The 87,283-nt window shown below is 71.7% G+C and carries 82 protein-coding genes, 2 tRNA genes and 1 pseudogene (1 of these 85 running past the window's edge); 45 read left to right on the plus strand and 40 right to left on the minus strand.

What is annotated here, in order from left to right; genetic code table 11:
• The 3 genes from ABZX22_RS32515 to ABZX22_RS32525 form a co-directional block, all read left to right on the plus strand.
• Positions 1-243, plus strand: partial view of an amidohydrolase gene (locus ABZX22_RS32515; RefSeq protein ID WP_354916476.1) — the 3' end only. The gene continues 936 nt to the left of window position 1, outside the view; the window shows 243 of its 1,179 coding nt (coding positions 937-1,179); the start codon falls outside the window, past its left edge; its stop codon occupies positions 241-243.
• A 62-nt stretch (positions 244-305) separates the two neighbouring features.
• On the plus strand, positions 306-521 hold the full coding sequence (locus ABZX22_RS32520) for a helix-turn-helix domain-containing protein (protein ID WP_354916479.1): 216 nt from the start codon (positions 306-308) through the stop codon (positions 519-521).
• Between the two features lie 2 nt (positions 522-523).
• Complete coding sequence (locus ABZX22_RS32525; RefSeq protein WP_354916482.1) at positions 524-1,063, plus strand: Clp protease N-terminal domain-containing protein; 540 nt, start codon at positions 524-526, stop codon at positions 1,061-1,063.
• A gap of 135 nt (positions 1,064-1,198) precedes the next feature.
• On the opposite strand, the gene ABZX22_RS32530 is transcribed toward ABZX22_RS32525, so the two are convergent.
• On the minus strand, positions 1,199-2,095 hold the full coding sequence (locus ABZX22_RS32530) for an RNA polymerase sigma-70 factor (protein ID WP_354916485.1): 897 nt from the start codon (positions 2,093-2,095) through the stop codon (positions 1,199-1,201).
• A gap of 68 nt (positions 2,096-2,163) precedes the next feature.
• Here ABZX22_RS32530 and ABZX22_RS32535 point away from each other — a divergent pair.
• A tRNA-Ala gene (locus ABZX22_RS32535) sits at positions 2,164-2,236 on the plus strand.
• Positions 2,237-2,444: 208 nt separating this feature from the next.
• Positions 2,445-3,170 carry a hypothetical protein gene (locus ABZX22_RS32540; protein WP_354916488.1) on the plus strand — a complete coding sequence of 242 codons (726 nt, stop codon included), beginning with the start codon at positions 2,445-2,447 and terminating at the stop codon, positions 3,168-3,170.
• A gap of 476 nt (positions 3,171-3,646) precedes the next feature.
• On the opposite strand, the gene ABZX22_RS32545 is transcribed toward ABZX22_RS32540, so the two are convergent.
• Positions 3,647-4,873: a glycosyltransferase gene (locus ABZX22_RS32545; RefSeq protein WP_354916490.1), complete on the minus strand. Its 1,227-nt coding sequence runs from the start codon at positions 4,871-4,873 to the stop codon at positions 3,647-3,649.
• Positions 4,870-5,568: a class I SAM-dependent methyltransferase gene (locus ABZX22_RS32550; RefSeq protein ID WP_354916493.1), complete on the minus strand. Its 699-nt coding sequence runs from the start codon at positions 5,566-5,568 to the stop codon at positions 4,870-4,872. The genes ABZX22_RS32545 and ABZX22_RS32550 overlap by 4 nt, the downstream gene beginning before the upstream one ends.
• Before the next feature lie 132 nt (positions 5,569-5,700).
• Between ABZX22_RS32550 and ABZX22_RS32555 the strand changes: the two genes are divergently transcribed.
• Positions 5,701-6,000: a hypothetical protein gene (locus tag ABZX22_RS32555; protein WP_354916495.1), complete on the plus strand. Its 300-nt coding sequence runs from the start codon at positions 5,701-5,703 to the stop codon at positions 5,998-6,000.
• Here ABZX22_RS32555 and ABZX22_RS32560 read toward each other — a convergent pair.
• Positions 5,970-6,692 carry a hypothetical protein gene (locus ABZX22_RS32560; RefSeq protein ID WP_354916498.1) on the minus strand — a complete coding sequence of 241 codons (723 nt, stop codon included), beginning with the start codon at positions 6,690-6,692 and terminating at the stop codon, positions 5,970-5,972. The genes ABZX22_RS32555 and ABZX22_RS32560 overlap by 31 nt on opposite strands.
• A 61-nt stretch (positions 6,693-6,753) precedes the next feature.
• Here ABZX22_RS32560 and ABZX22_RS32565 point away from each other — a divergent pair, with 61 nt between their 5' ends.
• The 3 genes from ABZX22_RS32565 to ABZX22_RS32575 all read left to right on the plus strand — a co-directional run bounded on the left by ABZX22_RS32565 (position 6,754) and on the right by ABZX22_RS32575 (position 8,698).
• Positions 6,754-7,389, plus strand: coding sequence for a hypothetical protein (locus ABZX22_RS32565; protein ID WP_354916501.1), 636 nt, complete (start codon positions 6,754-6,756; stop codon positions 7,387-7,389).
• A gap of 88 nt (positions 7,390-7,477) precedes the next feature.
• The gene (locus ABZX22_RS32570) at positions 7,478-8,266 is read left to right on the plus strand and encodes an LLM class flavin-dependent oxidoreductase (RefSeq protein ID WP_354916504.1); all 789 of its coding nucleotides are present in this window, start codon (positions 7,478-7,480) and stop codon (positions 8,264-8,266) included.
• A gap of 36 nt (positions 8,267-8,302) precedes the next feature.
• Positions 8,303-8,698, plus strand: a complete 396-nt coding sequence (locus ABZX22_RS32575) for a DUF3224 domain-containing protein (protein WP_354916507.1) — start codon at positions 8,303-8,305, stop codon at positions 8,696-8,698.
• A gap of 4 nt (positions 8,699-8,702) precedes the next feature.
• Here ABZX22_RS32575 and ABZX22_RS32580 read toward each other — a convergent pair whose 3' ends face one another.
• Both ABZX22_RS32580 and ftrA read right to left on the minus strand, forming a co-directional pair.
• Positions 8,703-9,476 (minus strand): alpha/beta fold hydrolase, encoded by a 774-nt coding sequence (locus ABZX22_RS32580; RefSeq protein WP_354916510.1) that lies wholly within the window; start codon positions 9,474-9,476, stop codon positions 8,703-8,705.
• A 167-nt stretch (positions 9,477-9,643) separates the two neighbouring features.
• Positions 9,644-10,621, minus strand: coding sequence for a transcriptional regulator FtrA (gene ftrA / locus ABZX22_RS32585; RefSeq protein ID WP_354916513.1), 978 nt, complete (start codon positions 10,619-10,621; stop codon positions 9,644-9,646).
• A gap of 72 nt (positions 10,622-10,693) precedes the next feature.
• Between ftrA and ABZX22_RS32590 the strand changes: the two genes are divergently transcribed.
• The 3 genes from ABZX22_RS32590 (at position 10,694) to ABZX22_RS32600 (ending at position 14,548) form a co-directional block, all read left to right on the plus strand.
• Positions 10,694-11,245 carry a TIGR03086 family metal-binding protein gene (locus tag ABZX22_RS32590; RefSeq protein WP_354916516.1) on the plus strand — a complete coding sequence of 184 codons (552 nt, stop codon included), beginning with the start codon at positions 10,694-10,696 and terminating at the stop codon, positions 11,243-11,245.
• 78 nt (positions 11,246-11,323) lie between these two features.
• Positions 11,324-12,844, plus strand: a complete 1,521-nt coding sequence (locus ABZX22_RS32595; RefSeq protein WP_354916519.1) for a von Willebrand factor type A domain-containing protein — start codon at positions 11,324-11,326, stop codon at positions 12,842-12,844.
• Positions 12,845-13,054: 210 nt separating this feature from the next.
• Entirely contained in the window at positions 13,055-14,548 is a 1,494-nt protein-coding gene (locus tag ABZX22_RS32600) for an alpha/beta fold hydrolase (protein ID WP_354916522.1), read from the plus strand.
• A gap of 39 nt (positions 14,549-14,587) precedes the next feature.
• Here the strand turns inward: ABZX22_RS32600 and ABZX22_RS32605 are convergent, their stop codons facing one another.
• Together ABZX22_RS32605 and rpmG are read right to left on the minus strand one after the other, a co-directional pair.
• Positions 14,588-14,833 (minus strand): type B 50S ribosomal protein L31, encoded by a 246-nt coding sequence (locus tag ABZX22_RS32605; protein ID WP_354916525.1) that lies wholly within the window; start codon positions 14,831-14,833, stop codon positions 14,588-14,590.
• The gene (gene rpmG / locus ABZX22_RS32610; RefSeq protein WP_354916527.1) at positions 14,830-14,994 is read right to left on the minus strand and encodes a 50S ribosomal protein L33; all 165 of its coding nucleotides are present in this window, start codon (positions 14,992-14,994) and stop codon (positions 14,830-14,832) included. The genes ABZX22_RS32605 and rpmG overlap by 4 nt, the downstream gene beginning before the upstream one ends.
• Positions 14,995-15,111: 117 nt before the next feature.
• Here rpmG and ABZX22_RS32615 point away from each other — a divergent pair.
• From ABZX22_RS32615 to ABZX22_RS32635, 5 genes are all read left to right on the plus strand, one after another.
• Positions 15,112-15,187 (plus strand) — tRNA-Ala (locus ABZX22_RS32615).
• Between the two features lie 61 nt (positions 15,188-15,248).
• Positions 15,249-15,797, plus strand: a complete 549-nt coding sequence (locus tag ABZX22_RS32620; RefSeq protein ID WP_354916530.1) for an MFS transporter — start codon at positions 15,249-15,251, stop codon at positions 15,795-15,797.
• A 63-nt stretch (positions 15,798-15,860) separates the two neighbouring features.
• Positions 15,861-16,874, plus strand: a complete 1,014-nt coding sequence (locus ABZX22_RS32625; RefSeq protein WP_354916533.1) for an ABC transporter substrate-binding protein — start codon at positions 15,861-15,863, stop codon at positions 16,872-16,874.
• Position 16,875: 1 nt separating this feature from the next.
• Entirely contained in the window at positions 16,876-17,883 is a 1,008-nt protein-coding gene (locus tag ABZX22_RS32630; RefSeq protein WP_354916536.1) for an iron ABC transporter permease, read from the plus strand.
• Positions 17,880-18,671, plus strand: coding sequence for an ABC transporter ATP-binding protein (locus tag ABZX22_RS32635; protein WP_354916539.1), 792 nt, complete (start codon positions 17,880-17,882; stop codon positions 18,669-18,671). The genes ABZX22_RS32630 and ABZX22_RS32635 overlap by 4 nt, the downstream gene beginning before the upstream one ends.
• Positions 18,672-18,766: 95 nt before the next feature.
• Here ABZX22_RS32635 and ABZX22_RS32640 read toward each other — a convergent pair whose 3' ends face one another.
• Positions 18,767-19,369, minus strand: coding sequence for a TetR family transcriptional regulator C-terminal domain-containing protein (locus tag ABZX22_RS32640; protein WP_354916542.1), 603 nt, complete (start codon positions 19,367-19,369; stop codon positions 18,767-18,769).
• A 37-nt stretch (positions 19,370-19,406) separates the two neighbouring features.
• Here ABZX22_RS32640 and ABZX22_RS32645 point away from each other — a divergent pair, with 37 nt between their 5' ends.
• Positions 19,407-19,922 carry a hypothetical protein gene (locus ABZX22_RS32645; RefSeq protein ID WP_354916545.1) on the plus strand — a complete coding sequence of 172 codons (516 nt, stop codon included), beginning with the start codon at positions 19,407-19,409 and terminating at the stop codon, positions 19,920-19,922.
• A 76-nt stretch (positions 19,923-19,998) separates the two neighbouring features.
• Here ABZX22_RS32645 and ABZX22_RS32650 read toward each other — a convergent pair whose 3' ends face one another.
• From ABZX22_RS32650 to ABZX22_RS32675, 6 genes are read right to left on the minus strand one after another with little or no spacing between them, the layout of a single operon-like run.
• Positions 19,999-20,637 (minus strand): ATP-binding cassette domain-containing protein, encoded by a 639-nt coding sequence (locus ABZX22_RS32650; RefSeq protein ID WP_354916547.1) that lies wholly within the window; start codon positions 20,635-20,637, stop codon positions 19,999-20,001.
• Entirely contained in the window at positions 20,621-21,571 is a 951-nt protein-coding gene (locus ABZX22_RS32655; protein WP_354916550.1) for an ABC transporter ATP-binding protein, read from the minus strand. Before ABZX22_RS32655 ends, ABZX22_RS32650 begins: the two co-directional genes overlap by 17 nt.
• Positions 21,572-21,573: 2 nt before the next feature.
• Positions 21,574-22,380 carry an ABC transporter permease gene (locus tag ABZX22_RS32660; RefSeq protein WP_354916553.1) on the minus strand — a complete coding sequence of 269 codons (807 nt, stop codon included), beginning with the start codon at positions 22,378-22,380 and terminating at the stop codon, positions 21,574-21,576.
• Positions 22,377-23,324, minus strand: a complete 948-nt coding sequence (locus ABZX22_RS32665) for an ABC transporter permease (protein WP_354916556.1) — start codon at positions 23,322-23,324, stop codon at positions 22,377-22,379. Before ABZX22_RS32665 ends, ABZX22_RS32660 begins: the two co-directional genes overlap by 4 nt.
• A gap of 11 nt (positions 23,325-23,335) precedes the next feature.
• Positions 23,336-24,853 (minus strand): ABC transporter substrate-binding protein, encoded by a 1,518-nt coding sequence (locus ABZX22_RS32670; protein WP_354916559.1) that lies wholly within the window; start codon positions 24,851-24,853, stop codon positions 23,336-23,338.
• 38 nt (positions 24,854-24,891) lie between these two features.
• Positions 24,892-25,842 carry a helix-turn-helix domain-containing protein gene (locus ABZX22_RS32675; RefSeq protein ID WP_354916562.1) on the minus strand — a complete coding sequence of 317 codons (951 nt, stop codon included), beginning with the start codon at positions 25,840-25,842 and terminating at the stop codon, positions 24,892-24,894.
• Between the two features lie 72 nt (positions 25,843-25,914).
• On the opposite strand from ABZX22_RS32675, the gene ABZX22_RS32680 reads away from it, so the two are divergent.
• Both ABZX22_RS32680 and ABZX22_RS32685 read left to right on the plus strand, forming a co-directional pair.
• Positions 25,915-27,228, plus strand: coding sequence for an MFS transporter (locus tag ABZX22_RS32680; RefSeq protein ID WP_354916565.1), 1,314 nt, complete (start codon positions 25,915-25,917; stop codon positions 27,226-27,228).
• Positions 27,170-27,799 (plus strand): aminoacyl-tRNA hydrolase, encoded by a 630-nt coding sequence (locus ABZX22_RS32685; protein ID WP_354916568.1) that lies wholly within the window; start codon positions 27,170-27,172, stop codon positions 27,797-27,799. Before ABZX22_RS32680 ends, ABZX22_RS32685 begins: the two co-directional genes overlap by 59 nt.
• A gap of 24 nt (positions 27,800-27,823) precedes the next feature.
• On the opposite strand, the gene ABZX22_RS32690 is transcribed toward ABZX22_RS32685, so the two are convergent.
• Positions 27,824-28,687: a DUF3616 domain-containing protein gene (locus ABZX22_RS32690; protein ID WP_354916571.1), complete on the minus strand. Its 864-nt coding sequence runs from the start codon at positions 28,685-28,687 to the stop codon at positions 27,824-27,826.
• A 110-nt stretch (positions 28,688-28,797) separates the two neighbouring features.
• On the opposite strand from ABZX22_RS32690, the gene ABZX22_RS32695 reads away from it, so the two are divergent.
• The 6 genes from ABZX22_RS32695 to ABZX22_RS32720 all read left to right on the plus strand — a co-directional run bounded on the left by ABZX22_RS32695 (position 28,798) and on the right by ABZX22_RS32720 (position 35,624).
• The gene (locus tag ABZX22_RS32695; RefSeq protein WP_354916574.1) at positions 28,798-29,901 is read left to right on the plus strand and encodes a hypothetical protein; all 1,104 of its coding nucleotides are present in this window, start codon (positions 28,798-28,800) and stop codon (positions 29,899-29,901) included.
• Positions 29,902-30,014: 113 nt separating this feature from the next.
• On the plus strand, positions 30,015-31,964 hold the full coding sequence (gene ftsH, locus ABZX22_RS32700) for an ATP-dependent zinc metalloprotease FtsH (RefSeq protein WP_354916577.1): 1,950 nt from the start codon (positions 30,015-30,017) through the stop codon (positions 31,962-31,964).
• Positions 31,965-32,194: 230 nt separating this feature from the next.
• The gene (locus tag ABZX22_RS32705) at positions 32,195-32,776 is read left to right on the plus strand and encodes a nucleoside triphosphate pyrophosphatase (protein WP_354916580.1); all 582 of its coding nucleotides are present in this window, start codon (positions 32,195-32,197) and stop codon (positions 32,774-32,776) included.
• 9 nt (positions 32,777-32,785) lie between these two features.
• Entirely contained in the window at positions 32,786-33,562 is a 777-nt protein-coding gene (locus ABZX22_RS32710; RefSeq protein WP_354916583.1) for an EI24 domain-containing protein, read from the plus strand.
• 97 nt (positions 33,563-33,659) lie between these two features.
• Positions 33,660-34,364, plus strand: a complete 705-nt coding sequence (locus ABZX22_RS32715; RefSeq protein WP_354916586.1) for a carbon-nitrogen hydrolase family protein — start codon at positions 33,660-33,662, stop codon at positions 34,362-34,364.
• Positions 34,365-34,529: 165 nt separating this feature from the next.
• Positions 34,530-35,624, plus strand: coding sequence for a DUF4192 domain-containing protein (locus ABZX22_RS32720; protein WP_354916589.1), 1,095 nt, complete (start codon positions 34,530-34,532; stop codon positions 35,622-35,624).
• 305 nt (positions 35,625-35,929) lie between these two features.
• On the opposite strand, the gene ABZX22_RS32725 is transcribed toward ABZX22_RS32720, so the two are convergent.
• The 4 genes from ABZX22_RS32725 to ABZX22_RS32740 all read right to left on the minus strand — a co-directional run bounded on the left by ABZX22_RS32725 (position 35,930) and on the right by ABZX22_RS32740 (position 42,479).
• Positions 35,930-38,629 (minus strand): dipeptide ABC transporter ATP-binding protein, encoded by a 2,700-nt coding sequence (locus ABZX22_RS32725; RefSeq protein WP_354916592.1) that lies wholly within the window; start codon positions 38,627-38,629, stop codon positions 35,930-35,932.
• Positions 38,626-39,564, minus strand: a complete 939-nt coding sequence (locus tag ABZX22_RS32730) for an ABC transporter permease (protein WP_354916595.1) — start codon at positions 39,562-39,564, stop codon at positions 38,626-38,628. The genes ABZX22_RS32725 and ABZX22_RS32730 overlap by 4 nt, the downstream gene beginning before the upstream one ends.
• Before the next feature lie 3 nt (positions 39,565-39,567).
• Complete coding sequence (locus tag ABZX22_RS32735; RefSeq protein WP_354916598.1) at positions 39,568-41,091, minus strand: ABC transporter substrate-binding protein; 1,524 nt, start codon at positions 41,089-41,091, stop codon at positions 39,568-39,570.
• Positions 41,092-42,137: 1,046 nt separating this feature from the next.
• On the minus strand, positions 42,138-42,479 hold the full coding sequence (locus tag ABZX22_RS32740; protein WP_354916601.1) for a hypothetical protein: 342 nt from the start codon (positions 42,477-42,479) through the stop codon (positions 42,138-42,140).
• A gap of 195 nt (positions 42,480-42,674) precedes the next feature.
• Between ABZX22_RS32740 and ABZX22_RS32745 the strand changes: the two genes are divergently transcribed.
• Positions 42,675-43,235, plus strand: a complete 561-nt coding sequence (locus ABZX22_RS32745) for a DUF1707 and DUF4870 domain-containing protein (RefSeq protein WP_354916604.1) — start codon at positions 42,675-42,677, stop codon at positions 43,233-43,235.
• A 1,071-nt stretch (positions 43,236-44,306) separates the two neighbouring features.
• On the opposite strand, the gene ABZX22_RS32750 is transcribed toward ABZX22_RS32745, so the two are convergent.
• The 3 genes from ABZX22_RS32750 to ABZX22_RS32760 all read right to left on the minus strand — a co-directional run bounded on the left by ABZX22_RS32750 (position 44,307) and on the right by ABZX22_RS32760 (position 48,869).
• Positions 44,307-45,038, minus strand: coding sequence for a septal ring lytic transglycosylase RlpA family protein (locus ABZX22_RS32750; RefSeq protein ID WP_354916607.1), 732 nt, complete (start codon positions 45,036-45,038; stop codon positions 44,307-44,309).
• A 1,615-nt stretch (positions 45,039-46,653) separates the two neighbouring features.
• Positions 46,654-48,180: an ATP-dependent DNA ligase gene (locus ABZX22_RS32755; protein ID WP_354916610.1), complete on the minus strand. Its 1,527-nt coding sequence runs from the start codon at positions 48,178-48,180 to the stop codon at positions 46,654-46,656.
• A 314-nt stretch (positions 48,181-48,494) separates the two neighbouring features.
• Positions 48,495-48,869 (minus strand): FKBP-type peptidyl-prolyl cis-trans isomerase, encoded by a 375-nt coding sequence (locus tag ABZX22_RS32760; RefSeq protein WP_354916613.1) that lies wholly within the window; start codon positions 48,867-48,869, stop codon positions 48,495-48,497.
• A gap of 121 nt (positions 48,870-48,990) precedes the next feature.
• Between ABZX22_RS32760 and ABZX22_RS32765 the strand changes: the two genes are divergently transcribed.
• Positions 48,991-49,530, plus strand: coding sequence for an SDR family oxidoreductase (locus tag ABZX22_RS32765; RefSeq protein WP_354916615.1), 540 nt, complete (start codon positions 48,991-48,993; stop codon positions 49,528-49,530).
• Here the strand turns inward: ABZX22_RS32765 and ABZX22_RS32770 are convergent.
• Positions 49,494-50,933, minus strand: coding sequence for a GuaB1 family IMP dehydrogenase-related protein (locus ABZX22_RS32770; protein ID WP_354916618.1), 1,440 nt, complete (start codon positions 50,931-50,933; stop codon positions 49,494-49,496). The two genes, ABZX22_RS32765 and ABZX22_RS32770, sit on opposite strands and share 37 nt — an antisense overlap.
• Positions 50,934-51,067: 134 nt before the next feature.
• Between ABZX22_RS32770 and ABZX22_RS32775 the strand changes: the two genes are divergently transcribed.
• The gene (locus ABZX22_RS32775) at positions 51,068-51,520 is read left to right on the plus strand and encodes an effector binding domain-containing protein (RefSeq protein WP_354916621.1); all 453 of its coding nucleotides are present in this window, start codon (positions 51,068-51,070) and stop codon (positions 51,518-51,520) included.
• Positions 51,521-51,542: 22 nt separating this feature from the next.
• Here the strand turns inward: ABZX22_RS32775 and ABZX22_RS32780 are convergent, their stop codons facing one another.
• The 5 genes from ABZX22_RS32780 to ABZX22_RS32800 all read right to left on the minus strand — a co-directional run bounded on the left by ABZX22_RS32780 (position 51,543) and on the right by ABZX22_RS32800 (position 54,491).
• Complete coding sequence (locus tag ABZX22_RS32780; protein ID WP_354916624.1) at positions 51,543-52,067, minus strand: hypothetical protein; 525 nt, start codon at positions 52,065-52,067, stop codon at positions 51,543-51,545.
• Positions 52,064-52,258: a helix-turn-helix transcriptional regulator gene (locus tag ABZX22_RS32785; protein WP_354916703.1), complete on the minus strand. Its 195-nt coding sequence runs from the start codon at positions 52,256-52,258 to the stop codon at positions 52,064-52,066. The genes ABZX22_RS32780 and ABZX22_RS32785 overlap by 4 nt, the downstream gene beginning before the upstream one ends.
• Before the next feature lie 42 nt (positions 52,259-52,300).
• Positions 52,301-53,071 (minus strand): ABC transporter permease, encoded by a 771-nt coding sequence (locus tag ABZX22_RS32790; RefSeq protein WP_354916627.1) that lies wholly within the window; start codon positions 53,069-53,071, stop codon positions 52,301-52,303.
• Positions 53,068-53,892 (minus strand): ABC transporter ATP-binding protein, encoded by an 825-nt coding sequence (locus ABZX22_RS32795; RefSeq protein WP_354916630.1) that lies wholly within the window; start codon positions 53,890-53,892, stop codon positions 53,068-53,070. The genes ABZX22_RS32790 and ABZX22_RS32795 overlap by 4 nt, the downstream gene beginning before the upstream one ends.
• A gap of 68 nt (positions 53,893-53,960) precedes the next feature.
• Positions 53,961-54,491 carry a TetR/AcrR family transcriptional regulator gene (locus tag ABZX22_RS32800; protein WP_354916633.1) on the minus strand — a complete coding sequence of 177 codons (531 nt, stop codon included), beginning with the start codon at positions 54,489-54,491 and terminating at the stop codon, positions 53,961-53,963.
• A 66-nt stretch (positions 54,492-54,557) separates the two neighbouring features.
• On the opposite strand from ABZX22_RS32800, the gene ABZX22_RS32805 reads away from it, so the two are divergent.
• Positions 54,558-55,784 (plus strand): FAD-dependent monooxygenase, encoded by a 1,227-nt coding sequence (locus ABZX22_RS32805; protein ID WP_354916636.1) that lies wholly within the window; start codon positions 54,558-54,560, stop codon positions 55,782-55,784.
• On the opposite strand, the gene ABZX22_RS32810 is transcribed toward ABZX22_RS32805, so the two are convergent.
• Positions 55,759-56,859 carry a CaiB/BaiF CoA-transferase family protein gene (locus ABZX22_RS32810; protein WP_354916639.1) on the minus strand — a complete coding sequence of 367 codons (1,101 nt, stop codon included), beginning with the start codon at positions 56,857-56,859 and terminating at the stop codon, positions 55,759-55,761. The genes ABZX22_RS32805 and ABZX22_RS32810 overlap by 26 nt on opposite strands.
• A gap of 116 nt (positions 56,860-56,975) precedes the next feature.
• Between ABZX22_RS32810 and ABZX22_RS32815 the strand changes: the two genes are divergently transcribed.
• From ABZX22_RS32815 to ABZX22_RS32830, 4 genes are all read left to right on the plus strand, one after another.
• Entirely contained in the window at positions 56,976-58,493 is a 1,518-nt protein-coding gene (locus ABZX22_RS32815; RefSeq protein WP_354916642.1) for a protein kinase, read from the plus strand.
• A gap of 82 nt (positions 58,494-58,575) precedes the next feature.
• Entirely contained in the window at positions 58,576-59,544 is a 969-nt protein-coding gene (locus ABZX22_RS32820; protein WP_354916645.1) for an NAD(P)-dependent oxidoreductase, read from the plus strand.
• Positions 59,545-59,701: 157 nt separating this feature from the next.
• Positions 59,702-61,051 carry an FAD-binding oxidoreductase gene (locus ABZX22_RS32825; protein ID WP_354916706.1) on the plus strand — a complete coding sequence of 450 codons (1,350 nt, stop codon included), beginning with the start codon at positions 59,702-59,704 and terminating at the stop codon, positions 61,049-61,051.
• Positions 61,052-61,054: 3 nt separating this feature from the next.
• Positions 61,055-62,314, plus strand: coding sequence for a class I SAM-dependent methyltransferase (locus ABZX22_RS32830; RefSeq protein WP_354916648.1), 1,260 nt, complete (start codon positions 61,055-61,057; stop codon positions 62,312-62,314).
• Between the two features lie 51 nt (positions 62,315-62,365).
• Here ABZX22_RS32830 and ABZX22_RS32835 read toward each other — a convergent pair whose 3' ends face one another.
• From ABZX22_RS32835 to ABZX22_RS32850, 4 genes are all read right to left on the minus strand, one after another.
• The gene (locus ABZX22_RS32835; RefSeq protein ID WP_354916650.1) at positions 62,366-62,923 is read right to left on the minus strand and encodes a hypothetical protein; all 558 of its coding nucleotides are present in this window, start codon (positions 62,921-62,923) and stop codon (positions 62,366-62,368) included.
• 18 nt (positions 62,924-62,941) lie between these two features.
• Positions 62,942-63,394: a hypothetical protein gene (locus ABZX22_RS32840; RefSeq protein WP_354916652.1), complete on the minus strand. Its 453-nt coding sequence runs from the start codon at positions 63,392-63,394 to the stop codon at positions 62,942-62,944.
• Positions 63,395-63,465: 71 nt separating this feature from the next.
• The gene (locus ABZX22_RS32845; RefSeq protein WP_354916654.1) at positions 63,466-63,903 is read right to left on the minus strand and encodes a MarR family transcriptional regulator; all 438 of its coding nucleotides are present in this window, start codon (positions 63,901-63,903) and stop codon (positions 63,466-63,468) included.
• An 85-nt stretch (positions 63,904-63,988) separates the two neighbouring features.
• Complete coding sequence (locus ABZX22_RS32850) at positions 63,989-65,524, minus strand: long-chain fatty acid--CoA ligase (RefSeq protein WP_354916656.1); 1,536 nt, start codon at positions 65,522-65,524, stop codon at positions 63,989-63,991.
• A gap of 246 nt (positions 65,525-65,770) precedes the next feature.
• On the opposite strand from ABZX22_RS32850, the gene ABZX22_RS32855 reads away from it, so the two are divergent.
• Positions 65,771-67,000, plus strand: a complete 1,230-nt coding sequence (locus ABZX22_RS32855; protein WP_354916659.1) for a cytochrome P450 — start codon at positions 65,771-65,773, stop codon at positions 66,998-67,000.
• 23 nt (positions 67,001-67,023) lie between these two features.
• Complete coding sequence (locus ABZX22_RS32860; protein WP_354916662.1) at positions 67,024-67,863, plus strand: alpha/beta hydrolase; 840 nt, start codon at positions 67,024-67,026, stop codon at positions 67,861-67,863.
• On the opposite strand, the gene ABZX22_RS32865 is transcribed toward ABZX22_RS32860, so the two are convergent.
• Positions 67,829-68,083, minus strand: coding sequence for a hypothetical protein (locus ABZX22_RS32865; protein ID WP_354916664.1), 255 nt, complete (start codon positions 68,081-68,083; stop codon positions 67,829-67,831). The genes ABZX22_RS32860 and ABZX22_RS32865 overlap by 35 nt on opposite strands.
• A gap of 76 nt (positions 68,084-68,159) precedes the next feature.
• A complete protein-coding gene (locus tag ABZX22_RS32870) occupies positions 68,160-69,356 on the minus strand; it encodes a beta-ketoacyl-[acyl-carrier-protein] synthase family protein (RefSeq protein ID WP_354916666.1) in 1,197 nt (398 codons plus the stop codon).
• A gap of 125 nt (positions 69,357-69,481) precedes the next feature.
• Here ABZX22_RS32870 and ABZX22_RS32875 point away from each other — a divergent pair, with 125 nt between their 5' ends.
• The gene (locus tag ABZX22_RS32875; RefSeq protein WP_354916669.1) at positions 69,482-70,723 is read left to right on the plus strand and encodes a cytochrome P450; all 1,242 of its coding nucleotides are present in this window, start codon (positions 69,482-69,484) and stop codon (positions 70,721-70,723) included.
• Between the two features lie 49 nt (positions 70,724-70,772).
• Here the strand turns inward: ABZX22_RS32875 and ABZX22_RS32880 are convergent, their stop codons facing one another.
• A complete protein-coding gene (locus ABZX22_RS32880; protein WP_354916672.1) occupies positions 70,773-72,341 on the minus strand; it encodes a hypothetical protein in 1,569 nt (522 codons plus the stop codon).
• 545 nt (positions 72,342-72,886) lie between these two features.
• Between ABZX22_RS32880 and leuS the strand changes: the two genes are divergently transcribed.
• The 3 genes from leuS to ABZX22_RS32895 all read left to right on the plus strand — a co-directional run bounded on the left by leuS (position 72,887) and on the right by ABZX22_RS32895 (position 79,317).
• A complete protein-coding gene (gene leuS, locus ABZX22_RS32885) occupies positions 72,887-75,337 on the plus strand; it encodes a leucine--tRNA ligase (RefSeq protein ID WP_354916675.1) in 2,451 nt (816 codons plus the stop codon).
• Positions 75,338-75,499: 162 nt separating this feature from the next.
• A complete protein-coding gene (locus tag ABZX22_RS32890) occupies positions 75,500-76,021 on the plus strand; it encodes a DUF1697 domain-containing protein (RefSeq protein WP_354916678.1) in 522 nt (173 codons plus the stop codon).
• 131 nt (positions 76,022-76,152) lie between these two features.
• Positions 76,153-79,317, plus strand: coding sequence for a PDZ domain-containing protein (locus ABZX22_RS32895; RefSeq protein WP_354916681.1), 3,165 nt, complete (start codon positions 76,153-76,155; stop codon positions 79,315-79,317).
• A gap of 409 nt (positions 79,318-79,726) precedes the next feature.
• Here the strand turns inward: ABZX22_RS32895 and ABZX22_RS32900 are convergent, their stop codons facing one another.
• Complete coding sequence (locus ABZX22_RS32900) at positions 79,727-80,830, minus strand: aminotransferase class I/II-fold pyridoxal phosphate-dependent enzyme (RefSeq protein ID WP_354916684.1); 1,104 nt, start codon at positions 80,828-80,830, stop codon at positions 79,727-79,729.
• A 563-nt stretch (positions 80,831-81,393) separates the two neighbouring features.
• Positions 81,394-82,101, minus strand: coding sequence for a transcriptional repressor LexA (gene lexA / locus ABZX22_RS32905; protein ID WP_354916687.1), 708 nt, complete (start codon positions 82,099-82,101; stop codon positions 81,394-81,396).
• Between the two features lie 1,223 nt (positions 82,102-83,324).
• Here lexA and ABZX22_RS32910 point away from each other — a divergent pair.
• Together ABZX22_RS32910 and ABZX22_RS32915 are read left to right on the plus strand one after the other, a co-directional pair.
• Positions 83,325-83,684 carry a LysM peptidoglycan-binding domain-containing protein gene (locus tag ABZX22_RS32910; RefSeq protein WP_354916690.1) on the plus strand — a complete coding sequence of 120 codons (360 nt, stop codon included), beginning with the start codon at positions 83,325-83,327 and terminating at the stop codon, positions 83,682-83,684.
• A 534-nt stretch (positions 83,685-84,218) separates the two neighbouring features.
• Positions 84,219-85,310 carry a serine/threonine protein phosphatase gene (locus ABZX22_RS32915; RefSeq protein ID WP_354916693.1) on the plus strand — a complete coding sequence of 364 codons (1,092 nt, stop codon included), beginning with the start codon at positions 84,219-84,221 and terminating at the stop codon, positions 85,308-85,310.
• A 108-nt stretch (positions 85,311-85,418) separates the two neighbouring features.
• On the opposite strand, the gene ABZX22_RS32920 is transcribed toward ABZX22_RS32915, so the two are convergent.
• Complete coding sequence (locus ABZX22_RS32920) at positions 85,419-86,039, minus strand: TetR/AcrR family transcriptional regulator (protein WP_354916694.1); 621 nt, start codon at positions 86,037-86,039, stop codon at positions 85,419-85,421.
• 85 nt (positions 86,040-86,124) lie between these two features.
• Between ABZX22_RS32920 and ABZX22_RS32925 the strand changes: the two genes are divergently transcribed.
• From ABZX22_RS32925 to ABZX22_RS32935, 3 genes and pseudogenes are all read left to right on the plus strand, one after another.
• Positions 86,125-86,301, plus strand: coding sequence for a hypothetical protein (locus ABZX22_RS32925; RefSeq protein WP_354916709.1), 177 nt, complete (start codon positions 86,125-86,127; stop codon positions 86,299-86,301).
• Between the two features lie 28 nt (positions 86,302-86,329).
• Positions 86,330-86,644, plus strand: a pseudogene (locus ABZX22_RS32930) (DUF2867 domain-containing protein); the annotation flags it as partial.
• Positions 86,645-86,687: 43 nt separating this feature from the next.
• Entirely contained in the window at positions 86,688-87,173 is a 486-nt protein-coding gene (locus ABZX22_RS32935) for a hypothetical protein (protein WP_354916697.1), read from the plus strand.
• Positions 87,174-87,283 lie beyond the last annotated feature (110 nt).

An 87,283-nucleotide genomic window follows, 5' to 3' on the forward strand; every position in this document is an offset into this window, starting at 1 on the left:
GCGCTGCTGCAGGCCCAGCAGACCGGTCCGCTCGACGAGGACGTCGAGCTGGCCCTCGACGCGGCCACCTACGGCGGTGCGCGCGTCACCGGGCTGGACGGCTACGGCCTCGGCGTGGGCGACGTGGCCGACCTGGTCGTGATCGAGGCCCGCAACGCCGCCGAGGCGGTCTGCGTCCGGCCCGCCAGGTCGCTGGTGCTGAAGGCGGGCCGGGTCGTCGCCCGCGACGGCGCTCTCGTCTGACCCGAGGCCGCCCTGTCAGCTTGGGTTGACAAGCGGGTGCTTGTCAGCCCATGCTGACACTCATGAACGTCACCGCGCTCGCCGAGGCGGCCGCCGACAGGGACCCCGGCGTGGGGCTCGCCGCGGTGGCGGCCCTGCGCGGCCTGCTGGAGGAGCTGGAGGCCGTCCACGTCACCAACGCGCGGGCACAGGGCTGGTCGTGGGAGCAGATCGCCGACGCGCTGGGCGTCAGGCGGCAGTCCGCGCACCGCAAGCACGCCCGCAGGATCGGGAGGTAGCCGTGTTCTCGATGTTCGAGAGATTCACCGAACCGGCCCGCCGTGCCGTGATGCGCGCCGGGATCCTGTCCATGGACGCGGGCCGTACCGCCCTCGCCCCCGACCTGATGCTCCTCGGCCTGGCCGAGGAGCACCCGCTGCCCCACCTGCCCGCCGCCGAGGCGCTGCGCCCGCACCTCGACACCGGCCGCACCCGCGAGCTGCTCGCCGCCATCGGCATCGACGTCGACGAGGTACGGCGGCGCACCCGCCACGGCGCCGACGACCCCGCCCGCTGGCGGCTCGGCCGCTCCCGCGTCAATCCGCTGCGCCTCACGCTGTCGGGCCCGCTCGGCATGCTGGCGCTCGAGCCGCACGCGCGGAAGGTCATCGAGGTGGCGATGTGGAAGCCAGGTCCGGTGACGGGCGAGCGGCTGCTGTGGGGGCTGCTGGCCGACGGCGCCGACGGCACCGCCGCCCTCCTGCGGCGCTGCGGAGCCGACGTGCCCGCGCTGGTGCGCGCCGCGGGCATCCCCGTCCACCGGCCCCGCCGTACCGCCTGAACCGACCCCTCGGTGGCCGCCAGTCCGCCGGCTGCCCCACCCCTGCACCTCAGAGCGATCCTCGCCTCGGCCACGACCTCGGCCATCACGGCATACCGAGGCGCCTGCGACCGCCGCCCGGGACCCTGGCTCCGGTCAGGCGGGGCGGAGGTGGCCCAGCTTGTCGGGGTTCGCGATGAGGTAGATCGTGTCGATCTTCCCGTCCGAGATCGCCAGCGACACCACCGTGACCACGCGGCCCGCCGCGCTCAACACCGCTGCGGGCGCCCCGTTCAGCTCGGTCACCGCCATCGCGAGCTCCGCCTGCGGTTGCGCGCCGACCGACGCCATGAACTTGTCCATCTCGCCAGGCCTGCCGACCGAGGCGAGGAAGCGGGCCACCTTGTCCTGGCCGACCAGCACCCTCAGCGGCGCGCGAGCCTTGCCGCCGCCGTCGCCGACCAGCGTCACCTCCTGCGCCAGCAGCGCGATCAGCCCGTCGAGGTCGCCGCCGGCCGCCGCCTCGAGGAACCGCGCGGTGATGTCCCGCCGCCGCCCCCGGTCGGCGTCGAACCTGCGACTCCTGTCGTGCACGTGGTCACGGGCCCGCTTGGCCAGTTGCCTGGTGGCCGCCTCGCTCCGGCCGATCACCTCGGCGATCTCGGGGAACGGCAGGTCGAACGCCTCCCGCAACACGAACACCGCTCGTTCGAGCGGCGACAACGTCTCCAGCACCACCAGCAGGGCCAGCTCCACCGTGTCGGCGAGCTCGGCGCGTTCGGCCGCGTCCGGCGTGGTGCCGATCGGTTCGGGCAGCCACGGCCCCACGTAGGACTCGCGCCGGGACCGCGCCCACCTGAGCCGGTCGACGGCCAGGCGCGAGGTGACGCGGATCAGGTAGGCCCTGGCGTCTTCGACCCTCTCGTGCTCCACCCCCGCCCACCGCAGCCACGCCTCCTGCACCACGTCCTCGGCGTCGGCGACGCTGCCCAGGATCCGGTAGGCCACCCCCGTCAGGAGTTTGCGATGATCTTCGAAAACATCGATCGACATGGACAGAGCCTGGCACGGCGCCGATTCGTGGTCGGTGGCGGATTCGGCTACACTGTCCAACATCGCAAGGGGCTATAGCGCAGTTGGTAGCGCACCTCCATGGCATGGAGGGGGTCAGGAGTTCGAGTCTCCTTAGCTCCACCGGGTCAAAGGCCGTCTCTGGTTCTCAGAGGCGGCCTTTTGTGTTGTACACAGCAGGGCCGTACAGCAACCGCTTCGTTCAGGAACGCCTCCGGTGGGGGCTTCCGCCCCAACCAGCCTGGTGGTGGCTGGATGGCGAGCATTGGCCCGTGACTTTGTGGATCGGATAGCCGATCATGATCAGAAGGGACGGATGGGAGGGCGAGGCTTGAGGCAGCACCTTGTGCACGCGGATGCGGCGTTCACCGGCCTGGGCGGTGCGATCCGGCGCTCCGTCGGGCCGCCGCCCCGGCGGTGGTTGGTGGCGATCACTGTGCTGGCGGGCCTGCTAGCCGCCGTGGCGGTGCCCATGGCGGCGAGGCCTGCCGACCTGGACTTCGCTACGCTCTCGCACCCCGTGCAGAGCCTGATGTCGGTCATCGTGCCATGTCAAGGCATCTTGCTGGTTCACGACCTGTGGCGGGCGGGCCGCGCGGCTCGGATTCTCCCGACCCTGCTGGCAATGACGCTGCTGGCTGCCATCATCGGCGTCGTCGGGGTCCTGGTCTGTGCCACTGCGCTCGCGGTCGCCCCGTCCGGCACCGCCCAGAACCCGTGGCGCGACGCCGGGACCATCGTGGTGGGCAGCGTGCTGGTGCAGGTCGTCGCCGGGTTGGTCGGCACCGGGCTGGGCCTGCTGTTACGGTCGTTCGTCGTCGCGTTCTCGGCCAGCATCGTGCTGCCGATGGGCCTTTGGTTCGTGCTGGGCGCCGTGGACGGCTTTCGTCCTGCCCAGGCATGGCTCGCTCCGTACGCTACGGTCCAGAACCTGCTCTCCGGGCAGATGAGCGCGATCATGTGGGCGCAGTGGATCGTCGTCTTCCTGCTCTGGGGTACGGGCCTGAATGCCGTGGGCGCGGCGTGGCTGAAGCGGCGGCAGCCGAGAGACGACTAGTTCCCAGTCGTATCGGTCGTCGCCAGACTCAGCGCCTGCTGCAACACCTCCACCTGCTGCGCAGTGTTCGAGTAAGCCGTCCTCAGCTCCACCGACCAGCGGCGGTGTCCATCCGGACACCGCCGCTGTCGCGTTTCCCGCCGCGGCCGGACATCGTGCGGTCCTCCCTTCGGCCACCGGCACGGGCGCCGGGCCGTTAGACGCTCCCGTGACCGGCCCGCTCGCGATCCTCTCTCCGGCCCGCTTTCGATCTTCTCCGGCCCGCTTCCGGTCTTCTGTCCGGCCGGCCTCCGACCCTCTCGGTTCCGCTTCCGGCCTTCTGCCCGGTCTGCCTGCGCGCTCTCCTGCCGGGGTCCGTTCTGGTCCTCGTCGAGCCGCGCCTGCCGTCCGCGCTGAACGACCGGGAACGGCGGGCCGGAGCGACGCCGTGCCGCTTCCGTCCGGCCCCGACCCCGGCGGGCGGGCATGGTCGATGGCTAGCGGCGGGGGAAGACCCAGCGGTCCAGGAGTGTGAAGCGGATCGCGGTCATCGCCAGCGACGCGCACACCAGCGCCAGGCCCTCCGTCCAGCGCGGGCCCGCCCCGGTCACGACGATGGCGGTGGTGGTGACCGCGTAGTTCAGCAGGAACAGCAGTCCCGCGCGGGCGTGGGCGACGACCCGCCGGCCCGCGCGCCGGTTGAAGGTCCACCGTCGGTGTGCCTCGGTGTTGACGACCGCGGTGGCCGCCAGCGCGAGCAGGTTGGCCGCCTCGACCGGCAGGGCCGTCCGCAGCAGCAGGTAGAGGAACGCGTGGACGACGGTGGAGGCCAGCCCGACGAGCCCGAAGGACACCAGCCTGCGGACCAGCGCGATCCGGGCCGGTGGGGAGGGCGCGGGTGCCGGGTCGGGCGGCCGGGGCAGTTCGACGGTGGCCGCGCCCGAGGACAGGGCTCGCGCCACCCGCACCATGCCGCGCAGGTCGGCCCAGGCGGTGCGCCACAGGCGGACCTTGGAGTCGGCGTCCTCGGTCCAGTCGACGGCCACCTCGCGCACCCTGGCGCCGTTGTGTTCGGCGATCAGCAGCATCTCGGTGTCGAAGAACCACGCGTCGTCGGCGACCTTGGCGAGGATCGGTCTGATCACCTCGGCTCTGGCCGCCTTGAAACCGCAGGCCGAGTCGGTGAACCCGGCCCTGAAGCCCACCCTCAGCAGCCCGTTGTAGCCGCGGGAGATGACCTCCCTGCGGAAGCTGCGCCGGATGCGCGCCCCGCCGAGCAGCCGGCTGCCGATGGCGATCTCGCAGTGGCCGGAGACGACGGCCATGACCAGCGGGAGGAGGGCGGGCAGCTCCGTCGACAGGTCGACGTCCATGAACGCCACCACGTCGGCGCCGCTGGCCGACCAGCCCGCCCTGATCGCCGCCCCCTTGCCGACCGTCTCGAGCCTGACGGCGGCCACGCCGGGCAGGTCGCGTGACAGGCGGCGGGCCAGTTCCCAGGTGCCGTCCGTGCTGCCGCTGTCGACGATCGTGATCCGCCACGGGAGCGGGAAGGACTCGCGCAGGAACCGGTGCACGGTCTCGATACAGCCGGGCAGGGCGCGCTCCTCGTCGAGCACCGGGATGATGACGTCGACCGTGGTGGCCCTCGGGCCTCCGGGGACCCCGGCGGCCCCGGTGGCGCCGTCGGTGACGAACGGCACCCCTTCCACGGTGGCGGTCATGGCCGCCGCCGGGCGCGGGCCATGAGGGAGACGCCGGGCAGGCCGGAGACGGGCAGGTACCGCTCGGCCATGACGACGGCGGTCAGCGCCAGGTTCACCGGCCCCGGCAGCGCCTGCAGGTCGCAGCCCGTCGCGTTGCGCCGGCGGAGGGCTGCGACGGGTCGCAGCAGCACGTTCCAGCTCCACAGGCGTTCGATCACCAGCCCGGAGCCCTCGATCACCTCGGTGAGGCCCTGGCGGGTGTAGCGGCGCACGTGGCCGAGCGCGACGTCGTGCGCCGACCACAGGCGCATGTCGCACGGCACGGCGATGAACGCGGTGCCGCCGGGCTTCAGCACCCTGGCGATCTCGGCCGCCGCGGCATGGTCGTCGTCGATGTGTTCCAGCACGTCCAGCGCCGTCACCAGGTCGAACTCCGCCTCGCCCAGGGGCAGCCCGCACAGGTCGGCCATGACGGCCGCGACGCCGCGCCGCCTGGCGTGGGCGACGGCGGTGCCGGACCGGTCGACGGCCAGGGCGTGCCAGCCGTACCGCTGGAAGACCCGGGTGTTGCCGCCGCCCGCCGCGCCGACGTCGAGGGCGCGTCCCGGACGTCCGATCCTGCGAAGCTCGCGGGCGAGGATGGCCCGCCGCTCCCGGTACCACCAGTGCCGGTCCTCAAGTTCTACTGCGCGCCTGATCTCGGCGGCTTCCATTGCTCTCCCAGTGGCGAAACCCGCGATTCCAGGCAGCATCCTGGCGGGTCGGAGCGGCACAATCCAGAGCAAAGTGGAAATAGTCACTAATATTGACTATTATGGCGGCAGGAACCTCGTGAGGAGTTCGTCATGTTCGTCGAGCTGACCCGCTTCAAGGCCACCCGAGCCGCCGAGCTGCTGGCCGCCCGGTCCGGGATGGAGGCCGACTTCGCGGCCGACCGCGCCGGCTTCCTCGGCGCCAGGCTCGTCCGCCTGGCCGACGACGAATGGCTCGACATCGTCGACTGGCGCTCGGCCGACGACTTCGCCGCCTCGCGCGCCAAGGGCGCCGACCTGCCGGGCATCGCCGCCTTCTTCGCCGCGATCGACGCACTGGTCAGCGACGAGCAGGGTGAGGTTCAGACCTTGGCCAGCGTCCGCAGGCCCTGAAGGAGCAGCGTCCGCTCCGCCCCGGTCAGCAACCCGTACGGCACCGCCGCCCGCAGGTTGGTGTCCCGCTCGACCGCCTCCCACAGCGGCCCCTCGCGCAGCGAGGTGACCTCCCCGGCGGTCAGGCCCGCCGCCTGCCACGCGGCGGCGTGCGCGTCGGCCCGGTGATAGCGGAACGCGGCAAGCCGGTTGAACAGCATCACCCCGCCGGGCACGCCCTCCGGCTCGTACGGCGGAGCCATCAGCTCCAGCGCCCCGCCCGGCATCCGCTCGGCCCCGTCCAGCAGCCTGCCGAGCAGCGCGGCGACCTCGGCCACGAGGCCCTCCCGCCCGCTCCACAGCAGGGCGGTGGCCCGCCCGTGCAGGTCGTAGAGCCCGTCGATGAAGGCCAGCGTGGCGGGCGTGGCGTGCAGCCTGCCGTGCTCGTCCTCGCGCAGGGCGCCCTGCCGCAGCTGCGCCGCCACCTCGTCGGCCTGTTCGCCTGCGGTGCCGTAACGGTAGACGGCCGCCAGCCCCGCGCGGGTGAGTGGCCGCAGCGGCAGCACGTACCGCTGGTCGATGAGGAAGCCGGCGCGCAGCCCGGACCGGCGCACGTACTCCAGCCCCTTCTCCCGCCTGGTGGCGTGCACGTCGATGTGGACGGCGTCGATCAGCGGGGCGATCGTCGCCGCATAGTACGTAAGCTCCCGCATGGCGGACCATTATGGTGATCTGTCCGGGCGGATATCACCTCGATCACTACGATGAGTCGTCATGATGACAGCCGCGGTAAGCGTCTTACTCATGATCGCCGCTCCTGATCCGGTCACCGCGCTCAAGCAGCAGTTCGTCCCCGGCCAGGGGGTGCGCTTCACCGAGCGGGCCGAGACCGCGATCGACGGCGATCTTTTCAGCGTCAGCAAGCGCAGGGGCGTCGTGGAGTTCGACCGGTCGGGAGTGGTCGCCTACGACTTCCGCGCCAGGTCGGGGCTGGCCGAGGGGGCCGTCCGCACGATCGCCGCCGGCTCGGCCACCTACCAGCGGGGCGGCGTGATCGGCAAGAAGTGGGTCAGGTCGGCGAGCAGGCCGGGCGCGCGCACCCCCTTCTTCAGCCCCATCCTCGTCCTCGACCCCGCCGCCACGAAGGCCATGCTCGCCACCAAGGGCATGATCACCGGCAGCGCCCTCTACCAGGCCTCGCCCTCCTACCGCGCCACCGTGGGCAGCGCGCAGCAGGCCCCGGCCTTCATCTTCTGGAAGCTGTCGACCGACAGCGCAGGACGGCCGGCCAAGCTGGTGACCAGATGGACCGAGCCGCCGGGCACGCTCGGCAACGTCTCCAAGAAGAGCACGATCCGCTTCTCCTCCTGGGGCCTTCCGGTGAAGATCGTGGCCCCGCCTTCCTCCTGACGGAGTACCTGGACCGTCAACTCCTGGAGGATGCCGCACCGGCCGCCGGCGGGCGATCGTGGGGGCACATCCGACGAAGGAGATCCAGATGACCACGCGCCCTTTCAGGTTCGGCGCCGTCGCGGGCCAGGCGCCCGGCGGCGAAGCATGGACGGGGCTCGCCCGCCGCGCGGAGCAGCTCGGCTACGACAGCCTGCTGATCCCTGACACGCTGGGCACGTTCACGCCGTTCGCCGCGCTCGCCGCCGCGGCCGCCGCCACGACCCGGCTGCGTCTCGGCACCTACGTGCTCAGCGCCGCCAACCGCACGCCGGGCCAGGTGGCCTGGGAGACGCGCACCCTCCAGACCCTCTCGGACGGCCGCTTCCAGCTGGGCCTCGGCGCGGGCCGTCCCGGCGCCGAGGCCGACACCGCCGTGCTCGGCGTCCCGTACGGCACGCCCGCCGAGCGCGTCGCCCGCCTCGCCGACACCATCGACGCGGTCGGGGACGTGCCGCTCCTCGTCGCCGCCGGAGGGGCCCGGCTGCTCCGCCTGGCCGCCGCCAGGGCCGACACCATCGCCCTCGCCCTGCCCGCCCAGGCCACCGAGGACGAGCTGGCCGCCAAGCTGGACGAGCTGTACGAGGTGGCGGGCGACCGCTTCCCCCGGCTCGAGATCAACCTCAACGTGGCCGCCATCGGCGACGAGCTGCCGCCATGGCTGCGGCAGCAGGTCGGCGGCGAGCCGCACGGTGTGGGATTCCTCAAGGGGACGCCCGACGAGATGGCCGAGACCCTGCGCAAGCGGCGGGATCGCCTCGGCGTCTCCTACATCTCGATCAACGCCTACTACCTGGAGGCGTTCGCACCGGTGGTGCGGATTCTCGCCGGTACCTGACAGAGGGTGGCAGGTATGGGCGGAAGGCTTGCGTCCATGACCGCACAAGGAAGCTTCGTCACGTTCGACTGGACCCCGCAGGAGCCCTACGACGCCGTCGACGGCGTCACGCTCGCCGTCGTCACCCTCGGCAAGACCTTCGAGGGCGACCTGAAGGGGTCGAGCACCGTCACCATGATCGTTTCATCGTCGGAGCACGACGTGTCCCGGTCCTACGTGGCGATGGAGCGGGTCACCGGCAGGATCGAGGATCGCGAGGGCACGTTCGTCCTGCAGCACAACGCGGTCAGCGACTCCGGCGATGACTCGCTCACCTGCACGGTCGTGCCCGGCTCCGGCACCGGGCGGCTGGCGGGCCTGCGGGGCGCGCTCCAGATCCACATCGCGCCCGACGGCGCCCACTCCTACGTCTTCGACTACGAGCTGCCCTGACCGCTCACCGCGCCAGGGCCACGACGGCGGCGACGAGTTCGGGCCCGTCGAGCAGGGCCCTGTCGTTGTGTCCCGCCCCCTCGACCTCGACCAGCGTGACCGGTCCACCGGCCGAGGCGGCCACCGCACGGCTCAGCTCGGGCGGGACGATCGTGTCGCGCGAGCCGTAGACGACGGTGGTGGGCACCCGCACCGACGCCAGCGGCCCGGCGACCGGCAGGCGGTCGCGCAGCAGCAGCCCGACCGGCAGGAACGGGTAGTTGTGCCGCCCCGCCGCCGTCAGATCGGTGAAGGGGGAGCGCAGCAGCAGGCCCACGGGCGGCTGCCGGACCGCCAGCGCGGTGGCGACGGCGGCGCCCAGGCTCTCTCCGAAGTAGATGACCGGCCCCTTCAGCAGGGCCCGCGCGGCCAGCGCGTCGCGCAGCAGGCCGTCCTCCGACGGGGAGCCCGGATTGCCGCCGTAGCCGCGGTAGTCCATGAGCAGCACGTCGAAGCCCTCGCGGGCCAGGGCGGCCGCCAGCGGCGTCCGGTGCAGGCGGTTGCCCGCGTTGCCGCCCGTCACCAGGACCGTCACCCCACGGCGGCCGCCGGTGACGTGCCAGGCCGCCAATGTGAGGCCGTCCGAGGTGGTGAACGTGACGTCGTGGGCGCCGGGCAGGACCGACCGGGCGGACGGCACAGGGCCGGGGTCGGGCAGATAGATCAGATGGCGCTGGAACACCCACAGCAGGGCCAGCGCCACCGTGCCGGCCGTCAGGACGGCGAGCACGACCTTCATCACGTCAGGCCCCGGCGTCCGGTGTGGCTCACCCTCCGATCCTGGTCGCCCGCGGCCCGTCAGTAAAGGTCCAGCGTGGGGGCGTACAGGCGGAGGAAGGAGCGCTGCACCACGGGGACCAGCGGCCCGCAGCCCCGGGATCACGCGCCGGGCGGCTCGCGGCGGTCTCAGCGGGTGGCGCCGAAGGCCCGCCGGTAGGCCGACGGCGAGGTGCGCATGGCGCGGCTGAAATGGTGGCGGAAGGTGACCGGGCTCTCGAACCCGACCGCCGCCCCGATCTCCTCCACCGGGGCGCCGGTCGACTCCAGCAGCGGCAGGCTGGCCGCGACCCGCTGCGAGATCACCCAGCGCAGCGGCGAGGTGCCGGTCTGCGCCTTGAAGTGCCTGATGAACGTGCGCTCGGACAGGTGCGCCACCCTGGCCAGGTCGCCCACGGTGATCGGCTCGGCCAGGTGCGACATGGCCCACTCCATCGCCCTGGCCACCGCGTCGTCGTCCTCCACCGCCGTCACGGCCGCCTGGATGAACTGGGCCTGACCACCCTCCCGATGAGGCGGGACGACCAGGCGGCGGGCCACGGCGTTGGCGACGTTCGCGCCGTGGTCGGTCCGGACCAGATGGATCAGCAGGTCGAGCCCCGCCGCGCTGCCCGCGCTCGTCAGGATCCGCCCGCCGTCGACGTAGAGCACGTCCGGGTTGACCCGCACCTCGGGGAAGCGCAGCTGCAGCAGGTCGGCGTACTTCCAATGGGTCGTCGCCTCCCTGCCGTCGAGCAGGCCGGCGGCGGCCAGCGCGAAGGCGCCCGAACAGATCGAGACGATCCTGGCCCCTCGGGCGTGGGCCGCCCGCAGCGCACCGACCAGCGCGGGGGAGACCTCGCCCCGCACGTCGGCCACCCCCGGCACGATCACCGTGTCGGCCCCGGCCAGCACGTCGAGGCCGTGGTCGGCGCGCATGCTGAAGCCGCCCACCACGCGCAGCGGCTCGGAGCTCTCGGCGCAGACCTTGAGGTCGTACCACGGCACCCGCAGCTCGGGCCGGGGCAGTCCGAAGATCTCCACGACGCAGCCGAGCTCGAAGGGCGACATGCCGTCGAAGGCCAGCGCGGCCACCGCGTGCGACCGGGCCGGGAGCGGAACCAGCATGGCTGGATCGTACGGCGTGCCTTCCTGGGGGTCCGTGAGGGACCCGGCCACCGCCCCTGGGACGCTGAGGTCATGGACGAGATGATCAACCACCTGACCTCCGCCGCCCGCCCGACCGCCGCGCTCGTACGCGACCTGCGCGAGGAGGAACTGCCCCTCCCCACGCCGTGCGCCGAGTACGACGTGCGCGGCCTGCTCACCCACATGGAGTGGGTGGCGGAGACGTTCGAGACGATGGCCGCCAGGCAACCCAGGCCCGAGCAGGGTGAGTACGCGGGCGACTTCCCCGACCGGATCGAGCGGACGCTCACCGCCTGGTCCAAGCCGCAGGCGTGGGAGGGCGAGACCCCCTTCGGCATGCCCATGGCCGCCGCCGCCCACCTGCTGCTCATCGACCTCGTCGTGCACGGCTGGGACCTGGCCAGAGCCACCGGACGCCCCTACGCGCAGGACGCGGGAGCGGTGGAGGAGGCGCTGGGCTTCGCCGAGCAGATGGCGCCGATGGGCCGGGCGCAAGGTGCGTTCGCCGACGAGGTCGTGGTGCGTGCCGACGCCCCCGCCCTCGACCGGCTGCTCGGCCTCACCGGGCGGGATCCGGGCTGGACAGCGCCCATCACGGATTGAACACGGATCATGCTCGCTTGCGTCACACGCCCGGCCATGCCGCAGCCCTTCCCGTCGTAGGCGGTGGAGGTGGTTGGGATGAGACTCCGTCCCTTGGTCGTGATCGCGATGTTGCTGACGGTGGCCGCCTGCGGGAGCGGTCCCGAGGGGTCGACGACGGCGACCTACGATCGGGCGGCGCCACGCGAGCCGTCCGGCGCGACCGCGTCTGCGGCCCCCCGGGCAAGCAGGGGCGGCGTCCACGAGAGCCCGGCCGGCCAGTCCGCCATGGCCACGCAGGAGAACGGCGGGGAGACCGACACCGAGGCGGCGCAGGTGTCCACGTTCGCGCTGGACGTCGACACCGCCTCCTACGGCTACGCCCGCCGTACCCTCGCCGAGGGCCGCTGGCCCGAGCCGGGGCGGGTGCGGCCCGAAGAGTTCGTCAACGCCTTCCGCCAGGACTACGCCCAGCCGCCCGACGACGGGTTCACCGTCCACGTGGACGGCGCGAGGCTGCCGGACGACAACACCGCGGTGCTCAGGGTCGGCCTGCAGACCAGGGCGGCCGACGCCGCCGCCAGACGGCCCGCGAACCTGACCTTCGTCGTCGACGTGTCCGGCTCCATGGCCGAGCCCGGCCGGCTCGACCTGGTGAAGCAGGCGCTGCACACGCTGGTCGACCAGCTCGCCCCCGGCGACCAGGTGTCGATCGTCTCCTTCAGCGACCAGGCCACGCTGGTGGCTCCGATGACCCCGCTGGCCGCCCGCGCCGACCTGCGCGCCGCCATCGACAGGCTCGCCGTCGAAGGATCGACCAACGTGGAGGACGGCCTGCTCACCGGCTACCAGGAGGCCGCGCGCGCCTTCCGCGCCGCCGCCACCAACAGGGTCGTGCTGCTGTCGGACGGCCTGGCCAACACCGGCAGCACCACCTGGCAGGCCATCCTCGACCGGGTCAAGGAGCACGCCGGCAAGCGGATCACGCTGCTGTCGGTCGGCGTGGGCAGGGACTACGGCGACGAGCTCATGGAACAGCTCGCCGACAACGGCGACGGCGCCGCCGTCTACGTGAGCACCCCCGAGGAGGCCCGCAAGGTCTTCGTCGAGCAGTTGCCCGCCACCTTGGAACTGCGCGCCCGCGACGCCAAGGCGCAGGTCGTCTTCAACCCGGCGGCGGTCGAGAGTTACCGGCTCGTCGGCTACGAGAACCGTGCGCTCGCGGCCGAGGACTTCCGCGACGACGCCAAGGACGGCGGCGAGGTCGGCCCAGGACACGCCGTCACGGCCCTCTACGCCGTACGGCTGCGCGCGGGCGCGTCCGGTCAGCTGGCCTCGGCCACCGTACGCTGGCAGGAGCCCGACACCCGCAGGCCCGCCGAGGCCACCGGCTCCGTGGCCGCCGCCGACCTGGGCGGCGCCCTGTGGAAGGAGGCGCCCTCCCGGCTGCAGGTCGACGTCGTGGCCGCCGCTTTCGCCCTGTACCTGCGCGACCGGGAGGCGTTCGGCATGGACCTGCCGACGCTGCGGGAGCACGCGGGCAGGTTGGCGGAGACGACCGAGGACCCCGCCGTGGCCGAACTGGCGGACCTGATCGGCCGGGCCGGCGCAGCCGGCTGACCTCTCCGGGCAGCGGGGCGATGCCGTCGATCCCGACGCCTCCTTGGGGCCGCTCGATCTCGGGGAGGATCTCCACCGTGTCGGAGCGGCCCGACGAGCCCCCGATCGCGGAGCCGCGGAGCCGTCCTTGCGTGCGGCACGGCAAGGGTTGACATCGGTGATCTTCGGGGTGAAGGTGACGGAACACGCGTCTGCGAGGGGGCGGCTCTGGTGCGACCGTTCGGGCGGATCATGTCGATGCTCGTCCTGCTGGGCGGTCTGCTGGCCGTACCGGCGCCGGCGGGCGCCACGCCGCCGATCGCCTGGCGGCCGTGCGCGGAGGACGCGACGGTCGAGTGCGGGTCGGTGAGCGTGCCGCTGGACTGGGCTCGACCCGACGGTGCCGCCCTCACGATCGCGGTGGCCAGGCGCAAGGCGGCGGATCCGGCCCGCCGGCTGGGCACGCTGGTGTTCAACCTCGGCGGCCCCGGTGTCGAGGGCGTGCGCGAGACGATCAATGCGCCCGAGTCCTTCTCACCCGAACTGCTGGAGCGGTTCGACATCGTCGGCTTCGACCCCCGGGGCGTGGCCGGAAGCCATCCGGTGCGTTGCCCGGCGGGCGGCCCCACGCTGCCGGGCAATCCGGCCACCGCCGAGGAGTATCGGCAGATGCTGGCCAGGATCAACGCCTACGACCAGGAGTGCCGCCGGCTGTCCGGGCCCGTGTTCGACCACGCCGACACGGCGAGCGTGGCCCGTGACGTCGACGCCATCCGCGCCGCTCTCGGCGAGCGGACGATCTCCCTGTACATGCTGTCGTACGGCACGCTGCTCGGCCAGCAGTACGCCCAGCTGTTCCCCCACCGAGTGCGCGCTCTGGTGCTGGAGGGGAACCTGGACCACAGCCTGCGCCGGCCGCTGGACTTCCTGGCGGCCAGGGCGCGGACGGCGGAGCGGGCCTTCGCCCTGTTCGCGGACTGGTGTGACGGGTCACCCTCCGGCTGCGCCCTCAGCGGACAGGACGTTGCCGGGGTGTTCGACGAGTTGATGGCGCGGGCCGAGCGGGGAGAACTGCGCGACCCGGACTTCCCCACCTGGGTGATGACGCCGGAGTGGCTGGCGGGCAGGGCCGAGTTCTACGCGGCGATCCCGTCCCTGTGGTCCGCCTTCGGCGACTACCTCACGGCGCTGCGGAACCAGACGGCGCCCCGCGCCACCGGCGGCGCGCAGCCCCCGGAGACCGTGCCGGATCCGTACGGCGCGATCTTCTGCGCCGACTTCCGGTGGCCGATCCGTGACTTCCAGGAGCTGGTACGGCTGCGCGACGCCCTGCGGCGCGAGGCTCCCCGGCTGCGGTGGACCCTCACCGGCTGGAGGGACGTGGTTGGGTGCCAGGGGCGGGACATCACCACGCGCAACCCGCAGGGGCCCTACCGGTTCCGGCCCGGCACGCCGCCGATCCTTCTGGTGAACAGCCGCTACGACGCCGTCACCCCGCACGAGTTCGCGGTGACGGTGTCGAGGCGGATCCCGCGGGCGGTTCTGCTCACCTACGAGGGTGTCGCGCACTGGACCTACGCGGTCAGCCCCTGTACCCGGGCGGCGGTCGACCGGTACCTGCTGACCCTGGACCTGCCCGAGCCCGGAGCGAGCTGTCCCGCCGTCCCCGTCCCCGTGACCGGTCCCGGCCCGGCCGACGGCCTGCCGCGTGGAGGGGTGCCGTGACGGGCGCGCGACCGGCGCACGCTCGTCACGGGCGGGCGGTCAGTGCTTGCCGTACCGCTGGTTGAAGCGCTCGACCCGGCCGGCCGAGTCCAGCACGCGGTTGCGTCCCGTGTAGAACGGGTGGCTGGCCGAGGAGACGTCCACGTCGACGACGGGGTAGACGTTGCCGTCCGTCCATTCGACGGTCCTGCCGCTCGTCGCGGTGGAGCGGGTCAGGAAGGCGTAGCCGGCGCTGGCGTCCCTGAAGACGACCGGGCGGTAGGCGGGGTGCAGGTTCTTCTTCATCGTTCCTCCCTGAAGGTGACGTGGCGGCGGACGACCGGGTCGTACTTGCGGACCTGGAGCCGGTCGGGGTCGTTCCTGCGGCTCTTGGTGGTCATGTAGGTGTAGCCGGTCCCCGCCGTGGACCTGAGCTTGATCACGGGCCGCTGGTCGTTTCTGGCCATCTCACGTCTCCTCGCCCTCGAAAATGGTAATCGTTGCAACTCGCGACACGCGGCCGGTATTCCCGTCACCGACCACCTCCGGAGTCCTATAGACTGGCTTCGCGCCGAGAGCGCAAAGGGGCTATAGCGCAGTTGGTAGCGCACCTCCATGGCATGGAGGGGGTCAGGAGTTCGAGTCTCCTTAGCTCCACCACCCACGAATGGCCGGTGAAACCCTCACCGGCCATTCGCTATTCCATGGGATGATCGTCGGCGTGTCAGCCGGCCTCCCCCTGCGCCTCGCGCGTGCCGCGGTCTTCGCTGTGGTGTGCGTGCTCATGGGCGTGGTGGCGCACGTGGTGGCCGGAGGCCCCGTCGCGGGCCGCACCGCGGCGGTCGGCCTCGCGGTGTCCATGGCCGCGGGCCTGCCGATCGCGGGTCGCGAGCGCGGGCTGCGGGTGATCCTTCCGCTGCTGACCGCTGTGCAGGCCGTGCTGCACGTGATCTTCTCCACGGCGCACGCCCCCGACCCGGTCCAGGTGCTGACCGGTCACGCCCACGGCCTGACCCCGGGCTTCGGCATGCTGCTCATGCACGGCTGGGCCGTCGTCATGGTCGCCGTGTGGCTGGCCAAGGGCGAGGCCGCGCTGTGGGGGCTGCTGCGCCGTCTCGGGGCGCGCCTGGTGCGCCTGCTGGCCGTCTGGCCGGCGATTCCCGGCCCGCGGCGCGCGCCGGCCGGCTTCGCCGAGCCTGCCGTGCTGCGCACGGCGATGCTCCATCGCGGGATCAGCGAGCGAGGACCTCCTCCGGCGAGGGCTCGATAACGCCATCCGGGCGGCCGATCAGGCCGGCCCGGCGCTCGCCGTACCCCGAAACCAAGGACGTTCATGTCTCGCTTCGCCATGCTCGCCGCCGCCTGCCTCATGCTGGCGGCCTGCGGAACCACCACCCCCACGGCACGACCCCAGCCCCCCTCCTCCGCCGCCGCGGCCGAGGCCGGTTATCCGGTGACGATCAGGAACTGCGGCAAGGACTACACCTTCACCGCCGCCCCACGCCGCGTCGTCGTCATGAACGGCGGGTCGATCGGCGAGGTGTCCTCGCTGCTCGCCCTCGGCCTGGGCGACAGGATCGTGGCCAACGCCCAGTCCTACGGCGCCTCCGACGAGCCGGGCTGGGTCGAGGCGGTGGCCGCGCTGCCCAGCGGCGGCTTCAAGCGCACCAGCTTCAACGACATCCCGCGCGAGTCGATGCTCGGCCTGCGGCCCGACTTCGTGCTGGCCACCTCAGGGCGCCAGTTCGAACCGCGGGACGGCTTCGCCACCCGCGAGGAGCTGCGCGCGGCCGGCGCCGCCACCTACACCCCCGAGAGCACCTGCGGCGTCGGCGTCCGGCAGGACCAGTCGATCGAGGACAGCTACACCCTCCTTCGCGATCTGGGCCGCATCTTCCACGTGAGCGACCGGGCCGAGAAGCTGGTCGCCGAGTCCAGGCGCAGGATCGCGGCCGTCTCCGCCAAGGTCGCCGGCCGGCCCAGGCCCAAGGTGATGCTGATCATCCCCGGCATGAGCATGGGGTCGAACGCCTTCAGCTCCATCGGCGCCAAGGGCATCTGGAACGACATCTTCGCCAAGGCCGGCGCCGTCAACGCCTTCGAGCACACCTCCGACGATCTGTTCACCAACCTCAGCAAGGAGCAGGTCGCGGCCACGAAGGTCGACGCGGTCGTCATCGTCGACTGGCTCAACCCCGACCCCGACGCCGAGGCCAGGAAGCTGTTCGCCCAGTTCCCCCACTGGGGCAGGAAGTACGTCGTGCTGGCCGACTCGGCCTACGTGGCGCCGAACAACGCCACGGCCGTCGAGAAGATCGCCAGGGTCATCCACCCGGAGGCGTTCTGAGATGCGCCTGCCTCTGCTGCCCAGCGTGGTCGTCCTCACGGTCACGCTGGCCGCCGCCATGGTGGTGGCGGTCGGCATCGGCTCGGTGAACGTGCCGATCGCCGACACCTGGAACATCCTGACCGCCGGCACCGGCGGCGACCCGATCCAGGACCAGATCATCTGGGAGTACCGCCTGCCCAGGGTGCTGCTGGCGGCGCTCGCCGGAGCAGGCCTGTCGGCCGCGGGCGTGGTGTTGCAGGCGCTGGCCGGCAACCCGCTCGCCGACCCGCAGGTGGTCGGCGTCTCGTCGGGCGCCTCGGTCGGCGCCGTCCTGGTGATCACGTTCGGCGCCGGCGCGGCCGGCGGCCTCGGCGTCTCCTCGGCGGCCTTCGTGGGCGCGCTGGGCGCCGCCGTGCTGGTGTTCCTGCTCGGCCAGCAACGCGGCAGGCTCACCCCGACGCGGCTGGTGCTGGCGGGCGTGGCGGTCGGCTACGTCCTTCTGGCCGTCACCAGCTACATCCAGCTCCAGGCGACGCCGAACGAGCTCGGCGCGGTGATGTTCTGGATGCTGGGCAGCGTGGTCGGCGCCCAGTGGGACCAGCTCGGCCCGCTGGCCGCGCTGGTGGCCTGCTGCGGGCTGGTCCTCACCCTGTACGGCAGGCGCCTCAACGCCTTGGTCACGGGCGAGGAGTCGGCCACCGCGCTCGGCCTCGACGTACGGCGCGCCCGCGCGGGCCTGCTGGCCGCCTCCTCGCTGCTGGTGGGGGCGGTCATCGCGGTCGCGGGCGGCATCGGCTTCGTCGGCCTCATGATCCCGCACGTGGTCAGGCTGTGCTTCGGCACCGACCACCGCAGGGTCGTGCCCGTCTCGGCGCTGGTCGGCGCGGCCTACCTGGTGCTGGTCGACCTGCTGTCCAGGACCGTCGACGCGCCGAACGAGCTGCCGCTCGGCATTCTCACGGCGGTCTTCGGCGCGCCGTTCTTCCTGTGGCTGCTGCGCCGCGACCGGCAGGTGGCGGCGTCATGAGGCTGGTCGTCGACGAGGTCGCCGTGACGCTCGACAGCACTCCCGTGTTGCGCGGCGTGTCCGTCGAAGTGGCGCAGGGCACGATCGTGGGCCTGGTCGGGCCCAACGGCAGCGGCAAGTCCACGCTGCTGCGGACCGTCTACCGGTCGCTGCGCCCGCACCGCGGCGCGGTACGGCTGGGCGAGGCCGACGTGTGGGCGATGTCGGCGCGCGAGTCGGCCCTGCGTACCGCCGCCGTGCTCCAGGACAACACCATCCCGGCGGGTATGACGGTCGCGGAGGTGGTGGAGCTGGGCCGGACGCCGCACAAGGGCGACGGGCGCGCGCCGGTCCAGGAGGCGATGCGGCGCACGGGGACGCTCGCGCTGGCGGGCCGGCCGTTCGGCGCGCTGTCGGGCGGGGAGCGCCAGCGGGTGCTGCTGGCCAAGGCGCTGGCGCAGCACCCGGTGCTGCTCGTGCTCGACGAGCCGACCAACCATCTCGACATCAGGGCCAGGTTCGAGCTGCTGGCGCTGGTGCGGGAGCTCGGCGTCACCACGCTCGCCGTCCTGCACGACCTGGACCTCGCGGTGCGCAGCTGTGACGCGCTCGTCGTGCTGTGCGACGGGCGCGTGGCCGCGGCGGGGTCTCCGCTCGACGCGCTGACGCCCGGTGTGCTGAGCGAGGTCTTCGGCGTGGTCGGGGAGGTGGCCGCGCATCCCGACGGTGTCGCGCGCATCACCTACGCGGCCAGCCCGCTGGCCGTCGACCTCGCGCGCGCCGAGCTCCCGGAGCGGATGCGTTCCTAGGGAGGGCGCGGAGCGGCTGCGTTCCCACGGAGGGCGCCGAGCGCGTGCGTTCCTGGCGAGGGCGCGGAGCGGGGTCGCCCGTTCCGCGCCCCGGCTCAGCGGGTCAGACTGACCAGGTGGGCGCGCAGCGCGCGCGTCATGGTGTCGGCGTCCACGCGGTCGGGGTGCAGGACCGCCTGCACGGTCAGCCCGTCGATGAGCGCGCACAGCCGGTCGGTCTCCACCTCCAGGTCGGCGTCCTCGCGCAGGCGGCCGAGCGCGCGGGCGCCGTCCAGCACCCTGCGCACCAGGCGGCGCATGCCGTCGAAGGACTCCTCGGCGTGCGGGCGCAGCTCGGGGCGGGTGCGCGCGGCGGTCGCGAACGCGAGCCAGATCGTGGCCTCGTCGCGCCGCCGCTCGTCGAGGGGGAGCAGCTCGGCCAGCATCGACTCGGCGACGGGCAGGCGGTCGGCGGCGGCAGCCAGCCGCTCGACGTGCTCGAGCAGGCGCCGTTCCACCCGCTCGGCCATGGCCTGCATGGCGAAGACCATCAGCTCGGTGTGCCCGGCGAAGTAGTGCCGGACCGAGCCGATGGCCAGGCCCGCCTCCTCGGCCACGTTGCGGAGCGAGGCCTGCTCGAGGCCGTGGCGGCGCACGACGCGGAAGACGGCTTCCACGACCTCTTCGCGGCGGGCCTCGGGATCGACGATTTTCGGCACGTTGTCGTTATAGCACGCCTCTGCTAATTTATTTAGCATGACCATGCTAAATACTCTGCTGATCGTGGGACTGGTCGGCTACGTCGTGGTCCGGCGCCTGATCGGCGAGCCGCTGAACGCGCGCGACGTCTACGTTCCGCCCCTGGTCCTGACCGGCATCGGGATCCACGCGCTGTCCAAGGTCGCGCTGGGGCCGGTCGACGTGCTCTGGCTCGTGGCCGGCGGCCTGGTCGCCCTGGGCTTCGGCGCGCTCCGCGCCGCGACGACCGCGCTGTTCGAGCGCGACGGCGTGCTGTGCCAGCGCTACACCTGGCGCACCCTGGTCGTGTGGGTCGTCTCGGCGGCCGCCGGTCTCGGCGTGGGCGTGCTGGCCGCCCGGTACGGCGTGCCCGCCCAGGCCCGGCCGATCCAGCTGTCGATGGGGGTGGGGCTGGCGGGGGAGGCGTTGGTGACGGCGGTCCGCGCCCGCGTGATCGGCGTGCCGTACGCGAACGAGAGCACGCGGGGCGCCGTCACGTCGACGAGGCCGCCTTCGCGATCCACTCCCCGGTGAGCGAGGCCAGTCCCCGGTGAGCGAGGGCAGACCCCGGTGAGTGAGGGCAGACCCCGGTGAGCGAGGCCAGGCCCCGTCAAGGGGGCCAGGGGAGGGTCGCGTCGGCCCAGCGGTCCAGCAGAACCTGGTCGTGGCTGATCGCCAGCACCCCGGCCCCCGTGCGCTCCTGGTAGGAGCGCACCACCGCGACCAGGTGCGCCTGCGTGGAGGCGTCCAGCATGGTCGTCATCTCGTCGCAGAGCAGGTACCGCGGTCGCAGCGTCAGCGCCCGTGCCAGGCAGGCGCGCTGCAGTTGCCCGTCCGACACCTCGTGCGGCCGCCGGGTCAGCAGGTCGCCGGTCAGCCCTACCTCCGCCGCGAGCTCGGCGACCAGCGCGGGCGACGGCCGCCCCGCCGCCGCCAGCGGCTCCGAGACGATCTCGTGCAGGGTGAGCCGCGGATCGACCGCCACCCTGGGCTGCTGGTACAGCAGCGCCACCCTGGTGCGCAGCTCGCGCGGCGCGCGCTGCCGCCACCGGGTCACCGGCGTCCCGTCGAGGCTCACCCCGCCGGACAGCGGCCGGAGCATCAGCGACAGCACCCTGGCCAGTGTCGACTTGCCGCAGCCGCTCGGTCCGCCCAGCCCGACGGTACGGCCGGGCGGCACCTCGATCGAGACCCCCGACAGCACCGGCCGCCCGCCGTACCCGGCGGTGATGTCACGCGCCGTGAGCATGGGCGGCCTCCCTGAGCGGATGGTGACACGACACGCCCGCGGTCATCGCGGGGAGCGTCGCGCAGGCTTCGGAGGCGTGCCGGCAGCGGGGCGCGAACGCGCACCCGCCGGGCAGCGCCGTCAGCTCGGGCGGCATCCCCGGGATGGCGACGAACTCCCGGTCGGGCTGCGCGGCCACCAGCCCGGCGGCGTAAGGGTGGCGGGGGCGTTCGAGGATCTCGGCGGCGGGGCCCACCTCGACCAGCCGGCTGGCGTACATCACCGCGATGTCGTCGGCGACCCGCGCGGCGGCGCGCAGGTCGTGGGTGATGACCAGCACCGCCCTGCCCTCCTCGCACAGCTCGCGCAGCACGGCCATGGTCCGCTCCACCAGCGGCCGGTCGAGACCGCTGGTGGGCTCGTCGGCGATCAGCAGGCCGGGGTCGCCCGCCAGCGCGATCGCGTTGGCCACCCGCTGCGCCATCCCGCCGGACAGCTCGTGCGGGTAGCGGTCCAGGTCGCGGGCGGCCAGCCCGAACCGCTCGGCGAGCTCGGCCGCGCCGAGCCGGGAGCCGAGCTCGGAGAGCGCCTCCTCCAGTTGGGCGCGTGCCGTCCTGACGGGGGTGAGGTGCGTGGCGGGGCTCTGCGGGATCAGCCCGATCTCGCGCCCGCGCACCTTCCCCGCCAGGACGGCCGGCGAGGCGGACAGCAGGTCCAGGCGGCCGTCGAGCAGCGCCCGTCCCGACACGCGCGCGTTGCGGGGCAGCAGTCCGAGCAGCGCGTGGGCCAGGACCGACTTGCCGCATCCCGACTCGCCGACGAGCGCGAGGCAGCGGCCCCGCCGTACCGAGAAGGAGGCGCCGGTGACCGCGCGGACGGTTGCCCGCGGGATGGCGAAGCTCACCGTGAGCCCCGTTACCTCGAGTGCCTCGAGTGCCTCGAGTTTCGCATCCACGCTCACAGTGCGAGCTCCGATCGCGTCCGCGGGTTGAGCCGGTCGCGCCAGTGCTGGGACAGCACCGAGACGGCCAGCGTCGGCGCCACGACGAACAGGCCGGGCGCGAGGCTGGACCACCAGGTGCCGGCCAGCAGCGAGCGCTGACCGTCGTTGATCATGTTGCCGAGCGAGGCGAGGTGCGGCGGCAGGCCCAGGCCGAGGAAGCTGAGCGCGGTCTCGTGCCAGATCGCGTGCGGCACCATCAGGACCATCGCCAGCAGCAGGTGCGGCACCAGATGCGGAAGCAGATGGCGGCGGATCACCCGGGAGCGGCTCGCGCCGCCCGCGATCGCGGCCTCCACGAACGGCCGGCCGCGCAGCGACAGCACCTCCGAGCGGACGATGCGCGCCGCCGACGTCCAGTGGGTGACGCCGACCGAGACCACCACGGCCGCGGGGCTGGGCGCGAACATCGCCACGATGAAGATGCCGAGCAGCAGGTGCGGCAGCGACGAGAACCCGTCGACCACGCGCATCAGCAGCCGGTCGGCAGGCCCACCCGCGCTTCCGGCGACCAGGCCGAGCGTGCCGCCGATCAGCATGCTGACCAGCGCGGCCACCAGGCCGACGAGGAAGGAGACGCGCAGGCCGTACACGCAGCGCAGCAGCACGTCGCGGCCCACCTCGTCGGTGCCGAGCGGGTGCGCGGGCGAGGGCGGCAGCCCCGCCGCGCGCAGGTCCACCAGCTGCTGGTCGAGCTGGAAGATCGGCGGGACCAGCAGCACCGCCAGGGCCAGCACGATCAGGGCGGCGGCGGCGGTCCTCATGCCGCCGTCCTCGGGTCGGCGACCCGGTAGGCCAGGTCGGCGAGGAGGTTGCCCGCGATGACGGCCAGCGTGCCCAGCAGGGTCAGGACGGCCAGCAGCGGGAAGTCCACCGACAAGGCCGCCTGCACGGTCGCCGAGGCGACGCCCGGCCAGGAGAAGACGCTCTCGACCAGGATCGCGCCCGTCACCAGCTCGGGCACCCGCGCGCCCAGCAGCGTGAGGAAGGGCAGCAACGCCGCCCGCAGCGCGTGCCGGACGACGACCGTGCGCTCGCGCAGCCCGCGCGCGCGGGCGCCGATGACGAAGTCCTCGCGCAGCGTGCCGATGACCGACTCGCGGACGTAGAGCACCAGCCATGACGACTGAGAGACCGCCAGGACGGTCACCGGCAGCACCATGTGCACGGCCACGTCGGCGGGGTCGAGCGTGGTGGCGCCCGCGTCGGTCAGCCCGCCCGCGGGCAGCCACCGCAGCGTGACGGCGAAGACGTGGACGGCCGCCAGCGCCAGCCAGAACACCGGGGCCGACTCGTTGGCGAGCGCGCCGCCCGTGATGATCCGGTCCAGCGCCGAGCCCTTGCGCCAGGCGGCCAGCGTGCCGACGACCAGGCTGCCGGCCAGCATGAGGACGATCGCGCAGCCGGTGGCCAGCAGCGTCCACGGCAGGCGCTCGGCGATCACCTCGGCGACGGGCCGGTTGAAGGAGTGGGAGTCGCCGAGGCGTCCCGACAGCAGGTTGCCGAGCCAGGTGGCGTACTGCTCGGGCAGCGGCCGGTCGAGGCCCCAGTCGGCCCTGATCCGCGCGACCACCTCGGGCGGGGTGACCATGGCGCGGTCGCCGAGGTACTGGCGGACGGGGTCGAACGGGGAGGCGGCGGCCAGCGCGAACATCGCCGCGGTGACCCCCAGCAGCAGCGGCAGCGCGAACGCCAGCCGCCAGAGCACGATCCTCACCATCAGGCGGCGGGCTTCCAGGTGTGGAGGTCGCGGAAGAGGCCGCCGGTGGCGTGCTCGTGCGCGTCGACCGACGGCTGGACGCCCTGGTACCGGCCGCGGATCACGTAGACGTGCTTGAGGAAGGCCAGGTACGTCCAGGCCTCGTCCTGGTGGATCAGCCGCTGGAACTCCTGGTAGGCCTGCCTGCGCGCCGGCTCCTCCGCCGCGGCCCTGCCCTTCTCCAGCGCCGCGTCGACCCCGGGGTTGTCGTAGAAGCCGGGGTTGAAGAAGCCCTGTCCGGCGAAAGCGGAGTGGAACAGCTCGTAGTTGACGTAGTCGGGGTCGTAGGGGCTGCCGTAGCCCATGATCAGCGCGTCCTCGGCCATGCGGGGCTCGATGGCGTCCCAGTCGAGGCCCGCGAGCCGTACGTCGATGCCGATCTTCTTGGCGTCGGAGGCGACGGCGAGCGCGAGCTCCTTGCGCAGCGTGTCGCCGGCCGGGTACATCAGCGTGAAGCTCGCCCTGATGCCGTCGGCGCCCGGCCGGTGGCCGGCCTCGTCGAGCAGCCTGGTGGCCGCGGCGATGTCGGGGGTGGGCCTCCCGGTGACGGAGGGCTCGTGCCACGTCGTGTCGGGCGAGACGGGGCCGTAGGCGGGCTTGCCCGCGCCCGCCATGATCGTGTCGACCATGGCCTGCCGGTCGAGGGCGAGGCTCACCGCCTTGCGGATCGCCCGGTCACCGGTCACCTTGTTCTTGAACGGCCACATGATGCCGCGGTAGTCGGCGCTGTCGACCTTGTGGACGGTGACCCCCTGCACGCCCTCGAACCTGGCCGCGGCCTTCGGCGGCAGGATCGCCGCGTCGAACTCGCCGGCCGCCAGGCGCGTGGCCCTGACGTTGTCGTCGGCGGCGAAGGCCACCACGACCGTGGAGATCGCGGGCGCGCCGCCCCAGTAGTCCTTGTTGGCGGCCATCACGACCTTGTCGCCGGGCGTCCACGAGACGAACCGGTAGGGTCCCGTGCCGACCGGCCTGCCGGCCGTGATCCCGCCCTCGGGGACGATGCCGAGCGTGGTGCGCTGGGCCAGCGGCGCGTAGGCGTGCTTGAGCGTGAACTCGACCGTGCGATCGTCCTTGGCGGTCACCGTGTCGATCGCGTCGTAGTCGCCGCCGATCGGCGAGTCCTTGACGGCGGTGTAGGTGTAGGCGACGTCCTTGGCGGTCAGCGGGCGTCCATCGTGGAACCGCACACCCTGGCGAAGGGTGAAGACGGCCCGCAGGCCGTCGGCCGAGATGGTGGGCGCGGCGGTGGCCAGCGCCGGCTTGAGCGAGAGGTCGGCGTTCCTGCTCATGAGGCCGTCGAACATCATCGACCCGCCGTCGGGCGCGTAGCCCCTGACCGGGTCCAGGGTCTCGAACTCGGAGCTGATCGCGATGACGAAGGCGTCGCCGGCGGACGCGGGACCCGCGGAGGGAGCGGTACAGGCGGACAGGGAGGCGACGGCGAGCAGCACGCTCACCCACAGACGGGGGTGCATGCACCTGACTGTAACTTTCTCTTGCGAACGATTCGCAACTAGGGCTGTCTGAACGTCTGCCGGTAGGCCAACGGGGACACGCCCACGGCGGAGTGCAGGTGCTGGCGCAGCGAGACCGCGGTGCCGAAGCCGGCGCGCCTGGCGACCTCGGCCACCGCCAGATCGGTGGTCTCCAGCAGGTGGCGGGCGTGCTCGACCCGCTGGTGGGCCAGCCACCTGGCCGGGCTCAGGCCGGTCTCCTCGCGGAAGCGCCTGGTGAAGGAGCGCACGCTCATCCGGGCGTGCGCGGCCAGGGTGGCCAGGTCGAGGGGATCCTCCAGCCGCTCGAGCATCCAGCCCCTGGTCGCGGCGGTGCCGTTGCCGGACGGCTGGGGAAGCGGCCGGTCCACGAACTGCGCCTGGCCGCCCTCCCGCCACGGGGGCATCACGCAGCGGCGGGCCGTCCTGTTGGCCACCTCGCTGCCGTGGTCGCGGCGGATCACGTGCAGGCACAGGTCGAGCCCGGAGGCGACGCCGGCGGAGGTGAGCACGTCGCCGTCGTCGACGAACAGGACGTCAGGGTCGAGCCGCACCTTCGGGAAGAGGGCGCGGAAGCGGTCGGCGTTCATCCAGTGCGTGGTCGCGGGCCGCCCGTCGAGCAGCCCGGCCGCCGCCAGCACGAACGCCCCCGTGCAGATCGACATCACCCGCGGACGGTTCTGGAGGGCCGCGGCGACGGCGGGCGGGATCGTGCCCGAGCGCATCGTGGGCCCGCCGTGGACGCCGGGCACCAGCACGGTGTCGGCGCTGTCGAGGATGTCGAGGTCGTGGTCGGGCAGCACGCTGTAGCCCGCGTTCGTCCTGACCGGCGCCCGGTCGAGCGAGCAGGTCACCACCTCGTACAGGTGGCTGCCGTCGCGGTCACGCGCGGCCCAGAAGACCTGGCCGGGGATGCCCAGGTCGAGCGGGGCGAAGTCGTCCAGGACGAGCACGGCGACGCGATGGGCCATGGCCCGATTCTTTCACATATTGGCTTTCCGGCCACTCACGGCTGATTCCAGTGACTGTGGATGATGGGCGGCATGAAAGTGCACCGCGCGTGGCTGGTGGCGGCGGTCGCCTTCGTGGCGATCATCGGCGCCGCAGGGTTCCGCGCCACCCCCGGCGTCCTGATCACCCCGCTCCACGAGGAGTTCGGCTGGTCCAGCGGCGAGATCTCGCTCGCCGTCTCCCTCAACCTCATCCTGTACGGCCTGACCGCGCCCTTCGCCGCCGCCCTCATGGACCGCTTCGGCATGCGCAGGGTCGTCTCCGTCGCGCTCACCCTGGTCGCGCTCGGCAGCGGCCTGACCGTCCTCATGGAAGCCAGCTGGCAGCTCGTGCTCTGCTGGGGCCTGCTGGTCGGCCTCGGCACCGGATCCATGGCGCTGGTGTTCGTGGCCACGGTGACCGACCGCTGGTTCGTCCGGCACCGCGGCGTCGTCACCGGCATCCTGACCGCCGCGGGAGCGACGGGACAGCTCGTCTTCCTCCCCGTCCTCGCCTGGCTGGCCGAAGGTCCGGGCTGGCGGGTCGCCTCCCTCACGGTCACCGGCTCGGCGCTGCTGGTCGTGCCCCTGGTGTGGGTGTTCCTGCGCGACCACCCCGCCGACGTGGGCACCACCGCGCTCGGCGCCGCCACCGCCGTCCGGCCCGAACCGCCGAAGGTCAACGCCGCGGTCAGGGCGCTGACCGTGCTGCGCTCGGCGGCCGGCACGCGCGCCTTCTGGTTCCTGGCCGGCGGGTTCGCCATCTGCGGCGCCAGCACCAACGGGCTGGTCGGCACCCACTTCATCCCCGCCGCGCACGACCACGGCATGCCCCAGGCCACCGCGGCCGGGCTGCTCGCCCTCGTCGGCGTCTTCGACGTCGTCGGCACCGTCGCCTCCGGCTGGCTGAGCGACAAGGTCGACCCGAAGATGCTGCTCGGCGTCTACTACGGGCTGCGCGGCCTGTCGCTCATGGTGCTGCCCGGCCTGTTCGCCGCCACGACCGAGCCGAGCATGCTGCTGTTCGTGGTCTTCTACGGCCTGGACTGGGTGGCGACCGTACCGCCCACGGTGGCGCTGTGCCGGCGGATCTACGGCGCGGACGGCGCCGTCGTGTTCGGCTGGGTGTTCGCTTCCCACCAGGTGGGGGCCGCCATCGCGGCGGTCGGCGCCGGCCTGACCCGCGACCACCTGGGCGCCTACGACCTGGCCTGGTACGTCGCCGGCGCGCTGTGCCTCGTGGCGGCGGCCATGTCCGTGGCCATCTCGTCGCGAGCCGCGCTGCCTGCCATACGGCATGCTGGAGCCCATGATGGTGCTCCCGCTGGTGGTCAGGATCGAACGGGCCACCCCTCCCGAGCGCACTGACGCGCTCGAAGCGACCGCCATGGCCGTGCTCGACCTGCTCGCCGACCCCGGCGAGTGGTCAGGGGAACTGGAGGCCTGGCAGTCGACCGGCCGGATCCGCAAGGTGGTGCGCAGGGCGCGCGGCGCCGAATGGCGCAGGGCGCTGGCGCTGCCCGGCCGCATGATCGAGCACCGCACGGCGCAGGTGCGCGTCTACCCGCCCGTCCCGCTGGACGACTGGCCGAAGGACCTGGCCAGGCTGCAGGTCGGCGGCACCGAGCTGGCCGACTCCGACGGGCCGGGCCCCGCCGAGCCGCCGGTGCTGTGGGAGAACCCCGCGCTGGAGATGTCGGCGGGCAAGGCGATGGCGCAGGCGGGCCATGCCGCCCAGCTGGCCTGGTGGGCCAGCTCCCCCGAGCAGCGGGCGGCCTGGCGCGCCCAGGGCCTGCGCGTGTCGGTACGGCCGGCCGCCGACTTCGACGCCCTGGCCGGCAGCGGGCTGCCCGTCGTGCGCGACGCGGGGTTCACCGAGATCGCGCCGGGGTCGTGCACGTTCGTGGCCGACGTGCCGTGGCTGCGGGTCAGGTCGTGAACCCGGGCCGGTCCAGGCTGTGGCTCAGATCGTGATGACGTCGGCCAGCACCCCGCCCTCCGGGGTGAGCCGCTCGGGCGCTGGGCTGTCGTAGACGACCATGAACCTGCCGTCGCCGAGCGCGGCCAGCCCCTCCGGGTGGTCGCACCCCACCCCGTACGGCAGGTCGGTCACGAACGCCGGCTGCTGACCCTCCCCGTCCCACCGCATGACGCTGACCGGCCCGTCCAGGCTCATGGTCGGACCGGCCAGCACCAGCAGGGAGCCGTCGCCGTCGGGACACAGGTCGCGCACGCCGAGCCCGCCCAGGTCCAGGAAGTGCTTGCGATAGCCCTTGAGCCGCAGCCGGTCCGGCCGGTGCTCGCGCACGTCGATCTCCAGCAGGACCGCCCAGCCCCGCAGCACCGGTCCGCGCAGCCCGAGGAAGACCCGCTCGCCGACCACCGCGATGCCCTCGACGTCCAGCCCGTTGTCCTTGCCGGGGACGGCGGTGAACGGGCCCAGATGCGGGTCCTGGGCCAGCACGTCGTCCAGCCCCGTCAGGATGGCGCCCTTGCCCACCGCGTCGGGCCCCTCCAGCGGGAGCCGTACCAGGATGTACCTGTTCGGCTCGCGGACCACGGTGGCCAGGCGCCTGGCCACCTTGGCCGGGTCGGACGGCTTGGCCTTCCTGCGCTTGAGGCTGTGCGAGCCGACCGCCCACAGCCTTCCGTCGGCCACCGCGATGCCCTCGATGTCGGCCTCGTCGTCCCTGCCCGCCGGCAGATCGACGTAGTCGGCCAGGTGGAACGTGCGCTCGTGGTCGTAGCAGGCGCCTGTCCAGGTCAGTCGCTCGATGGTGGCGGTCTCGTCGCCCGCGACCCACAGGCCCGTCCCGTCGACGCGCACCGCGGACAGGTTCGTGTGCGTTTGCGCGGCGCGTGACGCCTGGTCAAATCGAAGTTCCACCATTCGTGCTTTCTACACGCAATCCCGCGATATGTCGTACGCTCCCGATCGTGCTCGATGGGGAGAGTGGGGCCGCGGGGCCTCAGGTGAAATATCAGGCGAGGCCCGCGGGCTCTCCGCTCAGGCGCAGCCGCCTGGGCGACCTGCGGATGCGGGTGGTCTACCAGGTGCTGGCCGTCGTGGCCGCGCTGGCCGTGCTCGTGGCCGGCGGGCTCGCCATCGCGCTGTCAGGAGGCGCGGACGAGGGCGCCGCCCGGCCGGTCGCCGCGCCGCCGGCCGTACCGTCCTCGTCCGCCCCCTCGCCGCCCGCCTCGGCGGCTTCCACTCCCGGCTCCTCGCCGGCTGCTTCGCCCGGATCCACGGGCGCGCCGGCGACCGCTTCCCCTGCCGCCTCGCCGGCGGCCACCGTGGCCGGTTCCTCCGGCGCGCCTTCGACTGCGCCCTCGGCCGTCGCCTCTGTGCCGTCCGGGGCCGCCGCTACGGCGGTGCCGTCCGGTGTCGCCTCGGCCGTGCCGTCCGGGGCGCCCTCGGCGGCGCCCTCGGTGGTGCCCTCGGCGGTGGCGGCGCCCGTCGCGTCCGCGACGCCGAGCCCCGGCGCCTCCATCGCCCCCGGATACACCGCGCTCGAGGCGCTGGCCGCCGACCGCAGGGTGCCGAAGCTGCCCGGCCGCATCCGGCTGCGCGCGCTCACCGGCAAGCCCGTCGCGACCATGGGCGTGATCAAGGACGCCAAGACGGGCGTGTCGGTGCCCCGCCTACGCGCCCCCTGGAAGCGGTACGGCGCCGCGCCCTTCACCTCCAGGCAGGTGCTGCCCAAGGCGGGCGCCGGCCCGAGGGCGATGCTGGTCAGCTGCCCCGTGCCGATCGAGGCGCAGCAACGGCTGCGCGACACCGCCCTGCTGGCCGCCCGCTGGACGCTGAACCACCACCCCAAGGGGGCGGTGATCCGCTGGCTCGGCGCCCAGCCGATCAAGAAGGGCTGGACGCTCTACTACCAGGTCAAGTACGGCAAGCGCGCCTCGGTCGCGGCGGTCGCCGTGCTCGACACCGGCAAGGCCAGGCCCGCGCTGGTGTTCGTCACGATCCCCGACACCCAGAAGAAGAGATGGGCCGATATCCGTCGCGTCATGTCGGGAGTTCGTGTTCTAGGCTGACGAACGAGAAACGTGCGCCCAGACCGTTGAAACCGTACGGCTCGGTCAGTGGCGCGCGTTTCTTATTGTTAAGCGACCGACGATACGGCGATTTTTTTTGGGGGAGTGACGCCGTGGCTGAGCGTTCGAGCTTGCCGAAGAAGGAGCCGAACAAGGAGCAGCCCAAGCCCTGGCGTGCCGAGGGCCTGCCCAAGGGGGGCTCGGGCGGGCGACCCAAAATCAACTGGTGGCGTTTCGTCGTCACGTTGCTGGTGGTCTACGCGGGCTTTTTCCTGATCTCGTCGTTCTTCGACGAGGGCCAGGTGGAGACGATCTCCTACAGCCAGTTCACCAAGCAGGTGACGGGCGGGAACGTCAAGGAGGTCTACGCGCAGGGCTACTCCGTCACCGGAGACCTCAAGAAGCCCGCGACCGACCCCGACAGCTCCAACAAGACCTACACCAAGTTCGTCACCGAGATCCCGGTGTTCGCCAACGACGAGCAGCTCTTCCAGCAGCTGACCACGTCGGGCGTGGAGATCAAGGCCGAGCCCATCAGCACGGGCAGCCGTGGCTTCCTCATCAACCTGCTGCTGTCGCTGCTGCCGATCGCCGTCCTGGCGGCCCTGTGGATCTGGGTCATGCGCCGCGGCCCCGGCATGATGGGCGGCGGCGGCCTCGGCGGCCTCGGCAGGTCCAAGGCGGCCAAGCCGATCGAGAGCGACAAGATCCGGGTCACGTTCGAGGACGTGGCCGGCATCGACGAGGTGGAGAACGAGCTCGTCGAGGTCGTCGACTACCTGAAGGACCCGGACAAGTACCGCCGTCTCGGCGCCAAGCTGCCCAAGGGCGTCCTGCTCGCGGGCCCGCCCGGAACCGGCAAGACCCTCCTGGCCCGCGCCGTCGCCGGCGAGGCCAACGTGCCGTTCTTCTCCGCCAGCGCGTCGGAGTTCATCGAGATGATCGTCGGTGTCGGCGCCTCCCGGGTGCGCGACCTGTTCGAGGAGGCCCGCAAGGTCGCCCCCTCGATCATCTTCATCGACGAGATCGACGCGATCGGCCGCGCCCGCGGCGGGGCCAGCGGCCTCGGCGGGCACGACGAGCGCGAGCAGACGCTCAACCAGATCCTCACCGAGATGGACGGCTTCTCCGGCGCCGAGGGCGTCATCGTGATCGGCGCGACCAACAGGCCCGAGGTGCTCGACCCCGCGCTGCTGCGTCCCGGACGGTTCGACCGCACGGTCATGGTCTCGCCGCCCGACGCGGCCGGCAGGGTGGCCATCCTGCAGGTCCACACCAGGAGCGTGCCGCTCGACGGCGACGTCAGCCTGCAGCAGCTGGCCAAGACCTCGCCCGGCATGACCGGCGCCGACCTGGCCAACCTCGTCAACGAGGCGGCGCTGCTGGCCGCCAAGCGCGGCAAGGAGAAGGTCTCGGCCGCCGACTTCGCCGACGCGCTGGAGAAGCTGCAGCTCGGCGCCGCCCGCTCGATCGTCATGCCGGAGGAGGAGCGCACCAGGACCGCCTACCACGAGGCGGGACACGCGCTGCTCGGCATGCTCCAGCCGGGCGCCGACCCGGTCAGGAAGATCTCGATCATCCCGCGTGGCAGGGCGCTCGGCGTCACCCTGTCCACACCCGACACCGACCGCTACGCCTACGACGAGAAGTACCTGAGGGGACGCATCATCGGCGCGCTCGGCGGCATGGCGGCCGAGCAGGTCATCTACGGCGTGATCACCACCGGCGCGGAGAACGACCTCGAGCAGGTCACCATGATCGCGCGTGGCATGGTCGGCAGGTGGGGCATGTCGGAGCGGATCGGCCCGCTGACGATCCTGCCCAACGAGGGCCAGCCGCAGGCCGCCCCGCACACGCTCGCCACCCTGGACGAGGAGGTGCGGCGGATCGTGGACGAGTGCTACGAGGCGGCGGTCCGGGTGCTGACCGAGAACAGGGACCGGCTGGAGGCGATCGTCGTGGCCCTGCTGGAGCAGGAGACGCTGGACGAGGCCGACGCGTACGCCGCGGCGGGACTGCCGCGCGCCGACCGGCCCGCCGTCGAGCCCACGCCGCACCTGTGACGCGCCGAGGGGCGGACGGGGGCGTCACGCGGGCCGACGCCCTCGCCCGCCTCCAGGCGGGGTCTGGCCGGGCTTCCGGCGTGACGCCCGGGTCGACCCGGCGCGTGGATGTGGTGGACAAGACGGCCTCGGTCTGAGTGCTTGGTCCCGCGGAGGTTCGGGTTCGTGCGTTTGCGGACCTGCAGGGGCGTTCGGGCAGACAGGGGACGGAGCCCGGATAAACTGACCGGGTGATCGTGCTTGCGTCAGCCTCCCCCGCCCGCCTCGCCCTGCTCCGCAGCGCCGGGCTCGATCCCAAGGTGATCGTGAGCGGGGTCGACGAGGAGGCGTTCACCGCGGTGCTCCCCGCCGACCTGCCGCTGAAGCTGGCCGTCGCCAAGGCCTCGGCGGTCGCCGACGGCCTCACCGAGGGCCTGGTCATCGGCTGTGACTCCATCCTGGAGCTCGACGGCCGGCCGTACGGGAAGCCGGGTACCGCTGAGGAGGCGCTGACGCGCTGGCGGATGCTGCGCGGCAGGACCGGCCGCCTGCTGACCGGCCACTGCGTGATCGACGTCGCCACGGGACGGCAGGCCGCCGAGGTGGCCTCCACGGTGGTGCGGTTCGGCACGCCGTCCGAGGCCGAGATCGCCGCCTACGTCGCCAGCGGCGAGCCGCTCCACGTGGCCGGCGCCTTCACCCTCGACGGGCTGGGCGGCTGGTTCGTCGATGGCATCGAGGGCGACCACGGTAACGTGCTGGGCATCTCCCTGCCGCTCGTACGCGAGCTGTTCGCCGAACTCGGCTACGCGGTGACCGACTTCTGGCGCTAGTTTCTCCCCATGCGATCAATGCGTGAGTTCGCCGGTGGCGTCGGGTTCTTCTTCCAAGGGCTCAGATGGGTCGCCAAGAACGGCAAGTGGTGGGGTTTCGGGCTCGTTCCCGCACTGGTCGCGTTCGTGATCTACGTGGCCGCGCTGGTCTACCTCGGCAACAACGCCACGGGGATCGCCGACTTCCTGACACCGTTCGCCGACGGATGGGCCGCCGGATGGCGTGACTTCCTCAGGGGAGCGCTGGCGGTGCTGCTGTTCATCGGCGGCCTGGCGCTGGCCGTGCTGACCTTCACCGCGCTCACGCTGGCCATCGGGGAGCCGTTCTACGAGAAGCTCTCGGAGAAGGTCGACCCCCTGCACGGGGCCGACGACGTGCCGTGGTGGCGGTCGATCCCGCGCTCGATCCGCGACAGCCTGGTCACCCTGCTGTATGCGCTGATGTTCACGATCCCGCTCTTCTTCCTCGGGTTCGTGCCGGTGGTCGGGCAGACGGTGGTGCCGGTGCTGGGCGCCCTGGTGTCCGGATTCTTCCTGACGGTCGAGCTGACCTCGCTGGCCATGGAACGGCGCGGCATGAACCGGCGTGCCCGCTTCGGCGTGCTGCGCGCGAACAAGGCGCCCGCGCTGGGGTTCGGCGTGGTGGTCTTCCTGATCTTCCTGGTGCCGTTCGTGGCGGTCGTGGCCATGCCGGCGGCGGTGGCGGGCGCCGCGCTGATGGTCCGCAGCCGTCTCGTGCCGCTTCCCGCCGAGCCTGCCCGGCCTGCCGCCCCTCCCGCCCCATAAGCCCTTGTCGCCGCTGCTTCCGGAAACGCGGAGGAAACGCGGCCACCGTACGATCGCTCCTCATCAGTGCCTCGGTATCGGCCTTGGGGGAGTCTGGATGCGCGCACCGCTGGTCATCGCCGTCGCTCAGCCGGAATGCGTGCCGTACGACGTGACGGCGAACGCGGTGACGCACGCGGCGGCGATCCGCGCCGCCGGTGCCCGCGTGGTGGTCTTTCCCGAGCTCTCCCTGACTGGCTACCACCTCGACGCCGCCGCCATCGGGACCGACGATGCGCGTCTGGCGCCTGTGGTCGAGGCCTGTGCCGAGACCGGTTCCATCGCCCTCGCCGGCGCGCCCGTCCAGGGCGAGGCGGGCAGACCGCACATCTCGACGCTGGCCGTGGACGGCACCGGGGTCGTGGTGGCGTACCGCAAGCTGTGGCTGTCCACCACCGAGGCCGGACGGTTCGCGCCCGGCGACAAGCCCGCCGTGCTCGAGGTCGACGGCTGGCGGCTCGGCCTGGCGATCTGCAAGGACACGGGCGTTGCCCAGCACGCGGCGGCCACCGCCGCGCTGGGGATGGACGCCTACGTCGGGGGCGTCCTGGAGCACCGCGAGGACACGGCGGTCCAGGACGAGCGCGCCCGGCGCATCGCCACCGAGCACGGGGTGTGGGTCGCGGTGGCGAGCTTCGCCGGGTCGTCCGGTGAAGGGTTCGCGGCGGCCGCGGGCCGGTCGGGCATCTGGTCCGCCGGCGGCACCGTGATCGCCCAGGCAGGCCCTGGGCCGGGCGACCTCGTCCGCGCCACCCTGACCTGACCTGCCGCCCGCCCGTCACCTTCGGGAGCCTCGACCGGGCGCCGCCCTTCATCCACGTGAGCCCCTGGCCGCTCCATCCACAGACGTCCGGCCCGTCCGCCCGTCATCCACAGAATCGCGCTCGCCCGAAAAGTCCCCGCCCCTGGCCCGGCACCCTCGTGCCCCATGAGCACCGACGTCACCGCACCCGCACTCACCCTGACCACCCCCGCCGACATCCTTGCCGCCGTGCCGTACATCGTCGGCTTCCATCCCACCGACAGCCTGGTCGTCATCGGAATGTCGGGCAGAGTCGGCCAGGGCGAGATGCGCGTCTGCGCGCGCTGGAACCTGCCGCTCCCGCCGGGCTCGCTCCGCCCCCTCACCGGACTGTTCGCCCGAGAGTCGATCACCCATCTCGTCGCTGTCGGCTACGGCACGGGCGCCCACGTCACCCCGGCCGTCGACCAGCTCCGTTCCGTCGCCCAGAGGTGCGGCGTCACCCCGTGCGAGGTCCTGCGCGCCCACGAGGGGCGCTACTGGTCCTACGTGTGCGACCTGACCGACTGCTGTCCCCTGGACGGCACGCCGTACGACGTCTCCACCAGTCCGATAGCCGCCGAAGCGACCGTGCACGGCATGGTCGCCCTTCCTGACCGAGCCACCTTGGAGGCGACGATCGCGCCACACGCCGGCCCGGTGCGGCTGTCGATGCGCCGCGCCACGGCCGGGGCGGTCGCCGCCTTTCGCGTCGCCATGGCCACCGCCCCCGACGCCGACCACTTCGCCCACCGGTTCGTCGCCGACGGCCTGGCCCGGGTGCGCGCCGCCATCGAGACCACCGCGAGAGGAGGGAGAGTCGACGACGACGAAGCCGCCCGCCTGGGCCTCGACCTGTCCCTGATCAGGGTGCGCGACGAGGCGTGGACCCTGATCGACGACGCCTCGCGACCCGCCCACCTCGCGCTGTGGAGGGATCTCTCCCGGCGCCTCGAGCCGCGCTTCGTCCCACCGGCGGCATCCCTGCTGGCGATGTCCGCCTGGCACGGCGACGACTGCGTCCTGGCGACCATCGCCCTCGAACGCGCTCTGGCCGTCGACCCCTGCTACTCGATGGCCAACCTCCTCATGCACGCGCTCCAGCATCTGCTCTCGCCGACCACGCTGCGCGACCGCATGCCCAGTCCCGCCGAGCTCGACGCCGCCATGGGCGCCCCTCACGCGAGCTGGCTGCTGCCCCTGACCGCGATCCTCGACGAGAAGGACGACAGGCTCCGTTGAGGCGCGCGCATTCCGTGCCGCCTGGGCCGGTTCCGGCGACGTCACCCGCCCACCGGGCGCGCGCTCACCGTGATCGCCGGCCTTCAGGGGTGGAACGGCCGACCGCCGAACGCGTGGCCCGCCCGACGACCGAAGAGGCCGCCCCCCGGCGGATCGAGGACGCCGACGTCATCGTCCCCGATCCCCGTCCGTCACCGTCCCTCTGGTTCGTGCTGCGCCTCGCCGTCGTCTCCGCACGTCGAGCCGGGAGACATCGCCGGTCGTCACCTTCCGCCTGGATCGGGCAGTGGCTGGTCGCTGTCACCTCACGTCGAGCTCGGGAACATCGCCAGCCGCGCCGCGCGCCTGGCGGCCTGCTCCTCCGGATCGGGTACGAGCGCCGACAGCAGCAGCCGCCGCGTGTACGGGTCGCGGGGGTCCGTCGTCACCTGCTCGGCATCCCCGATCTCCACGATCCGGCCCTGCGACATCACCGCCACACGGTCGCTGATGTGCCGCACCACGGCCAGGTCATGGGAGATGAACAGGTACGCGACGCCGGTGTCCCGCTGGATCTCGACGAGCAGATCGAGCACCTGCGCCTGGGTGGAGACGTCGAGCGCGCTGACCGGCTCGTCGCAGATGATCAGCCTCGGGCCCAGTGCCAGCGCGCGGGCGATGGCCACCCGCTGGCGCTGGCCGCCGGACAGTTCGCGGGCACGCCGCTCGCCGGTGCCCGCCGGCAGTCCGACCCTGTCGAGCAGGCTTCTGATGCGCTTGTCCGCGTCGGCGGCGGTGTGTTCCGCGGTCACGAGCAACGGTTCGACCAGGATGTCGTGGATGCGCATGGCCGGGTTCAGCGAGCTGTACGGGTCCTGGAACACCGCCTGCACGTCCCTCGCCCTGGCCCGGCGCGGCGCGAGCGGACGCCCGTCGAACCGGATGCTTCCGGAGGTGACGGGCGCCAGGCCCAGCACGGCCCTGCCGAGCGTGGTCTTCCCCGATCCCGACTCGCCGACCAGGCCGAGCGTCTCTCCCGCGGTGAGGGCCAAGCTCACCTCGCGCAACACCCGCAGGGGCGGGGTGCGCCGGCCCCGCTGCGGGAAGTCCACGCACAACCGGTCCACCTCGAGCAACGGGGCAGTCGCGTTCCGCGGCCCTTCGATCACCCGCGGCCGGGCGAACCCGCCGGACGGGACGACGTCCCCGCTCTCAGCCCGGAATGCGTCCTCTGGTTCGGCGGCCACCTGCGGCCGGCCGGCCTGCCGGAGCCCGTTCACGGCGCCGGCGAGCGTCGCGTCCCCGCGACCGGCGTCCGCGCCGTCACCGGCGCCGGAACGCCCGAGCTCCAGCGCCCGGCCCGGCCCGCTGACCAGCCCCAAGCGTGGCCGCCGGGGAGCCGCGTTGTGCGGGTTGGCGGCCAGCAGCGCCGCCGTGTACGGCTCGGCGGGCGACGCGAACAGCCGGCCGACCGGAGCCGTCTCCACCAGCCGCCCGTTCCGCATGACCGCCACCCGGTCGCACATGTCCGCCACCACGCCGAGATCATGGGTGACGATCAGCACCGCCATCCCGCGCTCCCGCTGCAAGGACCTCAGCAGGTCGAGCACCTCCGCCTGCACGGTGACGTCCAGCGCGGTCGTCGGCTCGTCGGCGATCAGCAGGTCGGGATCGCACGACACGGCGGCCGCGATCAGCACCCGCTGCGCCGTACCACCGGAGATCTCGTGCGGGAAGGACCGGTAGATCCGCGCCGGGTCCGCGATCCCCACCCTGGCCAGCAGGGAGAGCGCGCGCTGCCTCGCCTCACGCCTCGACAGCCCCAGGTGGACGACGATCGGCTCGATGAGCTGGCTGCCGACCCGGAAGCTCGGGTCCAGGTTCGACATGGGCTCCTGCGACACGTACCCGATGCGCCTGCCCCTGAGCCGGTTGAGCGCCCGCTCCGGCAGCCCGGTCAGCTCGGCGCCGTCGAACACGACCCCGCCGGCGGTGATCCGTCCCGTGCCCGGCAGCAGTCCGAGAGCGGCCAGCACGGTCTGCGTCTTTCCCGACCCCGACTCGCCGACCAGCCCGAGCACCTCGCCCGGCCGTACCGCCAGCGAGACCCGGTCGACGACCGTGACCGGCCCGTGAGCGACGGTCAGGTCGGTGATCGTCAGCAGGGCGTCCACGGAAGGAGCGGGCGGCGCCGAGGTCCGGGGCGCGGCGGCGCGCGGCTGGGGCGGTTCCAAGTCGTCCCGTACGGCGTTGCCGAGCAGGTTGACCGCCAGGACGGTGAGCGCGATGGCCGCCCCCGGCCAGATCGACAACCACGGCGCGGTGAACACGTTGGTCGCGGCGTCGTTCAGCATGGCGCCCCAGCTCGCCGCGCCCGGCTCGCCGAGGCCGAGGAAGTCGATGCCCGCCTGGATCAGGATCGCCGCGCCGAACAGCAGCGGCGCCTGCACGACGACGGCCGACCTGACCACCGACAGCACGTGCCGGCGCACGATACGCAGATGCGACAGGCCGGACACCTTGGCCGCGTCGATGTAGAGCTCGCCCCGCACCCGCTGGGTGACGGCACGCACCAGCCGATAGATGGAAGGGGACGCCAGGAACCCGACGAAGGCCATCATCCTCACCAGCCCGGGCCCGACGACGGCGACGAACGCCAGCACCACGATGATGGCCGGCAGCGCCATCATCAGGCTGAAGACCCAACTGGCCACGGCGTCCACCCAGCGCGCGAAGTACCCGGCGAACATGCCCGCCGTCACACCGACCACGAGCGCGACGGCGGTGGCCAGCAGTGCCCCGATCAGCGTGTCGCGGGCGCCGAACAACAGCCGGCTCAGCACGTCCCTGCCGGAGCCGTCGCCGCCCATCGGATGCGCGCCGCTCGGCGGGGCGAGCACGGCGGGCAGGTCCACGAAATCGGCGGTGTAGGGGGCGAGCAGGTCGGCCGCCGCCGCGGCCACGCAGACCAGCAGCAGGAAGGTGGCCGACAGCAGCGCGCCGGGCCGGCGCAGCAGGCGCCTCATCGAGTCCTCACCCTCGGGTCGAGCCAGCCGACCAGCAGGTCGACGACCAGGTTGACGGCGAGCACGACGACGACGCCGACCACGACGACACCGAGCACGACGGGAATGTCCGACCTACTGGAGCTGGCGGAAGCGAGGCTGCCGAGACCTTGGATCGCGAAGACCTGCTCGACCACGATCGCGCCGCCGAACAGGCCGATGAACTGCAGGCTGACGACCGTCAGCGCGGTCGGCGCCGCGTTGCGCAGCACGTGCCGCAGCAGCAACCGCCTGCGCGGCAGCCCGCGGCTGCGCAGTGTGCGCACGTAGTCCTGTGCGAGGACGGTCGCCACCGCGCTGCGGGTCTGCGCCGCGATCGCCGCCACCGACCCGATCGCGATGGCGGTGACCGGCAGGACCAGCGACCTGATCCACTGCACGGGACCCTGGCTGATCGGCACGTAGCCGGTGGCGGGCAGCCATGGCAGGTTCACCGCGAACACGATGACGAGCAGCAGCGCGATCCACATGCCCGGTACGGCGAAGCCGAGGCTCGCCAGCACCTGGACCGTCCTGTCCACCCAGCCGCCGCGGATGGCGGCGAGCATGCCGTACGTGATGCCGAGGATCGCCGAGACCAGCGTGGCCAGCACGGCCAGCGACGCGGTGATCGGCAGTCTCGCCATGATCGTGTCGGTCACGGGCACGCCGGTGAACCACGACACTCCGAGGTCCCCGCGGGCGGCGGCGCCGAGCCAGGCCAGGTAGCGCTCGCCCACCGGCCGGTGCAGCCCCAGCTCGTGGCGCTTGGCCAGCAACTGCTCGGCGGTGGCCGTCACGCCGACCAGCTGTCGCGTGGGGTCGGGCACCAGGCTGGTGAGGACGAAGGTCAGCGCGGTGATCACGACGAGCAGGACGCCCGCCGCGACCAGCCGGCGCACCAGCAGCGCACGCATCGGTCAGACCGCCGGCTGGTAGTCGCGGAGGAAGACGAAGAGCTGGGTGTCGGGCACGTCGATCTTCACCTTGCTCTTGTCCCAGACCAGCAGGCTCGTCGAGGAGTACAGCGGGGCGAACCAGGCCTGCTCGACGACGTAGGTGTTCAGCTCCTTGAACAGCGCCGCCTGCTCGGCCTCGTCGGCGACGGAGATCTGCCGCATCAGCTTCGAGATCGCCGGATCGTCGACGTGGAAGGGGTTGAACACCCCGCCCGCCGCGAGGAACAGGGAAGCGTCGATCCAGTTCTGGGTGGCGGTGTAGGTGTACATGAACGCCGGGTAGGTGCCCGCCAGGTACTGCTGGGTGATCAGGTTGGTGGACACCGGCTTGTAGACGACCTTGATCCCGATCTGGGCGAGCTGCTGGGCGACGACCGGGTAGAGAGTCGGCACGTAGGCGTTCTCGCTGGGCATCGTGAGCGTGAAGCCGTTCGGGTATCCGGCCTCGGCCAGCAGCCGCTTCGCCTTCGCCGGGTCGTAGGGGTACCTCGAGTTGAGCGCCTCGACGAAGGCCGGGGAGCCCGCCGCGAACATCTGCGTCGTCCGTTTGCCGGACCCGCCGCCGACCGACCTGAGGATGCCCTCGGCGTCGAGGCCGTAGTTGATGGCCTGCCTGACCTTCACCTTCGCCAGCGGCGGGGCGAGCTTGCCCGCACGGTCGACCATCCACATGCCGAGGATGAGCCCGGTCATCTCCTTGAACTGCAGGCCCGCCGCCTTCGCGGCTTTCAGCCCCGACATGGGGATGCCGCCCGAGTCGACCTGGCCGCTGGTGGCCGCCGTGAGCATGGCGTTGGTGTCGGGCAGCGCCTTGACCTGCAGCTTGTCGAAGCCGTACGTGATGGGAAGCTTGTACGTCGGATTGCGCGTGAAGGTGTAGGAGGAGCCGCGCGTAGTCGCGGCGAGGTCGAGCAGGTACGGCCCGCTGCCGATCGGCTGGGTCTTGAGCGTGGCGAACGCCTTCGGGCTGGCGATCATGCCGGGCACCAGGCTCAGGTTGAACAGCAGGCCGGGGTCGGGCTTGTTGAGCTTCAGCACGATCTCGGCCGGGTTGGTGACGTCGACGGACGAGATCGAGGCCAGCGCCGACTGGGTGGGGCCGGTGGTGGCGCGACCACGGTCGAGGTTCGCCTTCACGGCGGCGGCGTCGAGCTTCGAGCCGTCGGAGAAGACGACGTCGGCGCGGAGCTTCATGGTGAGCGTGGTCTTGCCCTTGTCGTACGTCCAGCCGGTGGCCAGCCCGGGCGTGATCGTCAGGTCGGGGTTGAGGGTCGTGAGCGAGGAGTAGACGGCCTGCAGGTAGAGAACCGAGTTGCCGCCCGCGCCCATGGCGGGGTCCCAGCTCGACACGTCGGCGGCGGCGGACAGGGTCAGCACGCGTTCGCCGGCGGGCGCGGTGGCCGAACCGCCGCCCGAACAGGCCGTGCCAAGGAGGGTGAGGGCGGTGAGGGCGGCGATGGCGGCCGTGCGCCTGGAAACCGGCATGGATCCCCCTGGGGGTGAGGACATCGAACAAAAACTACCTATCAGTTGGTAGTCTTTTAACACCCTGAGGCATGATGATCGCAACCCCTTCGTAACGTGGAGTTCCCATGCGCGGCAGCACGGGCGGGCCGATGCGGTGGTAGGCGGCGTCGTCCTGGCCCCCGTAGCCCCTGTACGGCACGACCCTCGACGAGACCGGCACACCGGCGACGGCGACGGCCACGGCGACGGGCACGGTCACGGCGACGGGCACGGCCACCGGCGGTGCCCGCCGCACGCCCTCCCATGTCCGGATGCCTGCGGACCCCGATGTCACGAGAGGAGTCCTCAAATGCCACGCGAGGACCTCGCGCCAAGAGGGTCTCACGATGCGAGATGCCGCGATGGGCGCTGACCGGCGCGATGCCCCCGGAGAGTCGTCGAGCTTCGGGCGTCGCGAGGGGACCCTTGACGGGCAGGTGGGGCCAGCGTGAGAGGAGGTGTTCATGGCCGGAGATCGTGGCCGGGCCGGACCTGGGGATCGGCAGTGCCTTCGCGGCGCTGACCCTCTGGGCGCCCGGCGTGCGCAGGGACGGGACCGGCCGTTCGGCGGCGAGCCGTACACCCCGGCTCACAGGATCGCCCATCCCCGGCAGCATGGTTCGGGGTCCGGGCCTAACGGGAAGCGACCCTCGAGGCGGCCGGCGGCATGAAGTTCACCCGGCGCGGGCGCGACGCCGACGAGCGGTCGGGCCGGCCCCGGCTCGGACCGGCGCCATCAGAAGGGCTCTGTCAGCCGATCCGGCAGCGGGAGCGGCATCCGGTGGGTTACGTCGGCTCGTGGTGCGGAGTGGCGCTGGTCCGCGTATGCGTCAGCTTGTGGTGCGGGGTGGCGCTGGTCCGCGTATGCGTCAGCTTGTGGTGCGGGGTGGCGCTGGACCGCTCATGCGTCAGTTTCTGGTGCGGTGTCGTACTGGTCGTCCGCGCATGCGTCAGTTTGTGGTGCGGTGTGGCGCCGGTGGGCGCCTGCGTCAGCCACCGCTCGGAGCAGTGTGCACCGGACGGCTTCAGCCCAGGTCTTCGCGCTTGCGGCGCTCGTTGTAGGCCCGCATGCGGGGCGGGTATCCGGTCAGCTGGACGTCGTACACAGGCAGCGCCAGGTCACGCGCCACCTTGCGGATCACCTGGGGCGAGCCCACCCGGCGCCTGGTCCACTCGCCGTCATCGGCGATGGCGACAGCGGTCGTGTCGGTGGCGAAAGTCTCGGGTTCGACGAAGAATTCCACCCCGCGCCGAGACTTGGCGAAAGCGATGAGCGCCTCGATATCGGCGTCGGTCGCTTCACGGTCGAACTTCGCTACCTTGTTTCCCCGCCAGCGCCGCAAGCCGTAGCGATCTCGCCATCTCATGGATCCTTTTTATATCGTTCGGCGCTCGTCTGCGTCGGGGTGTTATCGGGGAGAGATCGGGGTTTCTCCCGATGGATCTCTGAAAGCACGAAGAGCACGATGGCATCGGAACGCCCATCGACGAAAGGCACGACAGCCATGGCATCGGCACATTCCCCAGCGCCGGCATACAGGGGGCACGGCAAGGTGCCGCCGATGGAGATGCGCGTTACCCACGAGGACCGCGAGCATGTCGTCGAACACGTCAAAGCCGCGTACGCCGAGGGACGGTTCGACAAGTACGAGTTCGAGGAGCGCCTCGACCGGGCCATGACCGCGCGCACCCATGGCGACCTCATGCCCATCATGACCGAGCTGTACGGCCCGCAACGCCACTGGCAGTCGATCGCCGTGCCGACCAGGGCCGTTCCGCGTCCGGCGCCCCGACCGCACGGTGTTCCGGCCGACAGCAACGAACGCCTCGGGGGCGCCGCGGCTCACCTGCTCGCCCTGCCCGGCCTGATCGTCATCGGCCCGCTGATCATGCTGCTCACGGGTGGCAAGACCTCGCCGTACATCCGGCAGCACGCGGTCGAGGCGCTGAACTTCCACCTGACGTTGCTCGGCGCGACGCTCCTGCTGCCGTTCACGATCGTGGGGATCGTCCTGCTGCCGGTGATCTGGGTGGCCGCGTTCGTCCTGGCGATCGTCGGCGGGGTGTCCTCGCTGGCGGAGAACGACTTCCGCTACCCGCTGACGGTCCGCCTCGTGAAGTAGTGATCCAGTAGGGACGCGCGGCCCTGAACCCGGCGCGGACCAAGCATGGACGCGGGGCCGATCGGGTGGCCAGGGGGACGGCCGGACGCGAGGACCATGAGGGGTGACGCCAGGAAAGCATGCGGACGCTCGGGATGAGGCGGCCGGCGTGCGCAGCGTGAACGGGGGAGACACGGCCGGCCGGCTGCAGTGACACAGGGGCGTAGGTGGACCCTGGCCAGTGGGCGTGTGGAGGGTGCCCAGCAAGGCGCAGCCGGACGTAAGAGCCATCGGGGTGGTGTCGAGCGAGTCACACGGACGCTGGGGGCGGTCGGCATGCGGAAGGTGCGCGCGAGGAGAGACAGCGGAGTGTGGTGAGACGTCCAGGGGCGTGAGGGCGTCGAGCATGCACGCGGACGGGGGCAGCCAGACGCGGGTGTCACCGGGCGGGGCAGTCGGATGTGCCAGGGGAGGTGACATGACGGCCAGGCCCAGCAGCCCGACGGCCGCCAGGCGTAGGCGGCGGCGTGTCACGCGGCGCGGCAGCTCTGTGTGTGAGGGGTCCAAGGGCGGGGGCTGTCGGCCGTGTGGGGGTGTCCGGGGGTGGGGGCTGTCGGCCGTGTGAGGGTGTCCGACGCGGGGGTCGTCGCGCGTGGAAGGGTGCCGGGGGACGACCTTGGACGTGCGGGCGGGGACGGTGGACAGCCGGCCAACTGGTTGACGCGCCAGGCGGGCACGCGCGGAGCGACCACGCCGAGATCGTCGTCTCGACCGGAGACGCGGTCACCAGGGGGCGGCCGCCGTGCATGCGCGTGAGGGTGAGTGACAAGGACCCTCAGGTCCACCGCGGCCACCGCCGCGACGTCCTCTCGGGGGTCGTCCCGGCCCGGATGGTCGAAGGCCGGATGATCGGAGGCCAGATGATCGGGAGGCCGGATGGACCGGTGCCGGACGGACGGAGGCCGGATGGACCGGTGCCGGATGGACGAGGCCGGACAGGGGGCGCGGCCGGGTGCCGCCGGTGGGGAATGAGGCGATGGTGCGCCGTCCGGCGGGACCCGGCCGCGAGTCGGTGTCCGAGCGGGCAGACCGCTAGCGCGCGAGAACCTGGTACTTGACGGTCATCACGCCCGACCCCGTGTTCCCGATGGCCGAGAAGGCGGCCTCGGACAGATCGAGGCAGCGTCCGCCGGTGTACGGCCCGCGGTCGTTGATCCGCACGACGATGTCCTTGCCGTTCGAGGGGTTGATGACGCGGACCTTGCTGCCCAGCGGCAGCGACTTGTGCGCCGCGGTCATCGCCGAGGGGTTGAACCGCTCGCCGCTGGCCGTCATCTGGGGTTCGTCGTAGAACGAGGCGCCGCACCTGCCCGAAGCGATCACGCGGGCCTTCGACCTGGTGGCGACCTTCGCGGACTCGACCGAGGTGGCCTGCTTGGCGGTGCTGTTCTTCTCGCCGTCCGCGGACGATGCGCGGTCCCGGGCGGAGACGGGCGCGCGGTTCGCGGGTACCGCAGGGCGGGAACCCTCTCCTGGCACCGACGCCGACGAGGGAGCGGCGGGGGTGGCGACCAGGGGCGACCCGGACGGCGAGGCGGACGCCGTGGCCGAGGCGCTGGTCACGGACGGCGTGAGCGTCGGAGCTGCGGTGGCGGTGGCCTGCGGGGTGGCCGCTGCCTGCCGGGTGTTCGCGGCGGCGAGGCCGGTGGCGGAGGTCTGCGGGGCGTCGCCGGTCGAGACGGCGGCCCAGGCGGTGGTCGAGGCGGCGGCCAGGACGGCGGCGCTCGCCGCGACGGTGGTCCAGCGACGCCTGCCGGGGGCCATGAGACGGCCCAACGGGCGCGTGCGGGACGGCTTGCTCGAATGCTGACCCAAGGGAAACCACGGTCCTAGATCGGGGACAGGACAGGGACCGGCCAGACGGGTGAGGGATGGGGGACGCGCGTCGGCCGATCCTGGAGGGAGACGTGTGACGCCTCGCGATGGACCCGAACCTACGTGACAAAGAGCGCGTAAAGGCAACTTAATGGGACATACCGTGAAATATATCACTTTGCCCATGGAAAGGTTGCCGACGATCGACACTACGCCCTTGATCTTGGGTTTTGTCGGCAACGGCGGCACCGCACACGGTCGGTGAAGGGTGGAAGGCGAGTCGCAGCAGACCCGTCCCTGCGTCAGCCCGCGGACGAACGCACCGACGTCACGACAGCCGCCCTTCACCGGAAGGGGCCGGAAGTGGTCTCCAGGTCGTTGAAACCCAGGTGTCGTGCGGATCGATCAGGCAACGGGCCGCGACATGCTTTCAGGGCCGAACATCCATCGTCCTGGTTCACCGAGACGCCCTTCTCCGTCCGGCTGGAGGCGGCGGTGCTCCGTCGAGCAGCACCGCAGGGCCCTCGCGATCGTGACGCCATCCTGCTGGAGCAATGCGTTGGGGCCCGTGATCGCGTGCGTCGTCCGGCGCGGCGGGCCACTGGAACCAGCAGCATGGGGCATCCCGTTGAGGCCGATCCACTGCTGGAGTTGTGCGGGTCCGAAGGCCGGCGTCGTCACCCAAGGAAGCCGGCGGCAGGCGCACATGTCGACCTGCGGCACGACACCCTCGGCCCGGGCGCTTCCGAGGAGAGTCGTTCAGGCCTTCCGGCTGGTAGAGCGTCCAGGGCAGGGAAGAGCGACACCTGGACGAACCCGCCCAACGCTCGTCTGGACCGGGACCGCCGAGAAGATCCGGGAGATCCTGTGCGATCCCGGCCCGCACGCGGGCACCCCGCGCCAAGGGGCGCACCCCGGTCGGGGCTCACACGCGCAGTTCGGGCGGCAGACCTGTCCAGCGCAGTTCGGCGGGCAGGTGCCCCATGTCGTTGTAGAAGAGGACGGAGGCGGGGCGGTCGGGCGCGTACCGGATGACGGTCAGCGCGGCGTTGCAGTGGTTGAGCCCGAGCCAGCGCCACTTCGGCGCATCCAGCCGCGTGTGGCCCGCTTCTCGTATCCCGCCACACTGATCGCCCGAGGGCGCTGTGTCAGGCGACCAGCGTCCACGCTCAGCCAGATGCAGAAGTCCCAGAAGCCGTTGATCTCGGGGTGGAACGCGAAGACCCCGTCCACGATCAGCACGGCATCGGTCGCCACGGGCGTCGTGTCCGCCGAGTGAGCCCGCTGCGTCAGCGGGGCGACCCTTGACGACTTCAAGAAGCCATGGCGGGACCGGCATCTGTACGACCGGGAGTCGGTGGCGTCGTGGTGCTGACCGACATGGACAAGGCGCGGCTGGAGCGGAAGCGGCTTCAGCGACGCGGGCGGCGGGCCACCGGCCCGGCGCCGATGGCGTGATGACCGACGGCGATGCCGTGGTGAACGGCGGTGGCGGCGTGCCCCGGCGCATCCGGGCCACGGCGGTCGCCAGAAGTTCGGCGCGAATCCCCGCGAGCCCGCGCCCCTACAGCATCAGCGAGCGGACCGTCTCGACCGTGTCGGCTTCCTCCGCCCTCTTGTCCGGCCGGTAGCGCAGCACGCGGGCGAACCGCAGCGCCATGCCGCCTGGATACCGGGGCGAGCGCTGCACCCCGTCGAAGGCGATCTCCACCACCAGCTCGGGGCGGAGCGCGACCGTCCAGCCGTCGGTGGGACCGTCGGCGATCTCCAGGAAGCGCTCGGTCTGCCAGGCGAGCAGTTCGTCGGTCAGCCCCTTGAACGTCTTGCCCAGCATGACGAACTCGCCGCTGTCAGGGTCGCGCGCGCCCAGATGGAGGTTCGACAGCTTGCCCTCGCGCCGTCCGTGGCCCCACTCGGCGGCCAGGACCACCAGGTCGAGGGTGTGCCGCGGCTTGATCTTGATCCAGCCGGCGCCGCGCCGCCCGGCCGCGTAGGCCGAGGTGAGGGACTTGGCGACCAGGCCCTCGTGGCCCCGCCGTACGACCTCGGTGAAGAACGATGCGGCGGCCGGCAGGTCGCCGGTGACCAGGCGGGGGGTGAGCAGCTCGGCGGGGACGGTGGCGGCCAGCCTCTCCTGGCGCTCGGCGTACGGCAGGTCGAGCAGGTCGGCGCCGTCGACCCGGAGCGCGTCGAAGAAGAACACGCTGAGCGGCGTCCGCGCGCGCAGCTTGGGAACGTCGGTCTTGCTGCTGACCCTGCTCGCGGTCACCTGGAAGGGCTGGGGACGGCCGTCGGGGCGCAGCGCGATGACCTCGCCGTCGAGCACCAGGTCGGCGGACGGCAGTGCGAGCATCGCCTCGACCAGCTCGGGCACCTGGTCGGTGATGTCGTCGAGGGTGCGGGTGAAGACCCTGACCTCGTCGCCGGAACGGTGTGCCTGGACGCGGACACCGTCGAGCTTCCACTCCAGCGCCGCCTGCCCGCCGATCTTCTCCAGCGCGGCGGCGACGCTGGGCGCGCTGCCGGCGAGCATGGGCGCGACCGGGCGGCCCACCTCGAGCTTGAAGGCGCGCAACGCCTCGAGGCCGCCCGACAGCGCGGCCGCGCCGACCGCGGGCAGCCAGCCGCGCAGCGTGAGCGCCCGCCGGACGTCGGCCGAGGCCGCGCCCGAGGCCTTGGCGACGGCCTCGATCATCACGCCGTCGAGCGCGCCCTGGCGCAGCTCGCCGGACAGCAGGCGCAGCAGGAACGACTGCTCCTGGCTGGTGACGGCGGTGAACAACTCCTCGACCAGCGCCTTGCGGGCCGCCTGCGAGCCGGGCCCGGAGACGGCCTTGATGCGGGTCAGGAGGGCGTCGATGTCGGTGAGGGTGGCGGTGGCGACGAGCTTGGGCGGCGGAGGGTCCTGCAGCGTGCGCCAGCCGACGCCGATCTGGCGTTGGGGGAGCTCGCCCGACAGGTAGGCGATCGCGATCTCCGCCTCGTCGGCGCCGACGCGGCCGAGGAGCTCGGCCAGGTGGCCGATCTTGCCCAGACGGGCGGAGGTCCTGGCCACGGCCTCGGAGACACGGACGACGTCGATCAGCAGCACACCGCTTATGTTGCCCTACGGAACCGACAAAAGTCGCGCCTGACCTCGTCGCCGCCCGGGCCGACCGCTCCGGGCGGATGGCGGAGGTGCTTCCCGGCGGCAAGCCGGGCGGCGCGGGGCGGTGGATGCGGGGTGCAGCCGTGGTGGCTCAGGCGCAGGGGGCCGGCGGGTGCGGCGCGGCGGGAGCGCGCCTTTGCCGGGACCGCCGGGCGGGGAACCGGCGTGGTCGGTGCGCGGGTGCAGCGAAGAAGGAGGTTACGCGCGCAGGAGAGGGTGGTGGGGTACGGCGGGCCGTACCCCACGCATGCTCGGGGTCAGCGCACGCCGAGCAGGTCGACGACGAAGATGAGCGTCTCGCCCGGCTTGATGCGGGCGCCGGCGCCGCGGTTGCCGTAGCCGAGGTGCGGCGGGATGACGAGCTTGCGCCGTCCGCCGACCTTCATGCCCGCCACGCCCTGGTCCCAGCCCGCGATGACGCGCCCGCCACCCAGCGGGAACTCGAACGGCGTGCCGCGGTTCCACGACGCGTCGAACTCCTCACCGGAGGAGAAGGCCACGCCGACGTAGTGCACCTGGACGGTGTGTCCAGACTTGGCCTCGGGGCCGTCCCCCTCGACGATGTCGACGATCTCCAGGTCGGCAGGCGGGTTGCCCTCCGGGAAGTCGATCTCCGGCTTCTCGAGTGCCACGATGTTCTCCTTGATGGATGTCTGATTGACCCACCGACTCTATGGCAGCGAGCGGCGCACCCTGGCGGTGACGCCGGCGGGGCCTTCGACGGACGTGCCGGTTCCGTGGTGAACTGATCGCATGGCCACGTCGCTGAGCGGACGAGTCGCGGTGATCATCGGCGCGGCGAAGGATGTCGCGGAGACGGCCGTGGCGGCGGGCGCCACCGTCGTCGTGGGCGTCCGCTCGCCGGGTGACAGGCCGGCCGCCGACCTGGTGCTGACGCTGGACCCGGGCGATCCGATGGCGCTGAACGTGCTCGCGACGGCCGTCGAGGAACGCTACGGCCGTATCGACCTGCTGGTGGCCGCCGCGACGGGAGCGACGCAGGCGCCCTTCGAGTCGGTCTCCGCCAGCGCGGAGCGCGATCTCGTCGAGGCGAACTTCACCGGCGTCACCGGGGTGATCAGGCGGTTGCTGCCGCTGATGGGCCGCGGTTCGTCGATCGTCGTGCTGGTGCCGGAGCAGGCCCGCCACGCTCTCGACGCCGCCATGCGGGCGGCGGTCGAGAGCCTGTGCGCGGCGCTGGCGGTGGAGCTGGCTCCGCGCGGCGTCGCCGTCAGCGCCGTCACGGAGCCCGCCGCCTACCAGCTCTGGTGCAGCGGCATGCCTTCGGTGTAGCCGGACGAGCTCTGGATGCCGACGACGGCCCGCTCGTGGAACTCCTCCAGCGTCGAGGCGCCCGCGTAGGTGCACGCGGAGCGCAGGCCCGCCACGATGGCGTCGATCTGGTCCTCGACGCTGGGGCGCTGCTGGTCGAGGTACATGCGGGAGGTGGAGATGCCCTCCTCGAACAGCGCCTTGCGGGCCCGCTCGAACGGGCTGTCCTCGGCGGTGCGCAGCCGTACGGCCCGCGCGGAGGCCATCCCGAAGTTCTCCTTGTACTTGCGGCCGTCGGCGTCGGTGCGAGCGTCGCCGGGCGACTCGTAGGTGCCGGCGAACCAGGAGCCGATCATGACGTTCGCCGCGCCGGCGGCCAGGGCGAGGGCCACGTCGCGCGGGTGCCGTACCCCTCCGTCGGCCCAGACGTGCCGGCCCAGGCGGCGGGCCTCGGCGGCGCACTCGAGCACGGCGGAGAACTGCGGCCGGCCCACGCCGGTCATCATCCGGGTGGTGCACATCGCGCCGGGGCCGACGCCCACCTTGAGGATGTCGGCGCCGGCCTCGACCAGGTCGCGCACACCCTCGGCCGTCACCACGTTGCCCGCGGCGACGGGCACGCCGGGCTCGAGCGCCCTGACGGCGCGCAGCGCGGAGATCATCTTCTCCTGGTGGCCGTGCGCGGTGTCGACGACGAGGCAGTCGACGCCCGCGTCGAGCAGTTCCTTGGCCTTGGCGGCCACGTCGCCGTTGACGCCGACGGCGGCCGCGACGCGCAGCCTGCCCTGGGCGTCGACCGCGGGCTGGTAGAGGGTGGCGCGCAGCGCGCCGGTGCGGGTCAGGATGCCGACCAGGCGGCCGGAGCCGTCGACGACGGGCGCCAGGCGGTGGCGGCCCTCGTGCAGCATGTCGAACGCCTCGCGCGGGTCGAGCCCCGCCGGCAGCGTGAGCGGCTGCGCCGACATCACCTGCGAGAGCTGGGTGAACATGTCGACGCCGTGGCAGTCGGCCTCGGTGACGACGCCCACCGGGCGGTTGTCCCAGTCGACGATGATGACCGCGCCGTGCGCCCGCTTCGGCAGCAGCGCCAGCGCCTCGCCGACGGTGTCGTGCGGGGTGAGGGTGATCGGGGTGTCGTGCACCAGGTCGCGCTTCTTGACCCAGTCGACGACGTCGGCGACCACGTCGATCGGGATGTCCTGTGGGATGACCGTGAGGCCGCCCCTGCGGGCGACGGTCTCGGCCATGCGACGGCCGGCCACCGCCGTCATGTTCGCGACCACGAGGGGCAGGGTGGTGCCCGTGCCGTCGTTGGTCGACAGGTCGACCGCGAGCCTGGAGCCGATCGAGGACCGCGACGGGACCATGAACACGTCGCTGTAGGTCAGGTCGTATGCCGGCTCGAGTCCGTTGAGAAACTTCACGTTCGTCCATCCTACTTGCCGGAACCGGACATCCACGCGGGTGCAGAAGGAGCGCGGCTGCTGGTCACCCAGGGTCTTTCCCCCTTTCGATGGCCATATGATCTGCGGGACGGATCTGGGGGATGGAGGACGCGTTGGACATCGTTGAGCGGTCCGAACTGCTGGTGGTGGGGCTGGCCGTACGCACCACGAACGCCGACGAGATGGACCCGTCGAGGGCGAGGCTGCCGGCGGTGTGGCAGCGGGCGGGTGCGCCGGGGGCTTTCGCGCACGTGCCGGGCCGGCTGGACGAGAACCTGTACGCGGTGCTGACCGACTACGAGAGCGACCACCACGGCGCGTACACGCAGATCGTCGGGGTTGGTGTCAGGACCGTTCCACGACTGCCCGAGGGCATGGTCGCGGTGCGGGTGCCGGCGGGGCAGTCGCTGAAGGTGGAGGCCAGAGGGCCGATGCCGCAGGCGATCATCGAGGCGTGGCAGCGGGTGTGGAAGCACACCGAGTCGGGCGGCACGCCCTCCAGGTCGTTCACCACCGACCTGGAGGTGCACCACCCGGCGGGCGCCGATCTCTACATCGCGGTCTGACCCGCCGGCGGGCGCCGCGGGGTCATTCGTCGTCGTCGGGCGGGTCCGTGGCCTGCCACGCGGCGACGAGCAGCGGGGTCGTGTAATGCGTCACGAACAGCGTCAGCGCCAGCGGCGCCAGCAGGGCCACGGGCACGGTGAAGGTGAGCCGGCCGCCCTCGAAGCTCCAGAGGTTGGCCAGGACGAGCAGCGAGCCGAGCACCAGGCTGGTCGCCCGGTGCGCGGAGGTGAAGGCCCTGCGCCGCTCGGCCAGCTGCCGCTCGTCGAGGAAGCGTTCGGGCAGGTAGAGCACACCCCTGGTGCCCGCGTGGAGCCAGCCGGTCACCGGCAGCCCCGCCAGCAGGCTGATGCCGAACATCGACAGGTAGACGTTGCGGGCCAGGTCGCTCGGCGCGTAGCGGGCGATCACCACCAGCCCCGCCCACAGCAGCATCAGGGCGGCCACCGCGACGGCGACCAGGCGGCGCCGGGCGGGCCTGGTGGCCCACAGTCGGCCGGCGGGCATGTTCTCCAGGCGTTCGCGACGCTTCTCCCACGTGTCCATCACGACCCCAGCCTGGCGAACGGACGGAGCGAGAAGACGACTTCCACCGGCACCTCGAAATACTCGGCGATTCTCAGGGCGAGGAACAGCGAGGGACTGTACTCGCCCCGCTCCAGGTAGCCGACCGTCTGGTAGTGGACGCCGAGGGCCGCTGCCAGGTCCTTGCGGGAGATCCCGCGCTCGGCCCTGAGCATCGGGATCCTGTTGTAGACGACCTCGTTCGACACCGGGAATCCTCACCTGCGGGTGACCCTGCGCAACAGCCACGGTGCCAGCACCATACCGGCCAGCGCCCACGCGCCCATCACCGTCGCCGCGGTCCCGAGCTCCCACGTGCCGTGCAGTTCGCCCGCCGCCGAGTCGAAGAAGGCCGCCCGCAGCCCGTGGGCCTGCCAGTAGAGCGGGAAGGCCTGGCCGATCCACTGCACCGCCTCCGGCATCATCCGCAGCGGGACCATCACGCCCGACGCGAGCATCAGCAGCATGGTCGGCAGCCCGATGACCGCCGCCGCGGTCTTCGCGCTCGGCAGCATGGCGCCGATCGCCGTGCCGAGCGGGACCACGGCCAGCGTGCCGAGCGGGAGCACCCACAGCAGCGTCAGCCAGTCGGAGGGCGCGCGCAGGCCGCCGAAGGCGGCCCCGAGGGCCATCATGGCCGCCGAGTGCCCCGCGATGTGCAGCAGGAGCGAGAACGCCCTGCCGGTCACGTACACCGGCATGCCCTTCGGGATCGCGCGCAGCCGCAGCAGCGCCCCCTCCTCCCTGTCGGCGGCGATCAGCATCGGCAGCGACATGGTGCCCGCCGAGAACACGGTGAAGGCGATGAAGCCGACCGCCATGAAGGCGCCCATCCCGACCCCGCCGCCGGCGGGGTTGTCGCCGATCCACAGCATCATCAGGACGAACGTCACCATGCCCACGAGCTGGCCGCCCAGCTCCCTGCCGTCCCGCATGATCGAGCCCTGCTCGATGAGGCCACGCCTCACGCCCAGCGCCAACGTGTTCACGCCGCGGTCCTTTCCACCAGGTTGAGGTAGCTCTCTTCGAGGGTCGGGCGCCTGATCTCCAGGCCGGGGACGGGCCCGCCGTACCGCTGGTGCAGCCGCCAGGCCAGCTCGGACGGCTCGGCCGTGTGCTCGGCGCCGTCCCGCCAGCGCACCAGCGAGGGCGCCTGTACGGCATGGGCCAGCTCGGCCGGCGTGCCGAACACCGCGATCCGCCCGTCGACCAGGATGGCGATGCGGTCGGCCAGCTTCTCGGCCTCGGCCAGGTCGTGCGTGGTGAGCACGATCGTCGTGTCGAGGCCGCGGATCAGGTCGTGGAACTCCCTGCGCGCCTCCGGGTCGAAGCCCGTGGTCGGCTCGTCGAGGAAGAGCAGCTCGGGCCTTCCGACGATGCCGAGGGCGACGTCGAGCCTGCGCCGCTGGCCGCCGGACAGCCGGCCGACCTTGGCGGTCGCCTGCCGGCTCAGGCCGAGGGCCCGCAGCAGCTCGCCGGTGTCCCACGGGTCGGGGTAGTGGGCGGCGACGTGGTCGAGCAGCGTGGCGACCCGCCAGCGGGGGTGGTCGCGCCAGTCCTGCAGCACCACGCCCAGCCTGGCCCGCCACGCGTCGCCGCCGCTGGCGGGGTCCTGGCCGAGCACCCGCACCTCGCCGCCCGTGCGGCGCCGGAAGCCTTCGAGGATCTCGACCGTGGTCGTCTTCCCGGCGCCGTTGGGGCCGAGGAGCGCGACCGTCTCCCCGCGTCTCACGTCGAGGTCGACGCCGCGCAGGACCTCGCGCGGGCCGTACGACATCCGCAGCCCGCGGACGCTCACCACAGTACTCATGCTCGCGAATGTAGTAGGTCTACTACATTCGACACAAGCTTTATGACATCGGTGATGCAGCCTGAGGGTCAGAGGCCGAGGGCCGCCATGGCGGAGTCGACGGCGAGCGGGCGCACGACCTCGGCGGGCAGATCGCGGAAGCTCCACGTGCAGTCGGCCAGCCCGCCCAGCGCCACCACGGCCCGCACCTGCGCGGCGAGGGGCGCGTCGACGCCGACGAGCATGGCGCCGAGCCGTTCCCGCCACTCCGACACGATCTCCAGGAGCCCGAGGTCGTTGAGGATCGAGGTCTCGCGCACCGCGACCATGAGGATGTCGCGATGCCTGAAGTGGAAGTCGAAGTAGCCCTCGAGCAGGGACCGGGGCTCGATGTCGGGGCGGGCGGTCGTCTGCTCGAGGAAGACCCTGCCGTCCTCGATCAGCGGCACGATGATGCTGCGAACCAGCTCCTCGCGCGAGGCGAAGTGGTAGTAGAGCGCCGGCTTGGTGATCCCCAGCCGGTCGGCGATCTCCTGGAGGCTGGTCCGCTGCACCCCCTGCGCGATGAACAGCTCTCTGGCCACCTGCTGGATGCGTTCTCTGGTCTTTCCCTGTGCCACGACACCCCAGCTTACTTATCGATCGGTAAACAACTATGCTTACTTATCGATAAGTAAGGAGACCTGATGAAGATCCTGATCTCCGGAGCGAGCGTCTCCGGCCCCGTGCTGGCCTACTGGCTCAGGCGACACGGTTTCACCCCCACCGTCGTCGAGCGGGCGCCCGTCCTGCGCAAGGCGGGCGGCCACGCGGTCGACCTGTTCAAGCCGGCCATGGACATCGTCGAACGCATGGGCGTGGTCCACGCGATCATGGAAAGGAAGACCGGCACCGAGCGGATCACGATGCTCAGGGAGGGTTCCGCCAAGCCGGTGACCATCGAGGTGGCCAGGCTGATGGGCGGCATGTCCGACAGACATGTCGAGATCATGCGCGACGACCTCAGCGAGGTCCTCTACGAGGCGACCAGGGACGACGTGGAGTACGTCTTCGGCGACTCCATCACCTCGATCTCCGACGACGGACAGGTCACCTTCGAGCGCGGCGAGCCGCGCCGCTTCGACCTGGTGATCGGCGCCGACGGCCTGCACTCCAACGTGCGGCGGCTGGTGTTCGGCCCCGAGTCGCGCTACGCGCACTGGCTCGGCGCCTACATCGCGGTCGCCACCATCCCCAACTACCTCGGCCTCAGCGACCGGATGATCGGCCTGCCCACCGTCGACCGCATGATCGGCGTCTACGGCGCCCGCCACATGGACGACGCGCGCGCCTTCTTCTTCCTGCGGCCCGCCGAGCGGCTCGACTACCACTACCGCGACACCGCGCGCCAGAAGGAACTGCTGCGCGCCCACTTCACGGGCCTGGGCTGGGACGAGATGCCCAGGCTGCTCGACGAGGTCGACCGCGCCGAGGTGTTCTACTTCGACTCCATCACCCAGCTGCACATGGAGACCTGGTCGCGAGGCCGCGTCACGCTGGTCGGCGACGCCGCCTACTGCCCGGGACCCGCGGTCGGCGGCAGCACCAGCATCGCGGTCGTGGGCGCCTACATCCTGGCGGGCGAACTGGCGGCGGCGAAGGGCGACCACACCCGCGCCTTCGCCGCCTACGAGCGGGAGATGGCCGACTACGTACGGCGCAGCCGCGAGTTCGCCGTCACCGCCGCCAAGCGCCTCATCCCCACCAGCAGGGCGGGGACGTGGGCGCTGGTCAACGGCGCGCGCCTGGTCACCAGCCTGCCCGTCGCCCTCACCAGGGCGGTCACCAGGCGCAGTGGCGCGAACCTCGGCATGCACGACACCTTCGAGCCGAAGGACTACAGCTTCCTCACGCCAGCACGCCCCCCTGCCTGAGCTTGGCCGCCCGCTCGCCGTCCAGGCCCCAGGCCGTCAGGTCCGCCAGCCTGGTGGCCGGGGCGAGATCCGGTGCCGGCACGCCGACCAGCCGTGGCGCCGGCACCGGCTGGACGACCTCACCCACCCTGGTGAAGGTGCCGCGCGCCGCGTTGTGCGGGTGATCGGGCGCCTCCGCCATGGACAGCACGGGCGAGACGCACGCGTCCGAGCCGGTGAAGACCGCCTCCCACTCCGCCCTCGTCCGCTCCTTGAAGGCCGCCTCCAGTCGCAGCCGCAGCGCGGGCCACTGGGCCGGGTCGTTCCTGTCCGGCAGGTCGCCGAGCCCCGCCTTCTCCACGAACTCCGCCCAGAACTGCGGCTCCAGCGCGCCGAGGGCCATGAAGCCCCCGTCGGCGGTCTCGTAGGTGTCGTAGAACGGGGCTCCCGTGTCCAGCAGGTTGGTGCCGCGCGGCCCCCATCCGGACCGGTAGAACATCGCGAACAGAAGGGCCGCGCCGTCCACCATCGCGGCGTCGACGACCCGGCCCCTGCCGGTCCGCTCGCGCTCGAACAGCGCCAGCAGCACGCCGTAGGCGAGCATGAGGCCGCCGCCGGCGAAGTCGCCGAGGATGTTGATCGGCGGCGTGGGCTTGTCGCCGGCGCGTCCGAGCGTCGACAGCACCCCGGAGATCGCGATGTAGTCGATGTCATGTCCCGCGGTCGCGGCCAGCGGGCCGTCCTGGCCCCAGCCGGTCATGCGGCCGTAGACGAGGCGCTCGTTGATCGCGTGCAGGTCGGCGGGTCCGATGCCCAGGCGCTCGGCGACGCCGGGCCGGAAGACCTCGATGACCACGTCGGCGTGCGCGGCCAGGTCCCTGAACGCCGCCACGCCCTCCGGTGATTTCAGATCGAGCCCGATGGTGCGCTTGCCCCGGTCCATCACGTCCGTGCGCGGCCGGTCGGAGACGGCCGCCACCCTGTCGACGCGCAGCACCTCGGCCCCGTGGTCGGCGAGCATCATCCCGGCGAAGGGCCCGGGCGCCAGCCCGGCCAGCTCCAGCACCTTCACCCCTGCCAGCGGTCCCTGAGTCATGCTCAAGAACTTTATTCGGTACGGCCGCGCGGCGACAGTCCCAGTAAGATCGTCATGCCGCTCGGTCCGACGGACAGACCCGCACGTTTGTCAGGGGTATGGGAAACTTGCGCCTTATGGCTTCGCAATCCGATCAGCTGATCGCCCACCGCTACCGCCTGGCCAGTGAGCTGGGCAGAGGCGGCATGGGCGTGGTCTGGGAGGGCCACGACACGCTGCTCAACCGGTCGATCGCGGTCAAGGAGGTCTTACTCCCGCCCGAGCTGTCCAAGGCCGACAGGGAGCGCCACCTGATGCGCACCGCCCGCGAGGCGCGTACGGCGGCCAGACTCAACCACCCGAGCGTCGTGGCCGTCTATGACGTCGTGGAGGAGGACGGCCGCCCGTGGATCATCATGGAGCTGGTCCGCGCCCCCGGCCTCGACGAGGTCGTGGCCACCCAGGGCGCGCTGCCCGTCCGGGAGGCCGCCGAGGTCGGCCGCCAGGTGCTGTCGGCGCTGAAGGCCGCCCACGAGGTGGGCATCCTGCACCGCGACGTCAAGCCGAGCAACATCCTGCTGTGCGACGACGGCCGCGCGGTCCTGACCGACTTCGGCATCGCCACCGCCGAGGGTGACAGCTCCCTCACCAGGACCGGCATGGTCACCGGATCGCCCGCCTTCCTCGCCCCCGAGCGGGTGCGCGGCCTCGACGACATCGGCCCGCCCTCCGACCTGTGGTCGCTCGGCGCCACCCTCTACGCCGCGCTCACTGGACGCTCGCCGTTCGACCGCGCCGAGCCGATGGCCACCCTCTCGGCGCTGCTGGGGGAGGAGCCCGACTACCGCAGGATCCCGCCCGCCCTGCACCCCGTGCTGAAGGGGCTGCTGAAGAAGGAGCCGGAGGAGCGGCTGACCGCCGCCGAGGCCGACACGCTGCTCCAGCGGATCATCGAGGAGCAGGCCGCCAAGCAGAACCTCGACGACGATGACGACGACCGTCCCGCCCGGCGCGGTCGCCGTACGACGCTGATGGCGGCCGCGGCGGCGGTGCTGGTGGTCACCGTGGGAGCGGGCGCCTACCTGAAGCTCTCCCCGGACGAGGCGCAGGGCAGCGCGCGCGTGCCGCAGGCCGCCGCCACCCGGCCGGTCGCGGCCACGGGCACCCCCGCCCCCTCGGCGACGCCGTCGGCCACCCCCGCCCCCTCCAGGCGGCCGGTCGCGCTCACCCGCCTGTGGACCTCGCCCGACGGCTGGTCGATCCAGCGGCCGACCCGGTGGAAGGGCGCCCGCGCCCAGGCCTACACGCAGTGGACCCGCCCCGACCGCTCCGCCCATCTCGGCGTCGAGGAGCAGTACGCCACGCTCGACCCGCACCAGATCCTGCGCGACGCGGAGGAGAGCATGACCGCGGCCACGGACGTGCGCACTCTGCGCCGCAAGTCCGTGCAGGGCGCGGTGGAGTGGGAGTTCACCTGGACCGCCGCCCCCGGGCACCCGTGGGCGACGGCGGGCCGGCTCTACCACGAGGTACGGCGGGCGACGGTGGCCGGCGACACGGCGTACGTGGTGTCGTGGACGGTCGCCGACGAGCAGTGGCGCCGCTACGGCAGGATGATGCGCCAGGTGATGGGGAGCTTCACCGCGGCGGGCTGACGGGCGGGCCGCCGACTCTGTCCGCGGGTGGGTCGACGGTCAGGTGTGGTCAGGGGGCGGGCCGCGTCCTAGGGTCGGGCCCATGACTCCCTGGAACCTGCTGGCCCTGGCCCCGCTGCCGCCCGAGGTGATAGGCGGCCTGCTCGCCCCGCTCGGCGAGCGCATCACGCTCGTGACCGCGCGCGACAGAGCCGCGATGGACGCCGCGCTCCCCGAGGCGGAGGTCGTGCTCGGCGACTGGAGTGGCACCCTCGCCATGGACGCCGCCGCGGTCGCCGCCGCCCCGCGCCTGGCCTTCGTCCAGCAGCCGTCCGTCGGAGTCGACGGCCACGACCTGGCCGCGCTGTCGGCGGCCGGGGTGCCGCTGGCCAACACCGCGGGTGTCAGCGCCACCGCGGTGGCCGAATGGTGCGTGGGCGCCGCGCTCGCCCTGACCCGCCGCATGGTCGCCGCCGACGCGGCCGTCCGCGCGGGCCGGTGGCCGCAGCTCGACCTCGGCCCGCGCGAACTGTCGGGCTCCCGGGTCGGCATCGTCGGCTACGGCCCGATCGGCGAGCACTGCGCCCGCCTGTTCGCGGCGTTCGGCTGCGAGGTCTCCCACTGGACGCGCACGCCGCGCGCTTCCGGCCACGCCCCGCTCGACGAGGTCGTCGCCACCTCCGACGTGCTGGTCGTGGTGATCGCGCTGTCCGACCAGACGCGCGGGCTCGTCGATCCCGCCGCGATGAAGAAGGGCGCGTTCCTCGTCAACGCCGCCCGAGGCGGCGTGGTCGACCAGCGGGCACTGGCCGCGGCGCTGCGCGAGGGGCACCTGGCGGGCGCGGCGCTGGACGTCTTCGACAGCGAGCCCCTGCCGGACGGCGACCCGCTGCGCGGCCTGGACGGCCTCCTCCTGTCTCCCCACGTCGCGGGCGTCACGCCCCAGTCCACCGTCCGGCTGGTCGCCGCGGTGCTGTCCAACCTGACCGCCGCGCTCGACGGCCGGCCGGTCGCCAACGTGGTCAACGACGCGCCCGCCCGGGTCCGCAGACGCGACGTATCAGGTCAGTAGTGTTTCCGTCGGTTCGCCGTCCGCGTAGGGGTTTCACCTGGGACCCTAGGAAGTTTTCGGGGGTTTAACCACCCCGGCCTGTTCCGAGCTGGATCAGGGAGATACCGTCTTACGGACGATCTCGATCGCAGCTTCTGGGGGTGTTTCTGTGACAACGATGTCGGCCCACCAGCGGGCCGTCGAACAGATCCGGCAGTCCTACGCCGAGATTCCCGAGGGAGCGGCTCCCCGGCTGGCCAAGGCGACCTCCAACCTGTTCAGGTTCCGCGACACGGGCAAGGCCGCCAAGCTGTCGGCCCGCGACCTCGACGAGGTCATCAGCGTCGACCCGGACACGATGACCGCCGAGGTCCAGGGCATGACGACCTACGAGGACCTGGTCGACGCCACCCTGCGCCACGGGCTCATGCCGTACGTCGTCCCGCAGCTGAAGACGATCACCCTCGGGGGCGCCGTCACGGGGCTCGGCATCGAGTCGACCAGCTTCAGGGACGGCCTGCCGCACGAGTCGGTCGAGGAGATGGAGATCCTGACCGGCGACGGCCGCGTCGTGGTCGCTCGCGACGACAACGAGCACCGCGAGCTGTTCCGGGCCTTCCCCAACTCCTACGGCACGCTCGGCTACGCGCTCAGGATCCGCATCAGGCTGAAGAAGGTCCAGCCGTACGTCAGGCTGACGCATCTGCGCTTCACCGACGCGGCCAAGTGCATGCTGGCCATGCAGGAGATCTGCGAGCAGATGGTGCACGACGGCGAGCCGGTCGACTTCGTGGACGGGGTGTTCTTCGACCCCACGGAGATGTACATCACGCTCGGCCGCTTCGCCGAGCGCGCGCCGTACACCTCCGACTACACCGGGATGCGCATCTACTACCAGTCGATCAGGAAGCGCGGCCGCGACTGGCTGACGGTGCGCGACTACCTGTGGCGCTGGGACACCGACTGGTTCTGGTGCTCGCGTGCCTTCGGCGTGCAGCAGCCGCTGGTGCGCTCGCTGATGCCCCGCCGGTGGATGCGCTCCGACGTCTACCGCAAGCTGGTCGCCCTCGACCGCAAGTACGGCGTGGTCGCCAGGGTCGACAGGTGGCGCGGCGCTCCCGTCCAGGAGTCGGTCATCCAGGACGTGGAGACCCCGATCGAGCGGGGCGCGGAGTTCCTGGAGTTCTTCCACGCCAAGGTGGGGATGACCCCGGTCTGGATGTGCCCGCTGCGCTCGTCGAGCGCCTGGCCGCTGTACCCGCTCGAGACGGGCAAGCTCTACGTCAACTTCGGCTTCTGGGGCCTGGTCCCGCTGCCGCGCGGACAGTTCGACGGCTACTACAACCGGCTGATCGAGAACGAGGTGCACCATCTCGACGGCCACAAGTCGCTGTACTCGACCTCGTTCTACGCCCGTGAACAGTTCTGGAAGCTGTACAACGGCGATGCTTACTGGCCGGTCAAGCGGGAATACGACCGGAACGGTCGCCTGCTGGACCTGTACGACAAGTGTGTGCGGGGAAGGTGAGAGATGGCTCTCGCGAGCATCTTTGAGAAGATCGTTGGTGCGGACACCAACATCGCGTTCATGGCTTACGACGGCAGCAAGGCCGGTCCCGACGGTGCGGACGTGCGCATCGAGGTGAAGTCTCCCATCGCCGTGGCCTATCTGGCGCAGGCGCCCGGAGAGCTCGGCCTGGCCAGGGCGTACGTGTCGGGGCACATCGACGTCCATGGCGACATGTACACCCTGCTGGACCGGATGTGGAACATCACCACCAACGACCTGACGCTCGGTGAGAAGATCGAGGCCGTCCGGGCGCTGGGTACCAAGCCGCTGCTGATGCGCGTTCCGCCGCCGCCTCAGGAGATGCGCAGGAGCACACTGGCCAGGCTCGGCTCGCGCCACGCCAAGCAGCGTGACGCCGAGGCGATCCACCACCACTACGACGTCTCCAACCGGTTCTACGAGTGGGTGCTCGGCCCCTCCATGGCCTACACCTGCGCCGTCTTCCCCCGCGAGGACGCCTCGCTGGAGGAGGCGCAGTTCACCAAGTTCGACCTGGTGGCCAGGAAGCTCGACCTCAAGCCGGGCATGCGCCTGCTCGACGTCGGCTGCGGCTGGGGCGGCATGGTGATGCACGCCGCCCGCGAGTACGGCGTCAAGGCGCTCGGCGTCACGCTGTCCAGGCAGCAGGCCGAGTGGGCGCAGAAGGCGATCGTGGACGCGGGGCTGCAGGACCTGGCGGAGGTCCGTTTCATGGACTACCGCGACGTCGCCGAGAGCGACTTCGACGCCGTCAGCTCCATCGGCCTCACCGAGCACATCGGCAAGGAGCAGCTGCCCGGCTACTTCGCCGACCTGTACGACAAGCTCAGGCCCGGCGGCAGGCTGCTCAACCACTGCATCACCCGCCCGACCAGCACCGAGAAGACGATCAACAAGGGCGGATTCATCAACCGCTACGTCTTCCCCGACGGCGAGCTCGAGTCGGCCGGCTACCTCATCTCGATGATGGAGAACACCGGCTTCGAGGTCCGTCACGAGGAGAACCTGCGCGAGCACTACGCCCGCACGCTGAAGTTCTGGTGCGACAACCTGGACGACAACTGGGAGGACGCCCTCCAGGAGGTCGGCCAGGGCACCGCCAGGGTGTGGCGGCTCTACATGGCCGGCTGCATCGTCGGCTTCGAGCGCAACAAGGTGCAGCTGCACCAGGTCCTGGGCGTCAAGCTCGACAGGGACGGCGGCTCGCAGGTGCCGCTGCGGCCGTCCGTCGACTGGCCCTGATCCGCGCGTCGACGGGACCGTGCCGCCCTGGGGTGGCGCGGTCCTCGCGCGTCAGGGGGCGGTGAGCGCGGCCAGTCCCTTCCTGGCGTAGGTGATGCTGCCCGACAGTAGCGTCACGCCCGACAGCACGCCGCTCACGAAGGGCACCCAGTCCAGAGCGGAGGTGAACGACATCACCAGCCCGGCGATCCCGAGGACGGACAGCACCGCGCCGGTGATCCCGATGCTGGGTTCCTTCCACACCGGAGCCAGCGCGACGAAGTGGAGCCCCACGATCAGGGCCACCCACGCGACGTTGCCCTGCCATGGCCGGTCCAGCACCCGGAGCACCTGGAGGCCGCCGAACAGCAGGATCACCTCGGCCGCCACGATCAGCAGGTAGCCGCGGCCGAACATCCTGGCGCCCTCGGGCGGCTGGGGCGGCGTGGCTCCCGACCTGAGGCGCCGGCCGGCGCTGAACCACAGGAAGACCGCGTAGGCGAGGGCGAGGCCGGCCGCCACGCGCAGGCCGGTGGCGATGCCGGAACCGAGCGGCCCGGGCGCGTTGACGATCACGAAGACCGCGCCGAAAACGGCACCGACCAGCATTCCGGTCAGACGATTATGCATGACCGCAAACCATATCGGTCAGCGTGATCTCTGGCGAAAGTAGGCGTTGGCATCGGTGCTGAACATCAGCACCATGGCTCCCAGGACCGCCGCCAGGTGCAGCACGCGGCTGAGGGTGAAGACGTAGGTCAGCGGCCCGGCGGAGGCGTAGAAGTCGGCGACGGAGTTGCCCGCGAGCAGCCACCGGACGGGCTCGATCACCAGCGACAGCGTGCCGAAGACGCCGAGGGTGAGCGCCAGCGCGATCCTGGCCCAGTTGTGGCCGCGGCGCAGGCTCGCCGCCAGGGCGACGGCCCCGGCGAACACCGCCAGCCGGAAGGCCAGCCCGCCGGCGAGGGCGGAGAACGGGGTGCCGGCCGACAGCGCCTGTCCGACGGCGAGCGCGGCCTCGAAGGCGCCCGCGCCGACGGCGGCGAACCAGAGGGTGGAGGAGGCCTTGACGGATGCGGGGAGTGTCTGTGTGGTGGGCATGCGTCCAGTGTTCTGGATCACCCGCGGGCGGATCTCCCCCGCGCGCACCCGTTTCGCCGGTAGGGAGCGCCCTACCCGCGGGTGGCCGTCAGCTCGTCGGTGGCCTCCTGGAAGGCGCCGGCCGCCTTGCCGAAGTAGTCGAACAGCGTGGCGCGCTGCTCCTCGGTGTAGCCACCGAGCAGCTCCGCCAGCCGCTGCCGGGCGCCGCTGAGCGCCGCGTCCAGCCGGGCCGGCCTGCCGGACGCCTCGACGATCACCTTGCGCCGGTCGGCGGGGTCGGCGGCCCGCCTGACGTAGCCGCTCTGCTCCAGGCGGTCGATCAGCCTGGTGGTCGCGCCCGTCGTGAGGCCCGTACGGGCGGCCAGCTCGCCCGAGGTGAGCGGACCTGACAGCTCCAGCGTGTTGAGCGCGTAGAGGTCGGTGGCGTTCAGCCCCGCCGCCTCGGCGCTGGCCAGGCTGTGCAGGACCACCGCGCTGAGGTAGTGGCGGAAGACCACGCTGGGTTCCATCGGGGGATTCCTTGTCTCGTGCAAGAGTTGCACTAAGGAAGATATCACCGCGGGCCGCGGGGACACCCCGCGGCCCGGTCCCGCCTCAGCGCAGCTCGCGCTTGAGGATCTTGCCGGTGGCGGTCATCGGCAGGTCGTCGCGGAACTCGACGATCCGGGGGTACTTGTAGGCGGCCATGTTCTCCTTGCTCCAGGCCACCAGCTCCGCCTCGGTGACGGCGGCGCCCGCGGCCCGGATGACGTACGCCTTGACCTCCTCGCCGTGCGACTCGTGCGGGACCCCCACGACCGCGGCCAGCGAGACCGCGGGGTGGGTCATCAGGACCTCCTCGATCTCGCGCGGGTAGACGTTGAACCCGCCACGGATGATCATGTCCTTGGCCCTGTCGATGATGGCGTAGTAGCCGTCCGCGTCACGGGTGGCGATGTCGCCGGTGCGGAACCAGCCGTCGTTCATGACCTCCGCGGTCGCCTCGGGCCGGTTGTAGTAGCCCTTCATGATGTTGTGGCCGCGGATGGCGATCTCGCCGGGGCCCTCGCCCTCGATCGTCTTCCAGTCGTTGTCGACGAGCCTCATCTCCACCCCCCAGATCGGGGTGCCGATGGTGCCGGGCTTGGTCGGCCGGCCGAGCTGGTTGAAGCTGGCCACCGGGGAGGTCTCCGACAGGCCGTAGCCCTCCAGGATGCCGATGCCGAAGGTCTGCTCGAAGTCGCGCAGCACCTCGACGGGGGAGGAGGCGCCGCCGGCCACGGCGAGCCTGAGCGAGGAGGGCGCCTCGACGCCGTCGGCGTGGATCTTGGTCAGCAGGCCCCAGAACATCGTCGGCACGGCGGCCAGGAAGGTGATGTTCTCGTTGCGGATCAGCTCCAGCGCCGCACCGGGCTCGAACCGCGGCATGAGCACCAGCGTGCCGCGCCTGCGGAAGCCCGTGTTGAGCACGACGGTCTGCCCGAAGGAGTGGAAGAGCGGCAGCACGGCCAGGTAGGTGTCGCCGCCGGGGGTGCGGGGGAACATCTCGTCGGCGACCATGGCGTTCATGAGCATGTTCTGGTGGCTCAGCTCGGCGCCCTTGGGCTGGCCCGTGGTGCCCGAGGTGTAGAGGATCACCGCGGTGTCCTCCGGAGCGGTCTGCACCGTCTGGAACTCGCCCGGCATGCCGTTCAGCGCCGCCCAGATCGACTCGCCGTACTCCGACTCGGTGGCCAGCGGAGTGGCCGGCAGCACGAAGAAGTGCTCGCAGCCCTCGGCGGCCTCGAAACCCGCCTTGCCACGCTCGCCCAACGGCAGCTCGGGGGTGCCCTCGAAGCAGAACAGCGCCTTGGCGTCGCTGTCGTCGAGGTGGTAGGTGATCTCCCTGGCCTGCAGCAGCACGTTCAGCGGCACGACCGTCGCGCCCGCCTTGAGGATGCCGAAGTAGACGAAGGGGAAGTACGGTACGTTCGGACAGGCCAGCGCGACCTTGTCGCCCTTGCCGACGCCGCGCGCCACCAGCAGGTTCGCCACCTGGTTGGCGATCGTCTCCACCATGGAGTAGGGCAGGCGCAGATCGCCGAAGACGACGGCAATGTCGTCAGGGGCGTTGCGAGCGCTGTCCTCGAGGACGATCGACAGGTTGAGCATGGGCAGGCCTTCCTCCCTCGCGCTTACTCCTACGCGCGCCATCTTGGCAGGAACCACATACCGACCGGTAGGTAACAAAGGTTACAGATGCATATGGACGAGCTGAACCGGGTGACGCATGCATCACATGCACGCGCCCGCCGTCATGATCGGGGAGAAGGCGGCCGATCTGCCGGCGGCCGTGGCGTGACGGCGGGACGGTGTGGGCCTTGACGTAAGTGAACACTTGCGCCAACGATGGACGGCATGGACATCGATCTGTCGCAGATCCCCTTCTGGGGTCTTCCGCAGGCCGAGCGGATGGCCGCCTTCAGACGGCTGCGCGAACTGGACCGGCCGGTGTTCGTCAAGGAGAACCCGGTGCCCTTCATCGGCGCGGGCGAGGGCTACTACGCGCTGGTCCGCCACGCCGACGTGGTCGAGGCCAGCCGTAACGCCGAGGTGTTCAGCAGCGAGCCGTGCTCCAACAGCATCCCCGACATGCCGCGCTGGCTCGCCGTCTACTTCGGCTCGATGATCAACATGGACGACCCCCGCCACGCCAGGCTGCGCAGGATCGTCTCCAGGGCGTTCACACCGCGCATTCTGGCGAAGATGGAGGACGACCTCGCCGTGGCGGCGACCGAGATCGTGGACCAGGCGGTCGAGGCGGGGCCTGGCGACTTCGTCGAGCAGATCGCCGCCAGGCTTCCCGTCCGCGTCATCTGCGACATGATGGGGATTCCGGCGAAATTTCATGACATGGTGCTGCGCCGTACCAACGTGATTCTCGGCAACGCCGACCCCGAGTACACCGGCGTCCGGCCCGACTTCAGCCGCTGGAACGTCGCCAAGGGGCTCGGCAAGCTCCTGCACGCGGGCCACTCCCTCAACCGGCTGGCCGCCGCCCTCGGCGACGAGCGGCGCAAGCGGCCCACCGGCGACCTGGTGAGCCTGCTGGTCAACGGCGACGAACGGCTCACCCCGCAGGAGCTCGGCTCGTTCTTCATCCTGCTGGTCGTGGCGGGCAGCGAGACCACCCGCAACGCCATCGCCTACGGGCTCAAGCTGTTCACCGACCATCCCGAGCAGCGCGAGCACCTCATGGCCGACTTCGACGGGCGGATCACCAAGGCGTGCGACGAGATCGTGCGCTACTCCACCCCCGTGATCCAGTTCCGCAGGACCGTCACCCGCGACCACGGGATCTACCGCAAGGGCGACAAGGTGCTGCTCTTCTACAACTCCGCCAACAGGGACGAGGCCGTCTTCACCGACCCCGACGTCTTCGACATCACCCGCGACCCCAACCCGCACGTCGGCTTCGGCGGTCCCGGGCCGCACTACTGCCTCGGCGCCCACCTGGCGCGCAGGGAGATGACCGTGATGTTCCGCGAGCTGTTCACCCGGCTGCCCGGCATCCGTGCCGTGGGCGAGCCCGACTTCCTGCTGTCGAACTTCATCAACGGCGTCAAGCACCTCACGTACGCGTACTGACCGACCGGCAGGGGAGCGACGACATGACCGCCATCGAGATCGGGACCGTCCACGCCAACGGGCTGGAGTTCGCCTACCTGACGTGCGGCGACGGCCCCCTCGCGCTGTGCCTGCACGGTTTCCCCGACACCGCGCACACCTGGCGCCACCTGATGCCCGAACTGGCCGGCCGCGGCTACCGCGCGGTGGCGCCGTTCCTGCGCGGCTACGCGCCCACCGAGATCCCCGCCGACGGCGCCTACGAGGCGGCCGCGCTGGTGGCCGACGTCCTGGCCCTGCACGAGGAACTGGGCGGCGACGAGCGGGCCGTCGTCGTCGGGCACGACTGGGGCGCCTTCCCCGTGTACGGCACGACCGGCCGCTTCCGCAGGTCGGTGGCCATGGCGGTGCCGCCGGTCGGCGCCCTGCTGTCCGGGTTCTTCGACTACGCGCAGCTCAAGCGCTCCTTCTACATCTTCCTGTTCCAGACCGGCCTGGCCGAGGGCGCCGCCGCGACCCCCGGCTTCCTCGACGGGCTCTGGCGCGACTGGTCGCCCGGCTACGACGCCACCCAGGACCTGGAGTTCGTCAGGCGGAGCATCGGCGCGCCGGCCAACCTCGCCGCCGCGATCGGCTACTACCGCGCCATGCTCGGCACCACCCCGCCCTCGGGCCGCTTCCCCGAGCCGCCCGCGCCCGACCGTCCCGTGCTCTACCTGCACGGCGCCCAGGACGGCTGCCTCGGCGAGCACCTGGCCAAGGACGCGCTCACCCACCTGCCGCCGGGCTCGCGGATGGAGAAGGTCGCGGGGGCGGGGCACTTCCTGCACCTCGAACGCCCCCGCGAGGTCAACGACCTGATCCTCGCCTGGCTGGAGGACTGAGCACCGCGATCACCGGGTGCCTGCCCATGAGGCTCACCCGGATCGCCCTGTCCACCTGGAAGCCCGGCGGCCGGACGAGCTCCGGCAGCAGCGCGACGACCCTGCCCGGCCGCTTCAGCACCCGCCGCAGCTCGCTCCAGAACCTGTCGTGGCCGGCGGCGAGCAAGCCGCCCGCGGCCACCTGGCGCTCCCACGGCGGGTTGACCAGCGCCACGTCCACGCTGCCGGCGGGCAGCGGGATCCGGCCCGCGTCAGCGGCGGTGGGCGCGCTCGCCCGGGGCGGGGCTGGATGGCGGCTAGCGTCCGAGCACCAGGCTGGCGTTGTGGCCGCCGAAGCCGAAGGCGTTGACGAGCACCGCCCCGCGGGGGAGCGGCGCCGCCGTCCCGCGCACCACGTCGAGCTCGATCGCCGGATCGAGGCTCTCCACGTTGATGGTGGGCGGCACCACACCCTCCACGATCGAGCGGACGGCCGCAACCGTCGCCACGCCGCCCGCGCCTCCGCACAGGTGGCCGATCATCGACTTGATCGCGGTCACCGAAGGGTGCCGGCCGACCGCGCCGGCGATCGCCGCGGCCTCCACGGGGTCGCCCTCGGGGGTGGAGGTGGCGTGCGCGCTGACGTGCCCCACGTCGGCGGGATCGAGCCGCGCCTCCCGCAGCGCCGTGGTGATCGCCCTGGACTGGCCCTCGACGGCGGAGGCGGTGATGTGGACGGCGTTCGACGTGACCGCCGCGCCCGCCAGCGTGGCCAGCACCCTCGCGCCGCGCGCCGCGGCGAACGCGGCCCGCTCCAGCACCACCAGGCCCGCGCCCTCGCCCAGGACGAAGCCGTCCCTGCTCACGTCGAACGGCCTGGAGGCCCGCGTGGGCTCGTCGTTGCGCTTCGACAGCGTCCTGGCCTGGGCGAAGGCGGCCATCGTCAGCGGGTGGACGCACGCCTCGGCGCCGCCGGCGACGACCACGTCCGCCCGGCCCAGCCTGATCAGGTCGAGGCCCATCGCGATCGCCTCCGAGCCCGACGCGCACGCGCTGACCGGAGCGTGGGCGCCGCCGCGCGCGCCCAGCTCGATGCTGACCCAGGCGGCGGGGCCGTTGGCCATGAGCATGGGAATGGTGTGGGGCGAGACCCTGCGTACGCCCTCCTTCTCCAGGATGTCGTCCTGGTCGAGCATGGTCACCGCGCCGCCGGTGCCGGTGCCGATCACCACGGCCAGCCGTACGGGGTCGACCTCGGGACGGCCGGCGTCCGCCCACGCCTCCCGCGCCGCCACCACCGCGACCTGCTCGCACCGGTCGAGGCGGCGGGCCAGCGGCCGGCCGAGGACCTCCGCGGGGTCGTCGGTCAGCCGCGCCGCGATCCGCGCGGGCAGGTCCCACTCCGTCGGGCCGACGCCCGAGCGGCCGGCCAGCAGCCCCTCCCACGTCGTCGCCACGTTCCCGCCCAGCGGGGTGGTCGCGCCCAGCCCGGTGATCACCACATCAGATCTCATACCTCCACGCTGCAGGGCGGTGATCGCCCGCGTGGATGCCGTAACAGACGAACGTGGGCTCCAGATCTTGTCGAACGCGCACATAATCTTGACGTAAGTAGTCACTTTCGCCAACCATGGTGCCCATGAGGCTCGTGGACTTCGACCTGTCTGACCAGGCTTTCTGGGCGCTGCCCATGGCCGAGCGCGAGGCGGCGTTCGCCCGGCTGCGCGCGCTCGACGGGCCGGTCTTCTTCGAGGAGATGGAGGTGTCCTTCGCGCCGAAGGGCCCGGGCTACCACGCCCTGGTACGGCACGCCGACATCCTCGAGGCCAGCCGCAACCCCGCGGTCTTCTGTTCGGGCGACGGCGGCGCGACCAACATCCCCGACATGCCGCCCGAGTTCACCGAGTACTTCGGCTCGATGATCAACATGGACGACCCGCGGCACGCCAGGCTGCGCCGCATCGTGTCCAGGGCCTTCACGCCCAAGATGATCAGGCAGTTCGAGGCGGACGTGGAGGCGGCCGCCGCCCGCATCGTCGACGACCTGCTGGCCAAGGGTCCGGGCTGCGACTTCGTCACCGAGGTGGCCGCCAGGCTGCCCCTGAAGATCATCTGCGACATGATGGGCATCCCGGAGAAGGACTACCAGTTCGTCTTCGACCGCTCGAACTTCATCCTCGGCGGCTTCGACCCCGAGTACATCGGCTCCGACATCGGCGACGTCGCCACCCGCCTGCTCAACGCCGGTTTCGAGCTGCAGCAGCTGGTGCAGGACCTGGCCGCCCACCGCGCCGACCACCCCACGTCCGACCTGACCTCCGCGCTGGTCAACGCCAACCTCGACGGCGAGCGGCTGACGCTGCAGGAGCTCGGCTCCTTCTTCATCCTGCTCGTCGTGGCGGGCAACGAGACCACCCGCAACGCCATCTCCTACGGCCTGCGCCTGCTCACCAAGAACCCCGCCCAACGCGCCCTGCTGCTGTCGGACATGGAGGCCCACCTGCCGGGCACGGTCGAGGAGATCGTCCGGCTCGCCTCGCCGGTCAACTTCATGCGCCGCAAGGTGACGCGCGACGTCGAGATGAACGGGCACCTCTACAGGGCGGGCGAGAAGGCCGTCCTGTTCTACTGGTCGGCCAACAGGGACGCCGCCGTCTTCACCGACCCCCACGCCTTCGACATCACCCGCAGCCCCAACCCGCACGTCGGCTACGGCGGGCCGGGCCCGCACTTCTGCCTGGGCGCCCACCTGGCCCGCAGGGAGATCACGGTGATGTTCCGCGAGCTGCTGCGCCGTGTGCCCGCGATCGAGGGCGGCAAGCCCGATCGGCTCCACTCGGCCTTCATCAACGGCATCAAGCACATGGAGTGCACGTTCTGAGGCCGTCAGGCCCGGCCGTCCCCGCCTCCTGACTCTCCCCGGCGGGAGGTCAGGAAGCGGCGGTCGGCTTGATCTGCTTGAAGACGCTGTTGATGTCGGGAAGCAGTTCCTTGTGCTCCGACGGCACCGACATGTAGACGATCGCGGGCACGTCCGCGCCTGTGTTGATCGCGGCGGCCACCACGGTCGTCTTCGCCCCGTCGACCGTCACCTCGTAGGCGTTGAGCTGGGCGGTCAGGTCGCCGACCTTCAGCGTCTGGGTGGCGGTCTTCCTGGCGATGTTCGGGGTGGCGAAGTACAGCTTGCGCGCCGACACCACCACGGCCTTGATCACCGGCTCCAGGTTGTCGGGGGAGGAGTAGGTGCCGGCCAGCCTGGCGGGCAGCGGGCCCGTCATCACCTGGGCGACGACCGGCTTGCCCGACGCGTCGGTGCCGGCGGGGGCGAACTGGCGGGTGCTGTAGCCGTACGTGGACTTCATGGTGGTGCGCACGTCGGCCTTCCACGGGCCGCCGAGCCTGGGCACGGAGATCCCCGCGGTGGAATCGGCGGTCACGCCCGTGACAGGGGAGGGGGTGCCCTGGAACCTGGGCAGACGTCCCACGGACGACTTCTTGGTGGGCGGCTTGGCGGTCGAGGCCGTCGGGGACGGCTCGGCGGCGGGCGGCGCCGACGTCTCCTTGGCCAGCGGGCCCGCCAGGAAGGCCCACAGCAGCGCGGCGACCAGCGCGATGCCGATCGAGCCGGCCAGCGCGTAGATCCAGACGGGCTTGCCGGGGCCGTCGTCGTCGCTGTCCTCGGCGCCGATGGCCTCCTCGTCGCCGTCGCCGAAGACGGTGTTCCACAGTTCCTGCTGGCGCTCGGGCGGCGGGGTGCGCGAGCCGCTGATCTGCCCCGCGGTGACGAAACGGTTGTCGGGGTCGGACGGGTCACGGCTCAGCTGGGCGCCGGGACGCTGCTCGCCGGGGACGCCCGTCATCGGGCCGGGCGCGGCAGGCCCCGCGGCGTCGGCCGCGTTCATGAGGTGACCGCCTGCCTGCTGGTGACCGCCCGGCTGCGGGTGACCGGCCGGTGCGCCCATCGTCCTGGGGTCGGCCCCGAGCGGCGCGCCCTGATGCGGACCTCCATGGAGAGGATCGCCATGGAGCGGGCCGCCCTGCGCCGGCGCGCCCTGGCGCGGATCGCCGTAAACGGGGCCGCTCTGGACGGGGCCGCCCGGGTGGCCCCCTGGTGCGGGGTTGCCGGCCGGCGGGTTGAGTCGGGGGTGCGAGGGGCTGGTGCCCGCGCCGAGCGGGTCGGCGGGGTCGATGCCGCCGAGCGGGTCGGGCGCGGGCGGCGCCGCGGCGGCGTCCCTGGGCGGCCAGGGCGCCGGGGTGGACAGGTTCGACCAGGCGGGCAGCGGCTCGCGGGCGGGCGGCGCCTGCTCGGGCCACGCGGGGGCCGAGCCGTTCGCGCGAGGCGCCTCCGGCCACGATCCCGACGCGGGCTCGATGCGGGAGGCCTCCGGCCATGCGGTCGGCACGGGCTCGTGACGTGACGTGTCGGACCACGCGCCGGGGCCGCGCTCGTCACGGGCGTCGGGCCGCGACGCCGGCACGTCGGGCCAGGACGGCGGCAAGGGTGACGCTCCGGAATTCTCCGTTGCCATTGCTGCCGTACCTCCCGAGGTTATGTCCGGATTGGACGCACCCGGCATGATCTCATGCGAAGCCGGTGGTTCCGCAGCAAAACGTGAGAAGCCAGTGGGATCGGTCGGCGGGTCCTGCATGGGCAGGCCGTCGGGGTCCCATCCGGGCTCAGCTGAGCGCGCCACGGTGACGAGAGTAAACTAAAGGGACATAAGAGGTCACACGGGGCGTAGATACTCGAGTGTGGAGCGCGAGGACCGAAGCGGGCGCGGCCGGGAAGCGCTGCATACATCACCATCCGGTCTCGCAGGAGCGGAAGTGTCCATTGTGCCCGGGGATCCCCGCGCGGACATGGCTTTCCACGGAAGACGAGCGGTTGTCGGCTGCGCTAGTCTTGACACGTGCGTTCCGCGACCCAGCTGCTTAGCGGGCCGCGACGGCCGTCGAGCTGAACTCCCGCCGTCGCGGCGACCCCTCGTTGCGGGAACGAGGGGTTTTCTTATGGGTCACATCTTTTAACCGAAGGAAAACCGCCGTGAGTGAGTACGATCCGCAGGCGCTGCAGGCCAAGTGGCAGCAGCGATGGGAGGAGCAGGACCCCTTCCGGGCGAGCGAGGACGCCGCCGACACCCGGGAGCGGCGTTACCTGCTGGACATGTTCCCGTACCCGTCTGGCGACCTCCACATGGGCCACGCCGAGGCGTTCGGCCTGGGCGACGTCGTGTCGCGCTACTGGTTCCAGCGCGGCTACAACGTCCTGCACCCCATCGGCTGGGACTCCTTCGGCCTGCCCGCCGAGAACGCGGCGATCAAGCGCAACGCCCACCCCGCCGAGTGGACCTACGCCAACATCGAGACCCAGGCGGCCTCGTTCAAGCGTTACGCGATCTCCTTCGACTGGTCGCGACGTCTGCACACCAGCGACGCCGAGTACTACAAGTGGACCCAGTGGCTGTTCCTGCGCTTCTTCGAGCGCGGCCTGGCCTACCGCAAGGGCGGCCTGGTCAACTGGTGCCCCAACGACCAGACCGTGCTGGCCAACGAGCAGGTCGTCGCCGGCCGGTGCGAGCGCTGCGGCGCCGAGGTCGTCCGCCGCGAGCTGACCCAGTGGTACTTCAAGATCACTGACTACGCGCAGCGCCTGCTGGACGACATGGAGCAGCTGCAGGGCGGCTGGCCCGACCGCGTGCTGGCCATGCAGAACAACTGGATCGGCCGCTCCACCGGCGCGGACGTGCGCTTCGAGATCGAGGGCCGCGACGAGCCCGTCACGGTCTACACCACCCGCCCCGACACCCTGTACGGCGCGACGTTCTTCGTGGTGGCCGCCGACTCGGCGCTGGCCGACGAGATCTGCGACGACATCCACAGGGAGGCCTTCGAGGTCTACCGGCGCCGGGTCGCCAAGCTGAGCGACATCGAGCGGCTGTCCACCGAGAAGGAGAAGACCGGCGTCTTCCTGGGCCGCTACGCGATCAACCCGGTCAGCGGCGAGCGCATCCCCGTCTGGGCCGCCGACTACGTGCTGTCCGACTACGGCCACGGCGCCATCATGGCCGTGCCCGCGCACGACCAGCGCGACCTCGACTTCGCCCGCACCTTCAACCTGCCGGTCAAGGTGGTCGTCCACACCGGCATGGCCGACCCGGGCGAGACCGGCATCGCGACCCCCGGCGAGGGCCAGCTGGTCAACTCGGGCCCGCTGGACGGCCTGAGCAAGACCGAGGCGATCGCCAAGATCATCGAGGTGCTGGAGGAGCGCGGCACCGGCACCGCCACGGTCAACTTCCGCCTGCGTGACTGGCTGCTGTCCCGCCAGCGGTTCTGGGGCACCCCGATCCCGATCATCCACTGCCCCGACTGCGGCGAGGTGCCCGTCCCCGACGACCAGCTGCCCGTCACGCTGCCCGACCTCCGGGGCGAGGCGCTGGCGCCGAAGGGCATCTCCCCGCTGGCCGGCGCGACCGAGTGGGTCAACGTCGAGTGCCCGAAGTGCGGTGGCGCCGCCCAGCGCGACACCGACACGATGGACACCTTCGTCGACAGCTCCTGGTACTACCTGCGCTACACCGACCCGACCTACACCGAGGGCCCCTTCGACGTGGAGAAGGTCCGCAAGTGGGGCCCGATCGACCAGTACGTCGGCGGCGTCGAGCACGCGGTGCTGCACCTGCTGTACTCCAGGTTCTTCACCAAGGTCCTGCACGACATGGGCATGGTCGACTTCACCGAGCCCTTCACCCGGCTGCTGAACCAGGGCCAGGTCATCAACCAGGGCAAGGCGATGTCCAAGTCGCTGGGCAACGGCGTCGACCTGGGCCAGCAGATCGACGCGTTCGGCGTCGACGCGGTCCGCCTGACGATGGTCTTCGCGGGTCCGCCGGAGGACGACATCGACTGGGCCGACGTCTCGCCCGCCGCCTCGCAGAAGTTCCTGGCCAGGGCCTTCCGTGTCTTCACCGAGGTGGCGAGCGAGCCGGGCGTCTCCTTCGAGGGCGGCGACCTGGAGCTGCGCAAGTTCACGCACCGCACCGTCGACGAGGTCACCAAGCTGGTCGAGACGCACCGCTTCAACGTGGCGGTGGCCCGCATGATGGAGCTGACCTCGGCCATCCGCAAGGCCATCGACTCCGGTCCCGGCGCGGCCGACCCGGCCGTCCGCGAGGGCGCGCAGGCGCTGTCGGTCATGCTGTCGCTGGTCGCGCCGTACACCGCCGAAGAGGGCTGGGAGCGCATGGGCGGCGGCGGCTCGGTCTTCCACGCGGGCTGGCCGGTGGCCGAGCCGGCGCTGCTGGTGCAGGACTCGGTGACCTGCGTCGTCCAGGTCGCGGGCAAGGTCCGCGACCGGCTGGAGGTCCCGCCCGGCATCTCCGAGGGCGACCTGCTGGCGCTGGCACTGGCCTCCGAGAAGGTGCGGGCGCTGGTGCCGGGCGAGCCGCGCAAGGTCATCGTCCGCGCGCCGAAGCTGGTCAACATCGTTCCGTAGGGATCCTGACGGTCTCGTACGGCAGGCACGACGGCCACCGGGCTGACCCGGTGGCCGTCCGCCTTTCCGCCCGCTCCTCCCTGCTTTCCCCCCGCCAGTCCCTGCTTTCCGTCCGCTCCTACCTGCCAGGAGCTGTCAGGTAAGCGGCGTACCGTGCGAGACATGCGATACGTGGCCTTCCTGCGCGGCATCAACGTCAACCCCCGCACCCAGGTCGACATGGCCGCCCTGCGCGCGATGCTGGAGGGCCTCGGCTACACCGCGGTCCGCACCCATCTGCGCAGCGGCAACGCCGTCTTCACCGCCGAGCCGCAGCCGAGGGAGCGGATCGAGAGGGCGATCGGCGGCGCGTTGGAGCCGCCGGTGGCGGTGATGGTGCGCACGGCCGCCGAGTTGCGGGCCGTGGTCGAGCGCAACCCCCTCGAGGTGCGCGATCCGGCCAGGTTCGCGGTCGTGTTCCTGTCGCGGGCGCCCGACCGCGAGGAACTGGAGAGCATCGACCCCGCCGACTACGCCCCCGAGGTGATGCGGGTCGGCGAGCGGGAGCTGTACATCGACTTCCCCGACGGCCTGGCCCGGCCCAAGCTGCCGCCGCTGCTGGAGAAGAGGTCGGACAACACCGGCACGATGCGCAACTGGAACACCGTGACGAAGCTGCTGGAGCTGACGGGAACTGACGGCTGAGGTTCGCTCGTAGCGCATCCGGCCGGCGCCCGCCGTGAAGATCCAGGTCATTACCCGCCGGTGCCCCGGCCGGTACGGCTCCAGCAGGGAAAATCCGCGGCGGCCGACCAGCCGAGCATTAGTGTGCAACTGTGACAATTGGCGCTTACCTAAGGTATCCCCATCTGCACGGAGACCTGATCACGTTCGTGGCCGACGACGACGTCTGGCTGGCCCCGCTGGACGGAGGAAGGGCCTGGCGATTCACCGCCGAGCGCGCCCCCGTCTCCTACCCCCGCTTCTCCCCTGACGGCACCAGGCTGGCATGGACCAGCACGCGTGAGGGCACGCCCGAGGCGTTCGCCGCGGAGATCGACGGGGCCGCGGGCGAGCGGCTGACCTACTGGGGCCACGCGTCCACCGGTGTGCGCGGCTGGACACTCGACGGCCGCGTCCTGGCGATCAGCGCGACCGGGCAGGCCTCACGCGACCGGACGTGGGCCTACGCCGTACCGCTGGACGGCGGGCAGGCCGAGCGCCTGCCGTACGGATGGGTGAGCGAGGCCGCCCCCAACGCGGGCGGCGGCGTGGTGACGGTCTCGCCGGTGTGGCGCGAGCCGTCCCAGTGGAAGCGCTACCGGGGCGGCACCGCCGCCAAAATCTGGATCGACGCCACCGGGTCAGGCGAGTTCACCAGGCTGTTCGCCGACAGCATCGCGCAGTACTGGTCGGCCATGTGGGTCGGCGGCAGGATCGCCTTCCTGGCCGACCACGAGGGCGTCGGCAACCTCTACTCCGCCCTGCCCGACGGCTCCGACCTGCGCCGGCACACCCAGCACGAGGAGTTCTACGCCCGGCACGCCGCCACCGACGGCACCCGGGTGATCTACAGCCACGCGGGCGACCTGTGGGCGCTCGACTCCCTGGACGGCGAGCCGTACCGGCTGGAGGTCAGGCTGGGCGGGCCCCGGCCCGCGCGGGCCACCCGCCCGGCGCCCAGCAGGGCCGCCGACTTCGCGCCCGACACGACCGGCCGGGCGAGCGCCGTCGAGATCCGCGGCACCGCCCACTGGGTCACCCACCGGGACGGACCCGCCGGCGTGCTGCGCGCCGAACCCGGCGTCAGGGTACGGCTGCCGCGCGTGCTCGGCGAGGACGGCCTGGCCGTCTGGATCAGCGACGCGACCGGAGAGGACGCGCTGGAGATCGGCCGCCCCGGCGGCGAGATCCGCACGCTGGCCTCCGGACAGCTCGGGCGCGTCCTCGACCTGGCCGTCGCACCCGACGGCAAGCACGTCGCGCTGGCCAGTCACGACGGGCGCCTGCTCGTCGTCGACACCACGACCGGCGCGACCAGGGAGCTCGACCGGACGGCCAACGGCGACATCGACGGCATCACCTTCTCGCCCGACTCCGCCTGGCTGGCCTGGTCGCACCCGCACCACGAGCCGCTGCGCCAGATCAAGATGGGCCGCGTCGACGGCACCTCCGTCATCGAGGTGACCTCGCAGCGCTTCAGCGACTACGCCCCGGTCTTCACCAAGGACGGCAAGCACCTGGCGTTCCTGTCGATCAGGACGTTCGACCCCGTCTACGACGCGCACGTGTTCGACCTGTCCTTCCCCGCCGGAGCCAAGCCGTACCTGGTGCCGCTGCAGGCGACCACGGCCTCGCCGTTCGCCCCCTCGCTGGAGGGCCGCAGCTTCAACGGCGCCGAGTCCGACACGCCGTCGTCGCCCGACACCCCCGACGGCGGGAAGGACAAGAAGGCCAAACCCGCCACCGAGGTGGACGCCGAGGGGCTGCCCGCCCGCGTCGTCGCCGTCCCCGTCCCCGCCGGGCGCTACTCCAACCTGCGCACCGCCAAGGACGCCCTGCTGTGGCTGCGCCACCCGCTGGCCGGCGAGCTCGGCGACGGCAACGAACGCGAGGAGGTCGGGCTGGAGCGCTACGACCTCAAGAAGCGCGCCAAAGCGGAGATCGCCAAGGACGTCCGTGCCTTTGAGGTCAGCGGCGACGGCACCCGCCTGGTCACCAACGGCAAGAACGGCCTGCAGACCCGCGCGGCGAGCGAGGGCGACGAGGTCGTCGGCGTCGACCTCGACCGCATCACCGTCACCATCGACCCGGTCGCCGAATGGCGGCAGTCCTACCACGAGGCCGGGCGGCTCATGCGCGACCACTACTGGCGCGCGGACATGGACGGCGTCGACTGGGCGGGCACGCTGGCCCGCTACGCTCCGCTCGTCGAGCGGATCGGCGCCTACTCCGAGCTGATCGACCTGCTGTGGGAGGTGCAGGGCGAACTGGCCACCTCCCACGCCTACGCCCGGCCCAACGGCGCCGCCGTCGACCCCAAACGGCGCCAGGGACTCCTCGGCGCCGACCTCGCCCTCCGCGACGGCGCCTGGGTGGTGGCCAGGATCCTGCCCGGAGAGTCCTCCGACCACGCCGCCCGCTCGCCGCTGCTGGCCCCCGGCGTCGCCGTACGCGAGGGCGACGCGATCGTCGCCGTCGGCGGCCGGCCCGTCGACCCGGTGCGCGGCCCGCAGGCCCTCCTCGCCGGAACGGCCGAGCAGCCGGTCGAACTGACGATCAGGCCCGCCTCGGGCGGCGACACCCGGCGCGTGGTCGTGACACCGCTGGCCGACGACACCGCGCTTCGCTACCACGACTGGGTCGAGAGCCGGCGCGCCTACGTCCGGCAGGCCTCCGGCAACCGGCTCGGCTACCTGCACGTCCCCGACATGGTCGCCAGCGGCTGGGCGCAGTTCCACCGCGACCTGCGCACCGAGATGCCGCAGGAAGGCCTCGTCGTGGACGTACGTGGCAACAGCGGGGGCCACACCTCCGAACTGGTGCTGGAGAAGCTGTCACGCAAGGTGAGCGGCTGGGCGATCTCGCGCGGGTACGAGCCGATGCGCTACCCCGAGGACTCGCCGCGTGGCCCCGTCGTCGCCGTCACGGACGAGTTCGCGGGATCCGACGGGGACATCGTCAGCGCCGGGATCAAGAACCGGAACATCGGTCCGCTCATCGGCACCCGCACCTGGGGCGGGGTGATCGGCATCGACGGGCGGTACCAGCTGGTCGACGGAACGGTCGTCACCCAGCCCCGGTACGCGTTCTGGCTGGATGGTGAGGGGTGGAACATCGAGAACTACGGCGTCGACCCTGACATCGAGGTGGTGATCACACCGCAGGACCGGGTGGCGGGGCGGGACCCGCAGCTGGAGAAGGCGGTGGAACTGGCACTGGCGGCACTCGACCAGCAACCGGCGGCCACACCGCCCGACCTTCCCCCAACCCGCAACTGACGGGCCGCTGAGCGGGGTCACGCGCAGGCCTCGGCAGTGCCGGAGACCGGACGTTCCGTGCGGTCGGCACTGCCGGGGGCCGGACGGTTGGTGCGGTCGGCACTGCTGGGCCTGTCGGGGCCGCCTCTTGCGCGCGGCTCAGCGGGCACCACGGGAGGCTGATCCCGGCGCCGCTCCAATCGGCGCCGCTCCAACCGGCTCCTCCAACCGGCTCCTCCAACCGGCATCGCCTGCGTCTCGTCGCGCCGCTTCCGTCCCCGAGAACGCCCATCCCCGAGAACGCCCACCGCCGAGAACGCCCACCGCCGAGAACGCCCACCCCCGAGAACGCCCAGCGCCCCCGAGGTGCCGGGTGTCGCGGTGCGACCCCGGCTATCCGAAATCAGAGTGCTCGTGACGAGCCTCGGCCTCAGCTGGGTCCGGCAAGGGATCGCGACGAGTAGGGCGTACCGGGGTCCGGCGACCAGACCCGGGCCAGGCGGTCCAGGATCTCCGCCAGTGTCTCCGTCGACGTCGCGAAGTTGACCCGTACGTACGTCTCCCCGCCTGGTCCGAAGGCGGCGCCGTCACTCACCAGGATCCGCGCCTCCCTCTCCAGCACCTCCGCCATCCCCGGCCGTCGCATGTCCAGCCATGCCAGATAGGTCGCCTCCGGCATCGCGTACTCCGGCACTCGCTCGGCGATCAGACGCCGGTTGCGGTCCAGGACGGCCATGGTGTCGCGCAGCCACCCGTCGCCGTGCCTCCACGCGGCGACCGTGGCCTCGACGCCGAAGATGTTCGCCCCGCCGTACAGGAAGGCGGGCTGCGACTGGAGCGCCTCGCGGACCCGTGCCGAGCCGACGTGGGCCAGCGCGCAGCGGATGCCGCCGAGGTTGAAGGCCTTGGTCGCCGAGGTCAGCGTGACCGTGCGTTCTGGCCGGATCGTGGCGAACGGGATATGCGTGGCGGGGGAGTAGACCAGGTCGGCGTGGACCTCGTCGGCGATGACCAGCACGTCGTGCCGTTCGGCCTGTTCGGCCACGGTGGTGAGCTCGTCCCTGGTGAAGACCTTTCCTGTGGGGTTGTGCGGGTTGACCAGGACGAGCACGCGGCAGCCGGCCAGGTCCGCCAGGTCGGTGTGCAGCGTGCGGCCCATCTCCTCGATCGTGCCGAGGAACGGCGGGTACGCCGGAACCTGCATGGCGATCCTGTCACCGGGTTCGGTGGCGAGATGAAGGACCACCTGGAGCGCCTGGTTGAGATCGGAGAAGGTACGGACGGCTGCCGGGTCGGCGGGCCAGCCGTACCGGGTGAGCATGCGCTCGGCGAAGGTCTCCGCCAGCGGTCCGGCCTGCGGGTCGGCGGCCCAGGTGGGGTAGCCGAGGTCCCCGCGGGCACGCCGCTGGAGTGCCTCGACGATCGGGGGAGCGGTGGCGAAGTCCATGTCGGCGATCCAGCAGGCGATGACATCGGGACCGGCGCTCGCCCATTTCAGGCCGTCCTTGGCGGGCGGGGGGAAGAAATCGTCCACCCGATCAGTGTCACCCAGGCTCGGGAAATGTCCGATGGGCCGGGATTGCCGGAAATTGAACGCATCGGTGTCGCCGGGCGTCGGAGGGTACTGCGCGACCAGCTCGCGCCCGAGTCCGGGTAGCGGGGTTCCTCGAAGAGCCCCGCACTAAACCGTGAAGAGATGGCCAGTCCGTTCCCCGAACTGTGGGCTGGGGTTCGGACGCGCGCCCCTCAATGGGCACGGCTCCGCCCGGCCCGTCGGCATCCGGCCGCCGACGTGCACGAGTGGGCCGCCGGTCGGGTCGCTGCTCCGTGCGTAACGTCGGTCGCGGGTCGGGTGACGTTCCGCCCGAAGGCGTAGCTCGCGGGTAGGAGCTGGCATCTGCGCGTGGTCGTCGGCATGCGGAGGCGGCGTACAGCCAGGCGACAAGCCTTTCCGGGCGTCGGCGTGCGGAAGCGACGGACACGCAGGCGACACGGCAGTCCGGACTGGGCAGGGCTGCGCCGGTCCTTTCGGCCAGGGCTACGCCGGCTCGATCGACCCTCGGGAAAGGTGAGGGCCGATCGAGCGGCGAGATGCGGTCAGAGGCGGCGCAGAACTGCGACGACCTTGCCGAGGACGCTGGCCTCGTCGCCGGGGATCGGGTCGTAGTTGGCGTTGTGCGGCACCAGCCAGACGTGGCCGTCCTTGCGCTTGAACGTCTTCACCGTCGCCTCGCCGTCGATCATGGCTGCCACGATGTCACCGCTCTCGGCCACCGGCTGCTGCCGTACGACCACCCAGTCGCCGTCAGCGATCGCTGCCTCGATCATCGAGTCACCCGCGACCTGGAGGAGGAAGAGGGTGCCCTCGCCGACGAGCTGCTTGGGCAGCGCGAAGACGTCTTCGACACTTTCCTCGGCGAGGATGGGGCCACCGGCGGCGATGCGACCGACCAGGGGAACGTAGGCGGCCGTCGGCCTGCTCACCTGCGACTCGACCTCGCTGGCATCGGGGTCGACCCACAGCACGGGCTCACCCGGCAGCCTCACCTCAAGGGCGCGAGGGCGGTGCGGGTCACGCCTCAGGTAGCCCTTGCGCTGCAACGCGGTCAGCTGGTGAGACACGCTGGACGTGCTGGTCAGCTGCACGGCCTCGCCGATCTCACGCATGGACGGCGGATAGCCGCGCTGCTGGACGGAGTCGCGAATCACCTCAAGGATCTTGCGTTGCCTGGGCGTCAGGCCCAGTGAGTCGCGACGGCGGACCGCAAGGTCGCTGACGCCGTTGCCGTCATTCGGCTCGCTCATGCTCTCCTCCTCGCCCGGCGGCCTGCCTCACCGGCCCACCCTTCCGGTCCGTGGTCTTCATGTCGCACACAGCGACCGTACCGCCGATGGAGATCAACTTCAAACAATTGTTCGAGTCTTCCTCGAAATCGTCGGTGACGTGGTGTACAACATCGTACGGGAGTTCGATCGACACCGTGTTCGATTCACTGATCTTTGTTTGACCTTTTCCTTGGGTCGACGGTGGCGGGAGGTCATCAGTGCGGGCGACCACGACGACAGATTCGACCGGCCAAGACGAGCAACTCACCCTCATCGCCGACATCACCAGGGAGGAGCGCGGACGCCCTGCCGTACCAGGAGACCGGCGCCTCCGACTGGTCCCTCCACCCCGTGGTACGGCAGGCCAGGACAAGCAGATCGGCGGACGGCCCGCGGGGCCGCGCGAGGCTGGGGGTGGACGGTTTGCCGGGTCGCGAGGGGCATCGGGCGGACGGTCCACGGGACCACGCGGGGTAGGAGGCGGGCGGTTGCGGGTCGTCCGCGACCAGGGGGTGGCGGGGCCGGGTGTGCGGGAGGGTGCGCCCGGCCCGGCAGACGACGGCACAGATACGGGGGCGGCAATGAACGGCAGGCGAGAGCGGAAGACGCGCGCAGACGGCCGATCGGGCGGGACGGGGCGCAGTGACGGCCGGTCGGGTGGGACGGGGCGTGGTGACGTGGCGCGTGGCGGGCGCGAGCCGCAGCGGCTCACGTCAAGGGGCAAGGGCGGCGGCCTGCGTGGCGGGTGGCGGCTTCGGGGCAGGCGTCGACCTGGCGCGATGGACGGCGGTCCCGGGAGACCCGCGCCACAAGGGCGCGAGGCTTTCCCTGACGCCGCACACGCTCAGGCCGGTAGGGGTCGGCCGGGCGACACGCCGACCGCGAACCTGCAGACGAAAGAACGGGGACCGGGGGCACGCCGCGTGCGGGAGGCGCTCGCAAGCCCTGGACGAGCAGGGGTGACGCGTTCGAGCCGCAGTGGTCAGGGGCAGGAGCTCTCTGGCCGGGCGCACACGGGACAGGTGGGTGGGGGTTCGGGTCGCGTGGGGCAGGCGGTCGCGGGTCCGGCTCGCCGGGCGCAGGTCGTCGAGGTGGGGGCGGGGGAAAGGCCTGGAACGGTCCGCGCGCAGGAGCAACGGTCGGGTGCGGGTCGTGGCAGGCGGCCGCGGTCGGGCGCGCGCCGCACGCGGGGAGCGCTTCGGGTGGTCGCGCCGGAGGAGCGACAGGCGAGGAAGTCGGTGCGGCTCACGGCGCCCATGAGGCTGACCAGGCGGGGCAGGGTCGCGGTCGTGGGGCTGTTCGCCGCGCTGTCCCTGGGCGGGTTCGTGCTCGGAGCCAAGGCGACCAACTGGGCCATGGCTCAGGAGACGACGAGTGTGGGACACGCGGGCCTGCCGTGGGTGATCGTGGAGAAGGGTGACACGCTGTGGACCATCGCCGCGGCGATCTCTCCGGGCGACGACCCCGCCGCCGTCGCCGAGGAGATCATGCGGCTCAACGGGCTGGAGAGCTCACTCATCCGTCCGGGCGGCCGGCTGTACCTCCCCGACAAAGCCCCCTGACCGACCTGCGATTCCGGATCGGAGGGACGGCAGGCGCCCGCGCGTGCGACCGACGCGAACCGCCCCCGTGCCCCCCGACCACCGACTGCCGACCGTCGACTGCCGACTGCCGACTGCCGACTGCCGACTGCCGACGGTCGACGGTCGACGGTCGACGGTCGACGGTCGACCAGTGTGCACACGAGTGCGCGACGGCGTCGCGGACGGACGGAGCACCAAAGCCGCTGGCGGCATCCCGTCGCGGTCGGGGTGGCCTGACGCCGTCTCATGGGAATGGCGGCGGCAGCCGATCGGGGCGGCGGCGATGGCGTCGAAAGAGCCGCTCGCAGCCGTGGTCCGAACGGCGGTTGCCGGCCCGGAGACGACCCGATCCACGAGCCGGTGGAGCCGACACAAGCGTTGCTGAAGGCGGTACGCACGGAGGATCTAGCGACTGATCGCCCCATGCGCCCTGCACTCAAGCGGCTCCCGGCTGATCGATTGTGGACACGCACACGGTAGCGTCCGCATGACGATCATGAAACGAGGACCGCTGTGACTGAATCGTCCAGGAAAGCGCCGGACATGTCCCGTGCCGCCCGCTTGGCTCGCCATGGCGCAGTCTCCACTGCCCTGGGGCTGCTCGCCGACCGACGGCTGGCCGAACTGGTGGAGGCCGCACCACCCCTCGGAGCCGGTGTCGGCGGCCCCACCGCACTGCTGGAGGTCGAGGGCAGGCCGGTCTTCGTCAAGCGGGTCCCCCTCACCGACCTGGAGAGGCGGCCGGAGAACACCAGGTCCACCGCGAACCTGTTCGGGCTTCCCACGTTCTGCCACTACGGGCTCGGGCTGGGGTCGGGGTTCGGCGTCTGGCGCGAGTTGGCCGCGCACGTCATGACGACCGGGTGGGTGCTCGGCGGCCACTTCGACGGTTTTCCGCTGCTGCACCACTGGCGGGTGCTGCGGGAGCCGGCCCGGATGGCGACGGCCGGAGAACAAGCGGCGTTGGAGGAGGCCGCAGCGTATTGGGAGTCCTCCCCGGCGGTGCGCGCTCGGCTGGAGGCGCTCGCGCAAGCGTCGGCCGCGGTCGTGCTGTTCCTGGAGTACGTTCCGCAGGACGTCAACCGGTGGCTGGAGGTGCGGGCCGCCCTCGGCGGCGACGCCGTCGAATCGGCGTGCTCCCTCCTGGAACGGGAGCTGGCCGCCGGGGTCTCCTTCATGAACGCGAACGGGCTGCTCCACTTCGACGCGCATTTCGGCAACATCCTCACCGACGGCAGTCGCCTGTACTTCACCGACTTCGGCCTGGCGTCTTCCCCACGCTTCGAGCTCTCCGGTGCCGAGCGCGACTTCCTCCGCCTGAACGCCGGCCACGACGAGTCCTACGCAGCCCGGGAACTGGTCAACCGGCTGGTGATCGCTCTGAGCCGCCCGGCCGACCGGGCGGAGCTCCTTGATCTCGTACGGCGGTGCGCTGAGGGTGACAGCCTCCCCGGCGTCCCGGAGCCGGTCGGGAAGGTCCTCAGACGCCACGCGCCGGTCGCCGCCGTCATGAACGAGTTCTATGGCACGTTGTTCGACGAGACCAGGACGGCACCCTACCCGGCGGCCGACATCCGCCGGGCGCGCTCCGCCCTGTCCCGCTGACACCCCGCCCGCGCCCGCCGCGGCGTCAGCCCGCCCGCGCGCACCGCGGCGCCCCCGGGATGTGCCGGGTGAGACGCGGCGGGATCGCGGACCGACCTGCCGCCGCGCTCATGCGTCATCGTGGCCGGCCACCCGGGACGACACCTGGCTGTTGTGGTCTTCGTGGGGGCGGTTGAGCAGCAGGTCGGCGGCGCGGGCGAGAACCTGGGCCCGGGTGCGGTCGCCGTGGTCGGCGGCGAGGAAGTGCTCCCCGATCGCCACGCAGAAGGCAAGCATGCTGCGGGCCTCCACCTCGTCGGGATCGGAACAGAAGGTACCGATCATCTCCCGCAGTAGCGCCATGCGCTTGTTGTCCACCCGTCGCAAGCGCTCGGCGACCCCCTCGTCGCGCCGGGCCCAGTCCCGGACCGCGAGGTCGATGGGCAGCAGGCGGTCGTCGGAGAAGGTGAGCACGCCCGCGCGCTCGATCTTGGTTTTCGGGTCGCCGCCTTCGCGCTCGATACGGTCGATCACCTCGTCCGTGCTCTCCCGCTCCCAGGCGTCCAGCATCGCCTCCAACAGCGCGTCGCGGTCGGCGAAGGACCCGTAGAACCCGCCCTTCGTGACGCCGAGTCGCTTCGCCAGGGCCTCGACGCGGACGGCGTCCGGGCCGCCGGCAGCCAGCGCCCGCAGCCCCTCCTCGATCCACCTGTCACGCGGCGTGCGAGTTGCGCCCACGATGTGTCTCACCTCACTTCTCCACCATGTATACGCACCCGTATAACGGGGCTATTCTCATTCTATACGGTTGCGTATATATGAATGGAGGCCCAAGATGACCGGCGGTTATGTCGCCTTCCACCACCTGCGGCCCGGGCGCGTCGAGAAGTCCGTCGAACGCACGCACCAGGCGCACGAGACGCTTCTTCAGCCGGCGCCGGCCGCGACTCGCGACCTGGGCGAACGCATTCCCACCCTGCTGTGGCGGCAAGAGAGGTGGTCACGGCCATGAGGCTCCCAGACGCGCGGCCACACCTGGCTCGGATGCGGGGTTCGCGCCGTTCACCCCGGTGTACGAGCTCGACGACGAGTGCGCTCTCGGACTGGCGTACAAGACCGTCCGCACGGTCACGCGCCTGGGCTGGGCGCCGGCTTCGAGCGGCGGGTGCGAGCTGCGAACGGCGGTCCTCGTGAACCCCGGCGGCCTGGCCGGAGTGCAGTACATGGCCGCCATCGCGCCGTTCCGGCACCTCATCGTCTTGCCACACGCGCTCGGCAGGCGGAACGCGCGTGGCGGGACCGTGGCCGGCCGCGTACGGCAGGCGGCGGCGCGGCCACTGTGGAAGGCGCCGTGAAAGGCGTCGCGAAAGTCTTCGTGAAAGCGCCCTGGGAGGCACTGTGAAAAACACCGTGGAAGGCACAATGGGAACGCGCAACGTCCCCGAGTCCGTTCTCGCTCTCAGCTCGTTGTCCCGCATCGACTACGTCGACCACTTCACTCTCTTCACGGACGTGGACGCCACACCGGAGCAGTGGGCTCGGGCGATGTTCGGTGACGTTCCCGATGCTGCGGAGCGGCTGATCTGGTGTGGTTTCCTCGGCCTCCGAATCAGCCGAGGGCGATCGCCGGACACTGTGGCCGGATGGCGGATCGCCGGACGCGGCGACGACTGGATCCGGCTCGAGGCCGATTCCTGGTTCGTGACCGGCAACCTTGTCGTCCAGGCAGCCGATGGGCGGATGTCGCTGGGGACGTTCCTGCGCTATGACCGCCGCCTCGGCCGTGCCGTGTGGCCTCCGCTGTCCGCCGTCCATCGCCGGCTGGCACCCGGGCTGCTCCGGGGCGCCGCGGCGAAGACAGACAGGTACCGGCTGCAGCCGTGATCCACTGGGGAGATCCTAGTAGTACTTTGTTAGTTCGTCATGGTGGTCGTTGATGGCAGGTGGGGCATCGGCCGCTCCAGGTGGCTAACAGCACCTGGAGCATGTGCAGG

Source organism: Nonomuraea sp. NPDC003804, assembly GCF_040610675.1.
Classification (GTDB): Bacteria; Actinomycetota; Actinomycetes; order Streptosporangiales; family Streptosporangiaceae; genus Nonomuraea.

Excerpts from the sequence above, each read along its gene's own strand:
- ABZX22_RS32850 (WP_354916656.1), bottom strand. The coding sequence starts at position 65,524 with ATGCTCAACCTGTCGATCGTCCTCGAGGACAGCGCTCGCAACGCCCCT.
- ABZX22_RS32795 (WP_354916630.1), bottom strand. The coding sequence starts at position 53,892 with ATGAGTACTGTGGTGAGCGTCCGCGGGCTGCGGATGTCGTACGGCCCG.
- ABZX22_RS32870 (WP_354916666.1), bottom strand. The coding sequence starts at position 69,356 with ATGAGATCTGATGTGGTGATCACCGGGCTGGGCGCGACCACCCCGCTG.
- ABZX22_RS32595 (WP_354916519.1), top strand. The coding sequence starts at position 11,324 with ATGAGACTCCGTCCCTTGGTCGTGATCGCGATGTTGCTGACGGTGGCC.
- ABZX22_RS32855 (WP_354916659.1), top strand. The coding sequence starts at position 65,771 with ATGGACATCGATCTGTCGCAGATCCCCTTCTGGGGTCTTCCGCAGGCC.
- ftrA (WP_354916513.1), bottom strand. The coding sequence starts at position 10,621 with ATGCTGGTTCCGCTCCCGGCCCGGTCGCACGCGGTGGCCGCGCTGGCC.
- ABZX22_RS32680 (WP_354916565.1), top strand. The coding sequence starts at position 25,915 with ATGAAAGTGCACCGCGCGTGGCTGGTGGCGGCGGTCGCCTTCGTGGCG.
- ABZX22_RS32560 (WP_354916498.1), bottom strand. The coding sequence starts at position 6,692 with ATGCGGGAGCTTACGTACTATGCGGCGACGATCGCCCCGCTGATCGAC.
- ABZX22_RS32625 (WP_354916533.1), top strand. The coding sequence starts at position 15,861 with ATGTCTCGCTTCGCCATGCTCGCCGCCGCCTGCCTCATGCTGGCGGCC.
- ABZX22_RS32810 (WP_354916639.1), bottom strand. The coding sequence starts at position 56,859 with ATGACTCAGGGACCGCTGGCAGGGGTGAAGGTGCTGGAGCTGGCCGGG.
- ABZX22_RS32835 (WP_354916650.1), bottom strand. The coding sequence starts at position 62,923 with ATGCATAATCGTCTGACCGGAATGCTGGTCGGTGCCGTTTTCGGCGCG.
- ABZX22_RS32825 (WP_354916706.1), top strand. The coding sequence starts at position 59,702 with ATGTCGGCCCACCAGCGGGCCGTCGAACAGATCCGGCAGTCCTACGCC.
- ABZX22_RS32925 (WP_354916709.1), top strand. The coding sequence starts at position 86,125 with ATGACCGGCGGTTATGTCGCCTTCCACCACCTGCGGCCCGGGCGCGTC.
- ABZX22_RS32675 (WP_354916562.1), bottom strand. The coding sequence starts at position 25,842 with ATGGCCCATCGCGTCGCCGTGCTCGTCCTGGACGACTTCGCCCCGCTC.
- ABZX22_RS32650 (WP_354916547.1), bottom strand. The coding sequence starts at position 20,637 with ATGCTCACGGCGCGTGACATCACCGCCGGGTACGGCGGGCGGCCGGTG.
- ABZX22_RS32520 (WP_354916479.1), top strand. The coding sequence starts at position 306 with ATGAACGTCACCGCGCTCGCCGAGGCGGCCGCCGACAGGGACCCCGGC.
- ABZX22_RS32570 (WP_354916504.1), top strand. The coding sequence starts at position 7,478 with ATGACCACGCGCCCTTTCAGGTTCGGCGCCGTCGCGGGCCAGGCGCCC.
- ABZX22_RS32565 (WP_354916501.1), top strand. The coding sequence starts at position 6,754 with ATGATGACAGCCGCGGTAAGCGTCTTACTCATGATCGCCGCTCCTGAT.
- ABZX22_RS32710 (WP_354916583.1), top strand. The coding sequence starts at position 32,786 with ATGCGATCAATGCGTGAGTTCGCCGGTGGCGTCGGGTTCTTCTTCCAA.
- ABZX22_RS32750 (WP_354916607.1), bottom strand. The coding sequence starts at position 45,038 with ATGGCCCCCGGCAGGCGTCGCTGGACCACCGTCGCGGCGAGCGCCGCC.
- ABZX22_RS32820 (WP_354916645.1), top strand. The coding sequence starts at position 58,576 with ATGACTCCCTGGAACCTGCTGGCCCTGGCCCCGCTGCCGCCCGAGGTG.
- ABZX22_RS32550 (WP_354916493.1), bottom strand. The coding sequence starts at position 5,568 with ATGGAAGCCGCCGAGATCAGGCGCGCAGTAGAACTTGAGGACCGGCAC.
- ABZX22_RS32670 (WP_354916559.1), bottom strand. The coding sequence starts at position 24,853 with ATGCACCCCCGTCTGTGGGTGAGCGTGCTGCTCGCCGTCGCCTCCCTG.
- ABZX22_RS32590 (WP_354916516.1), top strand. The coding sequence starts at position 10,694 with ATGGACGAGATGATCAACCACCTGACCTCCGCCGCCCGCCCGACCGCC.
- ABZX22_RS32805 (WP_354916636.1), top strand. The coding sequence starts at position 54,558 with ATGAAGATCCTGATCTCCGGAGCGAGCGTCTCCGGCCCCGTGCTGGCC.
- ABZX22_RS32730 (WP_354916595.1), bottom strand. The coding sequence starts at position 39,564 with ATGCGTGCGCTGCTGGTGCGCCGGCTGGTCGCGGCGGGCGTCCTGCTC.
- ABZX22_RS32840 (WP_354916652.1), bottom strand. The coding sequence starts at position 63,394 with ATGCCCACCACACAGACACTCCCCGCATCCGTCAAGGCCTCCTCCACC.
- ABZX22_RS32735 (WP_354916598.1), bottom strand. The coding sequence starts at position 41,091 with ATGCCGGTTTCCAGGCGCACGGCCGCCATCGCCGCCCTCACCGCCCTC.
- ABZX22_RS32605 (WP_354916525.1), bottom strand. The coding sequence starts at position 14,833 with ATGAAGAAGAACCTGCACCCCGCCTACCGCCCGGTCGTCTTCAGGGAC.
- ABZX22_RS32830 (WP_354916648.1), top strand. The coding sequence starts at position 61,055 with ATGGCTCTCGCGAGCATCTTTGAGAAGATCGTTGGTGCGGACACCAAC.
- ABZX22_RS32785 (WP_354916703.1), bottom strand. The coding sequence starts at position 52,258 with ATGCTCAGGGCCGAGCGCGGGATCTCCCGCAAGGACCTGGCAGCGGCC.
- rpmG (WP_354916527.1), bottom strand. The coding sequence starts at position 14,994 with ATGGCCAGAAACGACCAGCGGCCCGTGATCAAGCTCAGGTCCACGGCG.
- ABZX22_RS32635 (WP_354916539.1), top strand. The coding sequence starts at position 17,880 with ATGAGGCTGGTCGTCGACGAGGTCGCCGTGACGCTCGACAGCACTCCC.
- ABZX22_RS32660 (WP_354916553.1), bottom strand. The coding sequence starts at position 22,380 with ATGAGGACCGCCGCCGCCGCCCTGATCGTGCTGGCCCTGGCGGTGCTG.
- ABZX22_RS32720 (WP_354916589.1), top strand. The coding sequence starts at position 34,530 with ATGAGCACCGACGTCACCGCACCCGCACTCACCCTGACCACCCCCGCC.
- ABZX22_RS32630 (WP_354916536.1), top strand. The coding sequence starts at position 16,876 with ATGCGCCTGCCTCTGCTGCCCAGCGTGGTCGTCCTCACGGTCACGCTG.
- ABZX22_RS32725 (WP_354916592.1), bottom strand. The coding sequence starts at position 38,629 with ATGAGGCGCCTGCTGCGCCGGCCCGGCGCGCTGCTGTCGGCCACCTTC.
- ABZX22_RS32555 (WP_354916495.1), top strand. The coding sequence starts at position 5,701 with ATGTTCGTCGAGCTGACCCGCTTCAAGGCCACCCGAGCCGCCGAGCTG.
- ABZX22_RS32845 (WP_354916654.1), bottom strand. The coding sequence starts at position 63,903 with ATGGAACCCAGCGTGGTCTTCCGCCACTACCTCAGCGCGGTGGTCCTG.
- ABZX22_RS32580 (WP_354916510.1), bottom strand. The coding sequence starts at position 9,476 with ATGAAGGTCGTGCTCGCCGTCCTGACGGCCGGCACGGTGGCGCTGGCC.
- ABZX22_RS32815 (WP_354916642.1), top strand. The coding sequence starts at position 56,976 with ATGGCTTCGCAATCCGATCAGCTGATCGCCCACCGCTACCGCCTGGCC.
- ABZX22_RS32685 (WP_354916568.1), top strand. The coding sequence starts at position 27,170 with ATGATGGTGCTCCCGCTGGTGGTCAGGATCGAACGGGCCACCCCTCCC.
- ABZX22_RS32745 (WP_354916604.1), top strand. The coding sequence starts at position 42,675 with ATGGAGATGCGCGTTACCCACGAGGACCGCGAGCATGTCGTCGAACAC.
- ABZX22_RS32715 (WP_354916586.1), top strand. The coding sequence starts at position 33,660 with ATGCGCGCACCGCTGGTCATCGCCGTCGCTCAGCCGGAATGCGTGCCG.
- ABZX22_RS32575 (WP_354916507.1), top strand. The coding sequence starts at position 8,303 with ATGACCGCACAAGGAAGCTTCGTCACGTTCGACTGGACCCCGCAGGAG.
- ABZX22_RS32890 (WP_354916678.1), top strand. The coding sequence starts at position 75,500 with ATGCGATACGTGGCCTTCCTGCGCGGCATCAACGTCAACCCCCGCACC.
- ABZX22_RS32645 (WP_354916545.1), top strand. The coding sequence starts at position 19,407 with ATGACCATGCTAAATACTCTGCTGATCGTGGGACTGGTCGGCTACGTC.
- ABZX22_RS32875 (WP_354916669.1), top strand. The coding sequence starts at position 69,482 with ATGAGGCTCGTGGACTTCGACCTGTCTGACCAGGCTTTCTGGGCGCTG.
- ABZX22_RS32765 (WP_354916615.1), top strand. The coding sequence starts at position 48,991 with ATGGCCACGTCGCTGAGCGGACGAGTCGCGGTGATCATCGGCGCGGCG.
- ABZX22_RS32740 (WP_354916601.1), bottom strand. The coding sequence starts at position 42,479 with ATGAGATGGCGAGATCGCTACGGCTTGCGGCGCTGGCGGGGAAACAAG.
- lexA (WP_354916687.1), bottom strand. The coding sequence starts at position 82,101 with ATGAGCGAGCCGAATGACGGCAACGGCGTCAGCGACCTTGCGGTCCGC.
- ABZX22_RS32545 (WP_354916490.1), bottom strand. The coding sequence starts at position 4,873 with ATGACCGCCACCGTGGAAGGGGTGCCGTTCGTCACCGACGGCGCCACC.
- ABZX22_RS32530 (WP_354916485.1), bottom strand. The coding sequence starts at position 2,095 with ATGTCGATCGATGTTTTCGAAGATCATCGCAAACTCCTGACGGGGGTG.
- ABZX22_RS32860 (WP_354916662.1), top strand. The coding sequence starts at position 67,024 with ATGACCGCCATCGAGATCGGGACCGTCCACGCCAACGGGCTGGAGTTC.